General features: G+C 61.3%; 106 protein-coding genes and 3 pseudogenes (1 of these 109 cut by a window edge). 43 read left to right on the top strand and 66 right to left on the bottom strand.

Annotated features, from left to right (window positions below; genetic code table 11):
• Together RIF72_RS09080 and RIF72_RS09075 are read right to left on the bottom strand one after the other, a co-directional pair.
• Window positions 1-335, bottom strand: the 5' portion of a protein-coding gene (locus tag RIF72_RS09080; protein WP_309074491.1) for a hypothetical protein. It extends 34 nt beyond the left edge of the window; 335 of the gene's 369 nt are visible here — the first part of the coding sequence; the start codon lies at window positions 333-335; the stop codon falls past the left edge of the window.
• 126 nt (window positions 336-461) lie between these two features.
• Window positions 462-1,124 carry a GntR family transcriptional regulator gene (locus RIF72_RS09075; protein ID WP_309074490.1) on the bottom strand — a complete coding sequence of 221 codons (663 nt, stop codon included), beginning with the start codon at window positions 1,122-1,124 and terminating at the stop codon, window positions 462-464.
• A gap of 270 nt (window positions 1,125-1,394) precedes the next feature.
• On the opposite strand from RIF72_RS09075, the gene RIF72_RS09070 reads away from it, so the two are divergent.
• Together RIF72_RS09070 and RIF72_RS09065 are read left to right on the top strand one after the other, a co-directional pair.
• Window positions 1,395-2,972, top strand: coding sequence for an AbgT family transporter (locus RIF72_RS09070; protein WP_309074489.1), 1,578 nt, complete (start codon window positions 1,395-1,397; stop codon window positions 2,970-2,972).
• A 71-nt stretch (window positions 2,973-3,043) separates the two neighbouring features.
• A complete protein-coding gene (locus RIF72_RS09065; protein ID WP_309074488.1) occupies window positions 3,044-4,138 on the top strand; it encodes an NAD/NADP octopine/nopaline dehydrogenase family protein in 1,095 nt (364 codons plus the stop codon).
• A 139-nt stretch (window positions 4,139-4,277) separates the two neighbouring features.
• Here RIF72_RS09065 and RIF72_RS09060 read toward each other — a convergent pair whose 3' ends face one another.
• From RIF72_RS09060 to RIF72_RS09040, 5 genes are read right to left on the bottom strand one after another with little or no spacing between them, the layout of a single operon-like run.
• Window positions 4,278-5,168, bottom strand: a complete 891-nt coding sequence (locus RIF72_RS09060) for a polysaccharide deacetylase family protein (RefSeq protein ID WP_309074487.1) — start codon at window positions 5,166-5,168, stop codon at window positions 4,278-4,280.
• On the bottom strand, window positions 5,165-5,863 hold the full coding sequence (locus tag RIF72_RS09055) for a fumarylacetoacetate hydrolase family protein (protein ID WP_309074486.1): 699 nt from the start codon (window positions 5,861-5,863) through the stop codon (window positions 5,165-5,167). The genes RIF72_RS09060 and RIF72_RS09055 overlap by 4 nt, the downstream gene beginning before the upstream one ends.
• Window positions 5,864-5,867: 4 nt before the next feature.
• Window positions 5,868-7,172: an MFS transporter gene (locus tag RIF72_RS09050; RefSeq protein WP_309074485.1), complete on the bottom strand. Its 1,305-nt coding sequence runs from the start codon at window positions 7,170-7,172 to the stop codon at window positions 5,868-5,870.
• Between the two features lie 29 nt (window positions 7,173-7,201).
• Window positions 7,202-8,530, bottom strand: coding sequence for an amidohydrolase family protein (locus RIF72_RS09045; protein ID WP_309074484.1), 1,329 nt, complete (start codon window positions 8,528-8,530; stop codon window positions 7,202-7,204).
• Window positions 8,511-9,308, bottom strand: a complete 798-nt coding sequence (locus RIF72_RS09040) for a sulfite exporter TauE/SafE family protein (protein ID WP_309074483.1) — start codon at window positions 9,306-9,308, stop codon at window positions 8,511-8,513. The genes RIF72_RS09045 and RIF72_RS09040 overlap by 20 nt, the downstream gene beginning before the upstream one ends.
• 81 nt (window positions 9,309-9,389) lie before the next feature.
• Between RIF72_RS09040 and RIF72_RS09035 the strand changes: the two genes are divergently transcribed.
• Window positions 9,390-10,049 carry a GntR family transcriptional regulator gene (locus RIF72_RS09035; protein ID WP_309074482.1) on the top strand — a complete coding sequence of 220 codons (660 nt, stop codon included), beginning with the start codon at window positions 9,390-9,392 and terminating at the stop codon, window positions 10,047-10,049.
• A 393-nt stretch (window positions 10,050-10,442) separates the two neighbouring features.
• Window positions 10,443-10,625: a hypothetical protein gene (locus RIF72_RS09030; RefSeq protein WP_309074481.1), complete on the top strand. Its 183-nt coding sequence runs from the start codon at window positions 10,443-10,445 to the stop codon at window positions 10,623-10,625.
• An 88-nt stretch (window positions 10,626-10,713) separates the two neighbouring features.
• On the opposite strand, the gene RIF72_RS09025 is transcribed toward RIF72_RS09030, so the two are convergent.
• The 5 genes from RIF72_RS09025 to RIF72_RS09005 all read right to left on the bottom strand — a co-directional run bounded on the left by RIF72_RS09025 (window position 10,714) and on the right by RIF72_RS09005 (window position 17,042).
• Entirely contained in the window at window positions 10,714-11,631 is a 918-nt protein-coding gene (locus RIF72_RS09025) for an alpha/beta hydrolase (RefSeq protein WP_309074480.1), read from the bottom strand.
• A 195-nt stretch (window positions 11,632-11,826) separates the two neighbouring features.
• Complete coding sequence (locus RIF72_RS09020) at window positions 11,827-14,181, bottom strand: N,N-dimethylformamidase beta subunit family domain-containing protein (RefSeq protein ID WP_309074479.1); 2,355 nt, start codon at window positions 14,179-14,181, stop codon at window positions 11,827-11,829.
• Between the two features lie 4 nt (window positions 14,182-14,185).
• A complete protein-coding gene (locus tag RIF72_RS09015; RefSeq protein ID WP_309074478.1) occupies window positions 14,186-14,536 on the bottom strand; it encodes a hypothetical protein in 351 nt (116 codons plus the stop codon).
• Between the two features lie 272 nt (window positions 14,537-14,808).
• A complete protein-coding gene (locus RIF72_RS09010; protein WP_309074477.1) occupies window positions 14,809-16,215 on the bottom strand; it encodes an APC family permease in 1,407 nt (468 codons plus the stop codon).
• A gap of 125 nt (window positions 16,216-16,340) precedes the next feature.
• Window positions 16,341-17,042: a hypothetical protein gene (locus RIF72_RS09005; RefSeq protein WP_309074476.1), complete on the bottom strand. Its 702-nt coding sequence runs from the start codon at window positions 17,040-17,042 to the stop codon at window positions 16,341-16,343.
• Between the two features lie 214 nt (window positions 17,043-17,256).
• Here RIF72_RS09005 and RIF72_RS09000 point away from each other — a divergent pair, with 214 nt between their 5' ends.
• Window positions 17,257-18,255 carry a LuxR C-terminal-related transcriptional regulator gene (locus RIF72_RS09000; RefSeq protein ID WP_309074475.1) on the top strand — a complete coding sequence of 333 codons (999 nt, stop codon included), beginning with the start codon at window positions 17,257-17,259 and terminating at the stop codon, window positions 18,253-18,255.
• Here the strand turns inward: RIF72_RS09000 and RIF72_RS08995 are convergent.
• The 4 genes from RIF72_RS08995 to RIF72_RS08980 form a co-directional block, all read right to left on the bottom strand.
• Window positions 18,242-19,828 (bottom strand): molybdopterin-dependent oxidoreductase, encoded by a 1,587-nt coding sequence (locus RIF72_RS08995; RefSeq protein WP_309074474.1) that lies wholly within the window; start codon window positions 19,826-19,828, stop codon window positions 18,242-18,244. The two genes, RIF72_RS09000 and RIF72_RS08995, sit on opposite strands and share 14 nt — an antisense overlap.
• 50 nt (window positions 19,829-19,878) lie before the next feature.
• Entirely contained in the window at window positions 19,879-20,496 is a 618-nt protein-coding gene (locus tag RIF72_RS08990) for a hypothetical protein (protein WP_309074473.1), read from the bottom strand.
• A 125-nt stretch (window positions 20,497-20,621) separates the two neighbouring features.
• Entirely contained in the window at window positions 20,622-21,131 is a 510-nt protein-coding gene (locus RIF72_RS08985) for a prevent-host-death protein (RefSeq protein ID WP_309074472.1), read from the bottom strand.
• A gap of 139 nt (window positions 21,132-21,270) precedes the next feature.
• Window positions 21,271-22,212 carry a LysR family transcriptional regulator gene (locus RIF72_RS08980; RefSeq protein WP_309074471.1) on the bottom strand — a complete coding sequence of 314 codons (942 nt, stop codon included), beginning with the start codon at window positions 22,210-22,212 and terminating at the stop codon, window positions 21,271-21,273.
• A gap of 71 nt (window positions 22,213-22,283) precedes the next feature.
• Between RIF72_RS08980 and RIF72_RS08975 the strand changes: the two genes are divergently transcribed.
• Entirely contained in the window at window positions 22,284-24,032 is a 1,749-nt protein-coding gene (locus tag RIF72_RS08975) for an FAD-dependent oxidoreductase (protein ID WP_309074470.1), read from the top strand.
• A 10-nt stretch (window positions 24,033-24,042) separates the two neighbouring features.
• On the opposite strand, the gene RIF72_RS08970 is transcribed toward RIF72_RS08975, so the two are convergent.
• Window positions 24,043-24,402: a DUF1801 domain-containing protein gene (locus tag RIF72_RS08970; RefSeq protein ID WP_309074469.1), complete on the bottom strand. Its 360-nt coding sequence runs from the start codon at window positions 24,400-24,402 to the stop codon at window positions 24,043-24,045.
• A gap of 127 nt (window positions 24,403-24,529) precedes the next feature.
• On the opposite strand from RIF72_RS08970, the gene RIF72_RS08965 reads away from it, so the two are divergent.
• The 3 genes from RIF72_RS08965 to RIF72_RS08955 all read left to right on the top strand — a co-directional run bounded on the left by RIF72_RS08965 (window position 24,530) and on the right by RIF72_RS08955 (window position 27,411).
• Window positions 24,530-25,378: a helix-turn-helix transcriptional regulator gene (locus tag RIF72_RS08965; RefSeq protein WP_309074468.1), complete on the top strand. Its 849-nt coding sequence runs from the start codon at window positions 24,530-24,532 to the stop codon at window positions 25,376-25,378.
• 165 nt (window positions 25,379-25,543) lie between these two features.
• Window positions 25,544-26,473, top strand: coding sequence for an SDR family NAD(P)-dependent oxidoreductase (locus RIF72_RS08960; RefSeq protein WP_309074467.1), 930 nt, complete (start codon window positions 25,544-25,546; stop codon window positions 26,471-26,473).
• Window positions 26,470-27,411, top strand: a complete 942-nt coding sequence (locus RIF72_RS08955) for an NAD(P)-binding domain-containing protein (RefSeq protein WP_309074466.1) — start codon at window positions 26,470-26,472, stop codon at window positions 27,409-27,411. The genes RIF72_RS08960 and RIF72_RS08955 overlap by 4 nt, the downstream gene beginning before the upstream one ends.
• 10 nt (window positions 27,412-27,421) lie before the next feature.
• On the opposite strand, the gene RIF72_RS08950 is transcribed toward RIF72_RS08955, so the two are convergent.
• Window positions 27,422-28,246: a hypothetical protein gene (locus RIF72_RS08950; protein WP_309074465.1), complete on the bottom strand. Its 825-nt coding sequence runs from the start codon at window positions 28,244-28,246 to the stop codon at window positions 27,422-27,424.
• 328 nt (window positions 28,247-28,574) lie between these two features.
• Here RIF72_RS08950 and RIF72_RS08945 point away from each other — a divergent pair, with 328 nt between their 5' ends.
• From RIF72_RS08945 to RIF72_RS08935, 3 genes are all read left to right on the top strand, one after another.
• Window positions 28,575-29,156, top strand: a complete 582-nt coding sequence (locus tag RIF72_RS08945; RefSeq protein ID WP_309074464.1) for a DUF1349 domain-containing protein — start codon at window positions 28,575-28,577, stop codon at window positions 29,154-29,156.
• A 233-nt stretch (window positions 29,157-29,389) separates the two neighbouring features.
• Entirely contained in the window at window positions 29,390-29,797 is a 408-nt protein-coding gene (locus tag RIF72_RS08940) for a hypothetical protein (RefSeq protein WP_309074463.1), read from the top strand.
• Window positions 29,798-29,941: 144 nt separating this feature from the next.
• Window positions 29,942-30,241 carry a DUF4193 domain-containing protein gene (locus RIF72_RS08935; protein WP_309074462.1) on the top strand — a complete coding sequence of 100 codons (300 nt, stop codon included), beginning with the start codon at window positions 29,942-29,944 and terminating at the stop codon, window positions 30,239-30,241.
• Window positions 30,242-30,492: 251 nt separating this feature from the next.
• Here the strand turns inward: RIF72_RS08935 and RIF72_RS08930 are convergent.
• The 7 genes and pseudogenes from RIF72_RS08930 to RIF72_RS08900 all read right to left on the bottom strand — a co-directional run.
• Window positions 30,493-31,154: pseudogene (locus RIF72_RS08930) on the bottom strand (MFS transporter); the annotation flags it as partial.
• Between the two features lie 98 nt (window positions 31,155-31,252).
• Window positions 31,253-32,662, bottom strand: coding sequence for an MBL fold metallo-hydrolase (locus RIF72_RS08925; protein ID WP_309074461.1), 1,410 nt, complete (start codon window positions 32,660-32,662; stop codon window positions 31,253-31,255).
• A gap of 114 nt (window positions 32,663-32,776) precedes the next feature.
• Window positions 32,777-33,135, bottom strand: a pseudogene (locus tag RIF72_RS08920) (thioredoxin family protein).
• 66 nt (window positions 33,136-33,201) lie between these two features.
• Window positions 33,202-33,498, bottom strand: coding sequence for a rhodanese-like domain-containing protein (locus RIF72_RS08915; protein ID WP_309074460.1), 297 nt, complete (start codon window positions 33,496-33,498; stop codon window positions 33,202-33,204).
• 30 nt (window positions 33,499-33,528) lie between these two features.
• Window positions 33,529-33,870 carry a rhodanese-like domain-containing protein gene (locus tag RIF72_RS08910; RefSeq protein WP_309074459.1) on the bottom strand — a complete coding sequence of 114 codons (342 nt, stop codon included), beginning with the start codon at window positions 33,868-33,870 and terminating at the stop codon, window positions 33,529-33,531.
• Window positions 33,871-33,895: 25 nt separating this feature from the next.
• On the bottom strand, window positions 33,896-34,795 hold the full coding sequence (locus RIF72_RS08905) for a sulfite exporter TauE/SafE family protein (RefSeq protein ID WP_309074458.1): 900 nt from the start codon (window positions 34,793-34,795) through the stop codon (window positions 33,896-33,898).
• Window positions 34,795-35,415 (bottom strand): rhodanese-like domain-containing protein, encoded by a 621-nt coding sequence (locus tag RIF72_RS08900; RefSeq protein WP_309074457.1) that lies wholly within the window; start codon window positions 35,413-35,415, stop codon window positions 34,795-34,797. Before RIF72_RS08900 ends, RIF72_RS08905 begins: the two co-directional genes overlap by 1 nt.
• 123 nt (window positions 35,416-35,538) lie before the next feature.
• Between RIF72_RS08900 and RIF72_RS08895 the strand changes: the two genes are divergently transcribed.
• From RIF72_RS08895 to RIF72_RS08885, 3 genes are all read left to right on the top strand, one after another.
• Window positions 35,539-35,796: a metal-sensitive transcriptional regulator gene (locus RIF72_RS08895; RefSeq protein ID WP_309074456.1), complete on the top strand. Its 258-nt coding sequence runs from the start codon at window positions 35,539-35,541 to the stop codon at window positions 35,794-35,796.
• A gap of 165 nt (window positions 35,797-35,961) precedes the next feature.
• Complete coding sequence (locus tag RIF72_RS08890; RefSeq protein WP_309074455.1) at window positions 35,962-36,378, top strand: MarR family transcriptional regulator; 417 nt, start codon at window positions 35,962-35,964, stop codon at window positions 36,376-36,378.
• A gap of 155 nt (window positions 36,379-36,533) precedes the next feature.
• On the top strand, window positions 36,534-36,713 hold the full coding sequence (locus RIF72_RS08885) for a hypothetical protein (RefSeq protein ID WP_172325321.1): 180 nt from the start codon (window positions 36,534-36,536) through the stop codon (window positions 36,711-36,713).
• A 76-nt stretch (window positions 36,714-36,789) separates the two neighbouring features.
• On the opposite strand, the gene RIF72_RS08880 is transcribed toward RIF72_RS08885, so the two are convergent.
• Window positions 36,790-38,253 (bottom strand): protein adenylyltransferase SelO family protein, encoded by a 1,464-nt coding sequence (locus RIF72_RS08880; protein ID WP_309074454.1) that lies wholly within the window; start codon window positions 38,251-38,253, stop codon window positions 36,790-36,792.
• 136 nt (window positions 38,254-38,389) lie between these two features.
• On the opposite strand from RIF72_RS08880, the gene RIF72_RS08875 reads away from it, so the two are divergent.
• The gene (locus RIF72_RS08875) at window positions 38,390-39,565 is read left to right on the top strand and encodes a hypothetical protein (protein ID WP_309074453.1); all 1,176 of its coding nucleotides are present in this window, start codon (window positions 38,390-38,392) and stop codon (window positions 39,563-39,565) included.
• 160 nt (window positions 39,566-39,725) lie between these two features.
• Here the strand turns inward: RIF72_RS08875 and RIF72_RS08870 are convergent, their stop codons facing one another.
• Window positions 39,726-40,961 carry an ROK family protein gene (locus tag RIF72_RS08870; RefSeq protein ID WP_309074452.1) on the bottom strand — a complete coding sequence of 412 codons (1,236 nt, stop codon included), beginning with the start codon at window positions 40,959-40,961 and terminating at the stop codon, window positions 39,726-39,728.
• 81 nt (window positions 40,962-41,042) lie between these two features.
• Between RIF72_RS08870 and RIF72_RS08865 the strand changes: the two genes are divergently transcribed.
• The 3 genes from RIF72_RS08865 (at window position 41,043) to RIF72_RS08855 (ending at window position 43,091) form a co-directional block, all read left to right on the top strand.
• Window positions 41,043-41,216 carry a hypothetical protein gene (locus tag RIF72_RS08865; RefSeq protein ID WP_309074451.1) on the top strand — a complete coding sequence of 58 codons (174 nt, stop codon included), beginning with the start codon at window positions 41,043-41,045 and terminating at the stop codon, window positions 41,214-41,216.
• Between the two features lie 188 nt (window positions 41,217-41,404).
• Complete coding sequence (locus RIF72_RS08860; protein ID WP_309074450.1) at window positions 41,405-41,947, top strand: alpha-amylase family glycosyl hydrolase; 543 nt, start codon at window positions 41,405-41,407, stop codon at window positions 41,945-41,947.
• On the top strand, window positions 41,934-43,091 hold the full coding sequence (locus tag RIF72_RS08855) for a carbohydrate binding domain-containing protein (protein ID WP_309074449.1): 1,158 nt from the start codon (window positions 41,934-41,936) through the stop codon (window positions 43,089-43,091). The genes RIF72_RS08860 and RIF72_RS08855 overlap by 14 nt, the downstream gene beginning before the upstream one ends.
• A 106-nt stretch (window positions 43,092-43,197) precedes the next feature.
• On the opposite strand, the gene RIF72_RS08850 is transcribed toward RIF72_RS08855, so the two are convergent.
• Both RIF72_RS08850 and RIF72_RS08845 read right to left on the bottom strand, forming a co-directional pair.
• A complete protein-coding gene (locus RIF72_RS08850) occupies window positions 43,198-43,530 on the bottom strand; it encodes a hypothetical protein (RefSeq protein ID WP_309074448.1) in 333 nt (110 codons plus the stop codon).
• Window positions 43,527-44,249: a GAF and ANTAR domain-containing protein gene (locus tag RIF72_RS08845; RefSeq protein WP_309074447.1), complete on the bottom strand. Its 723-nt coding sequence runs from the start codon at window positions 44,247-44,249 to the stop codon at window positions 43,527-43,529. The genes RIF72_RS08850 and RIF72_RS08845 overlap by 4 nt, the downstream gene beginning before the upstream one ends.
• Window positions 44,250-44,435: 186 nt before the next feature.
• Between RIF72_RS08845 and RIF72_RS08840 the strand changes: the two genes are divergently transcribed.
• On the top strand, window positions 44,436-44,618 hold the full coding sequence (locus RIF72_RS08840; protein WP_309074446.1) for a hypothetical protein: 183 nt from the start codon (window positions 44,436-44,438) through the stop codon (window positions 44,616-44,618).
• Window positions 44,619-44,740: 122 nt separating this feature from the next.
• Here the strand turns inward: RIF72_RS08840 and RIF72_RS08835 are convergent, their stop codons facing one another.
• A complete protein-coding gene (locus RIF72_RS08835) occupies window positions 44,741-45,259 on the bottom strand; it encodes a TM2 domain-containing protein (protein ID WP_309074445.1) in 519 nt (172 codons plus the stop codon).
• A 150-nt stretch (window positions 45,260-45,409) separates the two neighbouring features.
• Between RIF72_RS08835 and RIF72_RS20095 the strand changes: the two genes are divergently transcribed.
• From RIF72_RS20095 to pgl, 4 genes are all read left to right on the top strand, one after another.
• Window positions 45,410-46,864: a DUF1524 domain-containing protein gene (locus RIF72_RS20095; protein ID WP_375164206.1), complete on the top strand. Its 1,455-nt coding sequence runs from the start codon at window positions 45,410-45,412 to the stop codon at window positions 46,862-46,864.
• 124 nt (window positions 46,865-46,988) lie between these two features.
• The gene (zwf, locus tag RIF72_RS08815) at window positions 46,989-48,539 is read left to right on the top strand and encodes a glucose-6-phosphate dehydrogenase (RefSeq protein WP_309074444.1); all 1,551 of its coding nucleotides are present in this window, start codon (window positions 46,989-46,991) and stop codon (window positions 48,537-48,539) included.
• Window positions 48,536-49,477, top strand: coding sequence for a glucose-6-phosphate dehydrogenase assembly protein OpcA (locus RIF72_RS08810; RefSeq protein ID WP_309074443.1), 942 nt, complete (start codon window positions 48,536-48,538; stop codon window positions 49,475-49,477). The genes zwf and RIF72_RS08810 overlap by 4 nt, the downstream gene beginning before the upstream one ends.
• The gene (gene pgl, locus RIF72_RS08805; RefSeq protein ID WP_309074442.1) at window positions 49,467-50,285 is read left to right on the top strand and encodes a 6-phosphogluconolactonase; all 819 of its coding nucleotides are present in this window, start codon (window positions 49,467-49,469) and stop codon (window positions 50,283-50,285) included. Before RIF72_RS08810 ends, pgl begins: the two co-directional genes overlap by 11 nt.
• Here the strand turns inward: pgl and RIF72_RS08800 are convergent.
• The 15 genes from RIF72_RS08800 to RIF72_RS08730 form a co-directional block, all read right to left on the bottom strand.
• Window positions 50,238-50,633, bottom strand: coding sequence for an RNA polymerase-binding protein RbpA (locus RIF72_RS08800; protein ID WP_309074441.1), 396 nt, complete (start codon window positions 50,631-50,633; stop codon window positions 50,238-50,240). The two genes, pgl and RIF72_RS08800, sit on opposite strands and share 48 nt — an antisense overlap.
• Before the next feature lie 176 nt (window positions 50,634-50,809).
• Window positions 50,810-51,067 (bottom strand): preprotein translocase subunit SecG, encoded by a 258-nt coding sequence (gene secG / locus RIF72_RS08795; RefSeq protein WP_309074440.1) that lies wholly within the window; start codon window positions 51,065-51,067, stop codon window positions 50,810-50,812.
• Window positions 51,068-51,103: 36 nt separating this feature from the next.
• A complete protein-coding gene (gene tpiA / locus RIF72_RS08790; protein ID WP_309074439.1) occupies window positions 51,104-51,919 on the bottom strand; it encodes a triose-phosphate isomerase in 816 nt (271 codons plus the stop codon).
• Between the two features lie 74 nt (window positions 51,920-51,993).
• A complete protein-coding gene (locus RIF72_RS08785) occupies window positions 51,994-53,220 on the bottom strand; it encodes a phosphoglycerate kinase (RefSeq protein WP_309074438.1) in 1,227 nt (408 codons plus the stop codon).
• Between the two features lie 9 nt (window positions 53,221-53,229).
• A complete protein-coding gene (gap, locus tag RIF72_RS08780; RefSeq protein WP_091467346.1) occupies window positions 53,230-54,240 on the bottom strand; it encodes a type I glyceraldehyde-3-phosphate dehydrogenase in 1,011 nt (336 codons plus the stop codon).
• Window positions 54,241-54,511: 271 nt separating this feature from the next.
• The gene (locus tag RIF72_RS08775; RefSeq protein ID WP_309074437.1) at window positions 54,512-55,135 is read right to left on the bottom strand and encodes a superoxide dismutase; all 624 of its coding nucleotides are present in this window, start codon (window positions 55,133-55,135) and stop codon (window positions 54,512-54,514) included.
• A gap of 174 nt (window positions 55,136-55,309) precedes the next feature.
• Window positions 55,310-56,290: a DNA-binding protein WhiA gene (gene whiA, locus RIF72_RS08770; RefSeq protein WP_017198459.1), complete on the bottom strand. Its 981-nt coding sequence runs from the start codon at window positions 56,288-56,290 to the stop codon at window positions 55,310-55,312.
• 9 nt (window positions 56,291-56,299) lie between these two features.
• On the bottom strand, window positions 56,300-57,316 hold the full coding sequence (yvcK, locus tag RIF72_RS08765) for a uridine diphosphate-N-acetylglucosamine-binding protein YvcK (RefSeq protein ID WP_309074436.1): 1,017 nt from the start codon (window positions 57,314-57,316) through the stop codon (window positions 56,300-56,302).
• A complete protein-coding gene (rapZ, locus tag RIF72_RS08760) occupies window positions 57,316-58,239 on the bottom strand; it encodes an RNase adapter RapZ (protein WP_309074435.1) in 924 nt (307 codons plus the stop codon). Before rapZ ends, yvcK begins: the two co-directional genes overlap by 1 nt.
• Window positions 58,240-58,370: 131 nt before the next feature.
• A complete protein-coding gene (gene uvrC, locus RIF72_RS08755) occupies window positions 58,371-60,386 on the bottom strand; it encodes an excinuclease ABC subunit UvrC (RefSeq protein ID WP_309074434.1) in 2,016 nt (671 codons plus the stop codon).
• 60 nt (window positions 60,387-60,446) lie between these two features.
• Complete coding sequence (locus RIF72_RS08750) at window positions 60,447-61,115, bottom strand: lysophospholipid acyltransferase family protein (RefSeq protein WP_309074433.1); 669 nt, start codon at window positions 61,113-61,115, stop codon at window positions 60,447-60,449.
• On the bottom strand, window positions 61,102-61,818 hold the full coding sequence (locus tag RIF72_RS08745; RefSeq protein WP_309074432.1) for an HAD hydrolase-like protein: 717 nt from the start codon (window positions 61,816-61,818) through the stop codon (window positions 61,102-61,104). The genes RIF72_RS08750 and RIF72_RS08745 overlap by 14 nt, the downstream gene beginning before the upstream one ends.
• Window positions 61,819-61,930: 112 nt before the next feature.
• Entirely contained in the window at window positions 61,931-64,858 is a 2,928-nt protein-coding gene (gene uvrA / locus RIF72_RS08740; protein ID WP_309074431.1) for an excinuclease ABC subunit UvrA, read from the bottom strand.
• Between the two features lie 65 nt (window positions 64,859-64,923).
• Window positions 64,924-65,304, bottom strand: coding sequence for a GntR family transcriptional regulator (locus tag RIF72_RS08735; protein ID WP_309074430.1), 381 nt, complete (start codon window positions 65,302-65,304; stop codon window positions 64,924-64,926).
• 154 nt (window positions 65,305-65,458) lie between these two features.
• A complete protein-coding gene (locus tag RIF72_RS08730; RefSeq protein WP_309074429.1) occupies window positions 65,459-66,253 on the bottom strand; it encodes a trans-aconitate 2-methyltransferase in 795 nt (264 codons plus the stop codon).
• 70 nt (window positions 66,254-66,323) lie between these two features.
• Here RIF72_RS08730 and RIF72_RS08725 point away from each other — a divergent pair, with 70 nt between their 5' ends.
• From RIF72_RS08725 to RIF72_RS08710, 4 genes are read left to right on the top strand one after another with little or no spacing between them, the layout of a single operon-like run.
• A complete protein-coding gene (locus tag RIF72_RS08725; RefSeq protein WP_309074428.1) occupies window positions 66,324-68,858 on the top strand; it encodes a DUF3516 domain-containing protein in 2,535 nt (844 codons plus the stop codon).
• 11 nt (window positions 68,859-68,869) lie between these two features.
• Window positions 68,870-70,258: a CoA transferase gene (locus tag RIF72_RS08720; RefSeq protein ID WP_309074427.1), complete on the top strand. Its 1,389-nt coding sequence runs from the start codon at window positions 68,870-68,872 to the stop codon at window positions 70,256-70,258.
• Window positions 70,259-70,290: 32 nt separating this feature from the next.
• Entirely contained in the window at window positions 70,291-70,803 is a 513-nt protein-coding gene (locus RIF72_RS08715; protein ID WP_309074426.1) for a GNAT family N-acetyltransferase, read from the top strand.
• Window positions 70,796-72,139 carry an alpha/beta fold hydrolase gene (locus RIF72_RS08710; RefSeq protein ID WP_309074425.1) on the top strand — a complete coding sequence of 448 codons (1,344 nt, stop codon included), beginning with the start codon at window positions 70,796-70,798 and terminating at the stop codon, window positions 72,137-72,139. Before RIF72_RS08715 ends, RIF72_RS08710 begins: the two co-directional genes overlap by 8 nt.
• On the opposite strand, the gene RIF72_RS08705 is transcribed toward RIF72_RS08710, so the two are convergent.
• The 4 genes from RIF72_RS08705 to coaE all read right to left on the bottom strand — a co-directional run bounded on the left by RIF72_RS08705 (window position 72,136) and on the right by coaE (window position 78,075).
• The gene (locus tag RIF72_RS08705; protein ID WP_309074424.1) at window positions 72,136-73,485 is read right to left on the bottom strand and encodes an MFS transporter; all 1,350 of its coding nucleotides are present in this window, start codon (window positions 73,483-73,485) and stop codon (window positions 72,136-72,138) included. The two genes, RIF72_RS08710 and RIF72_RS08705, sit on opposite strands and share 4 nt — an antisense overlap.
• 29 nt (window positions 73,486-73,514) lie before the next feature.
• On the bottom strand, window positions 73,515-74,540 hold the full coding sequence (locus RIF72_RS08700; protein ID WP_309074423.1) for a TerC family protein: 1,026 nt from the start codon (window positions 74,538-74,540) through the stop codon (window positions 73,515-73,517).
• A gap of 167 nt (window positions 74,541-74,707) precedes the next feature.
• A complete protein-coding gene (gene uvrB, locus RIF72_RS08695) occupies window positions 74,708-76,807 on the bottom strand; it encodes an excinuclease ABC subunit UvrB (RefSeq protein ID WP_309074422.1) in 2,100 nt (699 codons plus the stop codon).
• A gap of 29 nt (window positions 76,808-76,836) precedes the next feature.
• Window positions 76,837-78,075 (bottom strand): dephospho-CoA kinase, encoded by a 1,239-nt coding sequence (coaE, locus tag RIF72_RS08690; RefSeq protein ID WP_309074421.1) that lies wholly within the window; start codon window positions 78,073-78,075, stop codon window positions 76,837-76,839.
• 22 nt (window positions 78,076-78,097) lie between these two features.
• On the opposite strand from coaE, the gene RIF72_RS08685 reads away from it, so the two are divergent.
• On the top strand, window positions 78,098-78,787 hold the full coding sequence (locus tag RIF72_RS08685; protein ID WP_309074420.1) for a YigZ family protein: 690 nt from the start codon (window positions 78,098-78,100) through the stop codon (window positions 78,785-78,787).
• Window positions 78,788-78,882: 95 nt separating this feature from the next.
• On the opposite strand, the gene rpsA is transcribed toward RIF72_RS08685, so the two are convergent.
• The 4 genes from rpsA to polA all read right to left on the bottom strand — a co-directional run bounded on the left by rpsA (window position 78,883) and on the right by polA (window position 85,583).
• A complete protein-coding gene (gene rpsA / locus RIF72_RS08680) occupies window positions 78,883-80,358 on the bottom strand; it encodes a 30S ribosomal protein S1 (RefSeq protein ID WP_011774756.1) in 1,476 nt (491 codons plus the stop codon).
• Window positions 80,359-80,541: 183 nt separating this feature from the next.
• Entirely contained in the window at window positions 80,542-81,168 is a 627-nt protein-coding gene (locus tag RIF72_RS08675) for a polysaccharide deacetylase family protein (RefSeq protein ID WP_309074419.1), read from the bottom strand.
• A 374-nt stretch (window positions 81,169-81,542) separates the two neighbouring features.
• A complete protein-coding gene (locus tag RIF72_RS08670; protein WP_309074418.1) occupies window positions 81,543-82,856 on the bottom strand; it encodes a GNAT family N-acetyltransferase in 1,314 nt (437 codons plus the stop codon).
• Between the two features lie 84 nt (window positions 82,857-82,940).
• A complete protein-coding gene (polA, locus tag RIF72_RS08665; RefSeq protein ID WP_309074513.1) occupies window positions 82,941-85,583 on the bottom strand; it encodes a DNA polymerase I in 2,643 nt (880 codons plus the stop codon).
• A gap of 160 nt (window positions 85,584-85,743) precedes the next feature.
• Between polA and RIF72_RS08660 the strand changes: the two genes are divergently transcribed.
• Window positions 85,744-86,208, top strand: a complete 465-nt coding sequence (locus RIF72_RS08660; RefSeq protein WP_309074417.1) for a hotdog fold thioesterase — start codon at window positions 85,744-85,746, stop codon at window positions 86,206-86,208.
• Between the two features lie 27 nt (window positions 86,209-86,235).
• Here RIF72_RS08660 and RIF72_RS08655 read toward each other — a convergent pair whose 3' ends face one another.
• The 5 genes from RIF72_RS08655 to RIF72_RS08635 all read right to left on the bottom strand — a co-directional run bounded on the left by RIF72_RS08655 (window position 86,236) and on the right by RIF72_RS08635 (window position 90,127).
• A complete protein-coding gene (locus RIF72_RS08655) occupies window positions 86,236-86,775 on the bottom strand; it encodes a dihydrofolate reductase family protein (protein ID WP_309074416.1) in 540 nt (179 codons plus the stop codon).
• Between the two features lie 27 nt (window positions 86,776-86,802).
• Entirely contained in the window at window positions 86,803-87,909 is a 1,107-nt protein-coding gene (locus tag RIF72_RS08650; protein WP_309074415.1) for a hypothetical protein, read from the bottom strand.
• A gap of 94 nt (window positions 87,910-88,003) precedes the next feature.
• Window positions 88,004-88,225, bottom strand: coding sequence for a hypothetical protein (locus RIF72_RS08645; RefSeq protein ID WP_309074414.1), 222 nt, complete (start codon window positions 88,223-88,225; stop codon window positions 88,004-88,006).
• Window positions 88,222-89,427 (bottom strand): anion permease, encoded by a 1,206-nt coding sequence (locus tag RIF72_RS08640; protein ID WP_309074413.1) that lies wholly within the window; start codon window positions 89,425-89,427, stop codon window positions 88,222-88,224. Before RIF72_RS08640 ends, RIF72_RS08645 begins: the two co-directional genes overlap by 4 nt.
• A 181-nt stretch (window positions 89,428-89,608) precedes the next feature.
• Window positions 89,609-90,127, bottom strand: coding sequence for an HAD domain-containing protein (locus RIF72_RS08635; protein WP_309074412.1), 519 nt, complete (start codon window positions 90,125-90,127; stop codon window positions 89,609-89,611).
• A 110-nt stretch (window positions 90,128-90,237) separates the two neighbouring features.
• Here RIF72_RS08635 and kynA point away from each other — a divergent pair, with 110 nt between their 5' ends.
• From kynA to RIF72_RS08620, 3 genes are read left to right on the top strand one after another with little or no spacing between them, the layout of a single operon-like run.
• On the top strand, window positions 90,238-91,107 hold the full coding sequence (kynA, locus tag RIF72_RS08630) for a tryptophan 2,3-dioxygenase (RefSeq protein WP_309074411.1): 870 nt from the start codon (window positions 90,238-90,240) through the stop codon (window positions 91,105-91,107).
• A 46-nt stretch (window positions 91,108-91,153) separates the two neighbouring features.
• On the top strand, window positions 91,154-92,392 hold the full coding sequence (locus RIF72_RS08625) for an aminotransferase class V-fold PLP-dependent enzyme (RefSeq protein ID WP_309074410.1): 1,239 nt from the start codon (window positions 91,154-91,156) through the stop codon (window positions 92,390-92,392).
• A 7-nt stretch (window positions 92,393-92,399) separates the two neighbouring features.
• Window positions 92,400-93,251, top strand: coding sequence for a PaaX family transcriptional regulator C-terminal domain-containing protein (locus RIF72_RS08620; protein WP_309074409.1), 852 nt, complete (start codon window positions 92,400-92,402; stop codon window positions 93,249-93,251).
• 8 nt (window positions 93,252-93,259) lie between these two features.
• On the opposite strand, the gene RIF72_RS08615 is transcribed toward RIF72_RS08620, so the two are convergent.
• Entirely contained in the window at window positions 93,260-93,982 is a 723-nt protein-coding gene (locus RIF72_RS08615) for a GntR family transcriptional regulator (protein ID WP_309074408.1), read from the bottom strand.
• Between the two features lie 151 nt (window positions 93,983-94,133).
• Between RIF72_RS08615 and RIF72_RS08610 the strand changes: the two genes are divergently transcribed.
• The 5 genes from RIF72_RS08610 to RIF72_RS08590 all read left to right on the top strand — a co-directional run bounded on the left by RIF72_RS08610 (window position 94,134) and on the right by RIF72_RS08590 (window position 98,754).
• Window positions 94,134-95,072, top strand: coding sequence for a BadF/BadG/BcrA/BcrD ATPase family protein (locus tag RIF72_RS08610; RefSeq protein ID WP_309074407.1), 939 nt, complete (start codon window positions 94,134-94,136; stop codon window positions 95,070-95,072).
• 92 nt (window positions 95,073-95,164) lie between these two features.
• Window positions 95,165-96,244, top strand: a complete 1,080-nt coding sequence (locus RIF72_RS08605; RefSeq protein ID WP_309074512.1) for an outer membrane lipoprotein carrier protein LolA — start codon at window positions 95,165-95,167, stop codon at window positions 96,242-96,244.
• Window positions 96,241-97,257, top strand: a complete 1,017-nt coding sequence (locus RIF72_RS08600; RefSeq protein WP_309074406.1) for an ABC transporter ATP-binding protein — start codon at window positions 96,241-96,243, stop codon at window positions 97,255-97,257. Before RIF72_RS08605 ends, RIF72_RS08600 begins: the two co-directional genes overlap by 4 nt.
• The gene (locus tag RIF72_RS08595) at window positions 97,247-98,113 is read left to right on the top strand and encodes an ABC transporter permease (RefSeq protein ID WP_309074405.1); all 867 of its coding nucleotides are present in this window, start codon (window positions 97,247-97,249) and stop codon (window positions 98,111-98,113) included. Before RIF72_RS08600 ends, RIF72_RS08595 begins: the two co-directional genes overlap by 11 nt.
• Before the next feature lie 20 nt (window positions 98,114-98,133).
• The gene (locus RIF72_RS08590; protein WP_309074404.1) at window positions 98,134-98,754 is read left to right on the top strand and encodes an L-threonylcarbamoyladenylate synthase; all 621 of its coding nucleotides are present in this window, start codon (window positions 98,134-98,136) and stop codon (window positions 98,752-98,754) included.
• 21 nt (window positions 98,755-98,775) lie between these two features.
• Here the strand turns inward: RIF72_RS08590 and RIF72_RS08585 are convergent, their stop codons facing one another.
• The gene (locus RIF72_RS08585) at window positions 98,776-99,744 is read right to left on the bottom strand and encodes a serine hydrolase domain-containing protein (protein ID WP_309074403.1); all 969 of its coding nucleotides are present in this window, start codon (window positions 99,742-99,744) and stop codon (window positions 98,776-98,778) included.
• A gap of 231 nt (window positions 99,745-99,975) precedes the next feature.
• The gene (gene ligD, locus RIF72_RS08580; protein ID WP_309074402.1) at window positions 99,976-101,001 is read right to left on the bottom strand and encodes a non-homologous end-joining DNA ligase; all 1,026 of its coding nucleotides are present in this window, start codon (window positions 100,999-101,001) and stop codon (window positions 99,976-99,978) included.
• A gap of 75 nt (window positions 101,002-101,076) precedes the next feature.
• Here ligD and RIF72_RS08575 point away from each other — a divergent pair, with 75 nt between their 5' ends.
• Window positions 101,077-101,757: an alpha/beta family hydrolase gene (locus RIF72_RS08575; RefSeq protein ID WP_309074401.1), complete on the top strand. Its 681-nt coding sequence runs from the start codon at window positions 101,077-101,079 to the stop codon at window positions 101,755-101,757.
• Here the strand turns inward: RIF72_RS08575 and RIF72_RS08570 are convergent.
• The 3 genes from RIF72_RS08570 to RIF72_RS08560 form a co-directional block, all read right to left on the bottom strand.
• Entirely contained in the window at window positions 101,754-103,883 is a 2,130-nt protein-coding gene (locus RIF72_RS08570; protein WP_309074400.1) for an elongation factor G-like protein EF-G2, read from the bottom strand. The two genes, RIF72_RS08575 and RIF72_RS08570, sit on opposite strands and share 4 nt — an antisense overlap.
• A 154-nt stretch (window positions 103,884-104,037) precedes the next feature.
• Window positions 104,038-104,772 (bottom strand): M50 family metallopeptidase, encoded by a 735-nt coding sequence (locus RIF72_RS08565; RefSeq protein ID WP_309074399.1) that lies wholly within the window; start codon window positions 104,770-104,772, stop codon window positions 104,038-104,040.
• A 31-nt stretch (window positions 104,773-104,803) separates the two neighbouring features.
• Window positions 104,804-105,421, bottom strand: coding sequence for a TetR/AcrR family transcriptional regulator C-terminal domain-containing protein (locus tag RIF72_RS08560; protein WP_309074398.1), 618 nt, complete (start codon window positions 105,419-105,421; stop codon window positions 104,804-104,806).
• 159 nt (window positions 105,422-105,580) lie between these two features.
• Between RIF72_RS08560 and RIF72_RS08555 the strand changes: the two genes are divergently transcribed.
• Window positions 105,581-107,038: an APC family permease gene (locus RIF72_RS08555; RefSeq protein ID WP_309074397.1), complete on the top strand. Its 1,458-nt coding sequence runs from the start codon at window positions 105,581-105,583 to the stop codon at window positions 107,036-107,038.
• Window positions 107,028-108,662 carry an amidohydrolase family protein gene (locus RIF72_RS08550; protein WP_309074396.1) on the top strand — a complete coding sequence of 545 codons (1,635 nt, stop codon included), beginning with the start codon at window positions 107,028-107,030 and terminating at the stop codon, window positions 108,660-108,662. Before RIF72_RS08555 ends, RIF72_RS08550 begins: the two co-directional genes overlap by 11 nt.
• 22 nt (window positions 108,663-108,684) lie before the next feature.
• Here the strand turns inward: RIF72_RS08550 and hrpB are convergent, their stop codons facing one another.
• Window positions 108,685-111,390 (bottom strand): ATP-dependent helicase HrpB, encoded by a 2,706-nt coding sequence (hrpB, locus tag RIF72_RS08545; protein WP_375164209.1) that lies wholly within the window; start codon window positions 111,388-111,390, stop codon window positions 108,685-108,687.
• Between the two features lie 47 nt (window positions 111,391-111,437).
• The gene (locus RIF72_RS08540) at window positions 111,438-112,481 is read right to left on the bottom strand and encodes an NAD(P)-dependent alcohol dehydrogenase (protein ID WP_309074394.1); all 1,044 of its coding nucleotides are present in this window, start codon (window positions 112,479-112,481) and stop codon (window positions 111,438-111,440) included.
• A 129-nt stretch (window positions 112,482-112,610) separates the two neighbouring features.
• Between RIF72_RS08540 and RIF72_RS08535 the strand changes: the two genes are divergently transcribed.
• Window positions 112,611-113,507: a helix-turn-helix transcriptional regulator gene (locus RIF72_RS08535; RefSeq protein WP_309074393.1), complete on the top strand. Its 897-nt coding sequence runs from the start codon at window positions 112,611-112,613 to the stop codon at window positions 113,505-113,507.
• 370 nt (window positions 113,508-113,877) lie between these two features.
• Window positions 113,878-114,379, top strand: a pseudogene (locus RIF72_RS08530) (HNH endonuclease); the annotation flags it as partial.

Genomic DNA, 114,379 nt, shown 5'->3' with positions numbered 1-114,379 from the left:
TCAGCGATCTCCCCCGCGTGCGTGTGGTGGAGGTAGTGCTCGCCAGGGAGGGGCACCACGGCGCCGTTCGTGACGCTCGCGGCCTGGCGGTGGTGCAGCTCGAGCCATTCCGGGGTCTGTTTGTTCTCGGCGACCACGAACACAAGCAGCGGCAAGTCCCTCGGGAAGCCCGTGCCCAGCGCGCGCTCGAAGTTGGTCTTGATGTGGCCCATCTCGTTGAGGTAGGTGGGTGAGAGGGAGTTCTTGTTGGTGAGCATCTGCATCTGCTCACGGGCGTGATCGGTGTATTCTGCGAGCTCACTGGCGGCGGAGGCAGCGGTCATCAGCCGAAGCAAGCCGAGATTCTCCGCCGGCCGGGCCTTTGACTCCAAGCCGCTCTGCTGCACCGACGCGCGCACTGCGTTGACGGCTTCCTTGGAGCGCACAATCTCACCGAAACTGTTCAGCCGCGCTAACGCCTGTCAGGAGGCCTGTTCAGCGCGGCCGCTGTCATTGGCCATAAGCCCTTCAAGCATGTGGGTGCGGGCGCGCTCGATGCCCGAGGAAACTACATGACGGATTTCATCTTCTGTCCCGGCACGGATGATGTCAACGATTCGTCCATGATTTGTAGCTGTGTAGGGACGACCCTGAGTGCCCCGGAAATTAAGAAAGCGCTCAATCTCCTCATGAAGAGAATTCACGGTTTGCGCGAGCAGCGGAATGCGGGACAACTCTGCGATCCGGACATGGAGGAGTCGGTTCCTTTCGTTCAGAGTCGCCGCATCCGCATCGGGGCTGACGCTAGCTTCACTGAGCGCTTCGAGTGCATCCAATTCCTCAGAATTCGCACGCCTTGATGCAAGTACTGCCGCCTCTGGCTCCAGAAGTTGCCGCATCCGGTACGTATCTTGGAGTTCGCCAAAGTCGATCGGCTTCACAAGCGTGCCCCGCTTTGGAATAACGACAACGAGGCCCTCACGGCGCAGCAGATTTGTGGCTTCGCGGATCGGGGTTCTACTCATGCCGTACTCAGCGGCCAGATATGTGTCCAGGATGGCACTCCCTGGCCTGAAGCGGCAGCGCAGAATATCCCGCTTGAGCATTCCGTATGCCCGATCCGCCATCGAAACCGGCTTGTCCATCACCCCTGGCCTTCCCAAACGCCCTCATCAACCCTCGCCACTGGAAGGTGAGTCTTTGCAGCTGCTGTTGACAACAGTATGTGATCAGCCTAACATCCCTGTTATATATAACACGAATAACACTTGAATTCTTGAGCGGGTATGTCTTGTAGTTCAGTCCTCAAGCGACGACGCTGAAGGTGTCGAACTCGATAAGGACCCATCCGCTCAGGTAGTCCACTCCAACTCCCCATTTCCATGATCCATCTGAACGAGACAAGGCTTTGAGCAATGACACAAGCTCCTGTCGATACGACAATCGACGTACCCACCAACCGTCTCTATCGGACGCTCAGTGCCATAGAACGCGCTGGCAACAAGCTCCCGCACCCGTTTTGGCTCTTCGTCATTCTGATCGCGATTCTCGGTGCCGTAAGCGCGGTACTCGCCGGCCTGAACGTCACTGTCACGTTGCCAGGCAAAAACGAGACGGTCGCCGTCAAGAACCTCCTCTCCATGGAGGGTGCCAAGTTCGCTGCTGAATCAGCCCTAAGCAACTACGCCACCTTCCCGCCCCTGGCAACCGTCGTCGTCGTTCTGCTTGGCGTTGCCGTTCTGGAGCGCAGCGGTCTTCTGACAGCTCTTCTCCGGGCAACCATCGGGCGCCTTCCAGCTTCAGTGCTGACATTCTCTATTGCTTTCAGCTCGATGATCGCCCACGTGATGAGTGACTCCGCCTACCTCGTCATGATCCCCCTCGGTGCGCTGGCGTTCCGGGCGGTGGGCCGTAGTCCTGTTCTGGGCCTGATGGTCGCCTACGCTGCGACGGCCGTTGGGTTCAATGCAAGCCCTCTGGTGACACCAGCTGATGCCATTCGATCCTCGTTGTCGACTGCGGCGGCGCGTCTTGTCGATAAGGACTACATCATCACTCCGGTGGCAACGTATTTCTTCACAGCGGCCTCTTCGGTAGTTCTGGCCATAGCCATCGCTTTCATCGTGGACAAACTGCTGGCGCGCCGTCCTGAGTTTGGTTCAGCCAGCCTCGAAGCTGATTTCGCCACGGCCGACAAACTCTTCAACACCACGGGCAGCACAAGCAGAGCGGTTAAACTCGCCCCGATCGAAGCGAAGGCGCTCACGGTTTCCGCTGTGGCCTTCCTGGTGTGTGTGGCGCTCATCGCGGCAGTGCTGTTGCCTGGCTCCCCGTTCCTTGGTGCAGGCGGCGACATCGTGACATCCGTGGTCGTGAAGAACATTGCCATTTTCCTGTGCATCATCTTCGCCATCCTTGGCATCGTCTACGGGCGGATCACAGGATCAATTCCCAAGCTCAGCGAAGTCCCTGTGGCCATGGCCGAGGGAATCCGCAATCTTGCGCCCGTGCTCGTGCTCTTCTTCGTCGTGGCACAATTCCTGGCCTACTTCGCATGGACAAACATCGGTTCGGTGATCAGCGTCAACGGCGCCCAGGCGCTGAAGTCCCTCGAGGCCCCGCATCTGGTCATCCTGCTCGTGATAGTGCTGGCCATCAGTGTCCTGAACATGCTCATCACCAGCGGCTCGGCAATGTGGTCAATCCTGGCGCCCGTGATCATCCCGATGGTGATGTACGTCGGGCTCAAGCCTGAAGCCTCGATGGTGGCGTTCATGATCGGCGACTCCGTCACGAACTGCGTCACGCCACTGAACGGATACTTCGTGCTGGCCCTCGGATTTGTCCAGCAGTTCCGGAAAGGCGCCGGCATCGGCACGATGCTGTCCTTCACGATTCCGCTGGCCGTCGGAGTACTCGTGGTGTGGACCGCGTTCTTTGTCCTCTGGTACGCCCTCGGAATCCCCCTCGGACCCGGCGTCCCGGTCCGCTAAACCAGCGCCCCTATTTACCTGCGCGGAACGACTTACTCCGCGTACCTCACAAACGAAGGAAACATACCCAAATGGGAAGTATCGCAATTATTGGAGCAGGAAACGTCGGCCAGGCAATCACCGGCCATATGGTTCTCCAAGGGCATGACGTCAGGCTCTTCTCACGCTGGGAGAAGGATTTTCAGGAAATCATCGCCAACAACGGAATAGACCTCTCTGGCGATGTTGAAGGTCACGCGAACAAGCCAACACTGACAACCGACCTCGGGGACGCCGTCGTTGGCGCCGATGTTGTCATCGTCGCCGCTCCGGCCTTCGCCCACGCATACCTATCCGAGCGTCTCGCGACCCTGCTGGAACCAGAACAATTGGTGGTATTCCAACCCAGCGTGCTGGGAAGCTCGGTCGAGCTCGCCCGACACTTCGCCCTGGCGCAGCGAACGCCGTGCCTCATCGCCGAAACTCCGACAAGCCTGTACACCTGCCGCCTCCGCGGCCCCGCGCAGGTCTACATCGGAGCCATCAAACAAGCCGTTCAACTAGCAACCATCCCGCACACATCATCCCAAGACGCACTCGACCGCCTTACCCAGTACTTCGGCGACCGCTACACAGCAGGCAGTGACACTCTCTCCGTGGGCCTCGGAAACTGCAACGCGATCTACCACGTCCCACCTGCAGTCCTGAACATCAAAACTGTCGAAGACGGAGACACGCATCCCCACCACACACTCGTAACGCCCCGCGTCGCGGAAGTCATCAACGCACTCGATCAGGAACGGCTCGCCCTGGCGAAGGCACTCGGAGTGAAAACGCCAAGCTTCTGGGAATTCCTCGAAAGCGCCTATGGCGTCACCGACGGAAGCCATGTGGAGCGAATTACTCAAGGTTACGGACGTCAAGCCTTCCCCGAACCCGACTCGCTGACCCACCGGTACTTCACTGAGGACATCCCCTTCGGTTTGGTGATCTGGAGCTCGCTGGCAAAACAAATCGGGCTCCCCCTCCCGCTCACGGACTCCTTTATCAAACTCAGCGGAATCATTTGTGGAACTGACTTTGAAGCCGAAGGCCGTACAGCGGACGTCCTCGGGCTTGAAGGCCTGGACGCCACAGAAATCAAAGCAGCATTCCTGGACGGATTGACTCCGCTAGTCACTGCGTAAAGCAAGCACTGAGAGCGGGGGCCGCAAGTCCGGCGTCGATGTCTTCATTCATGAGTAGTTCCTAACGGGGCGACGGCGGCGTGACCCTCTTTCCGCCGTCGCCCCTTAGTGTTTGCTCCGGTAACTTTCACAAGTTCCGTTACAGGGTTGCCATGGTCTCCTGCGTTGCGGTCTGGCGGTGCCAGTCGAGTATCTGCCCGCCTGTCATGAAGACTGACCGTTCATCGGCGCGGATGTGGGTGAGGGCCTGGTCCAAGTACTTCAGCCGATGAGGTGCCGCCATGATGTAGGGGTGCACAACCAGGGCCATGACCCTTGCGGAGTCTTCAGCATCGTCGGCCAGTTGGTCGAATTGATCCTTGGCTCTTTGGAGGTACTCCCGGGCGGGGTGGTGTTGGATGAGCATCATCGCCACGTCATTGCATTCCTGTGTGTAGGGGATGCTGGTGATCGGCGTGCTTCTTGTCCGGAGTTCCACCGGCTGATCGTCCAGAACCCAGTCGCAGACGTACTCGTATCCTTCTTCGACGAGGATGTCCGGGGTTTCCCAAGTCTCAGTCAGCCCGGGTCCGAGCCAGCCACGGGGAGCATGGCCCGTTGCTTTGCGAATGGCTTCGGTGGTGAGGCGGATGTCCTCCCGTTCATCAGGCACTTTTTGCATGTTCTTTTGCCCGAAACCGTGGCCAATGAATTCCCAGTTCCGCTCGATCGCTGCGTCCGAAATAGCGGAGTAAGTTGCTACTGCCTTGCCGTTGATCGCAAGCGCCACGGGAATGCCGTGTTTATCCAAAGTCTTCAGCAGGCGCCAGAATCCCGCCCTGTTCCCGTATTCGTGCCAGCACCAGTTGGGGACGTCGGGCGTGGGAATTCCGCCGGCAGGGGGTGTGAGCACAGTGCGAGGCATGGCTTCGTCGTCGTTCCACTCCTCGATGTTGACGATGACCCATACAGCTACCTTTTTGCCGTCAGGGAGTAGTCGCCGTGGGCGGTCGATGATGGCGCTGTAGTCGATTCGTTCACTCGGTTTCATGATTCCTCCTGGTCGGTGATGGTGACGGTAAGGGTCGGGAGCCCTGTTATTTCGACGGCGATGCGGTCGCCGGGTCCCACCGCTGAGACGCCGGCGGGTGTGCCCGTGAAGATCAGGTCGCCCGGTTCGAGCGTGTACATCTCACTGAGTCGCGCGAGTATTTCGGGCACCGACCAGATCATCAGTTGGAGGCTTGTACGTTGCCGTTCTTCACCATTGACCTGGAGTACAAGGGTTCCGTTCTCGGGATTCTGGAGGGAATCCTTGGGAAGAATGGGACCGCAAGGTGCGGATTTGTCGAATGACTTTCCGGGTTCCCACGGGCGGGACTGCGAAACGGATGCCTTCTGCAGATCGCGGCGAGTCAGATCAATTCCCGCCGCATAGCCATAGATGGCATCCATCGACGCTGCAGAGTCGCTGTTGCGCAACCGCGCCCCGACAGCAATGACGAGTTCGCCTTCAAACTGGAAATCTTCTGTTGCCCGTGGGTAGGGAATTTTAGAGCCGTCCAGTTCGATTGCATCCGTGGGCTTCTGGAAGAAGAAAGGATCGTCGCGTTCGTCGCCTTCCCGCATTTCGCGGATGTGATCCACGTAGTTCCTTCCGACGCAGTAGATCCGGCGCACAGGGAAGCCGGAGTCCGTACCGATGACAGGGACCAATACAGGGGCTTCTGTCCAAAGTGCTTGCATGTCTTTACTCCTGAATGATGGGTTGTGGGGTGACGGTTCGATCGATGGCGGCAAGTCTGCTGAACTCCCCGTTCCGCAAGGAGAGTGCAAGAACCGCGGAGGCAATGGAGAGACCTGAGACTTGGATCAGACCAGCTGCGCTCCATCCGACTGCCCCGACAATGAGGCTGAAGACAAGGCCAGCGAAGCCTGCTGCAGTGTAAATGCAGGTTGTGAAGAGACCGGAAGCCCGTGAAGAGTGCGTCTCGTCCATGCTCTTGACGAGCGAAGCGACCAGGCCAACGTACAGTCCTGAACTGGCCACCAGACCGAAAAGAAATGACCATGTGGCGTGCCATGCGAGCGTCGCAGGACCTGTGAACAGGGCAATGCCGCACACCGCTTGGGCGATGCTCAGCGCCGTTATGGCAATTTTTGGGGTCAGCCGGTCAACCAACCAGCCGCCCAGCGGCGAGGCAAACGCTGCGAGCCCTGACAGGCCCATCGCGAAACCGGCGTCGGCCTGGCTGAGTCCGAGGTGCTCGATCACGAAGCTGGCGTACATTCCTATGTAACCAAAGTCGATGAGGCCAAACATTACTGTGATGACTGCGAGGATGAGCGGGTTTCGGCTCAGGAAGCTTGTTGCACCGCCAACGTAGTGGACAACCTTGTGAGCCGATTTTTGCTCCGTGAAGGAAGAACGCACGAACACGATGACAAGGACTGCCGCTACAAGACCAATGACTCCGAAGGCGATCATCGGGGCGCGCCACGAATCGTAGGCTTGGTGGAGCGCTACCCCGAGGTTGGGCCCTATCAGGGCGCCGGTGGCGAAAGCGACATTAACTGAACCGATGGCGATGCCACGGTGCCGCGGGAAAGCATGTGTAGCCACGGTCAGGATTGCTACGAGTTGCAGGGCCTCGCCAACTCCGCTGAGGACCCGCCATGCCAGCATGTCCCAGAAACCGAAACTGACAACGGTGAGTATGGTTGCCAGCGAAAAGAGAACAGTCCCCGCCACGAGGACATATTTACGGTTCACTCTTCTCAGAGCGATACCGGCCGGGATGCCCGTGAGTCCCATCCCCAGGGCGAACAACGTTGATTGCAGCCCCGCTTCCGGAAGTCCGAAGTTGTACTCGGATCTGACTTCGCTCAGGAGGACGGGGAAGACCATGCGGTCCATTGCGTTGACCGAATATGCGATCAGAATGAGTACGAACATGAGCAGTGCCGCTTTGGAACCTGCGAGTCCCTTGGCTGGTTGACCTACATCCGGTGGCCGTTGCGTGGGTAAAGGTTGGGAGGGGTTCTGGCTGATCATCGTTGATTACCTTCCTATGTGAGTGTGGTTTAGTCGTCCCAAGTTCCGGCGGCACGAGCCCGCCGGACCAGATCGTCGCGTCGCTCGTCTGCGCTCTGAATCGCGTGACGGGCTGATGGTTGCACGAGCTTGCCATCACGAAGCAGGATTCGGCCGTCCCCGACGACTGTCTGGATCGCACTGGACGTGCCGTGGTAGATAAGGCTCTCCACCGGGTCTCCGCTCGGGAGCATCGATGTGTGGTTCATATCGATCATGAGCAGGTCAGCCCGCTTCCCGGGGCGGAGCGATCCGGTGATGTCTTCAATTCCCAGATCACGCGCTGCACGAACTGTGGCCATCTCCAAGGCGATCCGTGGAGTCAAGGTGGTACGTCCAGTGCGTGCGTGCTCCACCGAGATCAGCGCCCGAAGAGTGGCTAGGATGTCCGCATTTGCCGGCATCGCGAGCGTATCGATCGAGAGAGACGTCAGCGCGCCGGACTCCAAAAACTCTGTGACTAGCGGGAAACCCATGGTGCGCATCTCGGATAAAGGACTGACCGAAATACTTGTGCCGGTTCGTGCAACCGCCGCGATATCTTCCGGTGAAGCGTGGACAGCATGGACGATCTGCACATCCGGCCCGAGCAAGCCCTCCCGATCGAGCCTCGTCAGACCGCACGACTGACATCCTGGTTCCCGCATGCACCGGTCGCAGTGCATGGTGATGGGCATTTCGCGTTCGCGTGCCGACCGCCACTCAAAGTCGGAAAGTTCAGTCGAAGTGCGGTAGGGGCCTCGCAATGCAACGCCGAAGTGGATCCGGTCGTCCAGCCGCTCCCCCGTCCACCGCGTCCTGGCCGCGTCCAGCCCGGCAAAATCCATGGGCTCGTCGGCGGCAGAAGAGTCCCGAGGTCCGTAGGAGAACCGCCCACGTAGCCCCGAATCGAGTTGGGCCTGGATGTTGGCATCCACGTCCTCGGCACCACGGACGTTGTGGTCCCAGTTGTGCACAGTGGTAATGCCGTTCTGGACAGCCTCAGCGAGGGCAAACCGTGCCGACCAGTAGAAATCGTCGGTACGGAGATGCGGTGCGAGCCCGCGTTTGACCGAAAAGTAGTCCCGCCCTGGAGCGTCGCCTACGGTGCCGCGGAGCAAGGAATTCCATAAGTGCCAGTGCGTATCGACGAAGCCGGGCAGCACGAGGCTACCGGAAGCGTCAATGACCTCCACTAAGTCCGGGACGGGAAGGCGGGGTCCTATCGCTTCGATGGAGCCATCGCGGATCAGGATGTCCGCCACGCCCTCAGGGACATGTGAATCGAGAGACAGAACGTAAGCATTCTGAAGGAGCAAATTAGAGCGTTGAGGAAGCATGATCCACCCAAAGGACGACGAATATGACAAGGCCAAAAATGACAACACACCGCCGCAGGAGTTCGGACGGAAGGCGCCGGCCAAGCACAGCGCCCAGCCACCCGCCGAACAATCCCGCTACGGCAATCACGAGCGCCGCAGGCCATGCGACGGTCGCGAAGATTGCAAAGAACACAAGCGATACCGCGCTTGCCACGGCCGACAGCACGCTCTTGAGCGCGTTGAGTCTCGGAAGTCGATCATCGAGGGCCACTCCGAGGACCCCGAGCATCATGATTCCAAGGCCCGCGTTGAAATAGCCGCCATAGGCGGCAACGCCCAACTGCCCAAGTCCCGGCCAACGGAGCCGTTCATCTATTGGCGCACCTGATGCACGGTCCTGCGCCATCCCGCTGCCGGCAGCGGAAAGCTTGGCTATCCACGGTTGGGCAGCCAATAACAAGGTGGACCCGAGCACCAGCCAAGGAACCACAGCCACGAAGGTAGATTCCGGCCCGAGCAGTAGAAGGGCAGATCCCAGAAGCGCCCCAGCGACGGTGACCGACCCCAGCACCAGGACCCGGCGCAACTGACCGGACAGTTCCCGGCGGTAGCCCCAGGCACCACCCACATAACCCGGAAGTGCAGAAACCGTATTGATGACGTTGGCCGAGACCGGCGGGTAGCCGAGAGCGAGCAGGGCAGGGAAAGTCACCAGGGAACCTCCGCCTGCAACGGCGTTGATTGCCCCGGCAGCGGCTCCAGCCAGTGCCAACAGCAATACCGATGTAGCTTCCATATCTTTCACCTCCAGAACTGAATGTACGCAGTGTATGCAATGAATGCAATAGCGAGTTTGCATGCGATGTATGCTGATTTCATGACTGGGGACAGTGGAGCTACAGGATCAACACGTTCGGCCTACGACGTCATTTGGTCACGATTCCTTGATGGCACCTACACCGCGGGGAATCGTCTGCCGGAAGCTGCTTTGGCGGATGAACTGGGAATCAGTCGCACTCCCATTCGCGAGGCCCTCAGCCGGATGCTGGCGGAAGGACTGGTTACTCCCGCGGCCCGCGGCGTAGTGGTTTCCGGACTGGATCACGAGGCCATGCGTCGATTGTTTGACTTGAGACGGAACCTCGAAGGATTCGCTGCCGAACTTACGGCTACACGAGCTCGGGACGGTCTCATCGCCCCCGCCTGGTTCACCAGCCTTCGAGACGCAGCCCGCCAGTTTGCGGAAGCGGTGGAGAGCGGTGACGCCCGCACCTCCAGCAGGCTCAACATGCGATTCCACGACCTGATCGTGGATGCAAGCGGCAACGAATTCCTGGCGGAAGCACACAGAAGGGCCATTGCGCGACTTGCAGTGTCAACAGCCCTGAACCTGGAGCATGATGACTGGGCCAAGGAAGCAGCCAGACAGCACGAAGACATCGCCAGCGCGATCGCAGCAGGTGACGTCGCGACGGCCAGGAGCCTCTCCGAGGCTCACATCCGCGACGCGCAACGCATCTTCGATGAACCCAGATGATGCGCCGGACTTCCGAGCCACGCGCTGCAGAGTCACTGCGATGAGGAGCGCGCCGCGACACGAATCTCAGCGGTGTCCGCTTTCCAGTAAGCCCACCCGCGCCGGAGCCCGTCGGGGTTAGGCAAGGGGCCGGACAACTGTATTTAGGTACCTTGTCCGGCCCCGGCCCGCGGTTCGTACAACCACCAAATATTGGGGGTTTATTGGCGGTCGGTTCGTGAGCCGCTGTGTTCAGTAAAGCCCCCTGGGCACTGTCTGAGCACGAGTAGTCGGTACTCGTCTTTCAGCCCTATCCGAGAGCCCCCTACTTGCTGCGAGGGCTCTTTTCCTTGATTTTTCGGGTGGTGAATGTCGAACCCTCTGACGACGCACCAGCGCGGATAGACTTCGCTCATGCAGGCTCTGGTTCTGATGGGCTTTGTCCTGGCGACGGCCGTATTGTGGGTGGGAGTGATCATGATGATGCTCACTTGGCTGCACCGGACAGAACACCGTCATGACCGAAAAGCCCTTGACCCCGCACAGGAGAAGGAGCGGGAGAAAAGTGAGGCGCCCCTAAATGGGCGCTCCAAGTAGTCAGCCCATTTCAGCCGCTGCCCTCAGGTCTGCCGCGAACCGGGTGAAGCTGGCGGCAGCAACGCCGTCGTGAGCGTTACCTGATCGCTCAAGGAGAGGCAGTCAGAAGGTCGGCGATAGCATTGGCGAACGCCTGCGGCGCCTCTTGAGGCACGTTATGGCCGATTCCCGGTAACCTGCGGATTTCGAAAGGACCGGCGAAATGCTGCCGATCCCGCTCAGAGTCGTCTGGCCCGAACCCGTCGGCCAGAGCGTCGAGCGAAATGGTTGGTACCGGAATGGGCGGTGATTTCGCGAGAAATGCTTCGAGCTCATCAAATCGATCGTCACCAACCGCGGCACGATGGCGGTGGCGATAGGAATGTACCGCGACATCAACGAAGTCGGGGTTCTGCAGGCTGGGACTACTGGAGGTGAATGCATCGTTTGCCTCGGCCCATTCCGGTGACCACAACTGCCAGAGCAGCCGGCACAACTCGTCGCGGTTTGCCTCGAGCCCGGCGCGTCCGCGATCGGTGTTGAAGTACCACTGGTACCAGTTCCGATACTCGTCCAACGGAGCGGCCGGCTCGACCGACGCGGCGATGTCCTGGATTGCGTAGCCCCCGACAGTCACGAGGCCGGCTATGCCTTGGGGGCGCACGGCTGCGGCAATGCAGGCCGCCCGGCCGCCCCAGTCATACCCGGCGACGACGGGACGCTGCAATTCGAGGGCATCGATGAGATCGAGCAGATCTTGTCCGACAGCCGCTTGTTGGCCGGAGCGAAGCGTCGTGGCCTTACGGAACCGGGTGGGACCGTAGCCGCGTAGGTACGGAGTTATGGTGCGGATCCCGCGGCCCGCCAGCAAGCGGACCACGGCCTCGTAGCTGAGCACGTCGTAGGGGAAGCCGTGGAGGAGTACCGCGACTGGTCCGCCCGCCGGACCGTTGTGGTAGTAGGCAATCTCGAGGTCTTCGGTCATCGTGGTGCGCAGTTCGCCCATGGTCATAGTCCAGTGAACCATTCAGGGCCCTGGGAATGGCGGCACAACCTTGATGCCACAAGTCCGCTTGAGGACCAAGGGTTGGCAGCTCATGGCGCGGACAACCTTAAGTGGAGATGCGCGCCTGAGGGCGACCCATTCGGAGAATGGAACCGCCCTCAGGTTTCGCGATGCTGCCTTGGTGGGGGGCAGATGAGATTCTTTCTGGTTGGCGCGTCAGCTGCCGACTACCTGAAGCGCTTCCGTTTCGTTGAGCTCCACCTCAAGTGGCTGGGCCTGGCGGAATCGTCTCAGGACGTTCCCCGTCATTTTGGCGACGTTGTTGTCGTAGTTGTTATGGGAGAGAGACGCCGTGTAGGCGATGGAACCGACCGAGAAGAAACCTCCGCCTCCTTCCAGGGGGCAATAGACGATGTCTGACCTAACCCCTGGTTGTTCGGTCGCGCCGATGCCGGGAATGGATTCATACACTTCCTCTGCGGCCAGGAGGTACGCGTCTGAAAGCGGTCCTGAAGTTGCAAGGACCAGTGTTCCGGGGGGCGAGCCGAGGCCGGGCTGGTAGCAGTCCACTTCGGCGCCGGCGGCGCCGCCTCCCATAATCCCGAACTCGCCGATGCGCTCGTCTTCACCGATTCCCTCGAAAATGAATGCTGCCGCCGGGTTGTGGCTGTCTTCAAGCCGTTCGTAGTAGGTGCAGCGGTCAAAGCCCTGCGCAGCGAACCCCACCCCGGCGAGTTTCTGCGGCGGTAGGCCTTTGTTCCTCCAGATGCCGGCGAGTTCCCCGGACGTGGCATGGCGTTTGTCCCCGTACGGGGACTGGTGGGGGCGCGTGCCACCGTCGGAGCGTCGGAGTTCCATCAGATGTGGCTGGTCGGGGTCGAAGGAGACGGTGGCGTAGAACCCGTTGCCTCCCAGGTACATCAGCCTTCCGCCGTTGGAAGTGAATTCCTCCAGGGCGGTGAGTTCGCTGCGTGTGACGTACTCGGGGTGGCTGCCAGTGATGACTACCCGGTAGTCACTAAGGAGGCTGTAGCCTTCTCGGTCGAGGTCTTCATCGGTGATGGCGTCGTAGTCGCAGTTCTCGGTTTCGAGCCAGTGAACGATGCACAAGTCTGCTGGCAGCCCCCATACGCCTTCGGCCTGGAACCAGGCCCGGTGTTTGGGCTGGAGCGTCAGGATGGGTTTGCGGACGCTTCCGAAGACAACTCCTGTGCCGTCGTTGTGGATCTCATAGCAGGAGCGGCCGAATTCGGGGTGGTCCTGGAGGGTGAGGTCTTCGCGGTCCAGGATGGGCGTCCGGCTCACAATGATCTCGGCTCCGTCGGCTTCGAAGGCAATGCGGTCGTTGGCGTAGGCCAGGTATGTCGCTGTGGAGAACAGCACGGCGACGTCGTTCTTCTTTTCGCCTGCCCGGACGAAAAAGGGGAGGTATTGTTCTGCACCCTCGGCGGTGAGTTTGGCTGCATATACGCCGCTGGGCAGGTTGTGGGGCACGTCGAGTGTGAATGCTGCGGGCCAGTCGGCGTCGGTGATGTCGTCGTCGTGGAAGTGGATGGCATCGTATTCATCGGGAACAATCCGGAAGTCGTCCACCAGTCCCGTGAAGGAGTGTCCTGCGACGGCTCGGGTTGGTGCGTTGTGGCATGTTCCGTGGAGCTGGTTTGGTGATTCATCGACGACGTCCCACAGGAGCAGCCCATCGTCACGGCTGCTGCGTCCAAAGTGCCAGTCAGCAATGGTCTCGGTTCGGGTAAGCGTGCGTCGATGAATGGAAACGTCGCCGATCTTACCGTTGAAGCCGTTGGCTGCAAGCCAGCGGTCGCCGTCTCGACGCGCTCCGGCGCCGATTCGGAATGGGACTTCGGGTGCGCTGGCTGTGGGGGTGGCGTCTGCGACCTTGTCTTCGGCTTCCAGGGACAGTGCGTGGTCCGTGTACCGGTTCATGATGTTAGACAACGGTGCCTGGGTCAGATGGATCTGGCCAGCTGCGGTGTCCACCTCGACCCGCAGGCTGTACCAGTGATGTCCTTCCAGCGGGTTTTCAAGAGCCACTGACCTCACGGTGCCCTGTTCGCTCCAGAGGAAGGTGGGTCGGCCAGCGTCCAGGACAAGTGCGTACCCACCAGAAGAATCTTCATGCCAGTTGCCCAGGATGACCTGCCGGTCGCTGCCTCCTCCGAATGAGTTCTGAGTAACGTTGTAGGCACCGTAATTACCGGAGCGGGAGCTCAGAGGCAACGTGGGATACACCTTGGTTTTGATGACCAGTCCGTTCAGGTCTGTCATCAGCGAGGACGGGTCTGGCACCTCGACATAGGATCCGGGCTGGCACGCATATTGCGTGCCTTGTTTTGGACCATCGAATTTTGACGCAACCGGCGTTTCCAGGAAGCCCGGTCCGGATTCCCCTGTGAAGCCGTGCCGTAGCCGGACGAGCGAGGCTTGGTATATGGAGGGTCCCTCGCAGCTGACGTGGAAGGAAATACTCTCACCCGGGCGGGCGGCAAAACGGTCGGTGTATCCGAAGATTTTCGGTTCGACGCGGATCTCGGTTGTGGCTTCGGCAGTCATGGTTTCAGCTCTCCAAAAAGTTCTTGCGACGCAACGCAAACACTCCGCGCAGCGCGTTTTCATAGGTGTGGAAGGTTGAGGGCAGGAGAACAAGGTTTCCGGGTGCTCCCACCGTGATCCTGCCGATCCCCCACGGACCATTGGGCCCGAGGTTCAGGATGATCTCTTTGCCGGTGACCGAGGCGTTGCCCAAAGCCCGCACGACACGGGCGGTCTTGTCGTCGTGAGGTCCCAGCGGGGATCGGTCGTACGCCGCTGTTACTTCATCGGTGAAGTCGCGGCGAAGCCGGGAGGAGAACCGCTGTTCAAAAATGCTCATGAGTTCGGATGAGCGGTCCGCGCTGGTACGCATCATTTCGCTCCCCTCCGGCAACAATTTGCTTGGCCACTTGGTGGACTGGTCCGCGGATTCAAGAGGTTCTCGCTTTCATTCTGAGATGGGATTGCTGTGGAGCGGGCTGGTTTGAGGAGCTCCCCCGTTACCAGCGCTGAAGCGTTGTGTGTTCTAGGTAACTTCAACGTTAGGACCGGGGTGTCGGAAAAAATATCGGTAGTTTTGCGTAGTCCACCGACTGCCAAGCAATGCGTGGGAGCCCTGCCGGTGAACGGGCGGTGTCGTGTGCCGGTCTAGACGACGTCCTCGGTTTCGAGGGTGCGGCCGGTGCGTTTGAGAATGAGCGCGACGATAGTTCCTATGACCAACCAGGAGATGCCAATGACCTTGGCAAGAAGGTTGGTGCTGTAGAGGGCGTATCCAAGCACAGCAATGCCGAGGATAGGTGAAATCCAGTGAATGAAGTACTTCCTGCTGGACCGGCGAAAACCAAAGTGAATGATTACGCTGATGTGCAGGAGAATATAGGCCGTGAGGGCGCCGAAGGTGACCATGGTAACGATGAGTTCGATCTGTCCCACAGCCAGCACTCCAATAACGGCAGTAAGGATCGTCACCACGATCATGGCCACGGCCGGAACTTGGTGTTTTTGGCTCACGACGGCCAGACGTCGGGGCAACTGTCCATCCCGGGCCATAGCGAAGAGCATTTTTGACGTTGTAGCGTGGGAAACCAGCACGTTGGCAAAGAGCGCTATCAGGGCCGTAATCAAAGTGAAGACGATCTTGAACCAAGGCGCCACCACGATTTCGCTGATGTGGTAGAAAGCATTGTTCACAGCGTCACCGTCGGCGAATGGTTCATTACTCGGGACAAACAGAGCAGCGAAGTACACCTGTGCAACAAACATCGCGATGACAAGCCAAAGCACGATCATCGTCGCCTTCGAGACCGCTTTTCCGCCGCCCTTGGCTTCTTCGTTGAGCGTGGAGATCGCATCAAATCCGATGTAGCTAAGAGCGGCTACCGGAATGGCCGTGAACACGAGCTCCCACGAGAAGAACTCGGGCTGATAGAAGGGTGCAAAGCTGAACTGCGCCCGCCCCTGAGTGATGGCCACCAGTGCACCGCCGACGAACACGACGAGCGCGGCTCCTTGAATGATCAAAAAGATCATGTTCATTCGTGCAGTGACCACAATTCCGCGGAGATTGATGAAGGCCACCACGGAGATAAAGCCTATGACCCAGACCCAGCCTGGGACATCGGGCATGAGTGCTCCCATGGCGGAAGCTGCGAGGATGCAGAGCAGCGCCGGCAGGAGAAGGTAATCAAGGAGGATGGCCCATCCAGAGAGGAAGCCAACGAATTTGCTGGTGCCCAAGCGGACGTAGGAGTATACGGACCCTGCGACGGGGTATTCCTTGGCCATCTCCTTATAGCTGACAGCGCTGAAGAACATGGCGATACCTGCAACCAGGTAAACCAAGGCGGCCATGCCGTGCGAGAAGTTGAAGATGGTGCCAAAAACGGCCACGGGGGCCAGCGGCACCATGAAGATGAGCCCATAGACAACGACGTCAGTTAGGGTCATGGTGCGATTGAGCTCTTGCTTGTAGCCAAGAGCACCTAGTTTTTGCTGTTCGACGTCGTTGATTCCGGCATCGCTGGCCGGGGTAGCGTGACTGTCAGTTTTCATGGGCTATCTATGCCTCTCGGAAGAAATCCTAGCCGTGAGTTCGGCTCAGTGGATTCTGTAGATGAATTGTTGGGACGAGCGATCGATGTGCGCTCTGTGGTGTGATGCGGCCTCGTGGGCGGAGATTAGTGGGACATGGCTGTGATTGCTGCAGAGGGTCGTCCGGTTCCGTTGCGGGCGAGACGACAAAGGGAACGAATTCCTCCACGTATGGGGCATTTGACGCAGTCAGCATGGAACGAGCCGACGACATCCGGGACCTGGTCGAGGCGGAGTCCGTCCGAGGAGAGGCATACAGAGAAATCCCATGCCGCCACAAGGTCGGGGACGTCGAGTCGCCGGGCGTGCATACCCCGGAGAGCAGTTGCCGGCGTGGATCTAGCACACACATAGGGTGATTCGATGGTTCCCTTGAACGACTCTTCCGCGGCCGTCCACCCTGAGACGTATTTAGCACTGGTGCCGAGCATTATCGGAACGGCCGGCAATTGCTCGAGTCTGCGATGACCGGTTAGTGTCCGGCTTCCGCGAGGCTCCTCATGGGCTGATGAGGTGGAGGGCCTCAGAAAAACAGCGCCAAGACCGGACGCGAGGTCGTGGGCGACGGCTACCTCGTACCAGCGGCCAGGGTACAGTGCCTCAGGAAGGCTGTGTTCCAAGGAAGAGTGACCGTCCCCGACCAGAAGTGTCAGCCTTTGATTCTGAAGGAAGAGCCCAATGCCGTCCTCGAGCGGCTTGACGTTGAAGCGATCCGCTTGCCCGTAGATCTCAAGAGAGGTCACTTGCTGTCCGGGTTTCAAGAAGAAGTTCGGCTCATTGCTTGTCACTTTGTGCTCTTTCACGACTCAGGCGACGCTCATCACTCCGTACAATCAAGCCTAGGAACACAGCGGTCGCAGCAACATCGGTATTTGTACGTACGCGCTGACAAAACCAAGCGGCCTCGGCGCCCTGCGGTGGGGGTCGGGTCCTCTGCGAAGGAGACGGCAGTATAATTGGCGCGTACCCGGAGGACAGGATCCTCCCGTATTGGAGGCCTTCATGGTCAGCGGAAAGTCCCACATTCTGCTTAAGGCAGCTTTTGCTGCCGGCGCAGCCCAATATCAGCGCGACGGCGCTGACGAGATCCTGCACGTTCTGGCCGACGGAACCAAGCATGACGCCGCGGCCCTCATCTTCTGGAACCGCGCGCTGTCAAAACACGACGTACTGGCCAATGATGGCTACCTGCCAGAAACGCTCACCGCGCTGGGTGACCCCTACGCGTCAACCAAAGCCCATCGAAAGCTGCTAAAGCTGCACCAACCGCTACGGATCGACGACCTGAAGTACGACTACCGTGGGACACAGCTCTACCAGAACGCGCTGGCACCCGCAGGCTTCGCGGATGGCATGAGTGCCTGCCTTATCTCCGACGACGGCCAGTACGCAGGTATGCTCCACCTTTCCGCCTCTCACTTCCACAACTTCGACGATGACGCCCGCGACCTTATCGGCGCCCTATCCCCGATCGTCGCAGAGCTGTGCCGAAGGCAATCATCCGGCTATCCAATTCTGAGACTCCGAGAAGACTGCAGAGCAGCGCTGTTTGACCGACAAGATGGACCCAAGCCCGTAATTTCCCGAGAGATGAGCAGCGTCGTATTCGACCCCCACTTCAAGGATTTCATCTCGCACTTCCTAGCCGGGCCAGCAGCCACCATGTCCGGGCTTTGGACCTCCGAGAAGGGAGCCGTAGCCCTGGAGATCACTCGCACCGCCGGAGTGACATCCGGCAAGGGTGACGTCGCCTTGATCATTGAGACCCCCATGGAGCTTCCCTTCGGACTGACCTCACGTGAAGCCGAGGTTACCGATCGAATTGCGTGGGGCCGCTCAAACCAACAGATCGCATCTGAACTCGGCATTTCCATCCGCACCGTCACAACCCATGTGGAGAACATCCTCGTGAAAATGGCGCAGGAATCCCGGTCCGGGGTTGCTGCACTAGCCATTAGCGCCGGCCTCCGAAGACTCGACTCAACGATTACTCCACAGTGACCATCACCGACGGCCAGCCCGAGGCTCCGTCCGGCACCGGATCGGCGCGCTTGTCCGTCTGGGTTTCGCCGGTTCCGTCGGTGGCCCGGGCTTTGACGTAGTGGATGCCGGGCGTGGCGTCCCATTCGTAGGACCACTGGCGCCAGGTGACGGTGGAGGCTTCGGTGGAAAGCGTTGCTTCCACCCAATCGCCGTCGTCAATCTGCACTTCCACCTTGGTGATCCCCCGCGTCTGCGCCCATGCGGTGCCGCCCACGGCGACCTTCCCCGCCGGAAGTTTCGCGAACGACGCGGGTACGTCCACACGTGCCATCGTCTTGATGGGGCCACGCTCAGACCAGCCTCGCTCGGTCCAGTAAGCCTTGCTGTCCGCGAAGCGGGTGACCTCCAAGTCCACCACCCACTTGGTGGCGGAGACGAAGCCGTACAGCCCCGGAACCACCATCCGCACGGGGTATCCGTGCTCCACAGGAAGCGGCTCATCGTTCATGCCTATGGCCAGCATGGCATCGCGGTCGTCCTGCAGGACCTCCAGAGGAGTGGAGGCGCTGAAGCCGTCAATCGACCTTGAGAGCACCATGTCCGCGCCCTCTTTGGGTTTGGCTCGGGCCAGGACATCGCGGATGGGAAGACCCAGCCACTTGGCGTTTCCCACCAGCTGTCCGCTCACCGGGTTCGATACACAGGTGAGGGTGACGTGCGATTCGATCAGATCGGCGTCGAGCAGGTCCTGGAAGGTGAGGGTGACTTCCTGGTCAACCATTCCGTGCACCCGCAGCACCCAATCCTCGATGTTAATTTCCGGGACGCTCAGGGCTGTATCGATGCGGTAAAAGTCTTTGTTCGGTGTCAGCCAGGAGGAAACTCCCGGAACCGGGGACTGGACGCCCGCCGGTACAGGGGCCGCGGCCTTAGCCGGCGCCGGTAGACGGAGGGCATCGCGCGCCTGGGCAATATTGTTGCGCGCGGCACCCAGCAACCGCCCACCGATCGCCGCGATTCCGGCGGCCACCGCAGTAATCCCGGCAGCAGCAAAGAAGCGACGGCGGCTGGTGCCGAGGCCACCAACCTGATCTTCGACGTCGGCCGCTATGTCAGCGGGAGCTTCCGGCCAAGCCTTCAACCCCCACAACGGCACCATGAGGCGGCGCAGGACTATGAGGCCGGCGATGGTTCCCATCACGGAAGGGATGGCGTCGGCGGGTCCCACTCCGGCCCGCGTCAAGACGGAGGCCACAATCACAGCCCCCATGAACAGGACGCCGAGGACACCCAGAGCCCACTTCCGGTAGGCCACTACGCCCAACACCCAGGCGAGCACTGCGATGGTCAAGCCCATCCCCACAAACAGCGCGGCTTTGTCATTGGTACCGAACGTGGCGATCGCAAAGTCCTTCATCCACGACGGCGTGAAGTCGATGAACGTGGATCCCAGCGCAAACACCGGGGTTGCCCTGGCAGTGAAGAATGCGCCGATCAGCTCTGCAACGGCGAGCACGACGGCGGCCGACACCACGCCTGCCAGTGCGGCCATCATGGTGGGGCCTTTAGCCCGCGTTCCGAGGTTTGTCATGTGAATGGTTCGGAGCGACGGGGAGCAGGGATTGGTGATTCAGAAGAATGCTACGACCAGAGGCCTTGCACTCCGGCTGCCGCAGCCGACAACTGGTTCCCGTCGATCACGATGGAGCACTCCTCGATGCCGAGCCCTTTCCACTGCGCCAGCAGCCGGATGTCTCCGTCCGTGGGCAACGGCCACAGCCATAATCGTCCTGACGACGAGAGCTCATCGTCGCCGCCACCGCCTCCGCCGCCGCGGAATGACAGGGCCGGAGCTTCGGGCTGATTGTTGGGATCGAAGAAGCCGCCCATCCCAAAAACAGTTGTTCTGGCCTTGGTGCCATCAGGAAGTTCAACGCCGAACAGCAGCTGCAAGTCCGCGCTGCTCGGACCCCTCACAGGTCCATGCTGAAAAACTGACGAGTGGAGGATGGACCATTCCTCGTCGTTCTCTTCACCCCGTCGAATAATCCACGACACTTCGAACAAACACCCGGTGCTGAAAACGTCGGCACTCTTGACCATCAAAACGAGGTTTGGGCTGCGGTGAAGAAACTGACCAATGTGAATCACTGTGGGGAGCTCATCCTGCGGTGGGCCGGCCCACGGCGGTGGCACAAACTTCACACTCTTTGGGCGTTCTACCGGTTCAGGCTTGGGGAAGTCATCAAAAAAGTTCATGCCGTGTCCTCAGTTCACTGGCTGCGACTGACCAGCGGAACGGCGACAACAGCTCGCACGGAATCCCCCAATCCGTCCTGATCCGCACAGTCTAGCTTCGTTAGGCCACGGAGCGCCGTCGTGCTCTACGGACGCTCGATCGCGTCCGTGTCCACAAGCCACTCAGTAGGTTGATTGCCAAGCCCGGCAGCGATCGCTGTGGCGGTCTCACGCCACGAGGTTAGTTCCGCTATGGCCAAGTGGGGCTGATTTGTAGCAAAAGATGCCCTTGCAGCTGCCAAAACATCAGCTGCGCATGCCTCCTGATCAGCTGGGCTCAGCGCAAGCATCCATGGAAAGCGATCACTCATGCGCGCAGCAAGTGTTCCCTCAGTGCTGGTTGATACAGCAACGAGCTGAGCGGCCAGTTCCAGCAATGAACGACGAGCCGCATCTGCGCTTTCCGACATCAGCACCAGTGACTCACCGTCACGGCGCGTGACGTGGACAGGATGGTCTGCAGCTGCAGCAAACACCTCCGCGGACGAGCGGCTCAGTTCAGAAGACTGGAAGGAAGTCCGGGTTTTGACCGACCCGGATGTCCCCGCTTTTCCGGAAGAACGAGTAGTTCTTTGTGATTCTGTCGCAGCGCTCATCCATCAACACTAACTCAGAACGTGTTCTGAAGTCGACACTATTTGCCCTCTGCAAGGGACTATGGGTCCCTGAACGCGAGCGCTGGAGCAAGCCCACCGCCGCCGTCGTCGAGGTTTTGAAGCTGTTTACGTCTGTCGGTCAGTCACGTGGCGCTGCCGTGACCAAGCGCGACAGTTCGGTGCCGGGTGCGGCGAGCCGGTCCACGGTGTCGAAGATGAACTGCTGCATTGCGGCGGCCGCCGCTGAAGGTCCGACGTCGTTGCGGCGGGCGAGGTTGACGGTTCGCGTCAGGGAGGGACGCACTAGACGTGCGCTCTGCAGCCCGGGACGATCGATGACCACCATGGCCGGCACCACCGCTACGCCCAGTCCGCGTTCCACGAAGCGAAGCACGGCGTCCATCTCCCCACCTTCGACGGCGATCACGGGTTCGAGACCGGCGGCGGAGAACGCAGCATCGGTCGCCACGCGCAGCTCATAACTGCGGTTGAACGCCACCTGCGGCACGTGCGCAAGTTCCTCAAGCGTGAATTCTTCCGGTGACCCTGATTTCGCAGCGGAGATGACCACCAGCTCCTCGGAAAGCAGTGGGACCAGCTCGGTGCCCGGCACAGAGGGGTCGGTTCCACGCGTGACCACCAAGGCCAGATCCAGCGAGCTTTCATTGAGGGCCTCAACCAGAAAACGCGAACCGCCCTCAGTGATGTGCAGCTCCACGCGGGGATGAGCGCTACGAAAGGCGGCGAGCACATCGGCCACCAGCGAGACGCACAGCGTGGGTGGGGCACCGAGGCGAACGCGGCCGCGGCGCAATCCTGCGAGTTCCTGGATCTGGTCCTGGGCGGCCTGTGCGTCGCCGAGCATGCGCCGGGCGATGGGCAGGAGCAACTCCCCCGCGTTTGTCAGTGTCGCCCCTGAAGGCCGACGGTGAAAGAGCTCTGTGCCGAGATGAGCCTCAAGTGCTGCGATCTGCCGGCTCAATGACGGTTGGGCGAGAAATAGCTCCTCGGCGGCGCGTGTGAAATGACCTACTCGGGCCACCATCTCAAAGGAACGCAACTGGTCTAGCTTCATGCCCATAGCCTAAATGCATCAGGTTGAGTCATATAATTCATTGGAGACATTACGTTTTTCCTCCTAGCGTTGTGGATATGAACTTCTCTTCAGCTCCAGAGCGTCTCCTGTCCACATCGGTACTGGTCATTGGCACCGGAGGCGCCGGCTTGCGCGCCTCAATTGAACTCGCCCAAAGGGGCGTTCAGGTGCTCGCGGTAGGCAAGCGCAGGAAGCACGATGCGCATACCAGCCTGGCCGCCGGTGGCATCAACGCTGCCTTGGGCACCATGGACCCCGAAGACAGCTGGGAACAGCACGCCGCAGACACCTTGCGTGAGTCATACTTCCTGGCCGATCCGACCATTGTGGAAACCGTAGCCCGGAACGCGGCCCGCGGCATCGAGGACCTTGAGCAGTGGGGCATGCCGTTCGCACGCGAGGAAGACGGGCGCATCTCCCAGCGCTTCTTCGGCGCGCACAAATATCGCCGCACAGCCTACGCCGGGGACTACACCGGACTGGAGATCCAGCGCACGCTCATGCGTCGGGCCGCAGAGTTGAACGTACCCATCATCGATACCGTGTACATCACACGGCTACTAGTGGCCGACGGAACGATTTTCGGGGCTTATGGATTCGACATAGTGGACGGCACCCCCGTCCAGATCCACGCCGATGCGGTCATCCTCGCCGCCGGTGGCCATACGCGCATCTGGCGCCACACCTCCTCCCGACGCGATGAGAACACCGGCGACTCCTTCCGTCTGGCGGCGCTGGCCGGCGCCCGGATCCGCGACGCCGAACTGGTCCAGTTCCACCCCTCAGGCCTGCTTGAGCCCGACGACGCCGCAGGCACCTTGGTGTCCGAAGCGGCACGCGGAGAAGGCGGCATCCTCACCAACGCACTCGGCGAGCGCTTCATGGAACGTTACGACCCCGAGCGGATGGAACTCTCCACCCGAGACCGCGTGGCCTTGGCCGGATTCACCGAGGTCGCCGAGGGCCGAGGGACTGAGAAGGGCGGGGTTTACCTGGACGTCTCCCACCTGCCCCGAGAGACCATCATGGAAAAGCTGCCCAGGGTTTATCGCACCCTGATCGACCTTCAGATGCTGGACATCACCACTACCAAGATGGAGATCGCGCCTACCGCTCACTACTCGATGGGCGGAGTCTGGGTTGCCCCGGAGGACCACGGAACGGGAGTGAATGGACTCTATGCCATCGGGGAGGCATCCTCGGGGCTGCACGGAGCTAATCGCCTCGGAGGAAACTCCCTGATTGAGCTGCTCGTCTACGGACGTATCACGGGCGAGCACGTGGCCGAATACGTACGTTCGCTCACTGATGTCCACCGGGATCCTGCAGTAGTCGGTCTTGCCCGCAACGAAATGCAGAGCCTGCTGAACGGGCAGGGTACCGAGTCGGCGCGTCGACTGCAGCGAGAACTGCGGAATCTGATGACCGAGCACGCCGGCGTGGTGCGCACCGAGCAGGGGCTGCAGGCGGGACTGGCGAAACTGGACCACTTGGAGGAACGCGCCCGCTTTGTTACAGCGCATCCGGACATTGCGGGGTTCGACGATCTTGCCCACGCCTACGACCTTCTGGGTTCCCTGCTCGCCGCACGAGCCACCTTGGAGTGTGCACTTGAACGCCGCGAAACCCGCGGAGCACACAACCGGGCCGACTTCCCAACGCTGGATCCGTCCCTGCAGGGAAACTTTGTCTGGTCACCCGGTAAAGGTGTCAGCTTTGAAACGTTGGCCCAAGCTCCAGAGTCCTTCCGGGCTCTGGCTGAGGCTCAGGCCGAGGACTCTGTCGCCGGAAAGCTCGTGGAGTAAATTACGCGGTTCAGGCCGTGCCCGAGGGAAGCTGCTGCAGCCGCCATGCGATGATCTCGCTGATGAGCTCGGTGGGCAGCGGGGCGTTATGGCGCAGCTGGACGAGGTGCTCGGTGGTTCCGTAATCGCTCAGCTGCGCCGAGAAATGCGCGATCGCGTCCGGTGTCGGATAGAACCCGATGTGCTGCTTTGTTGCGGTGAAGAAGAACAACGGCTCAGTGCCAAGTTTGAAGGTGGGCATACGCCAGCTGATCGCTTCCTCGGCTTCCTCGGGCACGGCTGACCGGATCAGTTGGTACACGGCCAGCAGCCGTTGCCGCACATCGCCGTCGTACTGTTCTATGTACTCGCTAATCGATCCCGCTGCCATGAGGACTCCCTTGTTCGCCGCAAGGCGATCCTATTACGACTGCATTCCACATGCCTCCGTCGGGCGGTTACCCTCCTCATATGCAGCGAGGGTCGCCGTCTTGTGACCCTGCGCGTAAGTTGTGTCTGTGACCTCAAATCCGGCTTTCGGCCAATACCTTCAAGCGCGTCGTGGACTTGTTCGACCTGAAGATGCCGGTCTCGCCAACTTTGGACGTCGTCGTGTTCCCGGTCTCCGCCGAGAAGAAGTTGCGGGATTGGCCGGCATCAGCGTTGACTACTACGTTCGGCTGGAACAAGGCAAGGACCACCATCCGTCTCCCCAGATACTCGATGCTTTAGCGCGGGCACTGCGTTTGGATCCTCCGTCCACCCTCCATCTACATAGGCTCGCGCAGGGCGCGGGACAGCCTGCTTCCACCGGCGCAAACGTCGCTGGTGTCGCGGTGGGCATGGCATACCTCCTGGAGACACTTACCCAAGTACCGGCTTTCGTCCAGGACCGATATATGAACGTCTTAGCGGCCAACCCGCTGGCCATCGCACTTTCACCGCGGAACAGACCTGGAACAAATGTCCTCCGGGAAGCATTTCTGGATCCTGCTGAACGGCAACTCTACGACGACTGGGAACAGGTGATGGTAGAGGCAACCGCTGGCTTGCGTGCAGCTATCGGAGAACGGGTCAACGACCCGGTCCTGGCAACTTTGGTCGCGGAATTATCGCAGCGTAGCGCCCACTTCCTCCAGCTTTGGGGTCGGCACGATGTGCGTCCCAAGGTGGCAGGGAAGCGCCTGCTTCATCACCCCGTAGTCGGGGACATTGAACTTTTCCACGAAAAATTGTCCGTCGCCGGCACAGATGGGCATCTTCTGGTGATCCACCATGCAGAACCTGGCAGCTCATCCGAGGCTGCCCTGCAGAAACTGGCGAACACTCTCGCCAAAGAGGGTTTAACGTCCACTCCGGATGGTTGAGGGTAGCCCTGACATTCATATGAAAACCGGGGTTCTGGCTACCTCTTCCAGCTAAACGCACACTGGCTTATGGGACACCGCTGAGACGGCGTGTTCCTGGGTCGCAACCGGTTATCCCGGAGGCAGACACCGCAAGCCATTTAGTGCGAAAGAAGCTGCTTCATCATGACAACAAGCATCACCACCAAGTTTGGGTTCAGTTCCACCACGTCAGATGTCACCGAGGGCATCGATTTCACTGGGAAGCGCGTGGTCATTACAGGTGGCGCGTCGGGTATCGGCATCGAAACAGCGAGGGCTTTTGCCAGGATCGGTGCCGACGTAACCCTCGCCGTGCGTAATCTAGCGGCAGCAGAACCGGTTGCAGCTGAGCTCCGGGAATCGACGGGCAATCCGAACATCTCCTTGGGACGGGTTGATCTGGCGGATCTGACCTCCATAGCCGGGTTTGCCGAACAATGGAGCGGTCCGCTGCATGTCCTGGTCAACAATGCCGGCATCATGGCACTTCCCGAATTGCAGCGAACACCGGAGGGATGGGAGATGCAGTTCGCCACCAATTATCTTGGCCATTTTGCTCTCGCAACGGCCCTGCACAGTGCTCTTGCCGCAGCCGGTAACGCCCGAGTAGTGTCCGTCAGCTCAAGCGGCCACCTGTTTTCCCCAGTCATATTCGATGACCCCCACTTCAATTTCATCCCCTACGACGCCTTGATCGCGTACGGCCAGTCCAAGACCGCGTCCGCGCTGTTCGCTGTTGCCGTTACTGAACGCTGGGCCAAAGACGGCATCACCTCCAACGCCGTCATGCCCGGAGCCATCGCCACCAACCTCCAACGGCACACTGGCGGATTAAGGACTCCCATCGAGCGCCAGAAGACACCCCAGCAGGGAGCTGCCACAACCCTGTATGTCGCGACCTCCCCCGAACTCGAAGGAATCGGCGGACGCTACTTCGAGGACGTCAACGAGGCCCGCGTTGTGGTCAACCGCGGCCCCGATTACACCGGCGTCGCCTCCTACGCGCTGGACCCCACCAATGCAGATCGCCTATGGGAGCTCTCAGCAGCACTGTTGGATCGGCGGGCAGCATGAACACCACTCCTCATCTGGCAGTACCCGGAGCGACTACTCCTGATCAACCTGAGAAACACCGGATCGAGCTCGACCGGCCCCCTGCCAAAAGTGGCCTTAGGGTGGGCTGGGTGGGCCTTGGAGACCAAGGCGCCCCCATGGCACGGGCCATAGCCGCGGCCGGCTTCGAGTTAAACGTCTGGGTTCGTCGAGAGTCGTCCCTGACTGCTTTGGACGGGCTCCCCCATGTTCGTCATGACACACTTGCCACGCTTGGCGCGAGAAGCGACATCGTTTGCCTCTGCCTGCGGGAAGACTCCGACATTGAAGAGCTCCTCACTGCAAGGGGTCTGCTCGAAAGTCTCTCCCCCGGCACCGTTCTCATCAATCATGGGACGGGGCTGCCCGGATACGCCCGAAGTATGGCACGTCGCGCCGACTCCACTGGCGTGCTTGTCTTGGACGCCCCAGTCAGCGGTGGACGGCCAGGCGCAGAAGCGCGACAGCTGACCACCATAGTCGGCGGCCCAAGGGATGCAATGGAAGTCGCCCGTCCCATTCTGGAGTCGTTCTCACGAAAGATTGCGTACATGGGAGCAACTGGATCCGGACAGACGGGGAAGCTCATCAACAATGCCCTGTTGATGATGAACCAGAAGAATGTTCAGGACATCCTTGAGCTGGGAAGGAACCTGGACATGGACCTGGGAGCGCTCAGTGACCTGCTCCTCTCAGGCACCGCTCGGAGCTTCGCGATCGAGGCGCTCACCGGCCCTGTCACCACGAACAACGCGGAACATCTCAAAGTCCTGCAAATCATCGATATGGACATATTCGCCAATGCCATGAAAGGCCTTGGTCAGGACGTCATGACCATTAACAACTACGCACGGGCAGGTGCCAGCGGCCTGCCTCACGCCGCCCAGCTGATGGCTGGTTCAACGAGGCAAACAAAATGAATGTCCAGCGCTAGTCCCCCGAGCTTGGCGTTGGCCACTTCCAACGGTTATCCGGCGTAATTTCATAGGTCACTTGGCCGAACAGGAGGTCACTCGTGCCAGCCGTGTTCCCGCCATAAGCCTGGTACTTGGCTTTGGTCTGTGCTCCACGTCGTTTCAGGGAACGAACGAGCCACCAGAGCGCCGCCACCGCGCATAGCAATGGAATGAAGACCAAGGCCCATTGCCGCAAGCCCAACCAGTGCAGGCTGAATAGCGGGATCGCATAACTAAGGGCGCCAAGAATGACGACTTGAAATCCGACCCAAAAGCGAAGTGATCCGTTGGAGGGTCGGTTATCAATGTCGTAAAGGTAGTCGTCCAGTGATCTCGCACTGCTCTTAGCATCAGTTGGCGGCTGAGGTGGCTGCTGAGCGGGCTCCCAATAGTCTGCCCTGCCGGTCGAGTTTGGTTTCGGTGAACCCCGCAACTTACGTAGCTGCGTCGCCCGGTATTCCTGGCGGGACAGCGTGACTGCATAGAAGGTGAAGGCACCGCCGCCCGCAGTCAGAAACAGCGCGCCCCACATTGGGCTTTGCCCCTGACCCAGCGGCGCCAGCAACAGCACCATCGAAAAGACCGTGAGTACCGCGGCAACGACCGCGAGAATTCCCATCCCCCACCATGTGCTGACTTGGGCCTGCCCACTGCCGGGCGTAAATCCGATTTCGTCTGCCGGGTAGCTGTGCAGTTCGCCTGTGCTGGTGTTGCGGAGGACGCGTTTTTCCCCGGCGGCCACTGCAGCCTTGTGCTCGGCGTATACGGCATCGTTGCGCCGCTCGCGGTCGGAATACATGGTCCGTTCTTTCTTTTGCAGTCTGCTGTTCAGAGGTTCACGATCTGCTGGAGGTGGCCGTGATCAGCCTGATCAGGGCCAGCATACGTAACATGGGCGGGCTCGACCTGCCCAGGGGACAATGCCGCATGTCACGCTTCGCTATGTGACTCTTCGAGACATGGTTCCATCGCTGGAGTTCTGGTGATATCGCAGTCCTGAGTGACCACCAATCTGCAACCACTTCCTGCAAACCTGATGCCACCGTCGCCCAACCACTTGGGCGAACGAACTATCGTAAGTAAAAATCCGCCTATAGCCTACCTATTCGTAAAGACGAAGGAGCCCTGTGCCAACTGACATTCCCTGGAGCCACGGCGAGTGGACCAACCAGCCGGCCGCCGTCGTCGAGCAGGCAGGTGACCTTCTAGTGACTGCAGCCGAAAGCAGCGACGCCTGGCGCGTCACTTCCTACGGATTCGTCCACGACACCGAGCACGCGCTGCTGGCACCCTTCCCGCAGGACAGCGCAATGGAAGTTGAGTTCACGGCCGCGTTCTCCCAACAATTCGACCAAGCGGGCATCTTCGTCCGGATCAGCGGCGAGCATTGGATCAAGGCCGGTGTGGAATTCGCCGACGGCGCCGCTCAAGTAGGCGCGGTGGTGACGGACCGCTTCTCGGACTGGTCCTTGGCGCCTGTCCCGGAATGGAACGGTGGGCGGGTACGCATTCGGATCAGCCGCTCGGGCGACGCCCTAACCATCCGGGCTGGTTCGGGCAGCGATGACCTCCAATTAGTACGTGTTGTGCCGTTGGCGCCTGACCTGGTCGCCCTCGCCGGACCGTTCACCTGCGCACCAACACGAGCCGGGCTGACTGTGCCTTTTCACTCCTGGCGGGCTACTCCTCCGGACAGCCAACTCCACTAATGCCAGCGGGGTCAGAGGCGAACTTGCGGGCCCATCCGTTCATGAGATCATGGAGGTTCCGGCAGCCTGCCATTGACAGTGCTGCGACTCAGTTGGCTCCGTAACAAGCCTATGGGGGGCACATCACGGTGGAAGATACTGCAAGTCTTTGGCGTACTGATCCTGCCACGTTTCGGGACGTGGTGATCGACCGTCAAGCCCTGGAAGCTGCATTAGCAGGCGAGTGTCCTCCCGTGGAACGCATTAGGTACCTTGCCCTCCTTGCCCGGGACACCGAAGCCTTGGACGAAGGCTTCAAACTACTCCCCCACACACCTGACCGCCGGGAACTGTTGCTGGTCCTTGCCCAGATCAATCAGCGTCAGTACCGCTGGCACGAAGCCGCCGTGCTCCACGAAAAAGCCCTCCGAACAGTCCGGTCGCCGGAAGAGGAAGCGTACGTTCGCCACCACATCGGCAGGCGGCTTTTCGACGAAGCCCGCTTCCGTGCCGCTGCCGATGAATTTCAGTGGGCCGCGGACCTCTACCGAGTAGCCGACCAACCTGAACTCGCAGAAGACAACCGCCAGGCCATGCGCCACGCCCTGCAGGTGCACGGTGCAGAGCGGGGCCCGGGACGTTCGGCGTTCGACCTTTCCTAAACAGGGAGCAGTGGACACCAGCCCGGCTGGTGTCCACCGTTGTTTAAGCAGCCCCTTCCACTGAGCGGGAATACTGTTCAAACCTTCGGGGTTACAAAGTGCGCACATAACCAAACAGGCAATCTCCCAAGGGGGTTCACCACTATGGCCACCGATTACGACGCACCGAGGGCCCTGCCCGAAGAAGAACAGGCTTTGCCTCTGGCGGAGCTGGCATCTGCCAAGGGTGCTGCTCGCACGGACACGATCGACCTGGACGAAGTGGAGCTGGCTGACGCCTTCGAACTTCCCGGCGCTGACCTTTCCGGCGAAGAACTCCAGGTTGAGATCGTCCCGATCCAGAACGACGAGTTCACGTGCATGTCCTGCTTCCTGGTCCACCACCGCAGCCAACTCGCGCGGGAAACCAACGGGCATAAGTACTGCACCGAATGCGAAGGATAGCTGGAGCAGGGAATATTGACTCTCGGGAACGTGAAGTCTGACATTCCATATGCTGAGTCGGGGAAGGCACTGGCGGTGCCTAAAGCACAACGAGTTAGTGCTTAAACAACGGGTGTCCAATCAGCTTCCACTGCATGTTGGCGGTGTGCTGTTTGTCGCTATGTGTCGTGACCGTCTCCAGCTGCCCGCTGACAGGTAGTGCGCTGGTGCCGAGCCATTCGGGGCTGACGTGTTGGCCATAGGACCAGTGCCTAACCGGTTATGTGGTCGTTGCCGCGCATTCGAACGGCAACCACCAGGCCGGAGGTTGCTGTGAGTGCAGCGACGTTCGCGATGGCTGCGGGTATCCCATAAAGATCTGCGAGAAGACCTGACAGGACCCCTACGGCGAAGCTGCCGTCACGCCAGAGCAGGTAGACCCCCACGGAGCGTGCACGCCAGGCGGGATGGGCAACGTCCCCGACAGCGGCCAGGAGGGCGGGGTAGACCATGGCCGTTCCGAGTCCGAGGAGGACAGCGGCGATGAGCCAGGCCCCGAAACTGTGGGAGGCGGCGACTATGTGCACTTACGTGCTGGGAGGCTTCCATCTTGGCATGGTGGTGGGTCTCGCGAATGGTCAGGAGCCCGCTGCTTCGTTCAGGCCCATGGCGAGGCCGCGCTGTTTCGGACCGGTCAGGTCCATTTTCATGATGACGGCAGTGGACCAAGTCAGGCCTTGACTGACTCCGAGGAACACGTTTGCGGCAACGATCCATTCCCATGACGGGCCGTAGATGAGCATGAGCGGGACGGGGATCGCTACAGCCATCCTGTGATGAGGACGGGTTTGCGGCCGTACCGGTCAGAGAGTGTGCCCGCGAAGTAGTTCATCGCCGCCTTGGACAGACCGAACGCCAGGATGTAGGTCAGGGCTCGCTTTCGTGCCGGGAACATAAAGGTGCCCGGACGCATGCGGGACGCGTCCGGGCGGGCCCGTGCAGGAGGGGGGTCCTGCCCGGGCGGTCTTATGGCTACTTTGCTGAGACGGCGTTCTGTCGGGTCTGCTGGAAAGCGTCCCAGGCGGCGTAGCTGCCGTCGAGTTCGACGACGTCGTACCCGGCCCGGCGCAAGGCGCTGGCTGCCACGGAGTTCCGAACGCCTGACTGGCAGTACGTGACGATGGTTCCGTCCGTGGGGAGCTTGTCCAGGTGCCACATGATTCGGCCACCACTGAGCTGGTACGAGCCCGGGATGTTTCCGGCGGTGTGTTCGCTGCGGTTGCGGACATCCACGACCAAGGCCGCAAAACCCTGCAGCTCGTCTGGCTGGATCAGCTTCGGCGTAGTCATGGGGAGACCTTCAATGCTGGTGACGTAACCGGCGACGTTGTCGATGCCGACCCGGACCAGGTGGTCCCACATGTCCATGGCCTGTTCCTGGTCTGCTGCCAGCAGTACCAAAGGGTTCTTGTCAGTCTCGGGGTTCACTACCCAGGCGCCGTAGCTGGCGACGGACTTCCCAGCCGGTACGTTCAGGGAGCGGGTTACCGTGCCTTCGTGGACCTCGCTGTTGGGGCGGGTGTCGATGAAGGTCAGAGTGTCCTCTGCCAGGCCCTCAGCAACAACGTCGGTTGCCAGTTCGGGCAGCGGCGTCCGCGCTCCCATCACGACAGGTCCTTCACGGTTTTCGCGCTTCATCCGGCCGAAGTAGGCGTGCGCGTCGGGCTGGCCGTCAAGGAGTTCGTCGATGAAGCCCTGCTCGTCGTTGGCGGCGAGATAGGGGCCCCACCAGGAGTAGAGCCGCTCGTAGCCCACCGTGGAGGACGGGATGGCGCCCAGGGCCTTACCGCAGGCACTGCCGGCACCGTGGGCGGGGTGGACCTGCACGTAGTCCGGAAGGGGCAGGAATTTGTCCCGCAGGCTGGCGAAAAGCTGCTTTGCGCCTTCGAAGCGGGTGTCGACCCCGCCGGCTGCCTCGTCCAGCAAGTCGGGACGTCCGAGGTCGCCGGAGAAGACGAAGTCACCGGAGAGCAGGTAGCCGGGCTGGTCGCTGAACGCACCGTCGGTGACCAGGAAGGACAGGTGCTCGGGTGTGTGGCCCGGGGTGTGCACGGCCTGGATGCTGATGTTGCCGATGGTGATCCTGTCGCCGTCGTAGAGGCGTTCGCCGTCGAATTCGTATTGCCAGTCCGGTCCGCCCTCGCCGGAGACGTAGATCTTCGCGCCGGTGGCGGCGGCGAGTTCGCGGGTGCCGGAGAGGTAGTCGGCGTGGATGTGGGTTTCGGTGACGGCGATGATCTTCATGCCGTTCTTTTCAGCCAGTTCCTGGTAGACGGCGATGTCGCGGCGGCCGTCGACAACAACGGCGGTGCCGTTGGCCTGGCAGCCGATCAGGTAGCTGGCCTGGGCGAGGTCTTCATCGTAAATGCGCTCGATAAGCATCTGGTGATCTCCTTCGGTTGAAAGGGGTTTGGGGGCTTGTTCTGAGTCCAGCATAGATACCCCAGGGGGTATCCTGCAACCAGGTTGCGGGCGGTACGTATGATCGCCCGGCAATCAGGCGTTCTGGGGTCCGGCCTGGGCGTGGAGTTCATTCATGTCCAGGTTCTTAACGGCCTGGATGACTTCTTCGAGGCTGGTGGGGTTGAGGGCTCCAGGCTGGGAGAAGACCAGGGTTTTGTCCTTGAAGGCCATCAGGGTGGGGATGGATGTGATGTTCGCTGCTGCGGCGAGGGCCTGTTCGGCTTCGGTGTCGACTTTGGCGAAGGTGATGGGTGCCGTTCTGCGGCCTTGCCGTAGGTGGGGGCGAACATGCGGCACGGGCCGCACCATGCTGCCCAGAAGTCAACGAAGACGATCTCGTTGCTCTCCAGGGGCTTGGCGAAGCTTTGCTCGGTGATATCGATGGTTGCCATCGTCTTTCGTGTCCTTTCGGGCGTTGTAGGTGGAAGGCGTCTTGGGGTGGCCGGGACCGGAGGGGGTCAGGTGGTGGGGAGGCCGGCGCGGGTCCAGGCGGTCATGCCGCCGGCCATCGTGTCGGCGGTGAAGCCGGCTCCGTTAAGGGCGTCGGCCACGCGGGCTGAACGGTTGCCGCTGCGGCAGACCGCAATGAGGGGCAATGCCGGGTCCAGTTCTGACAGGCGTGCCTGCAGCTGACCCATAGGGATGTGCAGGGCGCCGGGGATCATGCCTTCGGTGACTTCGAAGTCTTCGCGGACATCGAGGATGCGGGCGCTGCTGCGTCGCTGGTCCGTTTCGGTGATGGTGATTTCAGCCATGGGGTTCTCCTTCGAAATAGTGGGCTGTTGTTAGCGGATGGGTTCGCCTGCTGCGCGCCAGGCGCTCATGCCGCCGCGCAGGGAGGAGGTCTGGTACCCCTGGGAAGCGAGGAACCGGGCAGCCGAGGCGGAGCGGGCTCCGGATGCGCAGATGGCGATCACGGGTTTGTTCCTGTTGATTCCGGCGGTGCTGGTTTGCAGTCGGTCCAGGGGGATGTGCTTGGCCTGCGGAGCCCGTCCGGAGCGCCATTCCTGGGCGGAGCGGACATCGATCAGGACGGCGCCTGAGGACAGGAGGTCCTTGGCCTCAGCAACTGAGAGCGTTGTGTAGGGCTTACTGAAGGCTCTTTTCAGGGAGCTAATGAGGCCCATGGTGTACTCCTTGGTGGTGATGGGTTCAGGCGGGTGAGGGGATATTGCTGCGGCGGCCGGAGCGGTTGCGCAGGGGGCAGGAGCTAATGAAGACCCAGCAGATGCCCGCGATGGCTGCGGCGAGGGCTGCGACTCCGGCGGCGATGGACCATTGCAGGTCGGCCGGGGCTTGCTGGATGAGGACGAAGGTTCCCATGGCCAGGACGAACCAGCCGAAGGCTTTGCGCAGGGCGGCTTCCGGGATGCGGCCGGCGAGTTTGGAGCCGATGAGCGAGCCAACGATGGCTGCAGCGGTCACGCTGAGGGTGAGGCCCCAGTCGAGCTGGACGGTGGTGAGGTATCCGGCGAGCCCGGCGAAGGACTTCATGGCAATGACCACCAGGGAGGTGCCCACTGCCACGGACATCGGCAGGCCGCCGAGCAGCGCCAGGGCCGGAACCACGAGGAACCCTCCGCCTGCGCCGACCAGGCCGGTGATGAGCCCGACGACAGCCCCGTCCAGCAGCACCCTCCCAAGGGGCAGTTCATGCTTGACCGGCGCGGCGCCGTCGTCGTTCTTCTTTTTCCGACCACGGAGCATGGCCACGGAGGTGGCCACCATCATGATGGCGAACGCGATGAGCAGGATCTGGCCGGGGATATGCCCGCCCAGGAGGCCGCCGACGAATGCGCCGGCCATACCTGCTGCGCCGAAGATCAGGCCGGTCCGCCACATCACCTTGCCTCCGCGGGCGTGACTGAACACGCTCACAGCGGAGGTGACGCCGACGACGAACAGCGACGCTGCGATGGCTTCCTTGGCCTCGAACCCGGCCACGTAGACCAGGATCGGGACTGTCAGGATGGATCCGCCGCCGCCCAGGACGCCGAGCGAGAGTCCGACCACCACCGACAGGGCAAGGACCAGGAGCAGGGTGACTGTCATTAGGCTGCGGCTTCCGTGCTCTTGTTACTGACGACGGGCAGAGCGAGAATGGCGCTTTCGCGGGTAGGCTCCTGGGCGGACTTGTTCCACGGCATGGCCGAGAGGGCTTTGCCCATGGCGCAGGTGTTGGTGGCTGCGGAGAAGGTCAGGCCCGTACCGATGACCCCGGCGAGGGTCCGGATTTTCGGGGAGATGAACTTGCCGCCGGCCAGGCCCAGGACCACCAGGGACCCTGCCACGAGGCGGACCTGCCGCTCAAGATCCCAGCGGTCCTTGCCCTTGACGACGTCACCGCCGGCAGCGGCGAAGCCGGGTGCGCCGCCGGTGAGGACGTAGGCGGTGTCGATGCCGGCCTTGGCAAGGCGCTGGCGGGCCTGCTCGGCGCGCACGCCGGACTGGCAGACCAGCACCACACGGGAACCCAGCCGGGCAGCGAGCTCATCGGTGTGCTCGGACAACAGTGGCAGGGGCACGTTGTAGGAGCCGCGGATATGCATGGACTCGAACTCAGCGGCGGAACGCACGTCGATCACCACGAGGTCCCGGTGCTCTGTGAACCAGGACTGGAGGATTTCAGGGGCGAGTGCAGTAACGGTCGGTGCCGCGGAAACGGAAGTCATGGTTGGCCTCTCGGAAGGGGTCGGACGTATACCCCACCGAGTATTACAGATACCCCCGGGGGTAGTCAAAACACCCTAGGGGGTATATCATGAATACAAACCCCTCGACCCTTGGAGAAACCAGTGGAACTGAATCCCTCAGAACTCACCCCTGTCATCAACCGCCTCAAGCGCGCCCAGGGCCAGCTGTCCGCAGTCACCCGCATGCTTGAAGAAGGACGGGACTGCAAGGACGTCGTCACCCAGCTCGCAGCTGTATCGAAAGCGCTGGACCGGGCAGGGTTCGCCATTATAGCCACGGGCCTCGAGCAGTGCATCGTCCAAAAGGACGCATCGATGGACAAGAAGGATCTGGAGAAGCTTTTCCTCTCGCTCGCCTAACCAGAGTGGCTGTCGAGCAGCCCGAGGTGCAGCACCACCCACAAATTCACCCGCCACCTAACGGACAAGTCCACAAGCTTCCACCCCGGGTCAGCTTTGAACGCTGAAGGCCTGATGTAGCCTAGTAAGTAAGCTGACTATTTCGGAAAGCGTGGGGGTGCCTGAATGCCTGACATGGAACTATGGCCAACCAGCCGACTGCTGTCTACGGCAGCGCGGCTCGTGGAGCTTGCTTGGAACGACAAACTACGCCCGCTGGGGCTGACCTATCCGGCGGTCCTTACACTTGATGCCGTTGCAACGGCGGGGCCCATCACGCCTGGAGACCTGGCAAGAAGCGTCCGCGTGCAAGCCCAAACCATGGGCCCGCTGCTGTCCAGGCTGGAATCGCGAGGCTTCGTCCGTCGTGAACCCAATCGATTCGACCGACGCAGCCAGCTGATATCCATTACCGACTTGGGCCTGACGCTGCTGGAGCAATCCCACCGCCAAGAGAACAATGTGCTCGCAGCCATCAACCTGGACTCCGAGGACCTCCGCGAAGAGCTTCTGGCAATCGTGCGCCACACAAATTTCAACTAAGTGTTAGGTATCCCCGCGTAGACGAAAGCCCGACTATCAAGCAGTATGGAGTTATCCGCTGATGAAGTCCGGCGGCCCAAGGAGAAAAATGTCTCCAACAATAGCACCGGGTTACGGACACCTAAAGTGACGCCCGGACGAGTAAAAAGGGCATCATGAGTGAACTTCAAATAGGCGATAGCCTCCCAGTAGACCTTCTGAGTTTCAGGGCAGCAGAGTGCCTCGTATCAACGGGCGCCCCTGAATCAGAGGACGTGTGCGTTCTGGATGCAGGCCACACAGGCAATCATTTGGCTGCAGGTGCAGACATGGTGGTTCGGGCCGTCTGGAGTTAGGCCGCGAGAACAACAAGAAAGGGCAAGCGACGCCGTTCGGGTCGCTTGCCCTTAGCTTTTCTTACGTGCCGCGTTCCTAAGTCCCGCAGAAGGTCCGGTAAGGGCCGAAGCTCTCCGGCGCAGGCTCGGCGTACTTCTCCAAGCCCGGGCGTTCCCTGAACGGGTCGGATACTGCCGCCAGCAACCGCTCCGTGGGGCCAGTGTCCCCCTCTGTTGCGGCAGCAAGGGCTTCCTCCACCAAGTGGTTCCGAGGAATATAGATCGGGTTGACCCGGTCCATGGCATCAGCATCCGGACTGACTGCCCGCCACCGTTCCAACCAGGTATCAAAAGCGGCCAGATCCAGGATCTGCCGGCGCGCGGGCTCGGCCTCCCCGCGGGCCGCCTGTCCGAGGCTCCGGAAAAACGAGGTGTAGTCCGCGCGCGCCTCTTGGACCAGCTGAAGGACGTCATCCACCAAAGGTGAGGCCACGTCGTCGTCAATCTCCTCAGGCAGCCCAAGCTTGGCCTTCATACCGCTAAACCACGTGGCGCTGTATTCCTGGCGGAATCCATTTAGCGCCTCGACAGCAAGGTGCACCGCCTGCTCCTCATCCTCGTGGATCAGGGCTGCAATCGATTCGGCGAAACGTGCAAGGTTCCACTCTGCCACCACCGGCTGGCTGCGGTAGGCGTAGCGTCCCATCTCATCGATGGAGCTGTACACCGCGCCGGGATCGAAACCCTCCATGAAGGCACACGGACCATAGTCGATTGTTTCACCGGACACCGTCATGTTGTCCGTGTTCATGACACCATGCACGAATCCCACCAGCATCCACTGCGCCACAAGTCTCGCCTGCACTGAAATGACGCCCTTGAGGAGTTCCAGGTAGCGGTTTGCTTCATCGGCCGCCGACGGATGGTGACGTTCGATCGCATGATCAGCAAGCCGGCGCAGCAGATTCATGTCATTGGAGGCCCTGGCGTATTGGAAACTACCCACCCGCAGGTGACTGCTGGCCACCCGGGTCAGAACGGCTCCCGGCAGCAGGGTCTCCCGCTGAACCTGGCGCCCTGTGGCCACAACCGCGAGGGACCGGGTAGTGGGAATGTTCAGGGCATGCATGGACTCACTCACGATGTACTCGCGCATCATGGGACCAATCGCCGCCTGACCATCACCATTCCGGGCAAAGGGAGTGCGTCCCGACCCCTTGAGATGGATGTCGCGAAGCTGCCCGTCAGCACCGGCAATCTCACCCAGCAAGAGGGCACGCCCGTCCCCCAAACGCGGAGAATAGAAACCGAACTGGTGACCCGAATACCCCTGGGCCACAGGAGTCGCTTCCTCCGGCAGGGCATTGCCGATCAGCAGCCGTACGCCCTCCGGGCTCCGGAGAAAATCGGGATCAAAACCGAGCTCGACGGCGAGTGGCTGGTTGAGCACCAGAAGCTGCGGGTCAGGAGCCTCCTCCGCACGCCAAGGAATAGCCAGCTCCGGGAGCTCCCGTGCGAAATGCCCTTCGAAGGCGATGGTGGAACGCGCTACGTCACTCATCACTTAAGGATATAGATGCTGTTGCCGACGCGAAATGATGGGTGGGCCCAGCTAGCATGTGAACCACTGCCTTAAACCTTGGTCCACGGGCGGAGATCCATTGGGGGGCGGTTTCCGCCGAAAAGTTAGGCAATACGTGGGGTCATTTGCGCAAGCACGCCGAATTACAGCTACAAGAGGTTTGGCCGTCGGACTCGCAGCTACTTCTTTGCTCGCGTTCTTGGGCGGCATGGCCCTCTTCTTCAGTAACTCCTTCCAGCTCCCGTGGACAGGCCCTACCCACTTCACACTGTCCGGATTCGTCGGCCCGCTCGCGGCGAGCCTTTCCGGCGTCGTGCTTTTGCGACGAGCCGGGCGGCTGCCTGCCGGCGTCGCCGTCTTCACATCGGTAGCTGCCGTGCCGTCATGGGCTCTCGCTGTAACTGCCGCAGCAAGTTGGGCCATGCGCTTTGACGAAGCCGATACGAATCAGGGCTTCAGCTGGTTCGGATCCTCCATGCTGCTGTTCATGATCCCGGGGTGGGTCGCCGGGATCATGTGCCTGGCTGTTCCCTTGTACTCCTTGCTGGCAAGCTGGCGTTCGCGTCCCACTCGAGTCCTGCAAGCAGTTGTCATGGCTGCACCGCTGGCTCTTATTCTCGGGGCACTTACGCTGATGCCTCCCATGGTGGGAACGTTGGGAGCCATGGTGCTGCTCATCGTGGCCCTACAGCAGGACATGCCTGCTGCCTCGCCGGCCAAGCCTTTGCAATCGATTCCCCGCCAAGTGGTTTCACCGAACCAGCGCGCTGTGGGCCGAGTGGCACTGACGTTACTCATAGTGGGGTTGGCGTGCGCCGTGTTTGCAATCACCGGAAGTACTTGGGCTCCCATGGTCACTAACTCCACCCACGCCATGAACCTCGGCTTGAGTTACGGTGCATTCGCAAGTGTTCCTCTCCTGGTTCTTGCCGGGTGGGTGCTTGCAACGCGTCTCGGATCCACCACGCCTTGGGCTGTCCTCCTCGCTTGCACAGCCATGGCCGCCCAAGCATTCGCGCAACTCCTTGGGGCGGGTCACCCAGCCCAGTGGCCTGCCACTCTGGTCGCGGCAACGCTCATGGGTTTCGCCATCGCTCTTCCGTTAGGTCGTTTGGTAACTGTTGGCCGCTTCGGCCGAATCGGCGTCGTCATTTTGATGGGGCTTGCAGCATCCACAATCGGTCTCCCGTTGGTCACGATGTCCACTTTCCTTGCCCCTCTGGGGTCTGCCGCCCTGCTCGTCTGGGCTTGCAGGTCCGGCAACGCGCGGCAATCGCGGCTCAGCTCCTGAGTCCCAGTTGGAGAAGAGCACCTTCGTGGCACTCAAGGGGTCGTACCCGGTGGACATTACTATGGCTGCCCTACACCAATGCCGTTGAGGTTCCGTCCACGCCCACCGAGCGAACTCAGCGTGCTCCTCCCTGCACCCCAAAACTCCCGGCCATGCTGACCTAACTGTTGTGCAGCTCGATGTCCAAGGTTTTCTTTTCCACGAAATCCAGCGCGCTTCTGACCGCACCCATGGTCACCACCGAATCGCCCAAGGGTGAAACCGCCAGACGCGGAGGGGTCGCGGTGAATTGGGGAAGCCGCTCAGCGATCGGGCCCAGCAGCGCGCCCGCCGATTTGGCAACTGCGCCCCCTATCACCACAAGCTCCGGGTTGTGGATAGTAGCGACGGCCCCGATAACCCTTGCCATGCGATCGGCAAGCCGATCCAGAATCCGCCGTGCCACAGGGTCACCATGGAGTGCGGCAGCGAAGACGTGTTCCGCCTCGATGGCCTCTACGGGATATTCGCGAAGTAGCGTCTCGGCACTTCCCTCGAGGGCCTCGGCCGCCCACGTGCGTGCCATCAGGGCAATCCCAAAGGTATCCCCCACCCCCTCAATCTGCTTGAGGAACGCCAGTTCGCCGGCGCCTCCGCCACAACCATGCAGGAGCCTGCCGTCGTCGATCACCCCCGAACCGAAGCGCTCACTGGCGAGAATAACCACGACGTCGTCCACCCCCGCTGCCGAACCACGCCAACGCTCGCCCAAGGCCGCCAGGTTTCCGTCGTTGGCCAGCAACACCGTCCACCCGTGAAGATCCTTCAGCGCCGATTTCAAGCCAACGTCGAGAAGAGCCCAGAACGGTTGAGTCACCAATACATCGCCGTTGCGGCCCACCGGAGCCGCAATTCCTGCACCGACTGCGAGGACCGCTTCCGGGGTGACGCCGGCCTGGCTGAGGGCATCACACGCCGTACTATCTATGGCTGATATGCGCTCGCGGGGACTGATATCGGAACCCGGGATGCTGTCATCGGCCGTGATCTGAACTCCACGGAACTGCCGACTCGCTCTGCCCACGATTTCTCCACGAAGGTTGGACACCACGGCCGTCACCTTGGAGACTCCCACGTCCAAGCCAACGACGTACCCTGCGTCCTGGTTTAGAACGAACCGTCTGGCCGGGCGTCCTTTGAGGTACTCACCAAACTCGCGCTGGTTTTCAAGCTCCGTGATCCAGCCCCGATCCATGATCTCTTCACATACAGAGATGGCCGTTGCCCGGGCGAGCCCGGTGCCCTCCATGACGTCCGAGATTGTCACGATGGTGGAGGCCCTCATGAAGTCCAAAACCGATCTGAGGCTTGCCCGCCTCAGCATCTGCGGCGTGGGCGAGGAGGAAGGGGCGCTCATTGGGTCTTGACCTCTCTGTAGCTCAGGTCACATAATACTTCAGGCACTAAATTTTGAGTCCAAATTAACTTCGGAGACACGATGAACGCAGCCCCGGACCATTCAGGAACCCCCGCCGCCAGTGAGTCGACCGTGGACCGCTGGAACACTCTATGGGAGCCCGCCGCACGCCGGTACCAGCCCGTCGTCGATCATCCGACGCCGGCCGCCCCTTCCGCAGCCGTCCCGCCGTCAGAGGCAACCGCACAGCTTTAATGACGGACCTGATCCTCTAGCTGCAAGCGCTTCCATTTTTTGATCTTTTGCTCTTGTTTAATGACTCAACTCCGCCTACCTTGATGGGTAGCCGTCATCGTGACGCGGCCACCCATTCCACAGGGTGGCGTCAGTCGCTGCCAGGATTCCCGGCCTGCAGCGGCCCATCATTGAGGAGACTCACCTCCATGCCAGCACACGACGAGGACGTCGCAGTCCATTTTCCTGATAAAGGGAAGCGCTTCCAGACATTAGCCACCTTGGTCCTTCTGGCCTTGTTCGGCACCCTCTTTTCCTCCACAGCCTCTGCTCCCACAGCCCAAGCCGCAGCTCCCGGGCCCAAAGACGCCACCGCAGTGATGTTCTCTTGGACATGGAACGCCATAGCCCGCGAATGTACAGAGAACCTAGGTCCGGCCGGATACGGATTCGTGCAGACATCTCCCCCGCAAGAACACGTTCAAGGCCCGGAATGGTGGACCCACTACCAGCCGGTCAGCTACAAGGTTGAGTCACGGCTGGGCACTCGAGCCGAGTTCAAGCACATGGTAGACACCTGCCACACCGCGGGTGTGAAAGTGATTGCGGATGCCGTGATCAACCACATGTCCGGGAAGAGCGCCGGCGGAACAGGTTGGGCAGGAACCACGTTCCAGCACTACGACTATCCCGGAAACTACCAAGGGCAGGACTTCTCAACAGAACGCCGCCGTCTTCGTGGACAATCATGACACCGAGCGCAATGGTGAGACGCTCACCTACAAGGACGGCGCAAACTACGATCTTGCCCAGATCTTCACCCTGGCCTGGAACTACGGATCCCCGTCGATCCATTCGGGTTATTCCTTCTCCAACAATGAGACCGGACCGGCGGTTGCCTCGAACGGGGAAGTCGTGGATCCCGCGTGCGGTCAGAATGGCTGGACCTGCAAGCACGCGCAAACCAACATCGAAAACATGGTGGGCTTCCGCAATACAAGCTATGGCGCGCCGATCGTGAACAAGTGGGACAACGGCTCGAATGCTCTCGCTTTTGGTCGTGGCGACAAAGGCTATGTGGCGATCAATCGTGGCAGTGCCATCTCCAGGAGTTTCCAGAGCTCCCTTCCCGCTGGCCGCTACTGCAACGTGGTGGTGGGACTGCCCACCGCGACCGGTTGCTCGGCGGGTGACGTGGTAACGGTGGACGCCTCCGGGACTTTCCAGGCCACTGTCGGCCAAAACGCCGCCCTCGCGTTGCACATCAACGCGAAAGCAGGCGGACAAACAGAACCGGGAGCAAGCAACCTCAAGGTGTACTACTCCACAGCCAAGGGCTGGAGTGACTACAAGATGCACTACCGGGTAGGCACCGGCGCCTGGACAACTGCACCGGGTGTCACCATGACCGCCGCCTGCACTGGCTGGGTCGCCTACACCATCCCCTCCGGCTCAGCCGGGGCAACGGCTGCGTTCAACAACGGAAGCGGCGTATGGGACAACAACAACACCAGCAACTATGCCTTGGACGGCGGGATCGCGGCAGTGAACGGCAATGCGGTTAGCCATACCGATCCTTGCAGCGGTGCATCTGCCCCAGGACCCACAGACACCACAGTGCTGTTCTACTCAACCAACAAGAATTGGTCCGCCTATAACGCCCACTATCGGGTGGGCACCGGAGCATGGACCACTGCCCCGGGCGTAGCAATGACTGCCTCATGCCCTGGTTGGGTAACCACCTCCATCCCCCTCAACGGAGCTTCCGGAATTGCCGCAGCCTTCAATAATGCAGCCGGAACATGGGACAACAACGGAACAAACAACTACACCGCTGGTCCGGGCTACCAGCAGGTGAAAGACCGCATCGTCAGCCAAGGAAACCCCTGCGCCTGACGAACTAGACCTCACGGGATGGGGCCTTCCGATCCCGTGAGCCGGGAAGGAGGCGGCGCCGGATTCCGGCGTCGCCTCCGCTAACCAGTCAGGTCCAGGTGCATCCCTAGGGCCTCTGCTCCCGCCCTTCGCCCGGTAGCAGTGGCCGGCTCAGCGACACTTGTTCGTCGTAAGGTGCGTGAGGTCGGGCTGGCAATTCGTCGATGAGTTCATTTGCCGCGTGCGCCAGGAGATCCCTTTGCAGTACAGGCAGGGAGTGGAGTGACTGGAGGTAGGCGTCCACCTCGTATTCGCCAACCGTCCCGCCGATGGAAAAGTAGCGCAACCACAGATCCTCGTCGGGGATACCGGCGCTTGTCAGGGCTTTACGTAGACCCTTGAGCTGGAGTTGTTCTTGAAGAGGTAAACCCACAAAACCTTTCCGCTCAGGTTCCGTCATGAGACGCCGCCCTTCCTCCCACCGCTGAGGATGTCGGCGCTGACGGAAGCCAGTGACTGTCTCGACGCTTGGGACATGTTCAGAAGTTCCCGGACCGCATCCTCCTCAGTCATTCCCCGTTGACCCATGAGATAGCCCTGCGCGCGACTGATAGCATCCCGACTGCTCAGCGCCTCAACCAGACCCTCGCTGAAGCGCTTCGGCGTCTCAGCGCTTTGGATGTTGTCCAAGAGGATGGCCGCAGAGGCAGCAAGCTTCTCCAGAGGGCGCGCCGTCGTTTGGTCGTAGGCGTCAGTGCCGGCCGCGTAGAGCTTCATGGCTCCAAGGCATTTGGTACCGCGTATCAAGGGGGCGCTGATGACGGAGGCGATCGCGAGTTCCCTGGCGGACTCGCTCCACAGCGGCCAACGATCATCGGTCTCGGCGTTCCCAACGATGACCGTGCACTCAGTTGCCCACGCGGTGAGGCACGGGCCCTCCCCCAATCGGTACTGCGACTGGTCACCCTGGATAACCAATGGATCCGTTGCCCCCGCACTGGTTCGGTTGCCCTCCTCATCGATGAGGGATACACCGGCTCCCGCGCTGCCGGGAAAGGCATCGCGGACCCCTTCTGCAAGCAGTTGCACTGCCCGGTCTACCTTCTCCTCTGTCAGGAGCAAACCCCTGATCCGGGCCAGAGTAAGGGTAAGTTCGTCGAGGGGAAGTTGCTGGGACATGATGATGAAGTAACCTTCCGCGGGATGTTAATCCCGCCGATAACTCCAGGCCGGTTGCTGGACCTGCTTCGTTCTCAGAATAGGCACAACAGGATTCGCTTCGTCAACGGACGCGCCACCGATAAACGGGTAATGACTGTCCCCTTATGAAAGACAGCACTAAAATTGAAACCAGAGGGAACGGCGATGTCTCTGGCTTTGGTGATTGCCCTGGTCCTGATGGGCATAATTTGCTTGGCCGCTGCGATAGGCGCAGTGGTCCTGGTGATCCGCGACGGCCGCGGTGAAATTCCGCTGGAACCGCCCGTCCGCCCTTGGATGGCAGGGAACCTTCCGAGCCGCCCGTACTCCACGCTGCCGCGCATTTAACACTCACGCGCTACTAGGCCGACGTCGGGCGGTTCTATCTGCGGAGCCATCTGCCTCCCTTCGCTCGTTGCGGGACTGCCTCATGGCGCAGACGGAAACGTTCAAAGTCCGGCCGTCCCGCGTCAGTCGCGAAGGGGAACGCCCTTCGCGTCCCTCCGGAAGTACTCGGCACCGGCAAGGATCATGATGCCTTCGATGAGGCCCCACAGACCCACCAATCCGAAGGTAAAGATGCCCAGCACTACCGTGAGAACCAGCTGGATGACACCAATAGTGGTGTAGCCCAGGTAGAAGCGGTGGATGCCGAGGCCGCCCAGGAAGATTCCGAAAAGGCCGGCAGCGATCTTCGACTTCGGCTGCGGGTAACCGTAGGCCATGTTGGGCTGCGGCGGCTGCGCCCCATACTGCGGCTGCTGGGGCATCTGCGGTTGTGCATAGTACTGAGGCTGCTGGGGCAGCGGCGGTTGGGCGTAATACTGAGGCTGCGGCGGCTGGGCCCCATACTGCTGCTGCTGCGGTGCCGGAGGCTGGTTGCCTTCCGGGGTATCCGGATTGTTGTCGGGGTGCGGCTGTGTCATGGTGATGCCTTTCGGAGAAATGATGATCCAGCTCAAGGTGAGGGCGACCACAGTCTTCAACAAGATCCCCAACATCCATGTGCAGCATCAGTCTGGCTGAAGCGGTCACGCCACGCCACACCGTAACGGTGTTCCTTATCTGTCAGTCCCCGCAGGTAGCATCCCAGAGAATGCGCTGCTCAGAGCGCACACAATCGAATATGGGGAACCCAGATGCCCAAGGCACTTTCGTGGTTGGCGGCACTTTCGCTGACCGCGTCAGCGGCTGTCTTTATGCCGCAAACCGCTATGGCCGCAGAAACGGCCAGCGTTTCAACACTTTTCTCGTCCTTATCTGTCACGACTGAAACGAACACCGGTTACGACCGCGAACTCTTCCAGCATTGGATAGATGCCGACGGCGACGGCTGCAACACACGCTCCGAGGTGCTCCAACAGGAGTCATTGACGCCGGTGACGTTCGGCTCCGGCTGCACCGTAGCCACAGGGCAGTGGAACTCCTGGTACGACGGCGGCACTTGGACAAACGCGTCCGACGTCGACATCGACCACATGGTTCCCCTCGCCGAAGCCTGGGGTTCCGGCGCAAGCGCCTGGACGGCCGAGCAGCGGCGTGACTACGCCAACGACCTCACCCTGGACGTGGCCCTCGAAGCCGTGACAGACAACGTGAACCAGTCCAAGAGCGACCGCGATCCAGCAGAATGGATGCCGCCGCTGGCCGGAACCGCCTGCGAATACGTCACGGACTGGGTGCTGGTGAAATACCGCTGGCAGTTGACCGTTGATGCAGCTGAAGCCGCAGCAATTTCATCCACCTTGCAGGGCGGCTGCGGAGCCAACGTAGTTCAGGTACCAACCATCGCTGTTGAAACCACCCCTGTTGATCCCGGCCCCATCACTTTCAGTGACGTCAACGGATCCACCCAATTCAATGTGGAAATTTCGTGGCTCGCTTCCCAAGGCATTTCCACTGGTTGGGTGGAAGCCGACGGAAGCCGGACCTATCGGCCGCTGAATGCCGTCAACCGCGACGCTATGGCGGCCTTCCTGTATCGTCTGGCCGGCAAACCTGCCTTCACTCCCCCGGCGACGTCGCCCTTCAGCGACATCACGCCGTCGAGCCAGTTCTACAAGGAAATAACGTGGCTCGCCGCGAGCGGCATCTCCACAGGATGGACGGAGCAGGACGGTTCCAAAACCTACCGTCCGCTCAGCCCGGTCAACCGCGACGCCATGGCTGCCTTCCTCTACCGGTTCGGGGGCAATCCTGCGTTCTCGGCACCGAGCACCTCGCCGTTCGTGGACGTCCAAGTTGGAAGCCAGTTCTACCAACAGATCACTTGGTTGGCATCGCAGGGTATCTCCACAGGGTGGGACATTGGCTACGGCTGCCGCGCCTACAACCCGGTCCAGCCGGTGGCCCGTGACGCCATGGCCGCGTTCATGTACCGCTTCGTCAATGGAGGCACCGGCGGAATCACGGGGAACAACTGTTCCCCTCCTCCGCCGGCCAACCCTGGCGACACCAAGAACTGCACGAGTTTCAGTACTTGGCAGGCCGCCCAGGCCTGGTTCGACACCTACTACCCGTGGTACGGCGACGTCGCGCGGCTGGACTCCGACGGCGATGGCATCGCCTGCGAATCCCTGCCCGGCCACCCGTAACAGAATGACGACGGCGGGTCTTGGCTTTTGATATCAGGACCCACCGGGCCACTACACAAACGGGCAGTATTTTCCATCCATTGATAGCGTTCCCCCTGTCCGTTCAGGGAGTCATGCTGGATGCATGCCCCCTCTTGAGCTTGGATCAGACTCTTGGCGCAATCCTTTGCGGGATCCGCGGGATCGGCGCTTGAATCGTATTGCCGGGCCGTCGTCGTTGGTGTTCTTCGGAGTCACTGGTGATCTTGCCCGTAAGAAGCTCATGCCTGCGGTTTATGACTTGGCGAATCGTGGGTTGTTGCCGCCGAGTTTCGCGTTGGTGGGTTTTGGCCGGCGTGAGTGGGATAACGCGGAGTTCGCGGCCGAGGTGAAGGAAAACGTCAAGGCCCATGCGCGGACGAAGTTTGATGAAGCGGTGTGGGAGCAGTTGGCTTCGGGGATCCGTTTTGTTCGGGGTGAGTTCGATGACGATGACGCTTTCGAGCGTTTGGGTGATGTGCTCGATGAGTTGGATGAGACCCGTGGTACCCGGGGGAATCATGGTTTCTATTTGTCGATCCCGCCGAAGGCGTTTGAGCAGGTGTGCCGTCAGTTGTCCAAGCATGGTCTGGCGCAGGCGCGGCCGGGTCAGTGGCGTCGTGTGGTGATCGAGAAGCCGTTCGGTCATGATTTGGAGTCGGCACGTCAGTTGAATGACATTGTTGAGTCGGTGTTCCCGGCTGATGCGGTGTTCCGGATTGATCATTATTTGGGGAAGGAGACGGTGCAGAACATTCTGGCGTTGCGTTTCGCGAACCAGTTGTTCGAACCGCTCTGGAACGCCAATTATGTGGATCATGTCCAGATCACCATGGCCGAGGACATCGGCACCGGTGGGCGGGCGGGGTATTACGACGGTGTGGGTGCTGCCCGGGATGTGATCCAGAACCATTTGCTGCAGTTGCTGGCGTTGACGGCGATGGAAGAGCCGATTTCGTTTAATGCCGATGATTTGCGGGCGGAGAAGGAAAAGGTCCTCGCCGCGGTGAAGCTGCCGGAGGATTTGTCCACGCATTCGGCGCGGGGTCAGTTCACTGGTGGGTGGCAGGGCGGGGAGGAAGTCCTCGGGTATTTGGATGAGGACGGGATCCCTGCTGATTCGAAGACCGAGACGTATGCTGCGATCCGGGTGGATATCAATACCCGCCGCTGGAACGGGGTGCCGTTCTACCTGCGCGCGGGTAAGCGCCTGGGCCGGCGGGTGACCGAGATCGCGGTGGTGTTCAAGCGGGCACCGAACCTGTTGTTCCGTGACCACAACGATGATGACTTCGGGCAGAACGCCGTGGTGATCCGGGTCCAGCCCGATGAGGGCGCCACGATCCGGTTCGGGTCCAAGGTCCCGGGCACGCAGATGGAAGTCCGGGATGTGACCATGGACTTCGGCTACGGACATTCCTTTACCGAGTCCAGCCCCGAAGCGTACGAACGGCTCATCCTGGATGTGCTGTTGGGCGAGCCGCCGTTGTTCCCGCGGCACCAGGAAGTGGAGCTGTCCTGGAAGATCCTTGACCCGTTCGAGGAATACTGGGCCGGGCTCGATGAACAACCCCAACCCTACGCACCGGGCAGTTGGGGGCCGGCCTCGGCCGATGCCCTGCTGGCCCGTGACGGACGAACCTGGAGAAGGCCATGATCGTAGATCTTCCCGATACCACTACCTCCAAGATCTCCAAGAAGATCATGGCCCTGCGCGAACAAGGCGGCGTGATCGCGTTGGGTCGTGTGCTGACCCTGGTGGTGGTGACGAAGTCCGGGCAGGAAGAAGACGCCATCGAGGCAGCCAACGAAGCCAGCCGGGAACACCCCTGCCGGATCATCGTCCTGGCCGACGCCGGCGCGGAAGGCCCGGACCGGCTCGACGCGCAGATCCGTGTCGGTGGCGACGCCGGCGCCTCCGAAGTCATCGTCCTGCGCGGACACGGACACATGGCCCACGAAAGCGAATCCCTCGTCGCCGCCCTGCTCCTCCCGGACGCACCGATCGTGGCCTGGTGGCCGCACGGCGCACCGGAAAGCGCGTGTGAAACCTCCATCGGCCGGATCGCGCACCGACGCATCACCGACTCAGCCAACGAACCCGACCCCCGCCGTGCTCTGGAGAACATCCGCGCCACCTACAAAGCCGGCGACACCGACCTCGCCTGGACCCGCCTGACCAACTGGCGCATGCAACTCGCCGCCGTCTTCGACCAAGTGGACGGGGATCCTGTCTCTGCAGTGGCCGTCGAGGGCGCCTCGGACTCCCCGAGTACGCTCCTGCTGGCTGCTTGGCTTAGCCTCGCACTGCAGGCTCCTGTCACGATTGTGGCAGATCCGGCAGGGACCGGTATCCGTCGCGTCCGTCTCACGCGCGCCAGCGGCGATGTCCAGCTCTTCCGTCCGGGCCTTTCCGTGGCCGAGCTGACCCAACCGGGACAGCCGGCGCAACGTATCACGCTCCCCCGCAGAAGCCTCAAAGACTGCCTCGCAGAAGAACTCCGACGGCTCGACCCCGACGAAGTCTTCGGAGAAGTGATTACGATGGGACTTCCACTAACCAGCCAGAGGAGAGTCCAGACCAGTGCACGCTGAGCCAAGAGTAAGCATCCACCCCGACTCCAAGGTGTTGATGGCCGCCATTGCAGCGCGTCTCATTACCAAACTTGTGGATGTCCAGGACAAGCACGGCGAGGCCACGGTGGTCCTTACCGGCGGAACCGTTGGCATTGGAACCTTGAAGGCTGTGGCTGACTCTGCCGCGGCACCTGCCGTCGATTGGTCAAGAGTGAACTTCTGGTGGGGCGACGAGCGATTTGTCGCCGCCGACAGCGATGACAGGAATACGCGCCAGGCACACCAGGCATTGCTCGCTCACTTGGCAGTCGATCCGGCCCGGGTTCACGAACCCGGGTCCGCCGACCAGTACGCCACCGCGGACGAAGCAGCGGCAGCCTACGCTGAAGAGCTCAAGGCAGCTGCAGAGGCCGAGCACGCAGCGGACACCTCTGACAATAGGCCTGAGAAGCCTGGCGTCCTGCCGCGCTTTGACATTTTGCTCCTCGGCGTCGGACCCGATGCGCACGTAGCGTCGCTCTTTCCTGAGCAGGCTGGAATTCGCGAGAAATCACGCACTGTGGTGGGCGTAGAGAACTCACCCAAGCCGCCGTCGTCGCGCGTTTCCTTGACGCTTCCGGCGATCAACACAGCCCAGGAAATCTGGATGGTTGTTGCCGGCGAGGACAAGGCCGGTGCCGTGGGCCTGGCCCTGGCAGGTGCAAACCCCGTTCAGGTCCCCGCAGCGGGACCTGTGGGGCGTGCCAGGACTCTTTGGCTTATTGACGAGAATGCGGCGTCACGAGTCCCCCAGCAGTTGGTCCGGAAGGACCCCGCGGGCGCGTAACCTATCCAGCGCTCCAGCCAGGACCACTTCGGCTTCCTGGCTGGAGCGTCTTTCTTTAACGTAATCCAGGTGCGATTTAAAGATTTCGTCTTCAGGTCTGGTTGGGGCCGGATGACCGGGATCCCTCGTAGCGAGACAGCCGCATTTGGGGCAATCCCACGTTCTGGGAATCTGCTCGTCCGGCAGCTTAAGAAAAACGAGCCGCGTTTCGTGGCCCTTGGGGCACCAAAAAGGAACACGAATACGCGGCGGTTGTTCGCCGGGGCCGTGGTCGCTCTGATGTCGTGGAGCTGAGCCCTGGGCTACACCTACACGGGTGCCCCGGTAACCAGACGTGCCATGAACCATTTTCGAACCCCTCGCGACTCGGTGGTCGGCCGTCTCGGCCCTGTGGGCCCTACGGCCAACAGGGCAAGTCTAATGCGGGGCGCCCGAGGACGGCACTAGTGGTGGGTGCCGCTACGAAAGAAACGCGAATAAAAAAGGGAGGCCCCCTGTTGAGGAGCCTCCCTTTTTGGGAATAACTAGGAGTCGCCACCCGAGGTAAATCGCATGATCAGGCCCAAGCCGATGATCACGGCACCCCAGGTGATGCCCAGAATGATGGTGAAGCGGTTCAGGTTGCGCTCGGCTACGCCGGACGAACTCAATCCCGAGCTCATTCCGCCACCGAACATGTCGGACAAACCGCCGCCACGTCCCTTGTGCAAGAGGATGAGCAGCGTCAGCAGAAGGCTGGTAACGCCCAGCAGGATCTGCAGAATGACTTGAAGAACGTCCACGACGGCCTTTCGAAGAAGCGGAAAACGGGAGCCGGACTAGTCCGTGACGAGGTGGCTCTCGAACCTGACAATGTTAGCAAACTCAGCGGGGTCCAAGCTGGCGCCGCCCACAAGCAATCCGTCAACGTCGCTTTCAGCCATGATGGCAGCAGCGTTGTTGGCCTTGACCGACCCTCCGTAGAGAAGACGGGTCTTCGCTGCGACGGTCTCGTCGAAGAGTTCGGCAAGCTCGGTACGGATTGCTGCACACATTTCCTGTGCGTCTTCAGGGCCAGCTACTTCGCCGGTGCCGATGGCCCAGACGGGCTCGTAAGCCACAACGAGTTCAGCAGCCTGCTCGGCCGTGAGTCCTTCGACGCCCGCGCGCAGCTGGGCCAGGGTGTGCTCAACGTGTGTGCCGGCTTGACGGACTTCGAGGCCCTCGCCGACGCACAAGACGGGCGTAACTCCGTGACGGAAGCCGGCCTTGACCTTCGCATTCAAGACCTCGTCGGACTCGTTGTGGATGGTGCGGCGCTCACTGTGCCCCACCAGGACGTAGGCACATCCCAGCTTGCTGAGGAACTGACCTGAGATGTCACCGGTGTAGGCGCCGGAGTCGAACTGGGACAGGTCCTGGCCGCCGTATACAACTTCCAGTTCGTCACCCTGAACCAGCGTCTGGACACCGCGGAGGTCGGTGAACGGAGGAAACACTGCGACCTCGGCGCGGCTGTAGTCATGCTTGGCATCGGACAGTGTCCAGGCGAGCTTCTGCAGCAAGGTGATGCCCTGGACGTGGTCCATGTTCATCTTCCAGTTGCCGGCGATGAAGGGCTTGCGGACGAAGTTGCCGTTGGCAGAGGTAGTCACATGAACTCCAAAGAATGCGTTGAGATATGGAACGACCGGCAGGACGCGGTAACGTCCTGCCGGTCGGTTGATGCTTAGCGGTCGAGGACGCTCAGACCCGGAAGTTCCTTACCTTCAAGGTATTCCAAGCTGGCACCGCCGCCGGTGGAAATATGGCCGAACTGCGAGTCCTCGAAGCCGAGGGTGCGAACGGCTGCTGCGGAGTCGCCACCGCCGACAACGGTGAACGCAACCGTATCCGTCAGGGCCTGCGCAATGGCACGCGTGCCACTGGAGAAGGCTTCGAATTCGAAGACACCCATGGGGCCGTTCCAGAACACGGTCTTGGCCCCTTCGATCTGGGCCGCGAATGCCGATGCCGATTCCGGACCAATGTCCAGGCCAATGCCGGAAGCACCGAAAGTGCTGTCCTCAATGGCGTCTGCCTTAACGACCTCGTGCTCAGCATCCGCAGCGAAGCGGCTGGCGACTACGACGTCCGTGGGAATCACGAACGACGTTCCGGCATCGGAGGCCCGCTTGAGGTAGTCCTGGACTACCGGAATCTGGTCTTCCTCGAGGAGGCTGCCCGCAACCCTGTGCCCGGCTGCTGCCAGGAAGGTGAAGAGCATGCCGCCGCCAACAAGGATGGTGTCCGCTTTGCCAAGCAGGTTGTCAATGACCGCCAGCTTGTCTGAGACCTTGGAGCCGCCAAGAACCACGACGTATGGACGTTGTGTATCCGTGGTGAGCTTCCGAAGAACCTGTACTTCGGTGTGCACAAGATCGCCCAAGTAGGACGGCAACCGCGTGGCTACATCGAAGACACTCGCGTGCTTGCGGTGGACGGCACCAAAAGCGTCGTCCACGAACGCCCCGTTGCTTCCCGTAAGGGCAACCAACTCGTCAGCGAAGGCGCCGCGCTCGGCGTCGTCCTTGCTGGTTTCACGCGCGTCGAAGCGAACATTTTCCAAGATGAGAACTTCGCCATCCTGGAGTCCGGATGCGAGCTCCTTGGCGGAGTCCCCCACAGTATCGTTGGCCAACTGAACCTTGAAGTCTGCGAGCTCCGCGAGGCGGGTCGCAGCGGGCTTCAGTGAGTACTTATCCTCTGGAGCACCCTTGGGGCGTCCGAGGTGGGCGGTTACGAGCACACGGGCACCGGCGTCCGAGAGCTTCTTGAGGACCGGAAGGGAGGCCTTGATGCGGCCGTCGTCGGTCACTGCAGAGCCGTCGAGCGGCACATTGAGGTCACTTCTGACCAGAATGTACCGCCCGCGGACACCTTCAGCGATGAGTTCGTTGAGGGTGTGAGATGTCATGTGTCTACCCTAGCCCAGCTTGGATGCGACAAGCTCCGTGAGGTCTACGAGGCGGTTGGAGTAACCCCACTCGTTGTCATACCAGGAAACAACCTTGACCTGGTTGCCGATGACCTTGGTGAGGCCGGAATCGAAGATGGAGGACGCAGGGTCTCCGACGATGTCCGAGGAGACGATGGGGGCATCCGTGTAGCTGAGGATTCCGGCGAACTGCTCGGACTCAGCGGCGGCCTTGACGGCAGCGTTGACTTCCTCCACAGTGACTTCGCGGGAAACAGTGACCGTGAGGTCAGTAGCGGAACCCGTGGGGACGGGAACGCGGATGGCGTAACCATCCAGCTTGCCCTTGAGCTCCGGCAGGACCAGGCCGATTGCCTTGGCAGCACCAGTAGACGTGGGGACCATGTTGATGGCAGCAGCACGGGCACGGCGGAGATCGCCGTGCGGGCCGTCCTGCAGGTTCTGGTCGGCCGTGTAGGCGTGGACCGTTGTCATCAGGCCACGCTCGATGCCGAAGGCGTCATTGACAACCTTGGCCAGCGGGCCGAGGCAGTTGGTGGTGCAGGACGCGTTGGAGATGATGTGGTGCGCTGCCGGGTCGTAGAGGTCCTGATTGACGCCCATGACGATGGTGATGTCTTCGTCACTGGCAGGTGCCGAAATGAGCACCTTCTTGGCGCCGGCGTCGATGTGCTTCTGCGCTGCTGCTGCCTTGGTGAAGAAACCTGTGGACTCGATAACGATGTCGACGCCCAGTTCGCCCCAGGGGAGGTTCGCGGGATCCCGCTCGGCCAGCACGGTGATGGACTTGCCATCTACTACCAGGTTGCCATCAACAACCTCCACGGACTGCGTGAGGCGGCCACCGACGGAGTCGTACTTCAGGAGGTGGGCGAGGGTCTCAGGGCTGGTGAGGTCGTTGACTGCAACGATCTCAAGGTCTGCGCCCTGGGCCAGTGCTGCGCGGAAGTAGTTACGGCCGATGCGGCCGAAGCCGTTAATACCAATACGGGTGGTCACTATGTGTCAATCTCCTTGGTGCTCTTGCAAGCACGCCTAGTGAGTCGGATCAAATATTTCCAACTAACAGACCCCGCACGTCTTTGGGCAGAGGTGATTATCAGATCGGAGGGCGACCAGCCACATTGCTGAAGGCTAACCGCCTTCCGTGATCCATCTTACGTTTAACTAAGCCTGCCCCCGCAACTGCGGAGGCAGGCTTTCCAGCATTTGGCCCCAATTCACGCCAAAAGTGACTTTTGTTACATCGGCGTGAACCGGGGCTCACCAACTAAAGGACGATGAGGCCCGTGGCGTTGGCGCGGGCGGCTTCGAAGCGCTTGGCTACATCTGCCCAGTTCACGATGTTCCAGAATGCCTTGACGTAGTCAGCCTTGACGTTGACGTAGTCCAGGTAGAAGGCGTGCTCCCACATGTCCAGCATCAGCAGCGGGGTGGTGCCCACTGCCACGTTGCCCTGCTGATCGTAGAGCTGCTCGATGAGCAGGTTTCCACCGATGGGCTCGTAGGCCAGGAAAGCCCAGCCGGAACCCTGGAGGCCCAAGGCAGCAGCGCTGAACTGGGCACGGAAAGCATCGAAGGAGCCGAAGGCGTCGTCGATGGCGGCAGCCAGCTCACCTTCAGGCTTGTCGCCGCCGTCCGGGGAGATGTTGTTCCAGAACACGGAGTGGTTGATGTGGCCGCCAGTGTGGAACGCGAGGTCCTTGGAGAGGCGGTTGATGTTGGCGAAATCATTCTTCTCGCGCGCTTCGGCAAGCTGGGAGAGCGCGTTGTTGGCGCCTGCAACATATGCCGCATGGTGCTTGCTGTGGTGCAGCTCCATGATCTTTGCCGAAATATGCGGCTCGAGTGCTGCGTAGTCGTAGCCGAGCTCGGGCAGAACGTACTCTGTCACGAAATCCTCCAATGTAATGGACTCACGTCCGGGTTGGTAACTCTCGTTATTTCATCCGGCCAGCGGACCGGCCGGAAATCCTTGGCGAAGAAGACTGCTCTTGCCTCCACCGGGAACAACCCGCGGTGCCCTCGCAGTATTTCCTCCGCACGTTGTCGATTCTATGGGTGCGGCCTACTCGTCCATCATTTCCGGAGTCACATTTGCCTCAGTGCCCGGGATGCCCAGATCCAAGGCGCGTTTATCTGCCATGGCCAGGAGTCGGCGGATACGGCCGGCTATGGCGTCCTTGGTCATGGGCGGATCGGCGAGGCGGCCAAGCTCATCCAAGCTTGCCTGCTTGTGCGCCACCCGGAGTTCCCCCGCGTACTTGAGGTGGTCTGGAACGTCATCTCCCAAGATCTCCAATGCACGGTCCACCCTGGCGCCCGCAGCTACTGCGGCTTGGGCTGAGCGACGAAGGTTGGCGTCATCGAAGTTGGCAAGCCTGTTGGCGGTGGCACGGACTTCCTTTCGCATGCGCCGTTCCTCCCAGACCATCAGGGCGTCATGAGCGCCCATGCGGGTCAGGAGAGCAGCGATGGTGTCGCCGTCACGAATGACCACGCGGTCAACGCCGCGAACTTCACGCGCTTTGGCCTGGATGCCGAGGCGGCGGGCGGCGCCGACCAGCGCCAATGCGGACTCAGGGCCGGGACACGTCACTTCAAGGGAAGACGACCGCCCCGGTTCCGTGAGAGAACCGTGGGCGAGGAAAGCGCCACGCCACACTGCCTCGGCATCGGCTGCTGAGCCATTGACGACGGCGGAGGGAAGGCCCCGCACAGGCCGCCCACGGCCATCCAACAAGCCCGTTTGGCGGGCAAGTGCTTCCCCGTCGCGCACTACGCGGACGACGTAACGGCTCCCCCGGCGCAAACCACCACCGGATACGACGATAATTTCGCTCTGATGTCCGTAGACTTCCGCGATCGCCGCCCGGAGTCGGCGGGCCGTGGAAGCCAGGTCAACTTCAGCCTCGATAACGATCCGACCCGAAATAATGTGCAAGCCGCCTGCGAAACGCAGCATTGCCGAAACCTCCGCCTTGCGGACCGAAGATTTCTTGATGTCCAGTCGGGACAGTTCGTCCTTGACCGACGCAGTAAGTGCCATCGCGTGTTCCTAACTGTTCCCGAAAATATCGTGGTACGCCGCTGCCAACAGCAGTGGATCATGGACGGGGCGGCGCCTCGACGCCCCTACTCTACCCAACACCACTTCGGCGCCGATCATCGCTGCAGCCTTCTCGAAGGCCTTGCGATCCTGCACCGCTGCGGGATCCGCCAGGACGACGTCCACGGTGAACTCAGGTGCATAGCGGCGAAGGACATCCAAGTGGTCCGCTGCCGTCATACCGGACGTTTCCTTGGTTTCCACGTCCAGATTCATGGTGAGGCAACGCTTGGCAGCGGTATCGCCGAGGGCCCGCCTTAGCTCCGGAAGCAGCAAATGCGGCAGAACGGACGTATACCAGGAGCCCGGGCCAAGGATGACCCAATCCGCCAGCTCAATCGCAGTGAGTGCCTCGGTGCAGGCAGGAGCGGCTTCGGGCAGGAGCCTCACTTCTTCCAGCCTTCCCGCCACAGCACACTTTGCCTGTCCACGGACGGTCCGCAGTTCATGGCCGCCTTCCGGTAACTCCACCTGCGCCTTTCCCTCAATGGTGAGGGGGACGCTGGACATAGGCAGTACCTGTCCGCGGGCGCCCAGCAATGCTCCAGCCCACTTAAGGCCGGCAACCGTGTCGCCCAAAAGTTCCCACAGCGTGACGATCAGCAGGTTTCCCATGGCGTGGTTGTCCAGTGAGCCCCCTTTCGCCGAACCGGCTTCGAAGCGGTGCTGCATGACGTCGCGCCAGGTCCGTCCCCAATCCGTGTCGTCGCAAAGCGCGCTCAAGGCCATCCGTAGGTCTCCCGGCGGGAGGACGCCGTACTCGTCGCGGAGACGCCCGGAGCTGCCGCCGTCGTCCGCTACCGTGACGATCGCCGTCAGTTCGGACGTGAGCAAACGAAGGGCGGACAGGGAAGCTGCCAGTCCGTGACCGCCTCCCAATGCGACCACAGAGGGGCTCTTCTTCTGCTGGCTACCGGGAACGCCCTTGGGCGGTATGAGGGGCAAAGGGCCCGTCAGGATCCCCACTACTCGCGTCCCAGGTCGCGGTGGGTGGTGGTCACCGTGACGCGTGGGTACTGCGCCAGGCGCTTGGAGAGTTCCACGGTGACTGCCACTGAACGGTGCTTGCCGCCGGTGCAACCAACCGCCAGCGTGGCGTAGTGCTTGTTCTCCTGGCGGTAGCCGTCCAGGACAGGCTCCAACGCCCGAACGTAACGGTCCACGAACTCCTGGACACCCTCAGCGCCCAGGACGTATTCGCTGACGTCTTCATCCAAGCCGGTGTGGGGCCGGAGTTGGGGAACCCAGTGCGGATTGGGGATGAAGCGGGCATCGGCCACAAAGTTCGCGTCCACGGGCAACCCGTATTTGAATCCAAAACTCATCACGTTCAGGCGAAGCGTCACAGGCCCGGTATCGCTGAACAGTTCCGTGATGGCTGTCGCCAAGCCATGGACGTTGAAGTCGGAAGTATCCAGAACGACGTCGGCGTGCTCACGAAGTTCACGGAGGACCTCGCGCTCAATGCCGATGCCGTCGAGGATCCTTCCACCGCCCTGCAGCGGATGCGGGCGACGCCCCTGCTCGAAACGGCGGACCAGGACGTCGTCCTTGGCGTCCAGGAAAAGCACCCGGAAGGTGATGCCGCTCGCGCTCAGCGCTCCCAAGGCGGTCTGAATGTCGGTGAAGAGGTCCTTGCTGCGGACGTCCACCACTACAGCCAGCTTGGGAATCGACTTTGGCGCATGCGAGACGATTTCGGCCAGCGTGCCCAACATTTGCGGAGGAAGGTTGTCGACGACGTACCAGCCGTGATCCTCCAAAGCATCGGAGGCGGTGCTGCGTCCGGCACCCGACATGCCGGTTACCACCAGCAACTCCGCCTCGGGCGGCTTGACGGGCGTCAGGCCGTCCTGCTCCGTGCCGGACCCTGCCGTAGCCTCATCCATCAATTGTCCCCGTTTCGTCGGAAGTGGTCATTCAAAAGCTCGTGGTGGCCGCTTGGGACCGCATGGCGTATGTGGCCGGTTTCAGGCGTCCGGCAGTACTCTTGCGCCGACCGGCCAAGTTCTTACCCTAGCTAAGTTTCAAGGATTTCGCCGGTGGTCATGTTCACCGCAGGTGCCGTTTCACCGGTGTCCGCAGCAGAACCAAGGTGCTGGACCACCGCTGCGGCCAGCGCCGGTCCGATGCCCTTGGCAGAGGTGAGCTCCTCGACGGACGCGGCCTTGATCTTCTTGAGCGAGCCAAAATGTGCCACGAGGGCCTTCCGTTTCGCCTCACCCAGGCCCGGGACGCCGTCCAGCACGGAAACTGTCATCGCCTTGCCGCGCTTCTGCCGGTGGAAGCTGATGGCAAAGCGGTGGGCCTCGTCACGGATTCGCTGCAAGAGGTATAAGCCCTGCGACGTTCGGGGCAGGATTACCGGGAAATCGCTGTCAGGGAGCCAGACTTCTTCGAGCCGCTTGGCAAGACCCACCACGTAAACGTCATCAATGCCCAATTCCGCGAGGGCCCGGGCCGCCGCATTGACTTGAGGCTGACCACCGTCCACCACCACCAGGTTGGGCGGGTAGGCGAACTTGGCCTTCGGAGCGGGCAAAGCAGGGTCCGACGGCGGCACGTCTGTGCCGTTGCGGGCGCCGGTACGCGTCGGATTGACGATTTCGCCGGAGATAATGGGGACCTGAGCGGCCTTGTCCGTGAGATAGTGCCTGAACCGACGGGTCAGGACATCGTGCATGGCCGCAGTATCGTCGGCTGCTGCAGCTCCTGTTATGGAGAATTTCCGGTAGTCGGACTTCTTGGGCAGCCCATCTTCCACCACCACCATGGAAGCCACCACGTTTGTTCCTTGGACGTGGGAAATATCGAAGCACTCGATCCGCAGCAGCGGAACCGGTATCTCCAAGGCCTCCTGCAGTTCCTGGAGGGCAAGGGAGCGGACGGTAATGTCTCCTGCACGGCGCGTCTTATGCAGCTTCAAGGCTTGTTCTGCATTCTCCCGCACGGTGGACATCAATGCAGCCTTGTCACCGCGCTGCGGCACGCGGATGTCTACCCTGGCTCCGCGCAAGCCTCCCAGCCATTCCGTGAGTTCAACATGGTTGCTGGGATTCTCCGGAACCAGGACTTCACGTGGAATTCGACCTTGAACTTCACTGTCCTCACCGTAGACCTGCTGCAGCAAATGTTCGATGAGTTCCGGCGTCGTAGCATCCTCGACTTTTTCCACTACCCAGCCACGCTGCCCGCGAACCCGTCCGCCGCGCACATGGAATACCTGTACGGAAGCTTCCAGTTCGTCCTCATGGAGTGCGAAGACGTCCGCGTCGGTATCCTCGGCGAGGACCACTGCGTTTCGTTCAAAGACCTTGCGGAGCGCGATGATGTCGTCCCTCAGCCCGGCGGCGCGTTCATAGTCCAGCTCGGCTACCGCGGCAGCCATGTCTTTCTCCAGCCGGCTGATGAAACGCTTGGCTTCACCCCCCATGAAAGAACAGAAGTCCTCTGCCAGTCCACGGTGTTCATCTGGAGTAACGCGTCCGACACAGGGCGCCGAGCATTTGTCGATATAGCCCAGAAGGCAGGGCCGTCCGCTGGACTCAGCCCGCTTAAAGACGCCTGCGCTGCAGCTCCGCACAGGGAAGACCCGCAGGAGTGTATCCATGGTTTCCCTGATGGCACCGGCCGTGTAAGGACCGAAGTACCTGGTGCCCTTCCTTCTCTCACCACGCATGACCTGCACCCGTGGATACTTCTCCCCCATCGTGACGGCGAGGTAGGGATAGGTCTTGTCATCCCGGAATACGACATTAAACCGCGGCTTGAATTCCTTGATCCACGTGTATTCCAGCTGCAGCGATTCCAGCTCGCTGCCCACCACGGTCCATTCAACACTGCTGGCCGCGTGGACCATGGCATGGGTCTTAGGGAGAAGCCCCGCGGGATTTGCGAAGTACGAATTCAACCGGGAACGGAGGTTCTTTGCCTTGCCCACATAGATGACCCGGCCATGGGGGTCACGGAAACGGTAGACGCCCGGAGTGGTGGGAATTTCACCTGTTTGGGGCCGGTAACTTGCTGGATCTGCCACGTTTCCAGTCTAGTGAACCGGAACGACACTCATTGCCACGGTGCCCTGGCCACCCAAGCTTCAGTCGACCGTTTTGCTTTGGTTGTAGCTGGTGGACCTCTCCTGCCCGCTGAGCAGGGCGATGGCGTCCATGATCTTGTCGGTGACTTCGCGACGGGCAGGGAGGGAATGGTCCGGGCCCGTCTTGTCGAAGTAGAGGGGTTCGCCCACTTTCATGGTGAAGTGCTGCGGGCGAACGGCGTTCTTGTCCGCAGGCTGCAACTTCTCGGTACCGATAAGTCCCACCGGAATCACCGGAGCGCCCGTGGTCAAGGCGAGCCACCCCACGCCCGTCCTGCCACGATAGAGAATCCCGTCCCGGGACCGGGTGCCTTCCGGGTAGATGCCAATGCCCTTTCCGGATTCCAGGATGTCCAGCAGCGTCTTGAGAGCCTGGACGCTGGCCGCCTGTTCACCGCGCTCGACGGGAATGGAACCTACTGCCTCGAAGAACGACTTCATCACGGCACCTTTGACGCCTTTGGTGGTGAAATATTCCGCTTTGGCAAAAAAGGCAACAGGGCGGGGCATGAGTGCCTGAACGATCACGCTGTCCAGGAAGGAGAGGTGATTGGGGGCTACGATAAATGGCCCATCCTTGGGAACGTTCTCGAGCCCAATGACCGTAGGACGGCACGTGGAGGAAATCAGGCCACGGGTTGTCCAGCGGATCGCATCAAAGACTGCCATCGTTTTGTACCTCGCTCAGGGCTGCCGCGCGGACAGCGTCAAGTTCTTCGATTTTGGTGCGCAGTTCGAGGGCAGTGTTCACCACGGCGACCGCCCCGGCTTCCTCAAGTTCACCCGCCGGTGCAAATCCCCAACCGACTCCGATGCAGTCCAATCCGTTGGCCAGGGCGCCGGCGACGTCTTGATGCCTGTCCCCCACCATGACAGCCGGCTGGGAGTGAAGATCATTCAACGCCGCGGCGACGATCTCCACCTTGCCGGACGCTGTATTGGCCTTAAGGGATTCGTCATCCGCAGCCCCGCGGATGGATACGAAGAATTTAGCAATTCCATGGTGTTCCAGCACGAGGCGGGCAATTGACTGCGGCTTCTGGGTTGCCACTGCTACGGGCCGGCCTGTCTCCGCGAAGAATTCGAGGAGGTCGAAAATGCCCGGATACAGCTTGCTTTGGGCAATACCGGTCTCTTTGTAGTGGCTCCGGTAACGCTCAATGGTCTCATCCACCAGTTCGCTGGGGACATTCGCCAAATGGAGAAGGGAATCGCTGAGTTTGGGACCCACCATGGAATTCAGCACGGCTTGTTCGGGAACAGGGAGGTCCATTTCCCGGAGGGCAGCAGAAATGCCTCCTGTGATACCGCCGGCAGGATCGACAAGGGTGCCGTCCAGATCGAATATTACGGGCACCGTTGTTTGAGTCACCGGGTTAGTTTCTCACGAGTAGCGGCATGCCTGAAACTCGCATGCCGCTACTGGAATACTTTGGAGGTCTCGAAGATATTCCTTCGAAAGCCTTCAGGCCGTCCGTGAGTAACTAACCGAGAATCTCGGCCAGGAAGGTAGCTGTGTGGCTCTCCGTGGATTTCGCCACCTGCTCAGGCGTTCCTGTAGCCACGATCTTTCCACCGCCCGAACCACCATTCGGTCCAAGGTCCACAATCCAGTCCGCAGACTTGATCACGTCCAGATTGTGCTCAATGGTGATCACAGTATTGCCTTTGTCCACCAAGCCCTGAAGAACCATGAGCAGCTTGCGGATGTCCTCAAAGTGCAGGCCAGTGGTGGGCTCATCGAGGACGTAGATACTGCGACCGTTGGAGCGCTTCTGGAGCTCGGCAGCCAGCTTGACGCGCTGGGCCTCCCCACCAGACAACGTGGTTGCCGGCTGGCCAAGCCTGACGTAACCGAGGCCGACGTCCACCAAGGTGTTCAAATGCCGTGCGATCGGAGTGAAGGCAGCGAAGAATTCTGCACCTTCCTCGATGGGCATGTTGAGGACGTCAGCGATGGTCTTGCCCTTGTAGTGAACTTCAAGCGTTTCCCGGTTGTACCTGGCGCCGTGGCACACTTCGCAAGGGACGTAGACGTCCGGGAGGAAGTTCATCTCGATCTTCAAGGTACCGTCGCCTGAGCAAGCCTCGCAGCGCCCACCCTTGACGTTGAATGAGAACCGTCCGGGCTGGTATCCACGCACCTTGGCCTCGGTGGTCTCAGCAAAGAGTTTGCGGATGTTGTCAAAGACGCCTGTGTAGGTAGCGGGGTTGGACCGTGGTGTACGGCCGATGGGGCTTTGATCGACGTGGACCACCTTGTCCAGGTGCTCCAGTCCAGCCACCGTGCGGTGCCGTCCTGCAACCTGCTTGGCTCCGTTGAGTTTGTTGGCGAGGACCTTATACAGGATCTCGTTCACCAAAGTGGATTTGCCCGAACCGCTGACGCCGGTCACTGCGGTGAAAAGTCCCAAGGGGAATGTGGCGTCTACGTTGTTGAGATTGTTCTCCCTGGCGCCCACAACCTTGAGCTCACGCTTTTTGTCGTACTTTCGGCGCTTGGTGGGAATATCAATCTTGCGGCGTCCGGACAAGTATGCGCCCGTCAGCGAATCAGGGTTCTCCAGAAGTTCCTTGTAGGTACCGGAGTGCACCACTTGGCCGCCGTGTTCACCGGCACCTGGTCCGATATCAACCACCCAGTCGGCTTCGTGGATGGTGTCTTCGTCATGTTCAACCACGATCAGGGTGTTGCCGAGATCCCGGAGCCGCGTGAGCGTCTCAATCAATCGCCGGTTGTCACGCTGGTGCAAGCCAATGGAGGGCTCGTCCAAAACGTAGAGGACACCCACCAGGCCGGAGCCGATTTGGGTGGCCAGCCGGATGCGTTGGGCCTCGCCGCCGGACAGGGTACCCGAGGGTCGCTCCAGGTTGAGGTATTCCAAGCCGACGTCCAGGAGGAAGGTCAGGCGGGCCTGAATTTCCTTCAGCACTTGGTTGGCAATCTGGGCTTCCCTGTTGGTTAGGGTCAGGCTTCCCAGGAATTCCGCGCACTCACGCATCGGCAAGGCAGCGACCTCGGCGATCGACTTCCCGTTGATGAGCACTGACAGCGACGCCGGATTGAGACGCGCACCGTTGCACTCAGGGCAGGGAATCTGCCGCATGTACTCTTCGTAGCGGTCTCGTGCCCAATCGGAATCCGTTTCCCCATGCTTGCGGTGGACGTACTGGATGGCACCTTCAAAGCCCGTGCTGTACTTGCGCTCACGACCAAAGCGGTTCTTGTACTGGACAACAACCTTGTGGTCCTTGCCGTGAAGCACAGTATTGCGAACGTCCTTTGGCAGTTTCTCCCACGATGTCTTCATGGAGAAGCCAAGTTCGTGCGCCAGGCCCTCGAGGAGTCGGTTCCAATACTCCGTTGTCGCTGTGCCGAGGGCCCAAGGAGCAATGGCACCCTCACCCAGGGAGAGTTCCGGATTGGGAACGATGAGCTCTTCGTCCACTTCCAACCGCGTTCCGATGCCGCTGCAGGCGGAGCAGGCGCCGAAGGGGTTGTTGAAGGAGAACGAGCGGGGTTCAATTTCGTCAATGGCCAACGGGTGCTCGTTGGGGCAAGCCAGATTCTCCGAGAAGGCGCGGATACGCTCGGGATCCTCGGCATCGAGGTCCACGAACTCCACCAACAGGCGTCCTTCGGCAAGGCCCAGGGCTGTCTCCACGGAATCAGTGAGCCGCTGGCTGATCTCTTCCTTGACCACGAGGCGATCCACCACAACCTCGATGGTGTGCTTGAACTGTTTGCCAAGCTTCGGAGGATCGCTCAGCTGGACCAGTTCGCCATCCACACGGGCACGCGAATAGCCCTTCGCGGTCAGCTCCTTGAAGAGATCGACAAACTCACCCTTGCGGCCTCGTACAACCGGGGCAAGGACCTGGAACCGTGTGCCCGGATCCAATTCCAGGAGTTGATCCACAATCTGTTGCGGCGTCTGACGGGCGATGGGCTCGCCACAAACCGGGCAGTGTGGACGGCCTACGCGCGCCCACAGCAAACGCATGTAGTCATAGATCTCGGTGATGGTGCCCACCGTGGAACGCGGATTCTTGCTGGTGGACTTTTGGTCAATGGAGACCGCGGGGGACAAACCCTCGATGAAATCGACATCGGGCTTGTCCACCTGCCCAAGGAATTGACGCGCGTACGCGGACAACGACTCCACGTAGCGACGCTGGCCCTCTGCGAAGATCGTGTCAAAAGCCAGGGACGACTTGCCGGAACCGGAGAGCCCCGTGAACACGATCATGGCGTCACGCGGGAGATCAAGATCCACGTTCCGCAAGTTGTGTTCCCGGGCACCCTTGACAACCAAACGGGAAAGATCCGGCTTGGCGGGCTTGGTATCGGAAAGGACGGAGACGCCGTTCAAGGCGTCCATGGCGGTATCTTCAGCTAAGGCTTTGGGCACCTACCAATGCTAATCGAAAACTTCTTCGAATTTCCATGTCGTGCCTCACATGCTACTGATCGGTATCAATCGGCGTCATAGGCCGCAGCAAGAAGCTGCACTGCCTCAGCGAATGAAGCTCCTTGGGCCTTGGCAGCGGCGGCATATTCTGCGGCAACCCCGGCTAGAGCCCCCCAACGATCATCCCGTGCACAGACCACAGTGCCGTTGCGCCCACGCGTTGCCACTACCCCTGCTGATTCCAATTCCTTGTACGCACGGGCCACGGTATGCGGAGCGACATCCAGCACCCCGGCCAGATTGCGAACAGGAGGAAGCTTGGCGCCAACGGCGAGGACTCCGGCGTCGACAAGTTCAATGATGCGCAGCCTCAACTGTTCAAAGAGTGCAACAGCGCTGCCGGTGTTGGGGCGCCAGCTGCCCGGAAATTCCCCGGTGGGAGTCACGGGGAAATCCTGCCTGGCGCCGGCCCCACAGAGGGCATCAGTTGTTCGAAGCGTCCTTGGTCCATGCCGAGAATTAGACCAGCGACGCCGGCCAGGGACAAGCCGTCAGGGCACTGGAAACTAAATGCTACGCACGTGGAAGCGTCCTGCCGGGTCATGCGGCTTTTTGGGCTACGGCGAAAATGCGACGGAACGGGAAGACGGTTCCGTGCGTCGTAGAAGGGTAAGCCTCACGCAGCAGGGCCGAGTATTCCGCTTCAAATTCAGATGCCTCCTCGGGAGTCAACGCTGCCAATATCGGACGAAGTCCCGTACCCCGAACCCACTCGAGTACGGGGTCCTCCCCTTGCAGAACCTGCTGGTAGGTGGTCTCCCAGGCGTCTGCTGCACATCCGGCGTCGAGCATGATGCCCAGATAGTCCGCAGGGCTGCCCACAGCGCCATCGTGCCGAAGCACGCCATTCAGCCGGGTGGACCACCTTGGAGATTCGGCCAGTTCCCGCATGAGGGTGTGGGACGGGGACGTGAAGTTTCCCGGTACCTGCATGGCAAACCAAGCCTCCGGTTTGAGGGCGCGAAACCACTTGGCGAGCATCTCCTGATGCCCGGGAACCCATTGGAGAACGGCATTTGTGACCACCACGTCAGTGTCCGGATGGGGAACCCATCGAGCGATATCACCTTGCTGGAAGGTCAGGCGGTCGGACAGCTCTTGGGGCAACTGCTCCCGGTGGGACTGCGCTTTGAGTAGCATCTCCTCCGATGAGTCGAGCCCTACAACCTGGGCCTGCGGCCAGCGATCAGCCAGCGTGGCGGTCAGGTTTCCGGGGCCGCAGCCCAGATCAATGATTTTCCTTGGTTCGTCAGGGCGGACCCGCGCGACGAGGTCATGGAACGGCCGGTCCCGATGGTTGCCGAATTCCACATACTTGGTTGGATCCCACTTCACAAAAGCCTCCTCGCGCCTGCCATGCCTGCTGGGGCGAGCCTAAACCGTCCGGGCACTAAGCTGGAAAACAATGAAACTTCTTGAGCAGCTCCCCGGTTCCACGGCCACCGGTCCTTTGGACCCGGACGAAATCTACACACGGTTCGTAGAGTGGACTGAGAGCCGTGGATTGCAGCTGTACCCGGCGCAGGATGAAGCAATCATGGAGCTTGCCTCCGGTGCAAACGTCATCCTGGCCACGCCCACGGGTTCCGGCAAATCCCTTGTAGCGATCGCGGCGCACTTTGAGGCCATGGCACGTGGCCAGCGGAGCTACTACACGGCCCCCATCAAAGCACTGGTCTCCGAGAAGTTCTTCGCACTCTGCGAGATCTTCGGTGCCGAAAATGTTGGCATGATCACTGGTGATTCCGGTGTGAACCAGGATGCCCCCATTATCTGCTGCACCGCGGAAATTCTTGCCAACATAGCCCTCCGTGAAGGCCCTGCGGCGGAGCTCGGCTCCGTGATCATGGACGAGTTCCACTTCTACTCCGATCCGCAGCGCGGTTGGGCGTGGCAGGTGCCACTCCTGGAACTCCCCCAGGCCCAGTTCCTCCTGATGTCCGCCACGCTGGGAGACGTCTCCCGATTCGAAACCGGTTTGACTGAGCTGACGGGCCGGACCACCACAACTGTCAGCTCTGCGGAACGTCCCATTCCGCTGCATTGTTACTACCACCTCACCCCGGTACACGAAACGCTGGAAGAACTGCTTTCCACCAAGCAGGTTCCCGTCTATGTGGTGCATTTCAGCCAGGCGGAAGCGATCGAGCGTGCCCAGAACCTTATGAGCATCAACATGTGCAGCCGTGCCGAAAAGGACCGCATCGCCGAGCTGATTGCAGGATTCAGGTTTGCCGCGGGCTTCGGAAAAACACTCAACAGGCTTGTCAGGCACGGCATCGGGGTCCACCACGCCGGCATGTTGCCCAAGTACCGTCGACTGGTGGAACAGCTCGCCCAAGCCGGTCTCCTCAAGGTGATCTGCGGAACCGATACGTTGGGTGTGGGAATCAACGTGCCTATCCGGACGGTGCTGTTGACGGCTCTTAGCAAGTACGACGGCGTACGCACCAGATCGCTTAACTCGCGTGAGTTCCACCAGATTGCCGGCCGCGCCGGCCGCGCCGGGTACGACACCGCCGGTACCGTGGTGGTTCAAGCGCCTGACCACGTGGTGGAAAACACCAAAGCCATGGCCAAAGCCACCGCCAAGTTTGGCGATGACCAGAAGAAACTGCGCCAAGTGGTTAAGAAAAAGCCCCCGGAAGGATTCGTTTCCTGGGGCGAGCCGACTTTCAAGCGCCTTGTGGAGTCTGTACCCGAGCCCTTGACTTCAAGCTTCACTGTGACCCACGCGATGCTGTTGAACCTAATGGAGCGGCCGGGCGATCCCTTCCAAGCAACCCGGCGCCTGCTCACTGAGAACCATGAGAGCCGCCCGGCACAACTCAGACTTATGAAGAAGGCGTTGGGAATCTACAGGGAATTGCTGGCCGCAGGGGTAGTGGAACGCATCCCGGAGGAGGAGCAGGAAGCGGAAGGGCGCTCAGTCCGATTGACTGTTCACCTGCAGGCAAACTTTGCCCTTAATCAACCTCTATCCCCCTTCGCGCTGGCCGCGTTGGAGCTCCTTGACCCTGAGTCTCCCTCCTATGCCTTGGATGTTGTCTCAGTCATTGAGTCCACGCTGGAGAAGCCGCGCCAGATTCTCTCTGCCCAGCAGAAGAAAGCACGGGGCGAGGCTGTTGCCGCCATGAAGGCTGACGGCATCGAGTATGACCAGCGCATGGCCATGCTGGACGAAGTCAGCTACCCCATGCCCCTGGCGGAGATTCTTGGCGAGGCCTTCGAGGTCTACCGGAAGGCGGCTCCCTGGGTAGGCGATTTCGAGCTTGCTCCGAAATCGATTATTCGGGACATGTATGAACGTGCCATGAACTTTGGCGAGTTCGTGCAGTTCTATGGCTTGGCGCGATCGGAGGGCATCGTCCTGCGTTATCTGGCGGACGGCTTCCGCGCGCTCAGGCAGACGGTTCCCCAGGACTCGCTCCGCGAGGACCTTGAAGATCTCATCGCGTGGCTGGGCGAGCTGGTACGCCAAGTGGATTCGAGCCTATTGGATGAATGGGAAGAGCTAACGTCCGGGCTTGCCCCAACGCCCCATGATGCTCCCCCTCCCCCGCCACCGCTGCTCACCACGAACATCCGGGCCTTCCGGGTCATGGTTCGGAACGAGATGTTCCGCAGGGTTGAACTTTTCGCGGACGAGGACTCCGCGGCGTTGGGCGAACTCGATGCCGATGCCGGTTGGGATGCCGAGCGCTGGGAAGAAGTCCTGGACGACTACTTTGACGAACATGACGACATCGGCACCGGTCCTGATGCGCGGGGTCCCGGGTTGCTCATGATCACCGAGCAACCCGGGACGTGGAAGGTCCGGCAGATCTTCGACGACCCTGCGGGCAACCACGATTGGGGAATTTCTGCAGAGGTGGACTTGGCAGCGTCCGATGAGACCGGAACCGCCGTGGTTCGGGTTACAGACGTCAACAGGCTCTAGGCCCGGATGCGATGAGCCGCGGCGGTATGGAATCCGTCCCGGATCTGACCGCAGGCTTGCGGGAGGTTGAAGCCTTACGCGGGGAACAACGGGCGGTCTGGACGGGTTCGCGTCGATGGTGGGGTGGCGGCCTGGATGTCGAGGGTTTGGCGCTCGGTTCTGTGCAAGCCGCCGCTACAGCGCTGAACGCGCTGACTGGTCATCCAGGGAAATACTCGGTTGATTCAGGACTGACTGCAGCATCGTTCGATTCACTGGGTTACCTTCGTGTTGACGGCCGGAAGCCCCAAGGCTTCGCACCGACGTCGGGGTTCCGGCGCACTGCCGACGGCTGGATCCGCCTGCACGCCAACTACCCTCATCACGCGGCACGGTTGATGAAGGCGCTCTCGGCCACAGTGCCGAAGGACGTGGACCGCGCCTTGTTGTCGATGACGTCCTTGGATGCCGAGTCTGTGATAGCGGCTCACGAGGGTGCGGCTGCCGCTGTCCGGAGCCGTGAAGAATGGGTTTCCTCAGCCATGCTGTCCGCGGCAAGCTCCGGTTCTTGGATCAGCCTCTCCTGTTCCGATGTCCAGTCCGTGGGTTCGGATTCCACGCCATGGGTGCCTGCAGCGAACCCGTTCCAACCGTTGGATGGGTTGAAAGTGCTCGACCTGACACGCGTCATCGCCGGCCCCACTGCCACGCGCCTACTGGGTGCACTGGGCGCGGACGTCCTGCGCATCGACCCGCCTGTCCTTCCGGAGCTGATCGATGCATTTATCGACACAGGGTTCGACAAACGCAGCGCCGAAGCTGATTTCAGGAAGAACGAAGATTTGGCAGCTGTGCACGCTCTTGTCGCCTCAGCAGATGTGGTGGTCACCGGATACCGGGACGGGAGCTTGGGCAAATTCGGTTTGAGCATGGACGCACTGCTGGCTGCCAGGCCTGAGCTGGTGGTTGTCGCGCTGACCGCATGGGGCAGCATCGGACCGTGGAAGGGAAGGCGGGGCTTTGACAGCCTCGTCCAGGCAGCCTGCGGAGTCGCTGAGCGATATGGACAGCAGCACGACGACGGGTGGAAACCTGGTGCGCTCCCGGTTCAGGCCCTGGACCACGCCACAGGATACGGACTCGCGGCGGCAGTACTGGCATTACTGGCCGAGCGTCTAAGGACCGGAACCGGTGGAACAGCGAAACTCTCCTTGGCACGGACAGCCGAGGAACTCTTCGCCCTGCCTTCGTTCCACAAGGGCCGCCCCGTGAGCCCATTCGATGAGCCTGAGCACCTTGAAGCAGACAGCCCCTACGGCCGGGTCAGGTTCGTGGGCCCGCCCCTTTTGGTAGGGGGCGCACCGCTCACGTACCGGCAACCTCCAGTGCGTTATGGAACGTCTCCGCTCGCTTGGCGGTAGGAAGCCGGCAAGCCCCTAGTAAGCTCGAATGCATGAGTGTAATCCGCCCCGCCACTGTTGACGACGTTCCCGCCATCCTGCGTATGATCCACGACCTCGCGGTCTACGAAAAGGAACCGGACGCCGTTAAGAACACCCCGGCCATGCTCACCGAAGTACTCTTTGGCCAGAACCCTCGGGTATACGCCACCATTGCCGAAAACAGCGCAGGCACGGTTCAGGGCTTCGCGCTCTGGTTCCTGAACTACTCCACGTGGGAAGGCGTCCACGGCATCTACCTTGAGGACCTCTACGTAGTGCCGGATGCCCGTGGCGAGGGCCACGGAAAGGCGCTCCTGCAATATCTGGCCGCCACCGCCGTCGAACGCGGTTACGCCCGGGTGGAATGGAGCGTACTGAACTGGAACGAGCCCTCCATCAACTTCTATAAGAACCTTGGTGCGTTCCCCATGGAGGAATGGTCCACGTTCAGGCTGACGGGCGAGGCACTCGAGGCCTTCGGAGCGAACGTCAGTGAGGCGAAAGAGGCGCTGACCCGTGGCTGAACCCTACGTAGCTGACGACCGGGCCGCCACCGGCAGGCACATCATCCAAGCCCGCCACGAATTCCGTGGACTACGGACGGCAGAGCACTATTTCACTGTTCCCTTGAACTATCAGGCAGAGGTCGCCGACGAGACGATCACGGTCTTCGCCCGGGAATACTCCTCCACTGACCATTCGGTGGACGAAGCCGCCAAGCTACCGTGGCTGCTCTTCCTGCAGGGCGGGCCCGGCGGCCGGGGCAATCGTGTGACCTCGCTGTCCGGTTGGATGAAAGCGGCAGCGAAAGACTTCCGCATCCTGATGCTCGACCAACGCGGCACGGGATTGTCCACGCCGATTGAACGACAGTCATTGGAGCTCCGGGGTGATGCCATGGCGCAGGCAGAATACCTGACCCACTTCCGCGCCGATTCCATTGTGGCCGACGCCGAGTACATCCGGGGTGTTCTGGGCTCCGGACCGTGGTCAGTGCTGGGACAGAGCTTCGGTGGGTTCTGTGCGCTGACGTACCTGTCCTTCGCACCGGAGGGGCTGCGCGAAGTGCTCATCACGGGCGGTCTCGCACCGCTCCACGGTTCAGCGGACCGCGTGTATCAAGCAACGTTCCGTCGGGTTGCGGCCAGGAACGCCGAGTATTTCGCGTGGTACCCGGAGGACCGGGAAAAAGTCACGCGCATTGCCCGCCATCTGGAGCAGCGCCCTGAATTCCTCGCCAGTGGCGAACGGCTAACGCCGGAGCGTTTCCAAATGGTGGGATCCTTCCTGGGCGGCAACACCCGGGTTGATGCGCTTCACTATCTCTTGGAGGACGCGTTCATCGCCACACCCTCCGGGGAGCGGTTGTCCGAATCATTCCTTGAACAAGTAAGGGGGCTAGTGAGCCGGGCGGCCAATCCGCTCTACGCCGTCCTGCACGAATCCATCTACGGTCAGGGAGAGGCAACCAACTGGTCCGCCTGGCGCGTTCTGGAGGACTACCCTGAGTTCAAGCCAGAAGCCGAAGAGCCTCTGCTCACCGGCGAAATGGTGTATCCGTGGTACTTCGATCAGGATCCCGCGTTGGTTCCCTTACGCGATGTTGCTGAGGAGCTGGCCGCCCGGAAAGACTGGAAACCGTTGTACGACCCCACCCGGTTGGCGTCCAACACGGTCCCCGTAGCCGCCGCCGTGTACAAGGACGACATCTACGTGGATCACGATCTTTCGCTGGAAACCGCGGCCGCGGTGCGCGGTCTTCAAACCTGGGTCACCTCGGACTTCCACCACGACGGCCTAGGTGAAGACGGTGAGGGCGTCTTTGGGAGGCTCTTCGGTATGGTGCGCGCCAACCGTTAGGTAGATGTGCCATCGGGGCGGTCGCCTATTGAAGCGGCCGCCCTCTGCCGGGTTGCCGTGATGGCCGTCAGGGCCAGCACGGCTGCGGCGAGAAGGCTGGAAGTGATGTTGAGGCCTTGATAGCCGATCCACGCAAGAAGCAGGCCGGAGGTTGCACCTCCGAGCGCCCCGGCGGCCCCCATCAAGGTGTCGGAGACACCCTGCACCGTGACGCGTTGTTCAGGTACGACACTCTCGGCCAACAGCGTTGATCCAGCAATTGTTGCCGCGGACCAACCCAGGCCCAGGAGTATCAACCCGGCGGTCACCAACACAGGCTCCTGCTGGCCGAATCCTGCGATAAACACCGCCACCAGCAGGAGTCCATGGCCCATGCCAATGGTCTGAAAGCGGCCGGCCTTGTCCGTTAGCCAACCCCAGAGTGGCGACAAGGCGAACATCCCGGCGATGTGCAGGGAAATCGTGAGCCCAATGACCACCAGTGCATCAGTGCTGTCGGTGGTTCCATGATGTCCCTGATGGGATCCGCCTACGAGCTGTTGAAGATGCAGTGGCGTCATGGACATCACCGCCACCATGACGCCGTGGGCAGCTACGATGGCGGCCAAGGCCAGTATCGCCTGCGGTGATGATCGGACGGCTACAAGACCGGATCGGATGGTTCCCCGGGTCGGCTGCGCGCCTGCCTCGCCACTAACGTCAGCCTGACGGGCCAGCCTGCGGGACAGCAGCAGAGGATCGGGCCGCAGACCCGCAAATAGTAGCCCGGCTGCCAGGAAAAGTCCGACGGCGGAGAACACGAAGGGGCCTGCGATGGGCGGCAGGCCAAGTGCCGCACCTACGGCGGCTCCCGGCTGAATCAGGTTGGGCCCAGCCACAGCCCCGATGGTGATGGCCCAGACCACTGTGGACAATGATCGTCCGCGGTGCTCCGGTTCGGCGAGGTCGACGGCGGCGAAGCGCGCCTGCAGGTTCGCGGCGGTTCCCAGGCCGAGGAAGGCTGCGCCCATCAAGAGCAGCACGAATGACTCGCCCATGACTGCGGCGATGATGAGCAAGGCACCCATCATCGCAGCTACCAGGCCGGTGACAAGTCCTACGCGCCTGCCCCGTGACTCAGCCAACCTTGCCAGCGGCAGGGCTGCGATTGCTGCAGCCAGTGTCAGGACAGTGGTGATGGAGCCAGCCCAGGCTTCGGAACCGGACAAGTCCACGGCCAGCAGGGACCCGATGGAAAGCGTCGCCCCATTGCCAACGCCGCTGAGCAGCTGAGCGGAACTGAGGAGGAAAACAGTACGGCGCTGAACCCGTTGTGGGTCCAGCGCCGTAGTTGAAGTGGTAGTCACTTCACGAGACTACAACCTTTGGAGGTCAGCTACTCTGCCTCGCTCATGCTCTTTTTGATATCTGCCTCGAGTCGGGCATCCAGCTTCGCCTGCCGTGCTTGCGGGCTCAGCAGGCTGGCCACGACAGCAACGATGATGGTGCCGACAATGACCGCCAACGACACGTAGGTGGGGATCTCCGGAGCCCACTCGATGTGGTGTCCGCCGTTGATAAACGGAAGCTCGTTCACGTGCATGGCGTGGAGGACAAGCTTGACCCCAATGAAGGCCAGGATGACGGACAGTGCGTGCTTCAGGTACACCAGGCGTGTCATGAGTCCGCCGAGGAGGAAGTACAGCTGACGCAAGCCCATCAAGGCGAAGATGTTGGCAGTGAAGACGATGAACGCACTCTGGGTCAGACCGAAGATCGCGGGGATGGAGTCCACGGCGAAGAGGAGGTCGGTCAGGCCGATCGTAATGAAGACGATCAGCATGGGAGTGAAAACCTTCTTGCCGTCCACCACGGTGCGGATCTTGTTGCCGTCGAACTTCTCGGACATAGGGAGGACCCTGCGGATCCGCGCAATAAGCGGGTTTTCAGTGTCTTCTTCGTCCTCGCCCGAATCCTTGGCCTGCTTCCAGGCAGTCCACAGGAGGAATGCGCCGAAGATGTAGAAAACCCAGCTGAACTGCTCGATGACCACTGCGCCCAAGGCGATGAAAATACCGCGAAGTATCAGCGCGATGATGATACCCACCATCAGCACTTCCTGCTGGTACTTACGGGGCACCGAGAAGCGGGCCATGATGATGATGAATACAAAGAGGTTGTCGATACTCAGGCTGTACTCAGTAACCCAGCCTGCGACGAATTGGCCGCCGTATTCGGGGCCCGCAAAGATAAACATTGCGACTGCAAACAGCAGGGCCAGTCCGACGTAGAAGCTGACCCACAGGCCGGCTTCCTTCATGGAAGGTTCATGGGGACGCTTGACGACCAACAAGAGATCGATCAGCAGGATGATTCCAAGAACGACAAAGGAGCCGATCTCGAACCAGACGGGGAGCTGCATAAAGGTGCCTTTCGCAGGGTATGGGAAAGCGGTGTAAGTCTCTCCGGCCTGCCAGGGTGCTGTGAATGCAAAGTTTGGCGGCCCGCTAGATCCGGCGAGGCATCTGTGCCTTGCGTGCTGACGGACGTAGCGCTTGGGATACTCCCCTACGTGACCTCAACCTTACATTAGGCGTGCCCGGCGGACTGCATCTGGCGTAATTCGCGCTTCAACTCCTTGACCTCATCGCGGATCCGTGCTGCTACTTCAAACTGAAGTTCAGCAGCAGCCCCGTGCATCTGTTCGGTTAGCTGCTCAATGAGGCCCACAAGGTCTTCAGCGGGAGCTGCGGCAAGTCCATCCTGTCGAACCGTGGCGGCACCCTTTGCAGCTGACTTGCTGCGCTTACCTCCCTTGGCCAGTCGGTTGTTGTTAAGCAGTTCCTGTGTGTCTGCGTCTTCCTTGGCCAGCTGATCGGTGATGTCGGCAATTTTCTTCCGCAAGGGCTGCGGATCTATCCCGTGGTCAGTGTTGTACTGCACCTGGATGGCCCGGCGCCTGTTGGTCTCCTCGATGGCGTGTGCCATGGAGTCGGTGATCCTGTCTGCGTACATATGTACCTGACCCGAAACGTTACGGGCGGCACGGCCGATGGTCTGGATCAACGAGGTTGAGGAACGCAGGAATCCCTCCTTGTCGGCGTCCAGAATGCTGACGAGGGAAACCTCGGGCAGGTCCAAACCTTCGCGGAGCAGGTTGATGCCTACCAGGACGTCGAAGACGCCCATTCGGAGTTCGCGGAGCAGTTCCACACGCCGTAGGGTGTCGACGTCGGAGTGGAGATACTCCACCTTGACGCCATGACCCACCAGATAGTCTGTGAGGTCTTCCGCCATGCGTTTGGTCAACGTGGTGACCAGGACGCGTTCATTTTTTTCCGTGCGGGTTCTGATTTCACCGAGCAGGTCATCGATCTGGCCCTTGGTGGGCTTGACCACAACCTCCGGGTCGATTAGGCCGGTGGGGCGAATGATCTGCTGCACGTAGCCATCGGCTTTGCCGAGCTCGTATTTACCTGGGGTGGCGGACAGGTACACGGTCTGGCCGATGCGTTCCAGGAACTCATCCCATTTCAGTGGCCGGTTGTCCATGGCGGAAGGCAGGCGGAAGCCGAAGTCCACGAGATTGCGCTTACGGGACATGTCACCCTCATACATGGCACCGATCTGCGGAATGGTGACATGGGATTCATCAACCACCAGCAGGAAGTCGTCCGGGAAGTAGTCGATCAGGCAGTGGGGTGCCGTTCCGGGCTCTCGGCCATCGATGTGCACGGAGTAGTTCTCAATGCCGTTGCAGAATCCCATCTGCTGCATCATTTCGAGGTCGTACGTTGTGCGCATCCGGAGTCTCTGGGCTTCCACAAGCTTGTTCTGGTCTTCGAGGACCTTTAAGCGATCAGCGAGTTCGTCTTCGATCCGCTTGATGGCACGGGCCATGCGTTCAGGGCCGGCCACATAGTGCGAGGCCGGGAACACATACATCTCTTCCTCGTCCCGGAGTACCTCTCCGGTGAGGGGGTGGAGTGTCTGGATGTTCTCGATTTCATCACCGAAGAATTCGATCCGAATGGCGAGTTCCTCGTACATGGGAATGATCTCCACGGTATCGCCGCGGACCCGGAAGGTGCCTCGATGAAAGTCCATGTCATTGCGTGCATACTGCATGGAGACGAACTTCCGGAGGAGATGGTCGCGGTTCATTTCTGCGCCCTTGCGGAGCGTGACCATGCCGGCGATGTACTCTTCAGGCGTACCCAAGCCGTAGATGCACGACACCGTAGCCACCACAATGACATCGCGGCGGGTCAGCAGGGCGTTGGTGGCCGAGTGCCGAAGCCTTTCCACTTCCTCGTTGATGGAGGAGTCCTTCTCGATGAAGGTGTCCGTCTGCGCTACATATGCCTCGGGCTGGTAGTAGTCGTAGTAGGAGACGAAGTATTCCACCGCATTGTTGGGCAGCAACTCCCGGAATTCATTGGCCAGCTGGGCGGCGAGGGTCTTGTTCTGGACCATCACCAGGGTGGGTCGCTGGACCTGTTCGATGAGCCATGCCGTGGTGGCACTCTTACCCGTACCAGTGGCGCCGAGGAGGACAACATCCTTTTCGCCGTTGTTGATGCGTTCGGTCAGTTCTGCGATGGCAGTCGGCTGATCACCGGCTGGCTTAAACTCACTGATCACTTCGAAAGGCGCGACGACACGGTTGATTTCCTGGGCAAGGCTCATAAAACCAATCTACCCCCGCCCTAGGACAGCTACTGTCCGCGTTTGCCTTCAGCTGAAGACATATACGACGGCGGCCTCCAGCCTGTGCGTTCGGCCCAGGCATTCATGAGCGGCCAGGCAACCTCTGTGAACCACGGCTCCTTTGCGTCAGCGTAATCCCCTGTAGCGTGATCCCCCGCGTGCGCGGCCGCCAACTCCTGTTTGTGCGCCCGATACAGTGCCACGGCTGACGGTTCTGCCCGCAACCAGTCGCGGAAAAGCAGCGCATAGCGCCATCCGGGCGAGCCGGCCGCCCTTACGTGCAGGTTCACGGGCCGACCCGGATCAGCGTTGGCATGGAATCTCTTCTGCCACTGCGCAGGATCGGGGTGAGAGGGTTTTGGGGTGTCCTGATTGGCCCGCGGCACGGCGGGGAATCCGGCAGCAGCGAGGAGAGGCGCAATCCGGTCCGCAGTCTTAAGATCGGCCACGGCGAGTTGGAGGTCAATCACGTCCTTTGCCACCAGTCCTGGTACCGCCGTGGAGCCGATATGGTCCACCGCAAGGATGTCGTGAGGGGCGGACCTGAGGATGCGCTCGACGAGCCGCTCGGCCTGGATCTTCCACTCCTCCTTAGAGCCGCTCATGACGGGGCCATCTTTACGGGAAGCCCTGATGCCCCGACTGAGATTCTCCGCGAAGGGCACCAGGCGAGCCTCCCACAAAGCGTCCACAGCGGCGAGCAACTCTTGCCGGCTTCCGGCGTTGACCAGCACAACGTCGGCAGCGGCATTGCGTTCCGCACGCGTGGCCTGCGACGCCATGCGGGCTAGTGCGTCATCTTTGGACATCCCGCGGAAGTCCACCATGCGTTGAATGCGCACTTCATCGGGAGCATCCACCACCAGTACCAAGTGGAAGTTGCTGCCCTGCCCGGTTTCGACAAGGAGCGGAATGTCCTGGACCACGATGTCACCAGGGCCGGCGCCTGACACAATCGCCGCAGCAGCCTCGCGGACCAGCGGATGGATGATGCCGTTGAGCACTTCGCGTTGGGCAGGGTCCCGAAACACCACGGCGCCAAGTTTAGGCCGGTCGAGCCTTCCCTTTTCGTCAAGGATTCCAAGGCCGAATGCTTCCACGACGCCAGCCAGCCCCGGAGTTCCAGGCTCCACCACCTCCCGCGCAAGGAGGTCCGCGTCCACAAGGATCGCCCCCAATTCCTGCAACCTGGAGGCCACCAGTGATTTCCCCGAGGCAATGCCGCCCGTTAGTCCGATCTTCAGCACCCTCCAACACTAGACTGGAGCGGTGGAAAATGACGATGACAGCCGCGCGACAACGTACACGACACTCGCGTTGGGTTCGGATTTCTGCCGCGAACTGGAGATCCGGCGGTCCCGTTTCATCACCGTTCTTCGACGCTCGCCCGACGAGGAAACCGCCCGCTCACTGGTTAGTGACTTACGGCGTCAATTCCACGACGCCCGTCACCATTGCTCCGCCTTCGTCATAGGTCCTGACCGGATGATTCAACGATCCAACGACGACGGCGAGCCCTCCGGCACAGCGGGCGTTCCCATGCTGGAGGCCCTGATCAAACGCGAGACCGCGCCGGGGGTGACGGATCTCAGCGACGTAAGTGCCGTCGTCGTGCGCTATTTCGGGGGAATCCTCCTGGGCGCCGGCGGGCTGGTCCGCGCGTACTCCGAATCGGTCTCTGCTGCCTTGGAGTTGGCGCCGTTGGTTCAGCGACGTCGGCTGCGACTGTGCGCTATTGACGTCCCTCATGCCGAGGCCGGGCGCTTGGAGAACGAACTTCGCAATGCCGGGTATGTCATGGCGGAGACAGGCTATGAACCACGGCACACCATACTTCGGGTGGCATTGCCTGATGTTGAAGTGGCCATAGCGGGAGCCCATGCACGGCTGGCTTCGCTGACGGCCGGGAATCTGGAGCTAAGGCCACTGGGAACCGAATGGGTTGACGTCGCCTGCTGAACACGGCTGGATTTGTGGCTTAAGGCAAAAGGACCCCTGTCCGGAGGCAGGGGTCCTTTCTTGGCCATTCAGCACATCCCGTGAGGGAGGCGGAATTAGTTGCCGGTCAGCTTCTCACGCAGTGCGGCGAGTGCTTCGTCCGACGCCAGGGTACCAGCGTTGGACTCGGCAGCAGCCGGCTCCGAGGAGTAGCTGGTGGTGCCGGAGTCGCTCTCACCGGACGTTGCAGCAGCAGCGTCGTCGGCAGCGTGCTGGGCAACCTGCTTCTTGTGGGCTTCCCAGCGGGTCTGGGCGTCAGCGTACTGCTGCTCCCAAGCGGCGCGCTGGGTCTCGTAGCCTTCGAGCCATTCATTCGACTCGGGGTCGAAGCCCTCAGGGTACTTGTAGTTGCCCTCTTCGTCGTACTCAGCGGCCATGCCGTACAGAGCGGGATCGAACTCGGTGCTGTCAGCGTCAACGCCCTCGTTAGCCTGCTTGAGGGAGAGGGAGATGCGGCGACGCTCGAGGTCGATGTCGATGACCTTGACGAACAGTTCGTCGCCAACGGAGACAACCTGCTCTGCAAGCTCCACGTGGCGGACAGCCAGCTCGGAGATGTGCACGAGGCCTTCGATGCCGTCTTCGACGCGAACGAACGCACCGAACGGAACCAGCTTGGTGACCTTACCCGGAACAACCTGGCCGAGGGCGTGGGTGCGGGCGAAGGTCTGCCACGGATCTTCCTGCGTAGCCTTGAGCGACAGGGAAACACGCTCGCGGTCCAGATCCACTTCGAGGACCTCGACGGTGACTTCCTGGCCAACCTCGACAACCTCGGACGGGTGGTCGATGTGCTTCCAGGACAGCTCGGAAACGTGAACGAGGCCGTCTACGCCGCCCAGGTCCACGAATGCACCGAAGTTGACGATGGAGGAAACAACGCCCGGACGAACCTGGCCCTTTTCCAGCTTGTTGAGGAACGTGGAGCGAACCTCGGACTGGGTCTGCTCGAGCCATGCACGGCGGGAAAGCACAACGTTGTTGCGGTTCTTGTCCAGCTCGATGATCTTGGCTTCGATCTGCTGACCGATGTACGGAGCGAGGTCGCGGACACGACGCATCTCCACGAGCGATGCGGGCAGGAAGCCGCGCAGGCCGATGTCCAGGATGAGGCCACCCTTGACAACCTCGATGACGGTACCGGTAACGACACCGTCTTCTTCCTTGACCTTCTCGATGTCGCCCCAGGCACGCTCGTACTGAGCACGCTTCTTGGAGAGGATCAGACGGCCTTCTTTGTCTTCCTTGGTGAGAACCAAAGCTTCGACCTGATCGCCAACGGCGACGACGTCACCGGGATCAACATCGTGCTTGATGGAAAGCTCGCGGGAAGGGATGACACCTTCGGTCTTGTAACCGATGTCGAGCAGAACTTCGTCGCGGTCGACCTTGACGACGGTACCTTCGACGAGGTCTCCGTCGTTGAAGTACTTGATGGTGGCGTCGACAGCTGCGAGGAAGTCCTCAGCGGTACCGATGTCGTTAATGGCGACTACGGGGGTACCGGGCTTCTCGGTGGAGGTGATGGTCATGTAGTAGGGGCTCCGTTGTGGATAGATAGTCGGTCAGGCAAACCGCTGCCGCCCGGGTCCGGACGGCAGAACACGGCAAAATACCGGGTCATCCTGATTTGTGGATTAGTACAAATGGATGCATGCACGTAGTACACGCCCGTTTATTCTAGTCGCATTGGCAAAGCAGGGTCAAAAGGAGTGTCACGGCGAGAGGACGTCTCCCAGTCGCGCAAACGTGACTCCGTGGTCCAGAAGCTGCGGCAGGGCGCGCGCATAGCCTTTTGCAGTGCCTGCGGCCGGTCTGTTGAAGTGTGAAATGACGATGTCTCCGGGCACTACCCGCCCCACTTCGGCGGCAACGGTGGCTGCAGAAAACGTCGCGCCGCCGTCGCCGTTGACCGTGAAGTTGACCGGCAGCATACCGAGCCTTCGCGTCATTTCCACTGCGACGTCGTCGTAGAACGCAGTACCCGGACGGAAAAACTGTGGGACCTGGCCACTGATCTCCTGCAGGATCGCTTGGTTTCCCATGAGTTCGTCGTAAGCAGCCCCGACGGTGGCGGTTCCCTGGATGCCATACGCAGCCCTGCCGTTCACAGAGAGCGGGAGGTGGGCGGTGCCGTGATTGGCGAGCTCGAAAAGCGGGTCGAGCGCCAGTTCAGTCGAAAGCGAGGGGTTGGCGTGAATCCATCGGCTGTTGACGAACAGGGTTGCAGGGACGTTGAGCCGACGAAGAGTATTTAGCAGTGTGTCGTCGCACCCTGTCCCTCCGGGGCCACCGCAGGCGTCGAACGTCAGTGCCACGTGATGCGACCGTGAATCGTTCACGACCCCCGTCACATGCAGTCCCCATTCTTGGGGGTGCCTTCCAGCGAACTCCTCCACGATCTGTTGCTTGTCAGGCGTCGACCTGGGCGGAACGGCCGGCGCAAGGGCAGCTGCGGCCTGCTCGCTGGACCTGGTGGCTATGGAAGGCGGCGGTTTGGCCGGACCCGTAGGCGGCGTTTTTGGGGCGGGCGGGTTTGTTCCGGGCGTGGAGGGGTGGGTCGCCCCATCCCCGTCCGCACATGCCGACAGGGCGGCGGACGCAAGGCCCGCCATTCCAAGCAGCACTGATCTCCGGCCGGCCAATGGCCGCCGCTTGGAATCCCCCATGGATGTCCCTATCTGGTTGTGGCTATGTGGTTGTAGAAAAGCGGTTGCTAGAAGTGCGTCAGGCAGTGAGCGGGTCGTTCGACGGCAAACAACTGCTGCGCCAGGAAGGCAGCTCCCACTGTTTTCTCGCTGATACGGCCTGCAGCGGTCAAGGTTACCGGCGACACGACCCCAAGGTAGATGGATGCGAGGTCGGTAACGTCCAGGGAAAGGTCCGGCGCCTCGCCGGACGCATCATTCACGACGGCGGCAGCACCGCCGTCGGACTCCAGAACCCAGGTTCCACCCGCCAGACCCAAAGAATCCGATACCTCCAGCACCAGCCTGCCGGAAACCGGGAAGCTGCGGGCGCGCAGGGCGGCAGGAGTATCAAGGATTCTGAGCCACAGCATGTCGCGGACATCAGAGGCCTCGATGCACCTCGGATCTACCAAGGCCCATGCCAGGGGGTCGTCCACGGGCGCCTCAGCCCAAGTCACTTCGTCAATGAGGTCGATGCTGCCCAGGAAGCGCCACAAGTCGAGGTAAGCGGCGTTGCTTGCCGCAACGAGGTCTACGACCTCCATAGTGTACGGCTTGTGGTCCCAGCCTTTGAAACGGTAGGAAACATAGCCGTCCAGCGATCCGGCCGGGTCATAGTGAAGGGCACAGCGGACGGAGGTGTCCGGCTTGCCATCTTGGCCGATGGAACCGGAAGCGAGCAGCCGGTAGTACTCCTGCCTGTCGATGGAACCCGGTGAGAGCCGCTGGACACGTTCAAAAACCTGCGGGGCTACGTCCAGCAACACTGCGGGATCGGCAACTTCAACGGTGCCCAGCGGCTGGCCCCTGAGGCTGAAGCGTGGGCCGGTATCAACCTTGATGCTTCGCTCAAAGGTGGCCACACCGAAGCCGAAGCGGCCATAAATGGAAGCCTCGGACGCAGTGAGGGCTGCCATGGCCAGGCCGTCATCCTTGGCTGCCTCCAAGTCCGCTGTGATCATGCCGCGGAGAATTCCATTGCGCCGGTGGGTACCGCGTACTGTCACGGCGGTGACGAGGTTGGATTCAAGTTGGCGGCCAAAGCCGATGTTCAGGGCTTTGCGCATAGTCGCGTACGTTGCGACCGGAACGTCGGTGCCAAGCGAATGCACAGGCACGTTGCCATTGACATAGACGCCTGTCAGTTCGCGCTTGTCTGCTTGGTAGGCCGCCAGGGTTTTGGCCAGGTATTCATCATCGCGCCGCTGTTGATGGAATCCGTGGGAGACGGCCTGCACCCAGGTGGTGCAGCGGCTATAGCCGGCGTCATCGGGATCGGCTACGGCTGGGAAACGTTGGACGGTGTACTTTCCGGACATCTTTTCATTGGGATCGGCCACGCCCTCGAGCCTAGCCAGACACCGGAGGGCGCGCCACCATCGAGGCGGCGCGCCCTCAGGCGGTCCTTGGAATCCTTGTCCGGACTAATGTCCGGCTTCGTACCAGCTGGAACCGACGCCAATCTGGACATCCAGGGGGACGGACAACTCAGCGGCTGAACCCATCTGGTCGATGACCAGCTTCTCCACCGCTTCGCGCTCTCCCGGGGCCACTTCCAGGACAAGTTCGTCGTGGACCTGCAGCAGCATGCGCGACTTAAGACCCTGGCTGGCGAGCTCCGCAGAGACTCCCAGCATGGCACGCTTGATGAGGTCCGCTGCTGAACCCTGGATGGGTGAATTCAGCGCAATGCGTTCGGCTGCCTCACGAGCCTGCCGGTTTGTGCTGGTCAGGTCCGGCAGGTAGCGGCGGCGACCCTCGATGGTGGCGGTGTAACCGTCGGTCCTGGCCTGATCCACTACTCCGCGCAAGTAGTCACGTACCCCGCCGAAACGGTCGAAGTAGTCCTTCATGAGCGTCCGTGCCTCGTCCACGGAGATTTCCAACTGCTTGGACAGCCCGAAGGACGTCAGGCCGTACGCCAGCCCATAGGACATCGCCTTCACCTTGGAACGCATGGCACTGGTGACTTCGGCCGGCGCCACATTGAAGATCCGCGATCCGACGAAGCGGTGCAGGTCCTCGCCGTCACGATAAGCCTGGATCAGCGCTTCATCGCCCGAAAGGTGAGCCATGATGCGCATTTCGATCTGCGAGTAGTCGGCAGACAACAGGCACTCATAGCCTTCGCTGACAACGAAGATGCCGCGGACACGGCGCCCTTCCTCGCTGCGGACCGGGATGTTCTGCAAATTGGGGTTATTGGAGGAGATGCGGCCAGTGGCTGCGATGTTCTGGGCGTACGTGGTGTGGATGCGTGCGTCGTCCGCCACGGACTTCTTGAGCGTCTCCACCATCTGGGCAAGCTTGGAGGACTCCCGGTGTGCCATGAGCTGAACCAGGAATTCGTGGCCGGTCTTCTCCAGCAGCCCCTTCAGGGACGCGGCATCCGTGGTGTAACCGGACTTGATCTTCTTGGTTTTGGGAAGGCCAAGTTCGTCGAAGAGCACCGTTTGGAGTTGCTTGGGTGAACCGAGGTTGACCTCGTGCCCAATGGCCGCAAAAGCTTGCTCCTGGGCATTCTCGATCACCTTGGTGAGGTCCGCCAGCTGCTCATCCATGCGGTCCGTGGAGACAAAAATGCCGGTGAGTTCCATCTGGGCCAGCACACGCGCCACGGGAAGCTCAAGCGTGGTCAGAAGGGCATCGGCCTTGCGCTCCGCAAGCTCCTTTTCGAAATGCTTGCTGAGGGCATGCACGACGGCGGCATGCTGGACGAGGGCTGCTGCGGCGGCTTGGTCTGTTTCACCCGAGAGGTCAAGCTCCAGTTGGCCGGACTGGGCAGCAGCCGTGGCAAGTGAGATCTTCAAGTGCACCTGGGCGAGCTCGGCGAGGTCGTAGCTACGGCGGTCCGGCTGGATCAGGTAACCGGAGATGGAGGTGTCATCCACCACACCCTCCAGTCCGAGTCCACGGTTGTGCAGGGCTTTAAGCGCTGACTTGAACTCATGCAGGACCTTGGCTTCCTCGGGGTCCTGGAGCCAGCGGGCCAGGACTGCCTCAGCGGTGGCGTCGAGTCCTGTCAGTTCGATGTAGGCAGCTCCGTTGTTCCTGACAACCGCCAGGGCACTCGCATCGTCACCTATGCGTCCAGGAACCAACTGCACCGCTAGTGATGAACGCACACCGGACCCCGCGGAGAAGAACGACTCAAGTCCTGCAGCGTCCGTGAGAACGGAAAACTCGGGAGCTTCGATGGTGTCCGGGGCATCTCCGGCGGTGTCGTCACCATAGAGATCGAATAGACGCGTCCGGAGCGTCCGGAACTCCAGCTCCTCGAACAGCTCCTCGATGGCCTGGCGATCCGGACGCGGCTCGTGCAAATCCTCCAACGTGATGGGCAACTCGAGATCAGTCAGCAACTGGTTGAGCCTGCGGTTGCGTTTGACGTTGTCAAGGTTCTCTTTAAGCGCACCGCCAACCTTGCCGCCGATCGCGTCAAGGTTTTCCAGGATGCCTTCCAAGCCGCCATACAGGTTAATCCACTTGGCCGCCGTTTTGGGCCCAACGCCCGGAACGCCGGGAAGGTTGTCCGCGGATTCGCCCACCAAGGCGGCGAGGTCCGAGTACAGGCTGGGCTTGACGAAGTACTTCTCTTCGATTGCTGTGGCGTCCAGCTTGGGGATATTGCTGACTCCCTGCTTGGGATAAAGCACAAAGACGTTGTCATTGATCAGCTGGAACGAGTCCCTGTCCCCGGACACGAGGAGGACCTCGAAGCCTGCGGCATCACCTTGAGCCGCCAGCGTGGCCAGGACGTCGTCTGCTTCATATCCGGGCATGGCAATGGTCCTGATGCCCCAGGCCTCCATGACCTTGGCTATGAGGCCGATCTGGCCGGCAAACTCCGCAGGGGTGGCATTGCGGCCGCCCTTGTATTCGCTGTATTCCGCCTTGCGGAACGTCGTGTCGTCGGAGACATCGAAGGCTACAGCGACGTGGGTGGGCTTCTGGTCTTTGATCAAATTGATCAGCATGGACGTAAACCCATGCACGGCATTGGTGTACTGGCCTCTCGCGGTGGAAAAGTTCTCAGCAGGAAGGGCATAGAAGGCCCGGAAGGCCATGGAGTGGCCGTCCAGGACCAGCAACCTGGGCCGGCCCTCCCCCGAGGCGCTGGTGGATGCTGTGGCAGAGGGGGTGGGTGCTGTAGCGATGGCAGCAGCTTGGGCCGTTGGAACCTGGTCCGGTTTGGTTGTTTCACTCACAGGTGCCAGCCTAGTTGGCATGATGGACAATTTCACGCCGAACCGGTTTGTCGACGAGCTCAATGAGGCGGGTGTTCCCGAGGAGTTCCACGATTGGCTCTCAGCCCATGGCGTTGGCGCCCTGGTGGTGAAACTGGGCATCCGGTTCACCGAGATGAGCGCCAAGCGAATAGTAGCCACCATGCCGGTGGAAGGAAACACGCAGGTGGCGGGCATCCTCCACGGCGGCGCACATGTTGTCCTGGCCGAGACTTTGGGGTCTTTCGCTGCCTCCCTCCATGCCGGCAAGGACCGCCATGCGGTAGGCATCGAGGTGGGTGCAACCCACCATCGTTCCGTTGCCAGCGGCACGGTGACGGGCACGTGCACTGCCATCCATCTGGGCGGGACCTTGGCCACTCACGAGATCGTCATCACCGATGACAAAGGGCGCAGGCTCTCAACTGCCCGGATCACCAACATGATCCGGGACAACCGCCACTGAGCTGGAATCGTCACTGAACCTGAAGCGTCACGGCAATCGGTAGTGCAGTTCGGCCGCGGCCCCACCCAGGATCTTGGACGAAACCAACTCAAGTGGCGCCGTCGGGCCGTTGAGCGGCAACAACCGTTTTCCAGCGCCCAGCACCACGGGAATGATGGTGACGATCATCTCGTCAAGCAGGCCGGCATTGGCGAATTGGGCCACGAGGTCGCCTCCGCCCACCAGCCAGACGTTCTTGTCGCCGGCATCCTTGAGCAGGTCCGGGGCGAACTCCCGGACATCACCCCGGACAAAGGTGATATCCGAACCGGCCGGAGCGGAGTATTCGTGATGGGTGAACACCCAGCAGGGCGTGTCCGGATACGGCCATTTGCCAGGTTCGTGTTCCATGAGCCAACGATAAGTCTCACCTCCCATGGCGATACAGCCGACGCCCGCCATGAAGGACCCGATACTCTCGTTCACGCCGTCAACCTGGTCGAATTGCAGGAGCCAGCCAAGGTCGTCGTCCGGCGAAGCGATGAAGCCGTCAATGGTTGATGCTACGTAGTACTGGAAAATCGACATGGCCTCAGACTAAGACATGGCCGGGGACTAGTCAGGGCCAGGCTTGGAGGGCATCTCAGTTCCAAGTGGTATCACTGCGGTTTCCGTTGGACTCGGGGTGTTGGACGCCGCGGAATCGTCATAGAAGAAGGTCACCGTTCCAGCGACATCCACCGTGTCCGCGATGGAGATCCGGATGGTGTCCCTGCCCTCGGCCGGCGGCATCCGCAAGTACAAGGTCTGGTAATCCCCTCCCCCGGCCACGACATCCGGGACTGTGGGGACACCGTCGAACAGGACTTCTCCTACCCGCACGTAGTAACCGTCCAAACGGACAATGGTGCCTCCTGTTCCGGGGCCGGAGGCGCGGGTCAACCCGGCGAGGGGCCGCAAGTCCTCGTCCACCACGGTCAGCCCGCGCAATTGGCGGGGGCACGCTTCTCCGGGCGACAGCTCCGCTTTGAAGGTACCGCCGGGATTACTGCGGTACTGCGCCACCACAGATGCTGACGTGGCAGCGACCCTGAACTCAAGGCACTGCCGTTGCGGGATACGTGGGGTGGTGGCGACGGCGGCGGACGCCCGCTGCCAGTCATCCTGGCTTCCGGTCTGAAGGGCCCGGCAGACAGCGGCACCGGCCAGCCAGACGGCTGCATCCGCTGCGCCTGCCACGCTTTGGGCCAAGGCATCGCACTGGAATTGCTGGAGCAGCAGGTACCGTTGGCCGGGTGCTGGATCATTCGGCCCGATGGGCCCCGTGGGGACCCAACTCACCACGGTGGGATCTTGGGAAGGCACCTGGGGTCCTGGGGTCTCCTGCGGTTGCTTGGTGGTGCTGGAACCGTCGGCGGGGCCCGGTGCGGTGGGGTCGACCGCGGTGGGTTCGGGTGTTGCGGCCGTGGCTTCCGCAGGAGTGTCCCCTGACGGGGTGATTTCTGCTGAGGCGTCCCGTGACGGGGTCTCCACTGCCTGGGTCGCTCGTGGCGTGCCGGTTTGTGGCGTGCCGGTTAGTGGCGGGACGGTCTCCGGTGGCGAGGCCGAGATCGAGCCAGGCGGGAGACTGTCATTTTCAGGAGGAAGGCATGCCGAAAGTCCCAGCATCAGGACTGGAACCAACGCCAGTCCGATCAGGTTCTCCCGGGGTCGGCACGTCATCACAGCCCCACATCTGCCGGATCAACAACGCAGCTATGTGCATAACTACACTGCCGATTATTCTCCCGAACTGACCTGACTGCTAGAAAGGCAGCTACTTTGCGAAGTAGGGCACGATCAAGTAGATGCCGAACAGGACGGCCAGTGCGCAGAAACCAAAGCAGACATAGGCAAGGGAACGCACCAAAGCAGGCGACTTCTGCCGGGCATCACCGGCGATGGCTGTGAGGCGTACGCCCAATGAATAAAGCACCACCAAAGTGACTGCGGCCACGAGGGTGACTCCACCGACCTGCAGCAATTCCAACCATTTCATCGCTGCACATCCTCGCTGGGGGCGTTCTTTCGGGACTTCTTCTTCTTACGGAACCGCACCGCGTGGCCGGCTTCTTCAACCTCGACGGCGTTGTGGTGGCCGACGTGCGACCTACGGGATACGACGAACATGAAGAGGACGGCGGCCGTTCCCACCACTGCGGCAATGACCACGCCGACGACGCCGATACTCACCAGGAGGGCCGTCAGGGCACCGACGATGGCCGAGGCCGGAAGGGTGAACAACCATCCAAGGGCGATCTTTCCAGCGGTGCCCCAGCGGACAGATGTGCCCTTGCGGCCGAGGCCTGAGCCGATGACCGAGCCCGAGGCAACCTGCGTAGTGGAGAGGGCAAAGCCCAAGTGGGATGAGGCCAGGATAGCCGTGGCGGTGCTGGTTTCAGCAGAGAAACCCTGAGCCGGCTTTACTTCAGTGAGGCCCGAGCCCATGGTGCGGATGATGCGCCAGCCACCAGCGTAGGTACCGATCGCGATGGCGAAGGCGCAGGCGGCGATGACCCAGAACTGCGGGCCGCTGCCCGGAGCCTGTGTGCCTCCTGCGATCAGGACCAAGGTAATGATGCCCATGGTCTTCTGCGCGTCATTGGTGCCGTGCGCGAGGGCCACCAGGCTTGAAGTGAAAATCTGTCCGGTGCGGAAACCTCCACGTTTCTGCGTGAGCTTGTCACCGGTTTCGGGATCATGCCGCGAAGTCAACGCATACGCGAGGCGGGTACAGATGTACGCCACAAGGCCTGCGATGAGTGGCGCGAAGATGGCGGGCAGGATCACCTTCTGAAGCACGGTCTCGAAGTTGATGGAATGGAGGCCGATGCCCACAACTGCTGCGCCGATGAGGCCGCCGAACAGGGCGTGCGAGGAACTCGACGGCAGGCCCTTGAGCCAGGTGATCATGTTCCAGAGAACTGCGCCCATGAGACCGGCAAAGATAATGTCCGGGGTGATGTGGATGCCCTCCGAACCCTCCCGGATCAGTCCACCGGAAATGGTCTTGGCCACTTCCGTGGAGAGGAACGCGCCTACGAGGTTGAGCACGGCGGCCAGGGCGACGGCCGTCTTGGGCTTGATCGCCCCCGTAGCGATAGGCGTAGCCATCGCATTGGCAGTGTCGTGAAACCCGTTGGTGAAATCAAAGAATAGGGCCAGCGCTATTACCAGCGCGACCATGAAGGTGATATCCACCTGTTGCCCAATCTGCAGAGTCGTCGACGTTCAGCAGTTTCACTTCCCCATACCTGCCATCCACAGCATAGTTCAGCAACTGTTCAACTGACTCGGCTTGTGGGATTCACTCTGGCGGGCTTGAAACCTTAAGAATCCTACGTGCCATCCGGTGAGCGGACAAACGTGCGGATGCTCCGGTTCAGCCCAAATACGCCCGTACAGCCGCGAGGTCGCGACGTGACAGACCCGTTCGGGGATCCGGTGAGATGCAGAGCACACGATCATGCTGGTATTCGGCCCAGGATCGGGCATCGGACTCTTGGCTGAGTTGGTCGTCAAGCCAGATGATCCGCTCGCTCCCGGCAGTGGCGAGATCCTTTTGGAGGGCCGTTAATTTCCACCATTCGGCACCTTGATCCCAGCCTTGGCTGGACAGCACTGGCCAATCATGACCCTTTAAGCCGATGGCAGGGCACAAAAACTCAGGGGCCAGGCGCTCCCAAGTAGTAAGCCAGACAAAACGGGCATCAGGATGGTCTGCCAAGTCATTGAGTTCGGCAACAACTTCCGGCGCATAAGTGACATTAAGGATTCCGGCATCTGCGATGGTCCATTCGCCACCCCAGTCAGTGGTTCCCTTGGGGCTGAAGGGGTTCACCACGCCGTCGACATCCAAATAAACGGACACGGGAGCAATGGCTCCTTGCGTGGATTGCATGACCACCCCCTTCTCCAACACTTGAGCATCAGCCTACGGGAAAGCCAGAGCATCGATACAAGCAAGTATCAATCTCTTGACGTTCGTCATGGAAGTGATAATCTCGAACAATGGAAAAGCCTACAGTCCATTCCGCCCAAAGCGTCCGGGATATCGAGGACACTGTCCGCACGGATTTCCGGCATGCCATGTCTTACGGCGGATATCTGGACCTCGACCGCCTGCTCAGCTCCCAGCACCCCTTGAGTGAACCCGAACACCACGATGAGTTGCTGTTCATCATCCAGCACCAGACCAGCGAGCTCTGGCTGAAGCTGGTCCTGCACGAATTGTTGGAAGCCCGGCGGCTTTTCGACGCCGATAACCTCGGCAAAGCACTCAAATGCATAGCCCGGGTCAAGGCAATCCAACGCACCATGACCGAGCAATGGTCTGTGCTTGGAACGCTCACACCCCGTGAGTACGCCCAGTTCCGCGGTTTCCTGGGTAGCTCGTCCGGCTTCCAGTCATACCAATACCGGGGCGTTGAATTCCTGCTCGGCAACAAGAACCGTGGAATGCTGCGCGTCTTCGAAAGTGAACCCGAGGCTCACGCCTTGCTCGGCAAGCTCCTTGAGGAGCCCACGCTCTATGACGCCTTCCTCAGGGTCCTTGCGCGTGCCGGTTACGACATCCCGGCCGACATCCTTGACCGGGACACAAGCGAGCCGTGGACGTTCCGGAAAGACCTCGTCCCCATCTTCCAGAAGATCTACGAATCGGACGATACCCCATGGGGTCTGTACGAAGCCTGCGAGGATCTGGTGGATATCGAGGACAACTTCCAAGCTTGGCGCTTCCGCCACCTTCGGACGGTCCAACGCACCATCGGCTTCAAGGTAGGTACCGGCGGATCGTCAGGTGTGGACTTCCTTAAGCGAGCCTTGGACCTCACGTTCTTCCCCGAGCTCTACGCCGTCCGCACCGAAATCGGCAACTAGCGACCTATCCCGGCCACTGCCGCCCAATACTTCCGCAGGAGGAATCATGACCACAGCACAGCAAACCCAAAAACCGACGTCGGCCGAGCTGGACGCCGCTGATCCCCTCGCCGCCCAGCGCGAGGCTTTTTACACGCCCGACGCCGATCAGCTCGTCTCATATCTGGACGGCAACTCACTCGGACGCCCGCTGAAGGTCACCTCCGCGAATCTGGCTACTTTCGTTCAGAATGCCTGGGGCAGCCGCCTCATCCGCGGGTGGGATGAGCAATGGATGGACGAGCCTACCGTGGTGGGCGACCGTATCGGCGAGGTGGCCCTGGGGGCCGCTCCGGGGCAGGCCACAGTGGGTGACTCCACCTCGGTGATGCTTTACAAGATGATCCGCGCCGCAGTAGACGCCCAGCCGGGCCGCGACGAAATCATCATCGACCGCGACAACTTCCCAACGGACCGGTTCATCATCGAGGGCATTGCCAAGGAGCGCGGTGCGAGCATCAAGTGGATCGCCGCGAACCCTGCCAGTGGTGTGCGGGCAGAGGACCTGGACGGGCTGCTGGGCGAGCGGACCGCAGTGGTCGTCCTCAGCCATGTGGCCTACCGATCCGGATTCCTGGCCGATGCCAAGGGAATTACCTCCAAGGTCCACCAAGCCGGCGCCCTGATGCTGTGGGACCTGTGCCATTCCGTTGGCTCCGTGCCCCTGAACCTGGACGAATGGGGTGTTGACCTCGCCGTCGGATGCACCTACAAGTACCTCAACGGCGGACCAGGCTCACCTGCCTTCGCCTACGTTAATGCGTCACAGCAGGATCGTTTGCAGCAGCCCATCTGGGGGTGGATGGGTGCGGACAACCCGTTCGGGATGACGGAGTCGTACAAGCCCGCGCAGGGCATGCGCAGATTCATTACAGGAACGCCTCCGGTGTTGGCCATGCAACCCCTCAAGGACATGGTGGAACTGATCGCCGCCGTGGGAATGGATGCCGTCCGTGAAAAGTCCATCAAACTGACCGAGTACGCGATCGCGCTTTCCGAGGAACTCCTGGTGCCGCTTGGTGCGGAAATCGTAAGTCCCCGCAATTCCGCCGAACGTGGCTCGCACATAACGGTGGACCATCCACTCTTCGCCGATGTCACCGCCAAGCTGTGGGAAAAGGGTGTCATCCCCGACTTCCGTCCCCCTCACGGCCTACGCATTGGCCTGTCACCGTTGAGCACGAGCTACGCCGAGGTTGAGCTGGGAATCGCAGCCATCCGCGACGTCCTCTCGGAACTTCTGTGAGCCTGAAATGAGTGCCGTCCTCGACGACATGGACTCCCGTCCAGGGAGTACAACGTCGCTCCTGCGCACAGTCATCGGCCTGTACCTGCGTGATGCCGGCGGGTGGGTGTCAGCCAGGGACATGGTGACCCTCATGGAAGCCCTGGGTACGTCCGGAACAGTAACCCGGACGGCCCTGGGCCGACTTCGGAAAAAGGATGTGGTGTTGCAGGAGACCCGTGATGGTGTCCCCGGGTTCACCCTCACCGAGGGCGCGGCAACCATGCTTGCCCGCGGGGATCGTAGGATCTACAACCCGCGGAACATGTCAGAGTCGGACCCTTGGTGCCTGATCTCCTTCTCCATCCCCGAGACGGAGCGCGAGAAGCGGCATCAGCTACGGCGCAGGCTCCACTGGATCGGCTGCGGTACGGTGGCCGCCGGGCTGTGGATTTGCCCTGATTCGCTTCGGGTGGAGGTGGAAGAAATTCTTGCGGACCTTGATCTCCGGGCCATGGCCACGATCTTCGTCACGGCTACACCACTGGTGGGTGGCAGCCTTCAGGATGCTGCGTCCAAATGGTGGGACCTGGACGCAGTAGCCGAGCTGCATAGGGACTTCATCAGCAACTGCGACCTGCCCATCGGTCTATCGGTGGAGCCTTCCCCCGAGGCGTTTGCAACTTATGTCCAGTGCATCGACCGGTGGCGGATCATCCCCTACCTTGACCCCGGCTTGCCGTCGGCCTTCCTGCCAGTGGAGTGGCCCGGAGCAGAGGGCACTGCCCTATTCGGCCGGATCGTTGCTGCCTATGCGGAACCGAGCGCGGTGTTTGTGCGCAAGACCTTGCGGGAAACTGTCGGGGCTGCCGTTTCCTGATGGCGCCTTTAGCCACCTGACTTCACACGCGACACGAACCGGAACCTGTCTCCGCGAAATGCGCTGCGGGTCCACTCCACGGGTGCGCCGGCCGCATCCCGGGCCAAACGGTGGACCACCAGCAATGGTGCTCCCATTTCGATTCCCAGCAGCCTGACGTCCGCCGGACCCGCGAGGGCTGTCTCCACCGTGTCCTCAACGTCGGCCACCTCGACCCGGTAGACGTCCGCTAGAACGGAATATAGCGAACCCGCTTTGGCCAGGTTGGACTTGAGCCGCGGCAGCTTCCCGGGAAGCCAGGCGATCTCATGCGCCAACGGCTCCCCCTCAATTAATCGGATGCGCTCCAGCCGGGTCACCGGGTCGCCTTGCTCGAGTTCCAGATGGGCAGCGACCTCCGCATCAGAACGAACGACGTTAAGGGCAATCAATGTGGAATCCGGCCGCAAGCCCTGGCTCCGCGCGTCATCCGAAAACGAGGTCAGCTGCCGGACGTGCGTCACTTTAGGTGGTGCCACGAACGTGCCGTGGCCTTGGATGCGTCCCAGCTTCCCCTCCGCCACAAGTTCACTGATGGCCTGCCTGACAGTGGTCCGGGATGTCGTGTACTTTTCGGCAAGGGCGCGCTCGGTGGGAATCAGCGTGCCTGGTTGGAGTCCGGCTATCAGCCCGAGTACCTCGGTTTTCAGGAGGTAGTATTTGGGCGTTGCATGCTCGACTTCACTGGACATATTGGCCACCCTATCTATGGACAACACCATTGGTCTATGCCAATGTGGATCGAGTTGGTCTAACCCGCTCTGATGCCGCTTCTAAAGACCGTCGCTTATCCGAAAAGTCCGCACCCGAAACGAAGGGACGTCAGTTGGAGGAAATACAGCAGTGGAACACCACCGCGTTGGTGGAGGTCCTGTGACTCCCGCTGTCCTTGGCCTCCACATCGGCGGCTCCAAGACACACGCAGTCAGGTCCGATACGGCACAGGGCGACGTTAACTCCCGGGGTGGCTCCGGCGTCGAGATCACCGAAGCCAGCGCCAATCTGTCCTCCGTTGGGCACCAGGGCGCCGACGCCGTGCTGCGCCGGATCGCCGCGAGCGTGGGCGGCGGAATCGAGGCTGTCTGTGCCGGAGCAGCCGGAGCAGACACCCCGGCAAGCCGTGCAGTCGTCTCCGCCTTACTTACGGAACATTTCCCCGGCGCCAGGATCGACGTTGTGCATGACACCCGCATTGTGCTGGCGGCAGCAGGCCTCGAGGCCGGAGCTGTGGTCGTCGCGGGCACCGGGTCTGTGGCGTGGGGCCGGAACCGTGACGGAAGGGAAGCCCGCAGCGGAGGTTACGGCTACCTGCTGGGCGATGAAGGCGGCGGCTACTCGGTGGTGCGGGACGCCGTCCGCGAGGCACTCCGCGAGTACTACGCGGGTCTGGAACCCGGCACCATGGTCAAGGCAATCATGACGGCTACGGCCAGCGTTGATGCTTTGCAGCTCATGGACTCCTTCTACGCCAAGCCCGAACCCGACCACTGGGCCGGTCTGGCACCGCTTGTCCTGGACCTGGCAGCGGAGGGCGATCCCGCGGCCTTGCGTATCCAGGCAGAGGCCGCGCATTCGCTGGCCACGCTTGCCCGACAGGTCATGGGCGAGCTTGGGTTGGACCTGCCGTTGGTCATGGCTGGCGCCCTGCTAGTGAATCAGAGCCAGCTCGCCGCGGCCGTGGCGCGCAAGATGTCCTTGGAAGATCCGTCCTTGATCCGGATCCTTGCACAGCCCCCTGTCCATGGTGCAGTGGAATTGGCCCGGCAACTGGTTCAGCACTAAGTCAGGTGATTCAGGAGTAGTCGGGCAGGTGATCGGCGCAGCCAACCGGAGTAGTCTGGAATCATGCCTGTCACGATCGGTGGTTGGTAGCATTGGCGCGGACCAGGCAGCGGTGGCTGCCAGCTCTGTTGATTCCCCTTGCCTTGGCGATTGCAATACTGCTTGGCTCGGTCCAAGCAGGCGCTACCGTTTCCCTTCCGCCGAAGACCGCTGAAGAAATCCTGGCCATGATTGCCCGCTCCGAGGTGCGGGCTTTGTCCGGCACAGTGGAACAAACCGCTGAGCTGGGGCTGCCGGAGCTCCCCACGTCAGGGCCGGGCATCGCACCGGGCGCTGCCTCTGCACTGGAGTTTCTGACCGGCTCCCACACTGCCAGGGTCTATGTGGATGGGCCCCTGCGGCTGCGGTTGCAAGTCCTGGACCAGATGGCCGAACGTGACGTTGTCATCAATGGCGGAGATGTCTGGTTCTACAACTCGAGGGACAACAGCGCTACACATCTGACCGCACCTGATAAACCGACCCCGCCGGACATGCCCGCGCCGCACATGACCCCGTCGGACATGCCGACGCCGGAGGCCATGGCCGGCCGCTTCCTTGAAGCGGTCGATGCCGGCACGGAGGTAACCACTGCTGAGTCTTCATCAGTGGCCGGTCGCAGCGCTTACTCTTTGGTCCTTAACCCACGCAGTACCGAAACCCTGGTTGATTCGGTGACCATCGACGTCGACTCCGAAACCGGACTGCCCCTGGGTGTCGAGGTACGGGCCAATGGACAGACCGAGCCCGCCTACTCGCTCGAGTACACCCAATTGGACCTTTCCAGGCCCGGTGCTGAGTTGTTCGATTTCACCCCGCCACCGGGAGCCACCGTCACTGAGAAAAAATTGCCAGCCAAACCCTCTATGATTCCCACCGTCCCGACACCTGATATGCGAGACCACGGAGCATCCGTCACTGGTAAGGGTTGGGATTCGGTGATCTCTTTGCCCGCCGGTTCTGCTCCGGCTGAGTTCACGTCCAATCCCCAGCTATCCCAAGCCCTGCAGCCTGTTGGCGGCGGCCGGGCGTTGACGACGGCGCTGCTGAGCGTGTTGATTCTCGACGACGGTCGCATCTATGCGGGCATGGTGCCTTTGGAACGGCTTCAGTCAGCCGCTGCCGCCCAGTGAACGAACCCCGGACCGCCGCGTCTGCTGGTGCAACTGAACGCTCCGCCCCTGTCCGTTCGTCCGATCTCGCTATAGAAACACACGGACTGGTTAAGCGGTTCGGTCACCGGCCGGCGGTGGACGGCATAGACCTCGAAGTACCCCGTGGCTCGGTCTTTGGCTTTTTGGGACCGAATGGATCGGGGAAAACCACCACCATCCGGGTACTGCTGGGGCTCGCTTCGGCAAGCAGCGGTGACGTCCGTGTCCTTGGCAAGGAGATGCCTCAGGCTTTGGCTTCCGTGCTGCCGGACGTCGGCGCTTTGGTGGAAGGTCCTGGCTTCTACCCTTTCCTGTCGGGGACGGGAAACCTGATGCGCTTGGATGCCGCCGACCGTCATGGGTCGTCGGCAACCAGGCGGCAACGGGTCCACGATGCCCTTGAACGGGTAGGGCTGGGCCACGCCGCCGGAAAGAAGGTCCGCGCCTACTCTCTGGGAATGAAGCAGCGTCTCGGCTTGGCGAACGCAATGCTCAGGCCGCGGGAGCTCCTGGTTCTGGACGAACCAACCAACGGGCTGGACCCGCAAGGCACCCGCGAAGTGCGCAACCTGGTTCGCTCCCTCGCCGCCGGCGGGACTACGGTGTTCGTCTCCAGCCACTTGCTTGCCGAGGTAGAGCAAATGTGTACCCACGTGGGCGTGATGAGCGCCGGCCGCCTGGTGGCACAAGGCCCCCTGGAGGAGCTGGGGGCTGCCGGGCAGGCACACGTTGTGGTGCAAACGCCCGACGTTGAATTGGCGTCCAGAGTGCTGACGCGCCTTGGGTTGGTTCCAGGTGAAGCGCCGCGTACCGGCAACCCAAGGGGCACCACGGCGGTGTTGGGCGCCGGAATCAATGGACATGAACCGGAGGCGATCGTGGCTGCGTTGGTTGCTGCCGGCGTCCGCGTCCGTGGCTTCGTGGTTGAGAACGCGAGCTTGGAGGAGAGTTTTGTTTCCCTGACCGGGGAGGGGTTCGACGTTGCTGGCTGAAACTGCTGGTCCTTCCCAAGGGAATGCTGTTCGTTCCGGCATCGGATGGGCTCTTCTGGGCTCGGAGTTGTCCGTGCTGTTCCGGCGGCTCCGGACGTGGGCCATGCTGATGGCCCTGGCTGCTGTACCTGTTTTGATCGCAGTGGCGGTCAAGTTGTCGTCCCGGCCTACCGCTCCTGGCCGCGGGCCATTGTTCCTGGACCGGGTCACCCAGAACGGCCTGTTCGTCGCGGTTACTGCCTTGGTGGTCTGTGTTCCCTTGTTCCTGCCACTTACTGTCGGCGTGGTGGCCGGGGACACCATCGCCGGTGAGGCGAACCTGGGAACCCTGCGGTACCTGCTCCTCGCTCCGGCAGGGCGCATACGTCTGCTGTTGGTGAAGTATGCAGGGGCCGTCGCTTTCTGTTTCGCCGCTACCGCCACCGTGGCAGCTTCCGGCGCCTTGGCCGGCGTCGTACTTTTTCCTGTTGGCCCCGTGACTTTGCTGTCAGGTGACACCATCAGTGTGGGCGAGTCGGCGTTGCGGTCATTGCTGATCGCTGCCTACATCACGGTGTCCCTGCTGGGGCTCTCCGCAATCGGCCTCCTGATCTCCACCTTCACGGACGTGCCGGTGGGCGCCATGGCTGCCACCATTGTGCTTGCTGTGGTGTCGCAGGTACTCGATAACCTGCCGCAGCTTGAATGGCTGCATCCTTGGCTGTTCAGCCACCACTGGCTGGGCTTTGCGGACCTGCTGCGGCAGCCGATCTCGTGGACATCGTTCGGGGATAACGCACTCCTCCAGTCAGGGTACATAGCGGTCTGCGGCGCGCTGGCATACGCAAAATTCTCCAACAAGGACGTCCTGTCATAGCTTTGTCGTAGGCTCTTTCCATGGCAAGATTCTTTGACGTGCACCCGGACGACCCCCAACCACGCGCCATCGGCCAAGTGGTGAACATGCTTCAAGGTGGTGGCTTGATCGCCTATCCCACAGACTCCTGCTACGCGCTGGGCGCCCAGATCGGCAACAGGGAAGCTTTGGACCGCATCAGGAGCATCAGGCAACTCGACGACAAGCACCACTTCACCTTGGTGTGCAAGGACTTCGCCCAGATGGGGCAGTTCGTCATGTTGGACAATGACATCTTCAGGAGCATCAAGGCTGTCACCCCAGGCAGCTACACATTCATCCTCCCGGCCACACGCGATGTCCCCAAGCGGCTCCTGCACCCCAAGAAGAAAACCGTGGGCGTGCGCATCCCTGATCATCGGGTGGTTCAGGCGCTCTTGGCAGAGTTGGGTGAGCCCCTGCTCTCCAGCACGCTCCTGCTGCCGGATGAGGAAGAACCGTTGACCCAGGGCTGGGAAATCAAGGAACGCTTGGACAACCAGGTTGACGGCGTCATCGATGCCGGCGACACCGGCTCAGAGCCAACTACCGTTATCGACTTTTCCAGCGGCGTAGCCGAGGTTGTGCGGTACGGAACTGGCGATCCCTCGCGCTTCGAATAAGCGCCGCGGTGTCATTGACAGTCACCTGAATTGGAAACGGCACCCGGAATTCATTGCGACTTGTGCAACGCCAGTCATCTCCAGTGCCAAGGCTGACGGCTGGGGCGACACAGGCTGCGGCGGGTAAGCCATGAAAATGGACAGCTGGCGGTTGCCGTCGGCGCTGCTGATGGCAATGCTTCCATAGCCGGGAATGTCTCCGGCGTGGCCGAAGTAGGAGCCGTTGGTGCAGCGGTCATCCCAGTGGTCCAGGCCGAGGCCATAGTCGGCAAACACTGTGCCCTTCATGGCAATAAGGCTCGCCGGGGACAACAATTGCCCCCTTAGCAACGCGGCTTGGAAGACGGAGATGTCCTCCACAGTGGACACAAGGCCTCCGTTGGCGATCCCGCCCGGGAGTTGGATGCCGGTAACATCCACGGTTTCTCCCTCAATTTGGACGTAACCGTGGATGACGTCATCGGGGACAGTTGAGCTCGCATTCAGGAACTCCGTGGATTGGAGGTTCAAGGGCGCCAGGACGTCCGTTCGCAAGACAGCCCCCAGCGGCGCACCTCGAAGCTGCTCCACGACCCGGCCCAACAGGGCATCGCCATCGGGCGCCGCGGCAGCAGCCGTGTCGCCGGTGTCGCCAAGTAGCTGGCGGATCGTCACCGGACTATTCGCCGTGAGGGAGCCGGGAAGGTATTCCGTGACGAGGTCGTCCAACCCCAGCCGGCCCTCTTCCACGAGCTTCATGACGGAGACTGCCAACAGTGTCCTGAACTGGTCCCCCACAGGGAAACGGTCACCCGGCTGTACAGTAGTTTGTCCCTCCCGCGTCAGGACTCCTTCTGCAAGCGTCCACTCCTGCTGGCCGACCTTCGCTTTGATGAGAACTGCCGATGCCCCTTCTTCCAGTTTCTCCCGCGCGAAGAGCGAGAGAGTGGCGCGGAGCTCCTGGAACGCAGGGGTGGCCGCAACGCTCTCCGTGGGCACCGGAGAAGTCATGAACGTAGGCACGGCAGGAGGTGCGGTTGTTGCAGGCCGAGCTGTCGTAGGCGGGGGAAATGTGGCGGTGGTCGGCGGGGGTGGAAGCGGTTCCGGGGTGTCCGTGCAGCCGCTGAGCACAAACCCACCGAGCAACATACCGCCAAGAAGCAAGCCGCACGCGAGGGCGGTACTCAGTTTGCCTCTCGCTGGACCTCGCGGCACACGCACTCCCACTGCACTTTCTCCGGCCTACTCCCCCGGCGTGCGTGCCCGACTCGGCTGCACGCGCATGGGTTCACCCGGCATCTTGGGGAATTCCGGCGGGAAGGGCATTTCGCCCTGCCCGTTCTTGACGTCGCGATCCCACCACTTAAGCAGGACGTCAATGTCGCCCGGGTGATCGTGCATGGACTTCCAAGGGTCGCCTACTTTAGTCAACCGCTCAGGGACTGTCTTGATGGTGTACTTTGCAGGATCGGCGTTCCCGAGTTCCTCCCACATCAACGGGCAGGACACCTGGGCCGTAGGTACGGCGCGGGGACTGTAGGCCCCGGCAATGGTCCGATCCCTGTTGGCTTGGTTGAAGTCCACAAATATTTTGGTCCCGCGTTCTTCTTTCCACCAGGCCGTAGTGACCGTCTCCGGCATGCGCCGCTCCAACTCTCGTCCAACAGCGATGACGGCGTGACGGACATCCAGGAATTCATGCTTGGGATGAATAGGTGCATACACGTGGAGTCCCCGGTTGCCGGAGGTTTTGATGAACGCCGTGAGTCCGGCTTCTTTCAGCACGGAGCGCAGTTCCAGCGCAGCCGGGATGGCGTCGTCGAAGTCTGTGCCAGGTTGGGGATCCAGATCGATCCTGAGCTGGTCCGGATTGTCGGGATCATTGGCCCGGGACGCCCAAGGGTGAAAGACCACGGTATTCATTTGGGCTGCCCACACCGCAGCCGCCGGCTCGTCGATCACCAACTGCGGATGGGAACGCGCGCTGGGGTAGGTCACCGGCACGGAACGGACGTACTCCGGGGCTCCTTTTGGGGGATTCTTGGAGAAGAACATTTCGCCTTCAATGCTGCCCGAGTAGCGCTGGAGGCTGATCGGACGGTTTCCGTTTGCCGTCACGAAAGCCTCTCCGACGTCGATCAGGTAGTTGGCAAGGTCCAGTTTGGTCAGTCCAGCGTCAGGCCACATCACCCGGCTTGGACTCGATATCCTGACCTCCCGGGGGCCGTCAGGACCAGGGACAGTAACGGTGGTTGCTTCGCTCGCCATGGCCACAAGCTACCCCGTTTATGCCCTGCGCGTCAGCACCCGATGCGTTTTGGTGTCGTGGGCAATGATGGATGCATGCCAAACACTGAAACATCCGTGACCATCGCCGTCGGTGAAACCGAAGTGTCAGCCCTCCATATCCGCCCCCCGCAGCCCTTCGCCACCCTTGTTGTGGCGCACGGGGCGGGCGCCGGAATGGAACACCCCTTCCTGGAGGGTTTCGCTGGGGCGATGGCAGACGAGGGCGTAGCCACGTTGCGCTTCAACTTTCCCTACCGTGAGGCTGGCAGGCGTTTTCCGGACCGCCCGCCGCTGGCTATCGCCACGTGGCGTGCAGTGATGGCCAAAGCAGCTGAAGCAGGCGAAGGTGAACCACTTTGGGCAGCGGGTAAATCCTTCGGTGGACGCATGGCTTCCATGGCAGTGGCAGAAGGCATGCCCGCAAGGGGTTTGGTGTACCTCGGCTATCCTCTCCACGCACCTGGCAAACCAGAGAAACTACGGGATGAACACCTGTATGACGTCACTGCACCCATGCTTTTCCTCCAAGGGACGCGTGATACCTTCGCTACGCCGGAACTGCTGGAGGCAGTGGTGGCGAAGATAGGCCCGACGGCGACACTCCAGTGGAGCGAGGGCGGTGACCATTCGTTCGCGGTCAAGGGCCTGAAACGTGGGGCGGCAGAGATTGGGGCATCCCTTGCCCCGGCGGTTGCTGCTTTCCTGCGCGCGAACGCCTCAGCTCAATACACCTAGGCCTGCTTCGGCAGAGGTTCGTGGCGAAGGAAGGACCTACGAAAACGGCCCGTGCCTGCTGTGAGGGCACGGAGTTCTATGGCGTACCGCAAGAGCTCTTGGTCCGGCACTTCGGCACTGATTTCCGTTCCTTCACCGTCAGCGGCGGTAGTGCCGGTCACACGACCCCGGCGTCCGGAGAGATCGCTCATCACCGCGCCCACATATTCGTCGGGCACACTGATGACAACGGAGGAGACGGGTTCCAGCAGCCGGATTCCGGCGTTGGCCGCAGCTTCCCTGAGGGCCAATGCGCCGGCCGCCTGGAAGGCCGCGTCGGATGAGTCCACGCTATGGGTTTTTCCACCCACCAGCGTCACCTTGATGTCCACCACCGGGAATCCCGCCGAGACACCCTTCAGCATTTGTGAGCGGACTCCTTTCTCCACGGACGTGACAAACGTCCCGGGTATTGCCCCGCCCACGATCTTGTCGGTGAACGAAAAGCCCTCACCGCGGGCCAGGGGCTCCACTTCGATGTCACAGATGGCGAACTGTCCGTGGCCGCCGGACTGCTTGACATGCCGCCCATGTCCGGTTGCTTTGGTGGTAAAGGTTTCCCTGAGCGGAGTGATGACATCGACGGTCTGGAGTTTGACGCCCTGGTTGCGCAGCCGGTCCAGGACCACCTCGGCGTGGGCCTCCCCCATGCACCACAGGATGAGCTGGTGCGTGTCCTGGTTGCGTTCCAAACGAAGTGTTGGATCGGCTGCTGCAACCTTTCCGATGCTCTTGGCCAGAGCGTCCTCATCACTGCGCGATGCTCCTTCAATAGCTACAGGCATCAATGGCTCGGGCATATTCCAGGTCTCGATGAGCAGCGGCGCCTCACGGTCCGAGACTGTGTCGCCTGTCTCCGCGCCGGCCAGCTTGCTGATGGCGCAGATGTCACCGGCAATGCACTGTGGAATGGCCTTAAGGCTTGAACCCACAGGCGAGTAGAGATGGGTGATGCGTTCATCGGCGTCGTGGTCCTCGTGCCCCCGATCCGCCAAACCCCTGCCACCGATATGTATCGAAGAGTCTTCCCGCAAGGTCCCTGAGAAGACCCGCACCAAGCAGACACGGCCGAGGAATGGATCCACCGTGGTTCGCACTACTTCTGCAGCAAGTCTTCCGGCGGGGTCACACGGAAGGGGCTTCAGTGAGGAGCCGTCCAGTTTCATCATCGCCGGGGTGATGCGTTCCAACGGCGATGGCAAGGCATCCGTCAACAGCGCCATCAGTTCCGGAAGACCAAGGCCTGTTTCGGCCGACGTCGGCAAAACCGGGAAGAAGCTGCCCCGTGCCACTGCAGTTTCAAGATCGTAGATGAGGTCCGCAAGGGGCAGTTCTTCGCCGCCGAGGTACCGGTCCATGAGGGTTTCATCTTCGCTTTCGGCGATGATGCCTTCGATTAAGGGTCCCCTCGCTTCTTCGACGTCGAAAGCCGGCTCCAAGCCCCCATTCGCAGCGCCGTCAAGATTATCAGCGCCGTGGAGCACGCCGATGAGTCCGGCGTTGCCCACGGCTGGGAGATACAGCGGGAGGACAGCCTCACCGAACGCTTCCCGGCAACGCACGACGGCGGCACTGAAGTCGGCGCGGGGATGGTCCAGTTTGCTGACTACCACGGCACGAGGCATCCGGATCTTCTCGCATTCGCCCCACAACGCAACGGTGGCACCGTCAATACCGTCAACACCGGACACAACGAAAAGGGCCGCATCTGCGGCCCTCAAACCAGCGCGCAGTTCGCCGGTGAAGTCGGTGTAGCCGGGGGTGTCGATCAGGTTGACCTTGATATTCTCCACGAGAATCGGGGCTACGGACAACGTGACCGAGCGTTGCTGATGGATCGCGGAGGGGTCCGAATCACTAACAGTGGTGCCTTCGCTGATGGAGCCCATTCTGGTGATGGCACCCGTCGCGGCCAGTAACGCCTCCACCAGCATGGATTTGCCTGCGCCCGAATGTCCCACGAGTGCCACGTTCCGGATTCTTGCTGGATCACTCGCGGCCAAGGCAGCTCCATTGTCACCGCGCCTGGCGTCGGTTCCGCCCGGTCCGGTTCCTTTTGCTGTTTCGCGCGTGCCCTTCGCGGACATGGGCACCTCCTGGTGTTCTAGCCCGGTACGGTGTCCGAACACATCCAGTTCGACCGTTAAGAGGATTGGACACCCTGAAGCGACCACAGGGCAAGGCCTCGCGGCGACGAAAGCCGGACTATCGGCGTCAGACTGCCGCCGGTCAACTACCGCGCTAAAGGGAGAGCATCCCCCATAGCAACCACACCGACGCTACGGCGCAACCAGTGATCACCGCCGTGAATCCGGTTAACCAGACGAAAGCCGGGACGCCCGTAGTGCGGCCAAGAATGAAGGCATCAGAGGCGGCCAGGCGGTCGCGGCGGCGGGTGTGTACGCCGGCAAGTTTGAATAGATCCCTGATACCACCCACGGAGAGGGCAACGCCGAGAGTCAGGACAACATAGTTAACTACTGTGGGCGTGGCGAACAGGATCAAGAGCTGCGCGATGACTGCGCTCAATACAGCCACAAGGATCCCGGTGAGGTTCCTCAGGAAAATGAGCGAAACCAACAGGACCAACGCCCCGATGGACATAGCGGCTCCGGACCGGCCCGAGGCAAACGCTGCGATGAGGCCCAACCCGACGACCGCCGGTGCGGGATAGCCCCAGAACCCCGACCACGCTGCCCCGAAAGCGCTCCGACCACTGCTGACAAGACGCCCTGAATGGTCGAGGCCGATCCGGAGCCCATGGACAAAGCGCCCAGTCATGAGTGCGGCGTACGCATGCCCCAGCTCATGGACGAAGGTGACGTATAGCCCGAACCATCTCCAGCTTGCACGAGGGATGCTCAGGACGACGGCGCACGCGAGGATGCCCAGCAGGGCAGGTATGGGCACTGCGGTGGTGTGCGTGTCGGTGAATCCGCGGACCACCGCGTCCCACCAATCTTGTGCGAGATTCAAGGCATCTTCCGGAATCCCCGGGCTGCCCGGTTCACAGCACTGTCGACTGAAGACGGGAATGCAGTCCAGCGATGAGAATGTCGAGGCCGAAATTGAAAGCTGCCTCACCTCGCTCCTCAGAGGGTCCTGCGTGTGCCAAGGCGCTGGTGAGGGCGGGGTAACCCTGCGTTGGTGGAGCCCAAACGACGTCCGGGGCCGCCAGGTCCAAGGCGAAGCCGAGGGCGAAACTGTCAATGGTGGAAATCGCCGACATCACGTCCCGCCCGTGGAATCCTGCGGCTTCGAGGGCCACCGCCAGGTTCTCGTAGAGGGCCATGACTTGGGCATCCTGAACTGTTTGGAGTACCAGCAGTGGCGCGAGTTTTGGATGGCGGGCGAAGGCGTCGCGATAACTCCGGACAATGGCACGAAGTGAGGCCTCCCAATCCTGCTCGTCTTCCAGGACGTAGGGACTCTCTGAAATGATCCGGCCGCGCATGAGCTCGAGGATCTCCTCCCGCCCGCTGACGTGGTTGTAGATGGAGGACTGGCTCACGCCGATCCGCTTGGCCAGTTTTGGCAGGCTGAAGTCCCCTGCCTCGTCCACCAGCTCAAGAGCGGCGGTGACGAGTGCGTCGATGGATATCAGTGGGACCAGCGGGCGTGCCATACAGGTGTCTCCATTCAAAGGTGTTGTTACGACTCTAGCCAGAAGTTTGCGTGTAGGTATTGTGCCCCGGCTCACAAGGACTTACGATAAACGAAAGCCTTTCGCTTTATGTTCGGCTTCTCCTTGGACTCCCCTCCCCAAACACCCCAGAGGATCCCCATGTCTGACCTCGAAACCCGCCCCCCGGCAGCAGACGCCGGGAATGGGCTTAAGCGCAACGCCATAGGCACCGGCGGCATCGCCTTCCTGGTGATCTCCGCAGCGGCTCCCCTCACCGTAATGGCCGGCGTAGCACCAGTAGCCATCGGCGTGGCGGGCATAGGCGCCCCCATGGGCTACGCCATTGCCGGAGCGGTCCTGCTGGTCTTCGCCGTCTCCTTCATGGCCATGACCAAACATGTCAAAGCCGCCGGTGGCTTCTACACCTACATCACCTTGGCCATGGGAAAGACCGTAGGCCTGGCCTCAGCCATCCTGGCGATCGTTTCCTATAACTGCCTGCAAATCGGCGTCTACGGACTGTTCGCCGTCCAAACCCAAGGCATGCTCCTCGCATTCTTTGGCTGGGATGTGCCTTGGCCTGCCGTAGCTTTGGTAGCCATCGCGGCCGTCTGGTTGCTCGGGTACCGGGGCATCGATGTTGGCGCCAAAGTCCTTGGGGTCCTGCTCATCGCCGAAACTGCGATCCTGGCCGTCATGGGCTTCGGAATCCTTGCACGTGGTGGCGCCGAAGGCATCAGTTTCGCCTCGTTCTCCCCCGAGCACGCTTTCACTCCAGGTGTCCTTGCCATCCTGGCTATCTGCTTCGCTGCCTTCATGGGCTTCGAGTCCACCGTGCTGTACCGCCGCGAGGCACGAAATCCTGACAAGTCCGTTCCCCGGGCAACCTACATTGCAGTGGGTTTCATGTCCGTGTTCTACGCCTTCATTGTGTGGACCGTCATCCAGGCCTACGGCGATGGAAACGTCGTTGTTGCCGCCGGCGAACTGGCCGAGGGAATGTTTTTTGCCACCATCAACCAGTACGTGGGCCCATGGGCGGAAGTAGTCATGTACGTGCTGATCGTAACCAGCGTTTATGCCTCCCAGCTGGCGTTCCACAACGCCATCAACCGCTACGTTTACATGCTCGCCAAAGACGGCGTGCTCCCCGCGTTCCTTGGCAGGACCCACCCCAAGTACAAGTCCCCGCATCGCGCCGGGCAGATCCAGACCATTCTGGCCGCCGTCGTCATCATCATTTGCGCCGTAGCCGGCGCGGACCCGTACAAGCAACTGCTGATCTGGGTCAACACGCCGGGCATCTTTGGAATCGTGGCCCTTCAAGGCCTGGTATCGGTAGCAGCGTTCATCTACCTGCGGCGTAATCCCGCCGCAGCCACCAACCGTCTACTCATTCCCCTGAGCGTCGCCTCGGCCATCTTGCTGTTTGGCGTGGTGGCACTGATAGCCATCAACATTGAACTCCTCACCTTTGCGGATGCACTGACCAACACCATCCTGCTCTTGGTCACGCCAGTTGTATTCCTTGCTGGCCTGCTGATTGCCCGCAGGCTGCGCACCACCCGCCCTGACGTCTTCGCCCGGATTGGAAGCTTTGAAAACCATGACTCCTGACCTGATTGTCCTTGCCGACACCATTCACACGATGGATGAGCGGCACCAGAACCAGTCTGTCCAGGCTGTTGCCATCAGCGGCGGATTGATCGCCGCCGTCGGCAGCCGCCAAGACGCCAGAGACTGGCAACAGGCGGATACACGTGTGGTGGATCTCGGTGACGCCACGCTCACGCCGGGGTTGGTGGACTGCCATATCCACCCGGTGTTCGGCTTGGATCTGACAATCGGCGTCGACCTCTCCAGCGCTACGTCGCTGGATGAAGTCCTCACACTCGTGCGCGAAGAAGCAGCGCACGACGGCGGCTGGTTACGTGGATGGGGACTCAACCCGAACGCTTTCGGAACTGTACCGCTGCACCGCAGTGTGCTGGACAGCGTCACCGGGGACCAGCCCGCGCTCATACGTTTGTTCGATGGTCATTCAGCACTGGCAAACACCCGTGCCCTGGAACTGGCCGGCATCCAGGGCCGGTTTGAATTCGACCAGGCCTCTGAGGTGGTCTGCGACGCAGACGGCGTTCCAACAGGGCTCCTCCTCGAAGCTGCGGCCATGGAGTTGGTGCAGCGCCATATCCCGCAAGAGTCCTTCGCCCAACGCAAAGCACGACTCGCAGAGCTCCTTCGAGACTTCGCGCGATCCGGACTGACCGGCGGCCACATCATGGACCACAGCGAGGAATCCGCAGCACTCTTACAAGCGTTGGAGGAGGACGGTGAACTCCCGCTGCGACTTCGGGCGGCGCCGTGGTGCATGCCCGGCAGTGGCGAAGTCGAATGGAAAGAACTGGCGCGCAGCATCGGCACCGGAGGCCGGCGCTGGTCCATTGAGGCCATCAAACTCTTCGTCGATGGCACAGTGGACAACGGAACAGCTTGGCTCTACGAGCCTGATGTTCATGGCCAATCCACCGCGCCCTTCTGGCCGCGGCCCGAAGAGTACTCCGCCGCCGTCCGGTACTTTGCCTCCCGCGGTATCCCCACTGCCACGCACGCAATCGGTGACGCCGGGGTGGGCCATGTGTTGGAGGCCTTGGAATCGCTGCGAAACACTGTTCCTGCTGATCTCCTGCGCCAAACCGTCCACAGGATTGAGCACATTGAAACAGTGCCCGATGATCTGGTGGCACGCTTCACGGGTGCTGGCGTGGTCGCCAGCATGCAGCCGACCCATTGCACCCACTACTCACTTGCCGATCACAGCGACAACTGGTCTACCCGTCTTGGCGCAGAGCGGGCGGACCGGGCGTGGCGCTGCCGGGATCTTCGTGACGCCGGAGTGACTTTAGGTATCGGCTCTGACTGGCCGATCGCGCCCTACGAACCCCTTCCAATCATCGCGGACGCCCAGTTGCGCCGACGTTCGGGGAATCCGGACCAGGAACCCATCGCCCCAGCCCAGGCCCTCACCGCGCTCCAAGCTCTGGAGGGGTACACCTCCCACGCGGCGAAAGCTGCAGGCCTGTGGGATGTTTCGGGTTCAATTACTGTGGGCAAGCGGGCCGATTTCACGGCATTCGAACTCGATCCCTTGGTCACGGGCCCGGACGAATTCGCCGCGAGCAGCGTGCTGGGAACGTTCGTGGACGGGGAAATCCAGTTCATGTTGATGCGGCAGGCTTAGCCGGCCCGCCGGGGACCAGAGGCTACATCCTGTTTTTCGTCTTTGCCGTGGCCGGCGCGGTCCACGGATCTTCGGGCCAGGGATGCCTGGGGTAGCGCCCACGCATCTCGGCCCGAACCTGGGAGTAGGGACCGGACCAAAATGAGGCGAGATCGTCCGTGACGGCCAACGGCCGTCCTGCCGGGGATAGCAAGTGAAACAACACGGGGACCCTGCCCTCCACGAGGCGCGGCGTGCGGTCCCAACCGAAGCATTCCTGAAGCTTGACCGCCACCACCGGGCGGCCGTCGTCGTGACCCGTACCGATGCTGTCCGAAACCTCGGGGTAGTCGATCCGGACACGCGAACCACTCGGCACCGCCAGGCACTCCGGCACGAGGTCCTCGAGCCGGGCAGCCTCCGGCCAAGGGAGCAGACGTCTCAAGGGATCAACGAGGTTGATGGAACTCACCGAGGCGCCGGTGGCAATCGCTTCCAACTCGGGACCCAGCCAGTCGTCCAGCTTGGATAGCAGGGCGGCTTCCCGGACGTCGGGCCAGGGGCTTCCGAGCTCGCGGTGCAGCAACGCAAGGCGGCGGCGCAGGGCATCGGCTGCGGTCGACCAGCCGATAATCGACAACCCCGCCTTCTCCAATGCCTCGGACACGGCACGACGGCCGGACTCTGCGCTGGGGCGGATAGGGGTGGAGGACAGGACGATGGCACCCATACGGCGTTCAAGCCTGGCCATGACCCGGCCTTGGTCAAACTTCGCCTGTACTTTCTCCGCGAGGAGATCGGGCGCGGCAGCTTCCGCCAATTCAACCGACAAGGGTGCGGCGGAACGGATGACCGCGCCAGTACCCGCGGCATCACGCCCCTCGGCGCGCGACACCTCGGCAACTGCAAGCCAGTCATGCCCGGACAGTGAACTGCCAGCGGGAAGCCCGGCCCGCGTCCCCGAAGAGAGCAAGTACGTGGTGGATCCATCGCCGGGTACACGCCTGGCCACGCGGTCCGGGAAAGCCAGCGCCACAACGAAGCCGGGCGCTTCCCTCGCCATGACATCGGCCGGGGGCTTGGGATGCCCGACGGCGGTAACCTCCTGCCGTACCCGCGTCACCTTCTGAATCAGCGTCTCCATCCGCTTGACGTCTTCCGCGAAACGACGAGCGCCTGAGTCCGATCCGGAACGCAGTGCAGTGAGCAGCTTTAAGAGGTCAGCGCCGGGCGCTCTCTGATCGCCGGCCACGAGTGCCACCGTTTCAGCCGCTGCACGTCGGCCCACAACAGCCGATCCGTCCAACAAAGCGCGGGCAAGTCGGGGATCCGCTGGGATGCGGGCCAGGGCCTTGCCCGCGGCGGTGACAGTTCCGTCGTGTGCAACAGCACCCAGTTCCTGGAGGATCTCCACGGCATCGTTCATGGCCGCAGCAGGCGGTGCGTCGGGTAGCTGCAGGCCAGAACCACCCGGCGCGCCCCAGCAGGCAAGGACCAAGGCAGCGCTGGTGAGGTCTGCAACGGAGATCTCCGGTATCTGATGTACCGGAGCTGCGGCAAAGGCTTGCTGGTCGTAGCAGCGAACCACCGTGCCCGGTCCTTGTCGCGCTGCGCGGCCGGCGCGTTGATCCGCCGATGCGCGCGAACAGGAAACGGTCACGAGTCCGGACATTCCGCGGCCGACGTCTCGCCGTGGTTCCCTTGAAAGCCCGGAATCGACGACCAACCGTACACCGGGGACAGTCAGGGACGATTCAGCCAACGACGTGGACACAATGATCCGGGGCGGCCCGCCGGGTTCACGGCCGGATACGGCGCGGTCCTGAGCTTCCGGACCGATCTGGCCGTGCAACTCGAGCACCTCCACATTTTGTGGCAGCTTCCCGCGAAGACGAGTAGCGACGTCGGAAACTTCCCGGGCTCCCGGGAGGAAAACCAGAGCGTCTACTTCGGGGTTCCGGCTCAGGGCGGCCGCGTGGCATCTCGCAGCAGTGTGGGCCACATGATCGAGGAAACTCCTGGATACGCCCCGGGCATCGAGTCGATGCTCCCGGACCGGCGCCCATTGGATCTCCAACGGGTACAGCGCGGAAGGACAGTCGACGACGGGTGCCGGCCCACCGCCGTCGAGCCCTGTCCCAAGAAGCTTTGCGAAACGCGGGGCGTCGAGGGTTGCCGACATGGCCACCAGCGTCAGGTCACCCCGCAATTCACGGACCTCCGCGAGCATGCCCACCAGCAGATCCGTTTCGAGTCCACGTTCGTGGACCTCATCCAAGACCACCGCGTCGACGTCTTCAAGGCCGGGGTCAGCCAGGAGACGCCGAAGGAGAATGCCAGGCGTGACGAATTCGACCACAGTGTCTTGGCTGGCTTTGCTTTCACCTCTGACGCTATAGCCCACCCTGCCACCCAGGCGGCTTCCGTCGAGCAAAGCCAGACGGCGTGCGGCTGAGCGGGTGGCCACACGCCGCGGTTGGGTGACGACAACGCGCGGCTGGCCGGAGTTCTGTTCGGACACGAGATTGGCGAGCAACGGCGGAACCAGTGTGGTTTTTCCTGTGCCTGGTGGCGCCTGCACAACTGCCGTTCCGCCGGATACCGTGCCGCCGTCGCCCTGGGCTCTTAAGGCAGTAGCAAGTTTGCCGAGGGAATCCGCAAAGACCAGTCCCGTACCGATGGTGTCCAGTCTGAAAGTCACCAGACCATTGTCCCTGTTGCGTGGCAATTGAAAGGCCACGCCCCTCATTGGGAGCGTGGCCCTTCTCATGGTGTTGATCTTATGGTGTTGCGTTTCTAGCCGATGGTAGAGGCGTCGATGACAAAGCGGTAGCGGACGTCGGAGGCAAGAACGCGTTCGTAGGCATCGTTGATCTTGTTGGCCGGGATGACCTCGATCTCGGCGCCAAGGCCGTGCTCCGCGCAGAAGTTCAGCATTTCCTGGGTTTCGCGGATACCGCCGATCGCGGAACCGGCGAAGCGACGACGACCCGTAATCAGCGAGAACACGTTGACCGGCAGCGGCTCGGCGGGCGCGCCAACGTTGACCAACGTGCCGTCGAGCGTGAGTAGCTGAAGGTATGAGCTGATGTCGATGGAAGCGCTGACGGTGTTGATGATGAGATCGAAGGTACCAGCGAGCTGTTCGAACGTGGCGGGATCGCTGGTGGCGTAGTAGTGGTCTGCGCCCAACTTGAGCCCGTCCTCCATCTTCTTCAGCGACTGCGAGAGCACTGTCACCTCGGCGCCCATGGCGTGGGCAATTTTGACGGCCATGTGGCCGAGCCCGCCAAGGCCGACGACAGCAACCTTCTTACCGGGACCGGCGCCCCAGTGGTGCAAAGGTGAGTAGGTGGTTATGCCGGCGCACAGCAACGGTGCGGCGACGTCGAGGTCCAAGCCTTCCGGGATGGTGACGACGAAGTCCTCATCCACCACCACGCTGCTGGAGTAGCCGCCCTGGGTGATGGTGCCGTCGCGGTCAACAGCGCCGTAGGTGCCCACGTTTCCCTTGAGGCAATACTGTTCCTCGCCCGCAAGGCAGTTCTTGCACTCCTTGCAGGAGTTCACCATGCAGCCGACGCCTACGCGGTCGCCCACCTTGTGCTTGGTGACGTCCGCGCCGACGTCGGTGACGATGCCCGCGATTTCGTGGCCAGGAGCCAAGGGGTACTGCTGCGGGCCCCAGTCACCGCGAACTGTATGGATGTCCGAGTGGCAGATACCGGCAAACTTGATGTCAATGTGGACGTCGTTCGGACCGACCTCGCGACGTTCGATGGTGGTCAGGGTCAGGTCTCCCGTGGCCGAGGGGGCAGCGTAAGCGTTGGCGGTAGGCATGTTTCTCCTGCTTTGTGTACGTTGTTGGGTGTTTCCATCCAACCTCCTTTCCCAGAATGGAAGGAGTTACTGCTGTTAGGGGTAATGACAGGGCCTCCCTTAGCGGGCCAAAGGTCCTACCGTTGAAGCATGGACAACCGGACAGAGACGCGTGACTTCCTCTCCACACGACGGGCGAAGATCACGCCCGAGCAAGCGGGACTGGCCGCCTATGGTGGCAATCGTCGCGTACCGGGACTCCGGCGCGGCGAAGTGGCCATGCTGGCCGGAGTAAGCGTGGAGTACTACACGCGGCTGGAGCGGGGAAATCTCGCTGGCGTCTCGGAAAGCGTCTTGGAATCCCTGGCTAACGCCCTGCAACTCGACGACGCCGAACGCGCCCACTTATACGACCTCGCCCGCGCAGCGAGTGAAGGTGGCAGGTCACGACGCCGGCCCGTGCGGAAGCAGGCCATCCGGCCTGGCGTTCAGCTCACCTTGGATGCCATCAGCGGCTCGCCCGCTTTTATTCGGAACGGTCGGTTGGATCTCCTGGCAACAAACGCCCTTGGGCGTGCTTTGTACTCAGATATCTACGATAGTCCCGCCGGGCCGCCCAACCATGCCCGCTTCCTTTTCCTCGACCCGCGCAGCCGGGATTTCTACACGGATTGGGAACGGGCGGCCAACGACACGGTGGCCATTATGCGGACCGAGGCAGGCCGCGATCCTTACGACCGGGGCCTCAGCGACCTTGTGGGTGAATTGTCCACACGCAGCGAGGAGTTCCGGGTCCGCTGGGCATCCCATAACGTGCGCCAGCATTACACAGGGAAGAAACACTTCCGTCATCGGATAGTTGGCGACCTGCATTTGTTGTACGAAGCCCTTGAGCTGTCCGCCGATGCCGGTTTGACCTTGACGGTCTACAACCCGGAACCCGGCACCGGTACGTCCGACGCCCTGCAGCTGCTGGCAAGCTGGGCCGCGACGACCCTAGCGAGCCCTGAGGATTCCGGGGACCTCCGGACCATCCACAACAAATGATTGCGTCATCAACTCCAACGGACACCGGCGAGCGGGCCTTCCTGTCCCTCGTCGCAAACGTCGATTCCGATTCGCTCCCCATCGGCTCCGAATCGTTCACGGAGACAGAATCTCCCGATCTTGCAGGGTACGGAAATGTGGCTGGCCATCATCTGGTACCTGACCGATCTTCTGGGCAGCGCCGAAGCACTAAGGTACCGGTCACGTGGCATCCAGAGACCTGAACCGGCGTATTTGCTGCCTACGCTCCAGGCATCCGAAGCCAGCATTTTTCCGGCGGTGACCGCCGGAATGCCTCTTCCTTGCCGTCACACAGGAGGGTCATTGCAGAGGAGCTAAAAATGTCAGTGCGCCATGACAGGGTTGGTTCATGGGAGCAATCGGGCAGATATTGGCACGGCGGGCGGGTTCGGCCCGCGCCGATGCGCTGCTGCGTCAGCGGTCCCTGAGGTCCAAGAGTGTCCCTGTCCGGACGGCCACTGGTGTCCCTGTCCGGACGGCCACGTTGAGGGGTACGACGGCGGCCGGCACCTTCGCGGGTGACTCAGGAGGCGCTGGGCTGCTTCCCGGATTGAAGTCATTGAGCGGCTTACCGGAGTTCAGCACAGGTGAGGGCGTGAACTACGGGGACGCTGCGGCTGGTTTGCCTGTAGATCTGGCCGCCGAAGCTGTTGGGTCGCTTCGCGAATCCGTTGCCGATGCGGCGCGGTTGTTTGGGTTTGTTGAGGCTGCCGACTTTGCGGGAAGGATCGAAGAGATCTCCCGGTCAGTGGAGTACCTGCAAGTCGTCGCGGCGCAGGCAGTGGAACGGACCCGGGAAGAAGCACAACAAACGTCGCCGGGGCCGTCAGGGGCGGCGCCGGAATGGCGGA

Origin of the sequence: Paenarthrobacter sp. (genome assembly GCF_031180005.1) — a bacterium.
Taxonomy (GTDB): Bacteria; Actinomycetota; Actinomycetes; order Actinomycetales; family Micrococcaceae; genus Arthrobacter.
Note: the sequence above shows the minus strand (reverse complement) of the source record. Positions and strands in the feature narration are given on the sequence as shown.

What these genes read in the sequence shown, in the direction of transcription:
- RIF72_RS09075 (WP_309074490.1), bottom strand. Translation starts at nt 1,124, where the DNA reads ATGGACAAGCCGGTTTCGATGGCGGATCGGGCATACGGAATGCTCAAG.
- RIF72_RS09070 (WP_309074489.1), top strand. Translation starts at nt 1,395, where the DNA reads ATGACACAAGCTCCTGTCGATACGACAATCGACGTACCCACCAACCGT.
- RIF72_RS09065 (WP_309074488.1), top strand. Translation starts at nt 3,044, where the DNA reads ATGGGAAGTATCGCAATTATTGGAGCAGGAAACGTCGGCCAGGCAATC.
- RIF72_RS09060 (WP_309074487.1), bottom strand. Translation starts at nt 5,168, where the DNA reads ATGAAACCGAGTGAACGAATCGACTACAGCGCCATCATCGACCGCCCA.
- RIF72_RS09055 (WP_309074486.1), bottom strand. Translation starts at nt 5,863, where the DNA reads ATGCAAGCACTTTGGACAGAAGCCCCTGTATTGGTCCCTGTCATCGGT.
- RIF72_RS09050 (WP_309074485.1), bottom strand. Translation starts at nt 7,172, where the DNA reads ATGATCAGCCAGAACCCCTCCCAACCTTTACCCACGCAACGGCCACCG.
- RIF72_RS09045 (WP_309074484.1), bottom strand. Translation starts at nt 8,530, where the DNA reads ATGCTTCCTCAACGCTCTAATTTGCTCCTTCAGAATGCTTACGTTCTG.
- RIF72_RS09040 (WP_309074483.1), bottom strand. Translation starts at nt 9,308, where the DNA reads ATGGAAGCTACATCGGTATTGCTGTTGGCACTGGCTGGAGCCGCTGCC.
- RIF72_RS09035 (WP_309074482.1), top strand. Translation starts at nt 9,390, where the DNA reads ATGACTGGGGACAGTGGAGCTACAGGATCAACACGTTCGGCCTACGAC.
- RIF72_RS09030 (WP_309074481.1), top strand. Translation starts at nt 10,443, where the DNA reads ATGCAGGCTCTGGTTCTGATGGGCTTTGTCCTGGCGACGGCCGTATTG.
- RIF72_RS09025 (WP_309074480.1), bottom strand. Translation starts at nt 11,631, where the DNA reads ATGGTTCACTGGACTATGACCATGGGCGAACTGCGCACCACGATGACC.
- RIF72_RS09020 (WP_309074479.1), bottom strand. Translation starts at nt 14,181, where the DNA reads ATGACTGCCGAAGCCACAACCGAGATCCGCGTCGAACCGAAAATCTTC.
- RIF72_RS09015 (WP_309074478.1), bottom strand. Translation starts at nt 14,536, where the DNA reads ATGATGCGTACCAGCGCGGACCGCTCATCCGAACTCATGAGCATTTTT.
- RIF72_RS09010 (WP_309074477.1), bottom strand. Translation starts at nt 16,215, where the DNA reads ATGAAAACTGACAGTCACGCTACCCCGGCCAGCGATGCCGGAATCAAC.
- RIF72_RS09000 (WP_309074475.1), top strand. Translation starts at nt 17,257, where the DNA reads ATGGTCAGCGGAAAGTCCCACATTCTGCTTAAGGCAGCTTTTGCTGCC.
- RIF72_RS08995 (WP_309074474.1), bottom strand. Translation starts at nt 19,828, where the DNA reads ATGACAAACCTCGGAACGCGGGCTAAAGGCCCCACCATGATGGCCGCA.
- RIF72_RS08990 (WP_309074473.1), bottom strand. Translation starts at nt 20,496, where the DNA reads ATGAACTTTTTTGATGACTTCCCCAAGCCTGAACCGGTAGAACGCCCA.
- RIF72_RS08985 (WP_309074472.1), bottom strand. Translation starts at nt 21,131, where the DNA reads ATGAGCGCTGCGACAGAATCACAAAGAACTACTCGTTCTTCCGGAAAA.
- RIF72_RS08980 (WP_309074471.1), bottom strand. Translation starts at nt 22,212, where the DNA reads ATGGGCATGAAGCTAGACCAGTTGCGTTCCTTTGAGATGGTGGCCCGA.
- RIF72_RS08975 (WP_309074470.1), top strand. Translation starts at nt 22,284, where the DNA reads ATGAACTTCTCTTCAGCTCCAGAGCGTCTCCTGTCCACATCGGTACTG.
- RIF72_RS08970 (WP_309074469.1), bottom strand. Translation starts at nt 24,402, where the DNA reads ATGGCAGCGGGATCGATTAGCGAGTACATAGAACAGTACGACGGCGAT.
- RIF72_RS08960 (WP_309074467.1), top strand. Translation starts at nt 25,544, where the DNA reads ATGACAACAAGCATCACCACCAAGTTTGGGTTCAGTTCCACCACGTCA.
- RIF72_RS08955 (WP_309074466.1), top strand. Translation starts at nt 26,470, where the DNA reads ATGAACACCACTCCTCATCTGGCAGTACCCGGAGCGACTACTCCTGAT.
- RIF72_RS08950 (WP_309074465.1), bottom strand. Translation starts at nt 28,246, where the DNA reads ATGTATTCCGACCGCGAGCGGCGCAACGATGCCGTATACGCCGAGCAC.
- RIF72_RS08935 (WP_309074462.1), top strand. Translation starts at nt 29,942, where the DNA reads ATGGCCACCGATTACGACGCACCGAGGGCCCTGCCCGAAGAAGAACAG.
- RIF72_RS08925 (WP_309074461.1), bottom strand. Translation starts at nt 32,662, where the DNA reads ATGCTTATCGAGCGCATTTACGATGAAGACCTCGCCCAGGCCAGCTAC.
- RIF72_RS08915 (WP_309074460.1), bottom strand. Translation starts at nt 33,498, where the DNA reads ATGGCTGAAATCACCATCACCGAAACGGACCAGCGACGCAGCAGCGCC.
- RIF72_RS08910 (WP_309074459.1), bottom strand. Translation starts at nt 33,870, where the DNA reads ATGGGCCTCATTAGCTCCCTGAAAAGAGCCTTCAGTAAGCCCTACACA.
- RIF72_RS08905 (WP_309074458.1), bottom strand. Translation starts at nt 34,795, where the DNA reads ATGACAGTCACCCTGCTCCTGGTCCTTGCCCTGTCGGTGGTGGTCGGA.
- RIF72_RS08900 (WP_309074457.1), bottom strand. Translation starts at nt 35,415, where the DNA reads ATGACTTCCGTTTCCGCGGCACCGACCGTTACTGCACTCGCCCCTGAA.
- RIF72_RS08890 (WP_309074455.1), top strand. Translation starts at nt 35,962, where the DNA reads ATGCCTGACATGGAACTATGGCCAACCAGCCGACTGCTGTCTACGGCA.
- RIF72_RS08885 (WP_172325321.1), top strand. Translation starts at nt 36,534, where the DNA reads ATGAGTGAACTTCAAATAGGCGATAGCCTCCCAGTAGACCTTCTGAGT.
- RIF72_RS08880 (WP_309074454.1), bottom strand. Translation starts at nt 38,253, where the DNA reads ATGAGTGACGTAGCGCGTTCCACCATCGCCTTCGAAGGGCATTTCGCA.
- RIF72_RS08870 (WP_309074452.1), bottom strand. Translation starts at nt 40,961, where the DNA reads ATGAGCGCCCCTTCCTCCTCGCCCACGCCGCAGATGCTGAGGCGGGCA.
- RIF72_RS08865 (WP_309074451.1), top strand. Translation starts at nt 41,043, where the DNA reads ATGAACGCAGCCCCGGACCATTCAGGAACCCCCGCCGCCAGTGAGTCG.
- RIF72_RS08860 (WP_309074450.1), top strand. Translation starts at nt 41,405, where the DNA reads ATGCCAGCACACGACGAGGACGTCGCAGTCCATTTTCCTGATAAAGGG.
- RIF72_RS08850 (WP_309074448.1), bottom strand. Translation starts at nt 43,530, where the DNA reads ATGACGGAACCTGAGCGGAAAGGTTTTGTGGGTTTACCTCTTCAAGAA.
- RIF72_RS08845 (WP_309074447.1), bottom strand. Translation starts at nt 44,249, where the DNA reads ATGTCCCAGCAACTTCCCCTCGACGAACTTACCCTTACTCTGGCCCGG.
- RIF72_RS08840 (WP_309074446.1), top strand. Translation starts at nt 44,436, where the DNA reads ATGTCTCTGGCTTTGGTGATTGCCCTGGTCCTGATGGGCATAATTTGC.
- RIF72_RS20095 (WP_375164206.1), top strand. Translation starts at nt 45,410, where the DNA reads ATGCCCAAGGCACTTTCGTGGTTGGCGGCACTTTCGCTGACCGCGTCA.
- zwf (WP_309074444.1), top strand. Translation starts at nt 46,989, where the DNA reads ATGCCCCCTCTTGAGCTTGGATCAGACTCTTGGCGCAATCCTTTGCGG.
- RIF72_RS08810 (WP_309074443.1), top strand. Translation starts at nt 48,536, where the DNA reads ATGATCGTAGATCTTCCCGATACCACTACCTCCAAGATCTCCAAGAAG.
- RIF72_RS08800 (WP_309074441.1), bottom strand. Translation starts at nt 50,633, where the DNA reads ATGGTTCATGGCACGTCTGGTTACCGGGGCACCCGTGTAGGTGTAGCC.
- RIF72_RS08785 (WP_309074438.1), bottom strand. Translation starts at nt 53,220, where the DNA reads ATGACATCTCACACCCTCAACGAACTCATCGCTGAAGGTGTCCGCGGG.
- whiA (WP_017198459.1), bottom strand. Translation starts at nt 56,290, where the DNA reads ATGGCACTTACTGCGTCGGTCAAGGACGAACTGTCCCGACTGGACATC.
- rapZ (WP_309074435.1), bottom strand. Translation starts at nt 58,239, where the DNA reads ATGGATGAGGCTACGGCAGGGTCCGGCACGGAGCAGGACGGCCTGACG.
- RIF72_RS08750 (WP_309074433.1), bottom strand. Translation starts at nt 61,115, where the DNA reads ATGGCAGTCTTTGATGCGATCCGCTGGACAACCCGTGGCCTGATTTCC.
- RIF72_RS08725 (WP_309074428.1), top strand. Translation starts at nt 66,324, where the DNA reads ATGAAACTTCTTGAGCAGCTCCCCGGTTCCACGGCCACCGGTCCTTTG.
- RIF72_RS08720 (WP_309074427.1), top strand. Translation starts at nt 68,870, where the DNA reads ATGAGCCGCGGCGGTATGGAATCCGTCCCGGATCTGACCGCAGGCTTG.
- RIF72_RS08715 (WP_309074426.1), top strand. Translation starts at nt 70,291, where the DNA reads ATGAGTGTAATCCGCCCCGCCACTGTTGACGACGTTCCCGCCATCCTG.
- RIF72_RS08700 (WP_309074423.1), bottom strand. Translation starts at nt 74,540, where the DNA reads ATGCAGCTCCCCGTCTGGTTCGAGATCGGCTCCTTTGTCGTTCTTGGA.
- uvrB (WP_309074422.1), bottom strand. Translation starts at nt 76,807, where the DNA reads ATGAGCCTTGCCCAGGAAATCAACCGTGTCGTCGCGCCTTTCGAAGTG.
- rpsA (WP_011774756.1), bottom strand. Translation starts at nt 80,358, where the DNA reads ATGACCATCACCTCCACCGAGAAGCCCGGTACCCCCGTAGTCGCCATT.
- polA (WP_309074513.1), bottom strand. Translation starts at nt 85,583, where the DNA reads ATGGCCTTCCGGGCCTTCTATGCCCTTCCTGCTGAGAACTTTTCCACC.
- RIF72_RS08660 (WP_309074417.1), top strand. Translation starts at nt 85,744, where the DNA reads ATGATGGACAATTTCACGCCGAACCGGTTTGTCGACGAGCTCAATGAG.
- RIF72_RS08655 (WP_309074416.1), bottom strand. Translation starts at nt 86,775, where the DNA reads ATGTCGATTTTCCAGTACTACGTAGCATCAACCATTGACGGCTTCATC.
- RIF72_RS08650 (WP_309074415.1), bottom strand. Translation starts at nt 87,909, where the DNA reads ATGACGTGCCGACCCCGGGAGAACCTGATCGGACTGGCGTTGGTTCCA.
- RIF72_RS08645 (WP_309074414.1), bottom strand. Translation starts at nt 88,225, where the DNA reads ATGAAATGGTTGGAATTGCTGCAGGTCGGTGGAGTCACCCTCGTGGCC.
- RIF72_RS08635 (WP_309074412.1), bottom strand. Translation starts at nt 90,127, where the DNA reads ATGCAATCCACGCAAGGAGCCATTGCTCCCGTGTCCGTTTATTTGGAT.
- kynA (WP_309074411.1), top strand. Translation starts at nt 90,238, where the DNA reads ATGGAAAAGCCTACAGTCCATTCCGCCCAAAGCGTCCGGGATATCGAG.
- RIF72_RS08625 (WP_309074410.1), top strand. Translation starts at nt 91,154, where the DNA reads ATGACCACAGCACAGCAAACCCAAAAACCGACGTCGGCCGAGCTGGAC.
- RIF72_RS08620 (WP_309074409.1), top strand. Translation starts at nt 92,400, where the DNA reads ATGAGTGCCGTCCTCGACGACATGGACTCCCGTCCAGGGAGTACAACG.
- RIF72_RS08615 (WP_309074408.1), bottom strand. Translation starts at nt 93,982, where the DNA reads ATGTCCAGTGAAGTCGAGCATGCAACGCCCAAATACTACCTCCTGAAA.
- RIF72_RS08590 (WP_309074404.1), top strand. Translation starts at nt 98,134, where the DNA reads ATGGCAAGATTCTTTGACGTGCACCCGGACGACCCCCAACCACGCGCC.
- RIF72_RS08585 (WP_309074403.1), bottom strand. Translation starts at nt 99,744, where the DNA reads ATGACTTCTCCGGTGCCCACGGAGAGCGTTGCGGCCACCCCTGCGTTC.
- ligD (WP_309074402.1), bottom strand. Translation starts at nt 101,001, where the DNA reads ATGGCGAGCGAAGCAACCACCGTTACTGTCCCTGGTCCTGACGGCCCC.
- RIF72_RS08575 (WP_309074401.1), top strand. Translation starts at nt 101,077, where the DNA reads ATGCCAAACACTGAAACATCCGTGACCATCGCCGTCGGTGAAACCGAA.
- RIF72_RS08570 (WP_309074400.1), bottom strand. Translation starts at nt 103,883, where the DNA reads ATGTCCGCGAAGGGCACGCGCGAAACAGCAAAAGGAACCGGACCGGGC.
- RIF72_RS08560 (WP_309074398.1), bottom strand. Translation starts at nt 105,421, where the DNA reads ATGGCACGCCCGCTGGTCCCACTGATATCCATCGACGCACTCGTCACC.
- RIF72_RS08555 (WP_309074397.1), top strand. Translation starts at nt 105,581, where the DNA reads ATGTCTGACCTCGAAACCCGCCCCCCGGCAGCAGACGCCGGGAATGGG.
- RIF72_RS08550 (WP_309074396.1), top strand. Translation starts at nt 107,028, where the DNA reads ATGACTCCTGACCTGATTGTCCTTGCCGACACCATTCACACGATGGAT.
- hrpB (WP_375164209.1), bottom strand. Translation starts at nt 111,390, where the DNA reads ATGAGGGGCGTGGCCTTTCAATTGCCACGCAACAGGGACAATGGTCTG.
- RIF72_RS08540 (WP_309074394.1), bottom strand. Translation starts at nt 112,481, where the DNA reads ATGCCTACCGCCAACGCTTACGCTGCCCCCTCGGCCACGGGAGACCTG.
- RIF72_RS08535 (WP_309074393.1), top strand. Translation starts at nt 112,611, where the DNA reads ATGGACAACCGGACAGAGACGCGTGACTTCCTCTCCACACGACGGGCG.